Source organism: Streptomyces sp. NPDC054842, assembly GCF_053611025.1.
Window position 1 is genome coordinate 1 of the sequence record NZ_JBSGZN010000006.1, and the last position, 114539, is coordinate 114539.

Annotated in this window: 94 protein-coding genes and 4 tRNA genes (1 of these 98 running past the window's edge); 46 read left to right on the top strand and 52 right to left on the bottom strand. The window is 71.7% G+C overall.

Translation table 11 applies throughout. The features are described 5' to 3' along the window. Positions 1-46: 46 nt before the first annotated feature. From ACWGIS_RS06470 to ACWGIS_RS06485, 4 genes are all read right to left on the bottom strand, one after another. Entirely contained in the window at positions 47-526 is a 480-nt protein-coding gene (locus ACWGIS_RS06470; protein WP_453361275.1) for an LppU/SCO3897 family protein, read from the bottom strand. 120 nt (positions 527-646) lie between these two features. Continuing rightward, positions 647-1909, bottom strand: coding sequence for an MFS transporter (locus tag ACWGIS_RS06475; RefSeq protein ID WP_453361276.1), 1263 nt, complete (start codon positions 1907-1909; stop codon positions 647-649). A 78-nt stretch (positions 1910-1987) separates the two neighbouring features. After that, complete coding sequence (locus tag ACWGIS_RS06480) at positions 1988-3070, bottom strand: inositol-3-phosphate synthase (RefSeq protein ID WP_453361277.1); 1083 nt, start codon at positions 3068-3070, stop codon at positions 1988-1990. 44 nt (positions 3071-3114) lie between these two features. Then, positions 3115-3798 carry a PadR family transcriptional regulator gene (locus ACWGIS_RS06485; protein ID WP_355791081.1) on the bottom strand — a complete coding sequence of 228 codons (684 nt, stop codon included), beginning with the start codon at positions 3796-3798 and terminating at the stop codon, positions 3115-3117. A gap of 373 nt (positions 3799-4171) precedes the next feature. Between ACWGIS_RS06485 and ACWGIS_RS06490 the strand changes: the two genes are divergently transcribed. Next, positions 4172-6883 (top strand): transglycosylase domain-containing protein, encoded by a 2712-nt coding sequence (locus ACWGIS_RS06490; protein ID WP_453361278.1) that lies wholly within the window; start codon positions 4172-4174, stop codon positions 6881-6883. Positions 6884-6992: 109 nt separating this feature from the next. Beyond that, positions 6993-8501, top strand: coding sequence for a glycosyltransferase family 87 protein (locus ACWGIS_RS06495; RefSeq protein WP_453361279.1), 1509 nt, complete (start codon positions 6993-6995; stop codon positions 8499-8501). 99 nt (positions 8502-8600) lie between these two features. Here ACWGIS_RS06495 and ACWGIS_RS06500 read toward each other — a convergent pair whose 3' ends face one another. The 3 genes from ACWGIS_RS06500 to ACWGIS_RS06510 all read right to left on the bottom strand — a co-directional run bounded on the left by ACWGIS_RS06500 (position 8601) and on the right by ACWGIS_RS06510 (position 11406). Further along, positions 8601-9632, bottom strand: a complete 1032-nt coding sequence (locus tag ACWGIS_RS06500; protein ID WP_453361280.1) for an alanine racemase — start codon at positions 9630-9632, stop codon at positions 8601-8603. 128 nt (positions 9633-9760) lie between these two features. Beyond that, positions 9761-10882, bottom strand: coding sequence for a peptidoglycan bridge formation glycyltransferase FemX (femX, locus tag ACWGIS_RS06505; protein WP_356163677.1), 1122 nt, complete (start codon positions 10880-10882; stop codon positions 9761-9763). Between the two features lie 209 nt (positions 10883-11091). After that, complete coding sequence (locus ACWGIS_RS06510) at positions 11092-11406, bottom strand: hypothetical protein (RefSeq protein ID WP_453361281.1); 315 nt, start codon at positions 11404-11406, stop codon at positions 11092-11094. A 286-nt stretch (positions 11407-11692) separates the two neighbouring features. Between ACWGIS_RS06510 and rpsF the strand changes: the two genes are divergently transcribed. The 4 genes from rpsF (at position 11693) to rplI (ending at position 13411) form a co-directional block, all read left to right on the top strand. Further along, entirely contained in the window at positions 11693-11983 is a 291-nt protein-coding gene (rpsF, locus tag ACWGIS_RS06515; protein ID WP_004950685.1) for a 30S ribosomal protein S6, read from the top strand. A 78-nt stretch (positions 11984-12061) separates the two neighbouring features. Beyond that, the gene (locus ACWGIS_RS06520) at positions 12062-12664 is read left to right on the top strand and encodes a single-stranded DNA-binding protein (RefSeq protein ID WP_453361282.1); all 603 of its coding nucleotides are present in this window, start codon (positions 12062-12064) and stop codon (positions 12662-12664) included. A 45-nt stretch (positions 12665-12709) separates the two neighbouring features. After that, positions 12710-12946: a 30S ribosomal protein S18 gene (gene rpsR, locus ACWGIS_RS06525; RefSeq protein ID WP_003949403.1), complete on the top strand. Its 237-nt coding sequence runs from the start codon at positions 12710-12712 to the stop codon at positions 12944-12946. Positions 12947-12964: 18 nt separating this feature from the next. Then, positions 12965-13411 carry a 50S ribosomal protein L9 gene (rplI, locus tag ACWGIS_RS06530; RefSeq protein WP_121404978.1) on the top strand — a complete coding sequence of 149 codons (447 nt, stop codon included), beginning with the start codon at positions 12965-12967 and terminating at the stop codon, positions 13409-13411. A gap of 142 nt (positions 13412-13553) precedes the next feature. Here the strand turns inward: rplI and ACWGIS_RS06535 are convergent, their stop codons facing one another. Continuing rightward, positions 13554-14891, bottom strand: a complete 1338-nt coding sequence (locus ACWGIS_RS06535; protein WP_453361283.1) for an MATE family efflux transporter — start codon at positions 14889-14891, stop codon at positions 13554-13556. A gap of 459 nt (positions 14892-15350) precedes the next feature. Here ACWGIS_RS06535 and dnaB point away from each other — a divergent pair, with 459 nt between their 5' ends. Both dnaB and ACWGIS_RS06545 read left to right on the top strand, forming a co-directional pair. Beyond that, entirely contained in the window at positions 15351-16829 is a 1479-nt protein-coding gene (gene dnaB, locus ACWGIS_RS06540) for a replicative DNA helicase (protein ID WP_402381066.1), read from the top strand. A gap of 179 nt (positions 16830-17008) precedes the next feature. After that, on the top strand, positions 17009-18394 hold the full coding sequence (locus tag ACWGIS_RS06545) for a serine hydrolase domain-containing protein (protein ID WP_453361284.1): 1386 nt from the start codon (positions 17009-17011) through the stop codon (positions 18392-18394). A 65-nt stretch (positions 18395-18459) separates the two neighbouring features. Here the strand turns inward: ACWGIS_RS06545 and ACWGIS_RS06550 are convergent, their stop codons facing one another. Both ACWGIS_RS06550 and ACWGIS_RS06555 read right to left on the bottom strand, forming a co-directional pair. Then, entirely contained in the window at positions 18460-18912 is a 453-nt protein-coding gene (locus tag ACWGIS_RS06550; protein ID WP_453361285.1) for an N-acetyltransferase family protein, read from the bottom strand. 61 nt (positions 18913-18973) lie between these two features. Next, the gene (locus tag ACWGIS_RS06555) at positions 18974-19432 is read right to left on the bottom strand and encodes a MarR family winged helix-turn-helix transcriptional regulator (RefSeq protein WP_453361286.1); all 459 of its coding nucleotides are present in this window, start codon (positions 19430-19432) and stop codon (positions 18974-18976) included. 141 nt (positions 19433-19573) lie between these two features. Here ACWGIS_RS06555 and ACWGIS_RS06560 point away from each other — a divergent pair, with 141 nt between their 5' ends. Together ACWGIS_RS06560 and ACWGIS_RS06565 are read left to right on the top strand one after the other, a co-directional pair. Further along, complete coding sequence (locus tag ACWGIS_RS06560) at positions 19574-20782, top strand: MFS transporter (RefSeq protein WP_453361287.1); 1209 nt, start codon at positions 19574-19576, stop codon at positions 20780-20782. 129 nt (positions 20783-20911) lie between these two features. Next, positions 20912-21334: a GlcG/HbpS family heme-binding protein gene (locus ACWGIS_RS06565; protein ID WP_453361288.1), complete on the top strand. Its 423-nt coding sequence runs from the start codon at positions 20912-20914 to the stop codon at positions 21332-21334. 68 nt (positions 21335-21402) lie between these two features. On the opposite strand, the gene ACWGIS_RS06570 is transcribed toward ACWGIS_RS06565, so the two are convergent. Then, on the bottom strand, positions 21403-22269 hold the full coding sequence (locus tag ACWGIS_RS06570; RefSeq protein WP_453361289.1) for a GNAT family N-acetyltransferase: 867 nt from the start codon (positions 22267-22269) through the stop codon (positions 21403-21405). 902 nt (positions 22270-23171) lie between these two features. Here ACWGIS_RS06570 and ACWGIS_RS06575 point away from each other — a divergent pair. Next, the gene (locus tag ACWGIS_RS06575; RefSeq protein WP_453361290.1) at positions 23172-24758 is read left to right on the top strand and encodes a globin domain-containing protein; all 1587 of its coding nucleotides are present in this window, start codon (positions 23172-23174) and stop codon (positions 24756-24758) included. Positions 24759-24814: 56 nt separating this feature from the next. Here ACWGIS_RS06575 and ACWGIS_RS06580 read toward each other — a convergent pair whose 3' ends face one another. The 4 genes from ACWGIS_RS06580 to ACWGIS_RS06595 all read right to left on the bottom strand — a co-directional run bounded on the left by ACWGIS_RS06580 (position 24815) and on the right by ACWGIS_RS06595 (position 28300). Beyond that, the gene (locus ACWGIS_RS06580) at positions 24815-25297 is read right to left on the bottom strand and encodes an NUDIX domain-containing protein (RefSeq protein WP_453361291.1); all 483 of its coding nucleotides are present in this window, start codon (positions 25295-25297) and stop codon (positions 24815-24817) included. A gap of 114 nt (positions 25298-25411) precedes the next feature. Next, positions 25412-26317, bottom strand: coding sequence for a LysR family transcriptional regulator (locus ACWGIS_RS06585; protein ID WP_453361292.1), 906 nt, complete (start codon positions 26315-26317; stop codon positions 25412-25414). Positions 26318-26549: 232 nt separating this feature from the next. Further along, entirely contained in the window at positions 26550-27695 is a 1146-nt protein-coding gene (locus ACWGIS_RS06590) for a cystathionine gamma-lyase (RefSeq protein WP_453361293.1), read from the bottom strand. Positions 27696-27919: 224 nt separating this feature from the next. Then, positions 27920-28300 carry a phage holin family protein gene (locus ACWGIS_RS06595; RefSeq protein WP_453361294.1) on the bottom strand — a complete coding sequence of 127 codons (381 nt, stop codon included), beginning with the start codon at positions 28298-28300 and terminating at the stop codon, positions 27920-27922. An 80-nt stretch (positions 28301-28380) separates the two neighbouring features. Here ACWGIS_RS06595 and ACWGIS_RS06600 point away from each other — a divergent pair, with 80 nt between their 5' ends. The 4 genes from ACWGIS_RS06600 to ACWGIS_RS06615 all read left to right on the top strand — a co-directional run bounded on the left by ACWGIS_RS06600 (position 28381) and on the right by ACWGIS_RS06615 (position 30730). Further along, the gene (locus ACWGIS_RS06600) at positions 28381-28698 is read left to right on the top strand and encodes a cupin domain-containing protein (protein WP_121404964.1); all 318 of its coding nucleotides are present in this window, start codon (positions 28381-28383) and stop codon (positions 28696-28698) included. Between the two features lie 191 nt (positions 28699-28889). Continuing rightward, positions 28890-29102: a DUF5326 family protein gene (locus tag ACWGIS_RS06605; protein ID WP_355782330.1), complete on the top strand. Its 213-nt coding sequence runs from the start codon at positions 28890-28892 to the stop codon at positions 29100-29102. A gap of 212 nt (positions 29103-29314) precedes the next feature. Continuing rightward, positions 29315-30193, top strand: coding sequence for a helix-turn-helix domain-containing protein (locus ACWGIS_RS06610; protein WP_453361295.1), 879 nt, complete (start codon positions 29315-29317; stop codon positions 30191-30193). 99 nt (positions 30194-30292) lie between these two features. Continuing rightward, the gene (locus tag ACWGIS_RS06615; protein ID WP_355782333.1) at positions 30293-30730 is read left to right on the top strand and encodes an SsgA family sporulation/cell division regulator; all 438 of its coding nucleotides are present in this window, start codon (positions 30293-30295) and stop codon (positions 30728-30730) included. Positions 30731-30774: 44 nt separating this feature from the next. Here the strand turns inward: ACWGIS_RS06615 and ACWGIS_RS06620 are convergent, their stop codons facing one another. Next, a complete protein-coding gene (locus tag ACWGIS_RS06620) occupies positions 30775-32295 on the bottom strand; it encodes a YibE/F family protein (protein ID WP_453361296.1) in 1521 nt (506 codons plus the stop codon). 220 nt (positions 32296-32515) lie between these two features. Here ACWGIS_RS06620 and thiC point away from each other — a divergent pair, with 220 nt between their 5' ends. Further along, positions 32516-34318 (top strand): phosphomethylpyrimidine synthase ThiC, encoded by a 1803-nt coding sequence (gene thiC / locus ACWGIS_RS06625; protein WP_453361297.1) that lies wholly within the window; start codon positions 32516-32518, stop codon positions 34316-34318. A 120-nt stretch (positions 34319-34438) separates the two neighbouring features. On the opposite strand, the gene ACWGIS_RS06630 is transcribed toward thiC, so the two are convergent. The 3 genes from ACWGIS_RS06630 to ACWGIS_RS06640 form a co-directional block, all read right to left on the bottom strand. Then, on the bottom strand, positions 34439-35305 hold the full coding sequence (locus ACWGIS_RS06630) for a hypothetical protein (protein WP_453361298.1): 867 nt from the start codon (positions 35303-35305) through the stop codon (positions 34439-34441). A 181-nt stretch (positions 35306-35486) separates the two neighbouring features. Continuing rightward, a complete protein-coding gene (locus ACWGIS_RS06635; RefSeq protein ID WP_453361430.1) occupies positions 35487-36572 on the bottom strand; it encodes a metallophosphoesterase in 1086 nt (361 codons plus the stop codon). A gap of 194 nt (positions 36573-36766) precedes the next feature. Next, positions 36767-37879, bottom strand: a complete 1113-nt coding sequence (locus ACWGIS_RS06640) for a LacI family DNA-binding transcriptional regulator (protein WP_355782344.1) — start codon at positions 37877-37879, stop codon at positions 36767-36769. A 421-nt stretch (positions 37880-38300) separates the two neighbouring features. Here ACWGIS_RS06640 and hisC point away from each other — a divergent pair, with 421 nt between their 5' ends. After that, entirely contained in the window at positions 38301-39380 is a 1080-nt protein-coding gene (hisC, locus tag ACWGIS_RS06645; protein WP_453361299.1) for a histidinol-phosphate transaminase, read from the top strand. Positions 39381-39534: 154 nt separating this feature from the next. On the opposite strand, the gene ACWGIS_RS06650 is transcribed toward hisC, so the two are convergent. Further along, the gene (locus tag ACWGIS_RS06650; protein WP_453361300.1) at positions 39535-39972 is read right to left on the bottom strand and encodes a cyclophilin-like fold protein; all 438 of its coding nucleotides are present in this window, start codon (positions 39970-39972) and stop codon (positions 39535-39537) included. 238 nt (positions 39973-40210) lie between these two features. On the opposite strand from ACWGIS_RS06650, the gene ACWGIS_RS06655 reads away from it, so the two are divergent. The 5 genes from ACWGIS_RS06655 (at position 40211) to ACWGIS_RS06675 (ending at position 49602) form a co-directional block, all read left to right on the top strand. Further along, entirely contained in the window at positions 40211-41716 is a 1506-nt protein-coding gene (locus ACWGIS_RS06655) for a cytochrome ubiquinol oxidase subunit I (protein WP_453361301.1), read from the top strand. Positions 41717-41736: 20 nt separating this feature from the next. Beyond that, positions 41737-42741, top strand: a complete 1005-nt coding sequence (cydB, locus tag ACWGIS_RS06660) for a cytochrome d ubiquinol oxidase subunit II (protein ID WP_453361302.1) — start codon at positions 41737-41739, stop codon at positions 42739-42741. A gap of 101 nt (positions 42742-42842) precedes the next feature. Next, positions 42843-46592 (top strand): thiol reductant ABC exporter subunit CydD, encoded by a 3750-nt coding sequence (gene cydD / locus ACWGIS_RS06665; RefSeq protein WP_453361303.1) that lies wholly within the window; start codon positions 42843-42845, stop codon positions 46590-46592. Between the two features lie 92 nt (positions 46593-46684). Beyond that, the gene (locus ACWGIS_RS06670; protein ID WP_453361304.1) at positions 46685-48403 is read left to right on the top strand and encodes a GAF domain-containing sensor histidine kinase; all 1719 of its coding nucleotides are present in this window, start codon (positions 46685-46687) and stop codon (positions 48401-48403) included. A 152-nt stretch (positions 48404-48555) separates the two neighbouring features. Then, entirely contained in the window at positions 48556-49602 is a 1047-nt protein-coding gene (locus ACWGIS_RS06675; RefSeq protein WP_453361305.1) for a peptidoglycan DD-metalloendopeptidase family protein, read from the top strand. A 38-nt stretch (positions 49603-49640) separates the two neighbouring features. On the opposite strand, the gene ACWGIS_RS06680 is transcribed toward ACWGIS_RS06675, so the two are convergent. The 7 genes from ACWGIS_RS06680 to ACWGIS_RS06710 form a co-directional block, all read right to left on the bottom strand. Further along, entirely contained in the window at positions 49641-50528 is an 888-nt protein-coding gene (locus ACWGIS_RS06680) for a Cof-type HAD-IIB family hydrolase (protein ID WP_453361306.1), read from the bottom strand. 171 nt (positions 50529-50699) lie between these two features. Beyond that, positions 50700-51611, bottom strand: a complete 912-nt coding sequence (locus ACWGIS_RS06685) for an LLM class flavin-dependent oxidoreductase (protein WP_453361307.1) — start codon at positions 51609-51611, stop codon at positions 50700-50702. A gap of 63 nt (positions 51612-51674) precedes the next feature. Next, positions 51675-52223: an RNA 2'-phosphotransferase gene (locus tag ACWGIS_RS06690; protein WP_453361431.1), complete on the bottom strand. Its 549-nt coding sequence runs from the start codon at positions 52221-52223 to the stop codon at positions 51675-51677. 134 nt (positions 52224-52357) lie between these two features. Further along, complete coding sequence (locus ACWGIS_RS06695; RefSeq protein WP_453361308.1) at positions 52358-53302, bottom strand: MerR family transcriptional regulator; 945 nt, start codon at positions 53300-53302, stop codon at positions 52358-52360. A 186-nt stretch (positions 53303-53488) separates the two neighbouring features. Beyond that, on the bottom strand, positions 53489-54418 hold the full coding sequence (locus tag ACWGIS_RS06700; protein WP_453361309.1) for a metal-dependent hydrolase: 930 nt from the start codon (positions 54416-54418) through the stop codon (positions 53489-53491). Next, positions 54415-56178 (bottom strand): SDR family oxidoreductase, encoded by a 1764-nt coding sequence (locus ACWGIS_RS06705; protein ID WP_453361310.1) that lies wholly within the window; start codon positions 56176-56178, stop codon positions 54415-54417. The genes ACWGIS_RS06700 and ACWGIS_RS06705 overlap by 4 nt, the downstream gene beginning before the upstream one ends. Before the next feature lie 26 nt (positions 56179-56204). Then, positions 56205-57059 carry a M24 family metallopeptidase gene (locus ACWGIS_RS06710; RefSeq protein WP_453361311.1) on the bottom strand — a complete coding sequence of 285 codons (855 nt, stop codon included), beginning with the start codon at positions 57057-57059 and terminating at the stop codon, positions 56205-56207. Between the two features lie 266 nt (positions 57060-57325). Between ACWGIS_RS06710 and ACWGIS_RS06715 the strand changes: the two genes are divergently transcribed. From ACWGIS_RS06715 to ACWGIS_RS06740, 6 genes are all read left to right on the top strand, one after another. After that, entirely contained in the window at positions 57326-58312 is a 987-nt protein-coding gene (locus tag ACWGIS_RS06715) for an ABC transporter ATP-binding protein (protein WP_453361432.1), read from the top strand. Continuing rightward, positions 58302-59207 (top strand): ABC transporter permease, encoded by a 906-nt coding sequence (locus ACWGIS_RS06720; RefSeq protein ID WP_453361312.1) that lies wholly within the window; start codon positions 58302-58304, stop codon positions 59205-59207. The genes ACWGIS_RS06715 and ACWGIS_RS06720 overlap by 11 nt, the downstream gene beginning before the upstream one ends. Beyond that, complete coding sequence (locus ACWGIS_RS06725) at positions 59204-60115, top strand: ABC transporter ATP-binding protein (protein ID WP_453361313.1); 912 nt, start codon at positions 59204-59206, stop codon at positions 60113-60115. The genes ACWGIS_RS06720 and ACWGIS_RS06725 overlap by 4 nt, the downstream gene beginning before the upstream one ends. 9 nt (positions 60116-60124) lie before the next feature. Continuing rightward, positions 60125-60844, top strand: a complete 720-nt coding sequence (locus ACWGIS_RS06730) for an ABC transporter permease (protein ID WP_356163652.1) — start codon at positions 60125-60127, stop codon at positions 60842-60844. A 106-nt stretch (positions 60845-60950) separates the two neighbouring features. Then, entirely contained in the window at positions 60951-61187 is a 237-nt protein-coding gene (locus ACWGIS_RS06735) for an SGM_3592 family protein (RefSeq protein WP_453361314.1), read from the top strand. 307 nt (positions 61188-61494) lie between these two features. After that, positions 61495-61580: transfer RNA gene (locus tag ACWGIS_RS06740), tRNA-Ser, on the top strand. 47 nt (positions 61581-61627) lie between these two features. Here the strand turns inward: ACWGIS_RS06740 and ACWGIS_RS06745 are convergent. The 9 genes from ACWGIS_RS06745 to ACWGIS_RS06785 all read right to left on the bottom strand — a co-directional run bounded on the left by ACWGIS_RS06745 (position 61628) and on the right by ACWGIS_RS06785 (position 72128). Continuing rightward, positions 61628-62443: an HAD family hydrolase gene (locus ACWGIS_RS06745; protein WP_453361315.1), complete on the bottom strand. Its 816-nt coding sequence runs from the start codon at positions 62441-62443 to the stop codon at positions 61628-61630. Next, positions 62440-63717 (bottom strand): serine--tRNA ligase, encoded by a 1278-nt coding sequence (gene serS, locus ACWGIS_RS06750; protein ID WP_453361316.1) that lies wholly within the window; start codon positions 63715-63717, stop codon positions 62440-62442. The genes ACWGIS_RS06745 and serS overlap by 4 nt, the downstream gene beginning before the upstream one ends. A 676-nt stretch (positions 63718-64393) precedes the next feature. Next, positions 64394-65326: a prephenate dehydratase gene (pheA, locus tag ACWGIS_RS06755; RefSeq protein WP_453361317.1), complete on the bottom strand. Its 933-nt coding sequence runs from the start codon at positions 65324-65326 to the stop codon at positions 64394-64396. A gap of 238 nt (positions 65327-65564) precedes the next feature. Beyond that, complete coding sequence (gene efeB / locus ACWGIS_RS06760; protein ID WP_453361318.1) at positions 65565-66887, bottom strand: iron uptake transporter deferrochelatase/peroxidase subunit; 1323 nt, start codon at positions 66885-66887, stop codon at positions 65565-65567. A gap of 6 nt (positions 66888-66893) precedes the next feature. Continuing rightward, positions 66894-69068 (bottom strand): copper resistance CopC/CopD family protein, encoded by a 2175-nt coding sequence (locus ACWGIS_RS06765; RefSeq protein WP_453361319.1) that lies wholly within the window; start codon positions 69066-69068, stop codon positions 66894-66896. A 14-nt stretch (positions 69069-69082) separates the two neighbouring features. Next, a complete protein-coding gene (locus tag ACWGIS_RS06770) occupies positions 69083-69550 on the bottom strand; it encodes a copper chaperone PCu(A)C (protein ID WP_453361320.1) in 468 nt (155 codons plus the stop codon). Then, positions 69547-70197, bottom strand: coding sequence for an SCO family protein (locus ACWGIS_RS06775; protein WP_453361321.1), 651 nt, complete (start codon positions 70195-70197; stop codon positions 69547-69549). The genes ACWGIS_RS06770 and ACWGIS_RS06775 overlap by 4 nt, the downstream gene beginning before the upstream one ends. Positions 70198-70302: 105 nt before the next feature. After that, positions 70303-71037: a YcnI family copper-binding membrane protein gene (locus ACWGIS_RS06780; RefSeq protein WP_453361322.1), complete on the bottom strand. Its 735-nt coding sequence runs from the start codon at positions 71035-71037 to the stop codon at positions 70303-70305. Positions 71038-71261: 224 nt separating this feature from the next. Beyond that, on the bottom strand, positions 71262-72128 hold the full coding sequence (locus ACWGIS_RS06785) for a hypothetical protein (RefSeq protein ID WP_453361323.1): 867 nt from the start codon (positions 72126-72128) through the stop codon (positions 71262-71264). A 247-nt stretch (positions 72129-72375) separates the two neighbouring features. On the opposite strand from ACWGIS_RS06785, the gene ACWGIS_RS06790 reads away from it, so the two are divergent. Then, positions 72376-72870 (top strand): ATP-binding protein, encoded by a 495-nt coding sequence (locus ACWGIS_RS06790; RefSeq protein ID WP_453361324.1) that lies wholly within the window; start codon positions 72376-72378, stop codon positions 72868-72870. Between the two features lie 394 nt (positions 72871-73264). Continuing rightward, a complete protein-coding gene (locus ACWGIS_RS06795) occupies positions 73265-74125 on the top strand; it encodes an alpha/beta fold hydrolase (protein ID WP_453361433.1) in 861 nt (286 codons plus the stop codon). Between the two features lie 414 nt (positions 74126-74539). Here ACWGIS_RS06795 and fxsT read toward each other — a convergent pair whose 3' ends face one another. From fxsT to ACWGIS_RS06835, 8 genes are all read right to left on the bottom strand, one after another. Then, positions 74540-78508, bottom strand: coding sequence for an FxSxx-COOH system tetratricopeptide repeat protein (gene fxsT / locus ACWGIS_RS06800; protein WP_453361434.1), 3969 nt, complete (start codon positions 78506-78508; stop codon positions 74540-74542). Between the two features lie 77 nt (positions 78509-78585). Further along, entirely contained in the window at positions 78586-79839 is a 1254-nt protein-coding gene (locus ACWGIS_RS06805) for a TIR-like protein FxsC (protein WP_453361325.1), read from the bottom strand. 156 nt (positions 79840-79995) lie between these two features. Next, the gene (locus ACWGIS_RS06810; RefSeq protein WP_453361326.1) at positions 79996-82386 is read right to left on the bottom strand and encodes an FxsB family cyclophane-forming radical SAM/SPASM peptide maturase; all 2391 of its coding nucleotides are present in this window, start codon (positions 82384-82386) and stop codon (positions 79996-79998) included. A 23-nt stretch (positions 82387-82409) separates the two neighbouring features. Next, positions 82410-82607, bottom strand: a complete 198-nt coding sequence (gene fxsA / locus ACWGIS_RS06815) for an FxSxx-COOH cyclophane-containing RiPP peptide (protein ID WP_355790202.1) — start codon at positions 82605-82607, stop codon at positions 82410-82412. 514 nt (positions 82608-83121) lie between these two features. After that, positions 83122-84531, bottom strand: coding sequence for an MFS transporter (locus tag ACWGIS_RS06820; protein WP_453361327.1), 1410 nt, complete (start codon positions 84529-84531; stop codon positions 83122-83124). Positions 84532-84618: 87 nt separating this feature from the next. After that, positions 84619-86010, bottom strand: a complete 1392-nt coding sequence (gene pdxR, locus ACWGIS_RS06825) for a MocR-like pyridoxine biosynthesis transcription factor PdxR (RefSeq protein WP_453361435.1) — start codon at positions 86008-86010, stop codon at positions 84619-84621. Between the two features lie 96 nt (positions 86011-86106). Then, on the bottom strand, positions 86107-87594 hold the full coding sequence (locus ACWGIS_RS06830) for an aminopeptidase P family protein (protein WP_453361328.1): 1488 nt from the start codon (positions 87592-87594) through the stop codon (positions 86107-86109). 137 nt (positions 87595-87731) lie between these two features. Next, positions 87732-89243: a PP2C family protein-serine/threonine phosphatase gene (locus ACWGIS_RS06835; protein ID WP_453361329.1), complete on the bottom strand. Its 1512-nt coding sequence runs from the start codon at positions 89241-89243 to the stop codon at positions 87732-87734. A 472-nt stretch (positions 89244-89715) separates the two neighbouring features. Between ACWGIS_RS06835 and ACWGIS_RS06840 the strand changes: the two genes are divergently transcribed. Together ACWGIS_RS06840 and ACWGIS_RS06845 are read left to right on the top strand one after the other, a co-directional pair. Next, positions 89716-90381 carry a bifunctional DNA primase/polymerase gene (locus ACWGIS_RS06840; RefSeq protein WP_453361330.1) on the top strand — a complete coding sequence of 222 codons (666 nt, stop codon included), beginning with the start codon at positions 89716-89718 and terminating at the stop codon, positions 90379-90381. 56 nt (positions 90382-90437) lie between these two features. Continuing rightward, positions 90438-90998: a hypothetical protein gene (locus tag ACWGIS_RS06845; protein ID WP_453361331.1), complete on the top strand. Its 561-nt coding sequence runs from the start codon at positions 90438-90440 to the stop codon at positions 90996-90998. Positions 90999-91261: 263 nt separating this feature from the next. Here ACWGIS_RS06845 and ACWGIS_RS06850 read toward each other — a convergent pair whose 3' ends face one another. From ACWGIS_RS06850 to ACWGIS_RS06860, 3 genes are all read right to left on the bottom strand, one after another. Then, a complete protein-coding gene (locus tag ACWGIS_RS06850) occupies positions 91262-92251 on the bottom strand; it encodes a DUF5926 family protein (RefSeq protein WP_453361332.1) in 990 nt (329 codons plus the stop codon). 240 nt (positions 92252-92491) lie between these two features. After that, complete coding sequence (locus ACWGIS_RS06855; RefSeq protein WP_453361333.1) at positions 92492-93121, bottom strand: ATP-binding protein; 630 nt, start codon at positions 93119-93121, stop codon at positions 92492-92494. 96 nt (positions 93122-93217) lie between these two features. After that, positions 93218-94027: a glycerophosphodiester phosphodiesterase gene (locus ACWGIS_RS06860; protein ID WP_453361334.1), complete on the bottom strand. Its 810-nt coding sequence runs from the start codon at positions 94025-94027 to the stop codon at positions 93218-93220. 257 nt (positions 94028-94284) lie between these two features. Between ACWGIS_RS06860 and ACWGIS_RS06865 the strand changes: the two genes are divergently transcribed. The 3 genes from ACWGIS_RS06865 to ACWGIS_RS06875 all read left to right on the top strand — a co-directional run bounded on the left by ACWGIS_RS06865 (position 94285) and on the right by ACWGIS_RS06875 (position 96907). Continuing rightward, positions 94285-95847: a S1C family serine protease gene (locus ACWGIS_RS06865; protein ID WP_453361335.1), complete on the top strand. Its 1563-nt coding sequence runs from the start codon at positions 94285-94287 to the stop codon at positions 95845-95847. A gap of 112 nt (positions 95848-95959) precedes the next feature. Further along, positions 95960-96046, top strand: a tRNA-Ser gene (locus tag ACWGIS_RS06870). A 582-nt stretch (positions 96047-96628) separates the two neighbouring features. Further along, entirely contained in the window at positions 96629-96907 is a 279-nt protein-coding gene (locus tag ACWGIS_RS06875) for a hypothetical protein (RefSeq protein ID WP_453361336.1), read from the top strand. A gap of 3 nt (positions 96908-96910) precedes the next feature. Here the strand turns inward: ACWGIS_RS06875 and ACWGIS_RS06880 are convergent, their stop codons facing one another. Continuing rightward, positions 96911-97609 (bottom strand): SDR family oxidoreductase, encoded by a 699-nt coding sequence (locus ACWGIS_RS06880; protein WP_453361337.1) that lies wholly within the window; start codon positions 97607-97609, stop codon positions 96911-96913. Positions 97610-97750: 141 nt separating this feature from the next. Beyond that, positions 97751-98515, bottom strand: a complete 765-nt coding sequence (locus ACWGIS_RS06885; RefSeq protein WP_453361338.1) for an SDR family NAD(P)-dependent oxidoreductase — start codon at positions 98513-98515, stop codon at positions 97751-97753. Positions 98516-98865: 350 nt separating this feature from the next. Here ACWGIS_RS06885 and ACWGIS_RS06890 point away from each other — a divergent pair, with 350 nt between their 5' ends. Continuing rightward, on the top strand, positions 98866-99540 hold the full coding sequence (locus ACWGIS_RS06890) for a TetR/AcrR family transcriptional regulator (RefSeq protein ID WP_453361339.1): 675 nt from the start codon (positions 98866-98868) through the stop codon (positions 99538-99540). A gap of 470 nt (positions 99541-100010) precedes the next feature. On the opposite strand, the gene ACWGIS_RS06895 is transcribed toward ACWGIS_RS06890, so the two are convergent. Continuing rightward, the gene (locus ACWGIS_RS06895; RefSeq protein WP_453361340.1) at positions 100011-100886 is read right to left on the bottom strand and encodes a bifunctional DNA primase/polymerase; all 876 of its coding nucleotides are present in this window, start codon (positions 100884-100886) and stop codon (positions 100011-100013) included. Between the two features lie 383 nt (positions 100887-101269). On the opposite strand from ACWGIS_RS06895, the gene ACWGIS_RS06900 reads away from it, so the two are divergent. From ACWGIS_RS06900 to ACWGIS_RS06930, 7 genes are all read left to right on the top strand, one after another. Further along, entirely contained in the window at positions 101270-101581 is a 312-nt protein-coding gene (locus ACWGIS_RS06900; protein ID WP_453361341.1) for a hypothetical protein, read from the top strand. A gap of 243 nt (positions 101582-101824) precedes the next feature. Then, positions 101825-102730, top strand: coding sequence for a bifunctional MaoC family dehydratase N-terminal/OB-fold nucleic acid binding domain-containing protein (locus ACWGIS_RS06905; protein ID WP_453361342.1), 906 nt, complete (start codon positions 101825-101827; stop codon positions 102728-102730). Positions 102731-102810: 80 nt separating this feature from the next. Then, entirely contained in the window at positions 102811-103263 is a 453-nt protein-coding gene (locus ACWGIS_RS06910) for a MaoC family dehydratase (RefSeq protein WP_453361343.1), read from the top strand. Next, positions 103260-104426, top strand: a complete 1167-nt coding sequence (locus tag ACWGIS_RS06915; protein ID WP_453361344.1) for a lipid-transfer protein — start codon at positions 103260-103262, stop codon at positions 104424-104426. The genes ACWGIS_RS06910 and ACWGIS_RS06915 overlap by 4 nt, the downstream gene beginning before the upstream one ends. Before the next feature lie 53 nt (positions 104427-104479). Continuing rightward, on the top strand, positions 104480-105715 hold the full coding sequence (locus ACWGIS_RS06920; protein WP_453361345.1) for a glycoside hydrolase domain-containing protein: 1236 nt from the start codon (positions 104480-104482) through the stop codon (positions 105713-105715). A 325-nt stretch (positions 105716-106040) separates the two neighbouring features. Further along, entirely contained in the window at positions 106041-106595 is a 555-nt protein-coding gene (locus ACWGIS_RS06925) for a SigE family RNA polymerase sigma factor (RefSeq protein WP_453361346.1), read from the top strand. A 289-nt stretch (positions 106596-106884) separates the two neighbouring features. Further along, entirely contained in the window at positions 106885-108561 is a 1677-nt protein-coding gene (locus tag ACWGIS_RS06930; RefSeq protein ID WP_453361347.1) for a long-chain fatty acid--CoA ligase, read from the top strand. 101 nt (positions 108562-108662) lie between these two features. Here ACWGIS_RS06930 and ACWGIS_RS06935 read toward each other — a convergent pair whose 3' ends face one another. Further along, positions 108663-113156: a PAS domain-containing protein gene (locus ACWGIS_RS06935; RefSeq protein ID WP_453361348.1), complete on the bottom strand. Its 4494-nt coding sequence runs from the start codon at positions 113154-113156 to the stop codon at positions 108663-108665. A gap of 246 nt (positions 113157-113402) precedes the next feature. Continuing rightward, a complete protein-coding gene (locus tag ACWGIS_RS06940; protein WP_453361349.1) occupies positions 113403-113894 on the bottom strand; it encodes an SSI family serine proteinase inhibitor in 492 nt (163 codons plus the stop codon). Positions 113895-114052: 158 nt separating this feature from the next. Between ACWGIS_RS06940 and ACWGIS_RS06945 the strand changes: the two genes are divergently transcribed. From ACWGIS_RS06945 to ACWGIS_RS06955, 3 genes are all read left to right on the top strand, one after another. Further along, positions 114053-114143: transfer RNA gene (locus ACWGIS_RS06945), tRNA-Ser, on the top strand. Between the two features lie 227 nt (positions 114144-114370). Beyond that, a tRNA-Arg gene (locus ACWGIS_RS06950) sits at positions 114371-114443 on the top strand. Between the two features lie 83 nt (positions 114444-114526). After that, positions 114527-114539 carry the 5' portion of a signal protein gene (locus ACWGIS_RS06955; RefSeq protein WP_453361350.1) on the top strand. Its footprint extends 677 nt past the window's final position, so the window shows 13 of its 690 coding nt (coding positions 1-13); the start codon lies at positions 114527-114529; its stop codon lies beyond the right edge, outside the window.

The window sequence follows — 114539 nt, forward strand, 5'->3', positions numbered from 1 at the left end:
GTGTTTCACGTGAAACACCGCCCCTCGGCGTATGCCGACCGAGCTGTTACTTGGTCTCCTTGAGGCACAGCACCACGTTGTGACCGCCGCCGGTCTGGACGTAGTAGATCGTCGCCGCCGAGACGCTCTCGCACTTGCTGTCGTCACTGGTGTTGTCGAACTTCTCGACGACCTTGTACTGCGAGTCGCCCGAGGAGCAGTCGACCGTCTGGAGGTCGGGGCTGGCCTGCGTACCCTCGTTGTGCATGCAGGCGCCCACGGACGTGGTCTCCGCGTCGCTCTGTCCGAGGTACCACTTGACGCCGTACAGGGCTATGGCGACCAGGATGAAGCCGACGATGCGCATGGCCTTCTTGCCGAAGCGCTTGCCCGCGGGAGCCGGGGGCGGAACGGGGGCGCCGGCCTGCTGGGGGAACGGCGCGTAGGGCTGCTGCGGGGGGACCCCGGGCTGGCCGGGCTGCTGGTCCCCGGCCACGGTGGGCTGCTGGGCGAACGGATTCTGGCCCTGCGGCGGCGGAACGGTCACTTGGGGGTCCCCCTCGAACGTGGTGAGAGCACGTGTGGCGTGAAATAAGACGCACGTAAGCTACCGGGACTCACGGGCAACTCTGTAGCCGATACGGGCTCTGTGGCATTGATGTGACACTTACTGCTGCGCAAAGCGGGCCATAGCCGCCGCAACTGCCGCGTAGATAACGGCGACCGTGACCACCAGCGGAACCGATCGCCCGTCAGCGGGCAGCAGCAGCGCGGCCACCGCCGCGGCGCCGACGAACGCGACGTTGAAGAGCACGTCGTAAACGGAGAAGATCCGGCCACGGAAGCCGTCGTCGACCGAGAACTGCACGATCGTGTCCGTGGCGATCTTCGCGCCCTGTGTGGTCAGGCCCAGCACGAAGGCCGCGGCCAGCATCGGGGTCACGGTGAACGGCAGGGCGAGCGCGGGTTCCAGAACCGCGGCGCCGGCGGCGCAGACGGCGATCCAGCGGCCCGGGCCCAGCCTCGCGGCGACCGACGGGGTGACCAGTGCCGCGGCGAAGAAGCCGGCTCCCGAGACGCCGACGGCAAGTCCCAGGAGGGCAAGGCCGTCCTCGGAGTCGGACGACCAGGCGTACCGGCAGAGCATCAGCACCATGACCGTCAGCGCGCCATAGCAGAATCGCATCAGCGTCATGGAGGCGAGCGCCCAGGCGGCCTCCCTGCGCGGCGGTTCGGACAGATGGCGCATGCCCGCCGCGAGCCCGCGCGCCGTGTCCGCAAGCGTCTTCCACAGCTGTGGACGCGCCGGATACCGGTCCGGGCCCAGGAGGTCCGGAGGTATGCGCAAGGCGGCGAGCGCCGCGCACAGGTACACGCCGGCGGCAAGGAGCACCACGACGGCGTTGGAGTCCACGGTCAGCAGTCGTACGCCGAGAGCGAGGGCCCCGCCCGCGGTGGCGCCGAGTGTGCCCGCCGTCGGTGACAGCGAGTTCGCGATCACCAGCCGCTCGGGGTCGACGACGCGGGGCAGGGACGCCGAGAGGCCCGCGAGGACGAAGCGGTTGACCGCGGTGACGCACAACGCGGAGGCGTAGAAGAGCCAGTCGGGGACGTGGCTGAGCATCAGAACGGCCGTGACGCAGGCCAGGAACGCCCGCAGCAGATTGCCGTGGAGGAAGACCTGGCGGCGACGCCAGCGGTCCAGGAGTACGCCCGCGAAGGGGCCGACGAGGGAGTACGGCAGCAGCAGGACCGCCATGGCCGAGGCGATGCCGGCGGCCGAGGTCTGCTTCTCGGGCGAGAAGACGACGTAGGTGGCGAGCGCGACCTGGTACACGCCGTCCGCGCCCTGGGACAGCAGACGGATGCCGAGCAGGCGCCTGAAGCCCTGGAAGCGCAGAAGTACGCGCAGGTCACGCACGACGGACATGGGCTCCAGCCTCACATACGAGGAGGGCCCCCGGGCGGACGACCCGGGGACCCTCAACTGCCTCGCGTTGGCGGCGCTTTAGCGCTCGACCTCGCCCTTGATGAACTTCTCGACGTTGGCGTAGGCCTCGTCGTCGAAGTACTGGACCGGCGGGGACTTCATGAAGTAGCTCGACGCGGAGAGGATCGGGCCGCCGATACCGCGGTCCTTGGCGATCTTCGCGGCGCGCAGGGCGTCGATGATGACACCGGCCGAGTTCGGGGAGTCCCAGACCTCGAGCTTGTACTCCAGGTTCAGCGGGACGTCGCCGAAGGCACGGCCCTCGAGGCGCACGTACGCCCACTTGCGGTCGTCCAGCCAGGCCACGTAGTCCGACGGACCGATGTGGACGTTCTTCGCGCCCATGTCGCGGTCGGGGATCTGCGAGGTGACGGCCTGCGTCTTCGAGATCTTCTTGGACTCGAGGCGGTTGCGCTCCAGCATGTTCTTGAAGTCCATGTTGCCGCCGACGTTGAGCTGCATGGTGCGCTCGAGACGGACACCGCGGTCCTCGAACAGCTTCGCCATCACACGGTGCGTGATGGTGGCGCCGACCTGCGACTTGATGTCGTCACCGACGATCGGGACGCCCGCCTCGGTGAACTTGTCCGCCCACTCCTTGGTGCCGGCGATGAAGACCGGAAGGGCGTTGACGAAGGCGACCTTGGCGTCGATGGCGCACTGGGCGTAGAACTTCGCCGCGTCCTCGGAACCGACGGGCAGGTAGCAGATGAGAACGTCGACCTGCTTGTCCTTGAGGACCTGGACCACGTCGACCGGGGTCTCCGCGGACTCCTCGATGGTCTCCCGGTAGTACTTACCGAGACCGTCGAGGGTGTGGCCGCGCTGGACCGTGACGCCCTTGTTCGGGACGTCGCAGATCTTGATGGTGTTGTTCTCGCTGGCACCGATGGCGTCCGAGAGGTCGAGGCCGACCTTCTTCGCGTCGACGTCGAAGGCGGCGACGAACTCGACGTCACCCACGTGGTACTCGCCGAACTGAACGTGCATCAGGCCGGGCACCTTGGACGCCGGGTCGGCGTCCTTGTAGTACTCGACGCCCTGGACCAGCGACGCGGCGCAGTTGCCCACGCCGACGATGGCTACGCGAACCGAACCCATTCCGGTTGCTCCCTGTGTGTGCTCGGTGAGACCCCGAATGGGTCTCACGTGGTGGTGTCGTCGGACGGATCCGGCCGGGAGCTGTCCCGGTGCCGGGGCAGGCCGCCCGTCTCTCCAGATGTGCTGTCCTGCTGAGCGGTGCCTTCGGGACCGGAGAGCCTCTGGTCCCGTCCGGCCCGCTCACTTTCGATGAGCTCGTTCAGCCAGCGCACTTCGCGCTCCACGGACTCCATTCCGTGCCGCTGGAGCTCAAGGGTGTAGTCGTCGAGGCGCTCCCGGGTGCGTGCCAGAGAGGCGCGCATCTTCTCCAGGCGCTCTTCGAGCCGACTGCGGCGGCCCTCCAGTACGCGCATGCGTACGTCGCGGGACGTCTGTCCGAAGAACGCGAAACGAGCGGCGAAGTGCTCGTCCTCGTACGCGTCCGGACCCGTCTGCGAGAGCAGCTCCTCGAAGTGCTCCTTACCTTCCGCCGTCAACCGGTAGACGATCTTGGCGCGACGCCCTGCGAGCGAAGTGGCGAGGGCGTCTTCGGGCGTGGACCCCGGCTCCTCGATCAACCAGCCGTTGGCGACCAGCGTCTTGAGGCAGGGGTAGAGCGTCCCGTAGCTGAAGGCGCGGAACACACCCAGTGACGTATTGAGACGTTTGCGCAGCTCGTAGCCGTGCATCGGAGACTCGCGGAGCAGGCCGAGGACGGCGAACTCAAGGATGCCGGAACGCCGGCTCATGATCGCCTCCTCCCTGTCGCTGTCACGTCGGCACGGCCTTTATGCCGGGCTGATGTATCGACTCGATACATCGCACGATAGAACGCCCCTGCGGATGCGACAAGAGGGGGCACGGTGAGCGGGGTCACATCACTGATTCGTAGGAAGTGACTTGCGGTATTTGGGGTGAACTTCGGCCCTAGGTGGGTTTTGACGGTGCGTAGTCTGTGCGCCATGCAGACCACCGGGAACCGAGTGACGCCTGGGGACGTCCTTGTCCTCGGTGCAGTACGGGTGAATGCGGTGACTGCCGCATCCGTACTTCGGGGGGACCGGAAACCAGCCGCCGTTTCCAGGCGCGCAAAGGTGCGCCTGCCCGAGGAGTAGTCGTTCGATGAGCGAGCACCGTCGCAAACCGCCGCAGCCGCAGGGCGGCGGACGTGCCGCGGCCCGACGCGGCCAGCCCGGCCCGTCCTCCGGCCGCCGTGCCGCACCGCGAGGCGCCACCGGGTCACCTTCCGACGCCTACGGCTCGGGGGGTGAGGAGCGCCCGTACGGAAGCCGCGCCGAAGCACGCCGGGCGGCACAGAGAAGCAGTGGGGGCGGCCGACGCCGAGGGGCCGACGCCGCGGGCGCGGGTGGACACGGCGGCGCCGGCGGAGGCCGGCGGGGCGGGCCCGGGGGCCCCAATGGCCCGGGACGCGGCCGGGGCCGCCCGGGACCGGCCAAGAAACGCTTCATCGACTACCCGCGCGCGGGCAGGTACGGAGCCGCGCGCTGGGTGCCGTCCTGGAGGCTCGTGACGGGGCTCTTCATCGGCTTCTTCGGCAGCCTGGTGGCGATCGCGGGCGTGGCGTACGCCCTGGTGGGTGTGCCGGACGTGGCCAAGACCGCCGAGGCACAGAACAACGTCTACTACTGGTCCAACGGCGACCAGATGGTCGCGACCGGCGGTGAGACGAACCGCCAGATCATCCCGTACGAGAAGATCCCCAAGGAGATGCGCTTCGCCGTCATGTCCGCCGAGAACAAGACGTTCGAGAACGACAGCGGCGTGGACCCCATGGGCATCGCCCGGGCCTTCGTCAACATGGCCAAGGGCGGCCAGACGCAGGGCGGCTCCACCATCACCCAGCAGTACGTGAAGAACGCGATGCTGGACGACCAGTCGCAGACGATCTCCCGGAAGTTCAAAGAGCTGTTCGTCTCCATAAAGGTGGGCGCCCAGGAGCCCAAGGAGAAGATCATGGCCGGCTACTTGAACTCCGCGTACTACGGGCGCAACGCGTACGGGATCCAGGCGGCCGCGCACGCGTACTTCGACAAGGACGCCGAGGACCTCAATGCGAGCGAGTGCGCCTTCCTCGCCGCGGTGCTGAAGGGCGCCACGTACTACGACCCGGCCGGTGCCGAGTCGATCGATCCCGTCGGGGCCACTCCCGAGGCCAACCGGAAGCGTGCCAAGGCGCGGTGGAGGTGGATCCTCCAGGAGGAGGTCAACGACGGACGGCTGCCGGCCTCGGTCCTCCAGAAGTACAAGACCTTCCCCAAGATCCAGAATCCCCGGTCCAACGCGCAGCTCAGCGGCCAGATCGGTTACCTCGTCGACCTGGCGAAGGCGTACCTGATCAACAACTCCGAGAAGACCGGAATCACGGCCAACAAGCTGCAGCAGGGCGGCTACGAGATCCACACGACCTTCGACAAGGGCAAGGTCAAGGATCTCGAGAAGGCCGTGAAGGACGTCCGCAAGAAGAACATCAAGCCCAAGCTGAGGCCGGACAAGGACAAGTACGTCCAGTTCGGCGGGGCCTCCGTCGATCCGGACACGGGCGCGATCAAGGCCATCTACGGCGGTGAGGACGCGACCAAGCACTTCACCAACAACGCCGACCAGACCGGTGCCCAGGTGGGCTCGACGTTCAAGCCGTTCGTGCTCGCGGCCGCCATGTCGTGGGGTGTGAAAAATCCCGAGGGCGACATGGAGCAGGCACAGGACGAGCGCACCATCGTCTCCCCGAAGAGCCTCTACAGCGGTAAGAACAAGCTCAAGATCGAGGAGTACGACGGCAGCGTCTGGACGGACAAGGACGGCAAGGAGTGGCTCCAGAAGAACGACGGCAACGAGTCGTACAACCCGCCGAGCTACAACATCGATCTCCGTGAGGCGATGAGGGTCTCCGCGAACTCCGCCTTTGTGCAGCTCGGTATGGACGTCGGCCTGGACAAGGTCCGGGACGCCGCCATGGAGGCGGGAATCCTCAAGACCAGTCTGGCGAGCGCCAACTTCCCGTCGTTCTCGATCGGCACCTCCGACCCGAGCGCTATCCGCATGGCCGGGGCGTACGGCACCTTCGCCGACAGCGGCAAGCAGCACGACCCGTACTCGGTCAGCAAGGTCACCAACGAGGACGGCACGGTCTACCAGCACGAGACCAAGTCCAAGCAGGCCTTCACCACGGCCGTCGCGGACAACGTCACCGACGTGCTGAAGACCGTGGTGGACAAGGGCACCGGTACGGCCGCCCAGCTCCCCGGCCGTCCGGTGGCCGGCAAGACCGGTACCACCGACGGCAACAAGTCCGCCTGGTTCGTCGGCTACACCCCGCAGCTCTCCACCGCGATCACGATGTACCGGATGGACGACAACGAGAGCAGCAAGAAGCGCGAGTTCCTGGAGATGTACGGAACGGGTGGCCAGGAGAAGATCCACGGTGCCTCGTTCCCGGCCGAGATCTGGCACGACTACATGGCCGAGGCGCTCAAGGACGAGCCGGTGAAGAACTTCCCGACGCCGGAGGACATCGGCCAGATCGTCAACGACGTACCGACTCCGAGCGCGACTCCTTCGGCGACCGAGAGCCGGCCGGAGAGCCCGACGCCCAGCGCGACGCCCAGCAAGTCCTCGCCCTCGCCCACGCCCTCGGAAAGCGAGAGTTGCGGCAAGTGGGACTGGAACTGCAACAACAACGGTGGGACCGACACCGGCGGGACCGACACCGGTGGTACGGACGGCGGCGTGACGTCCTCACCCACGGAGAGCAGCGATAGCGGGAACACGAGGGGCAACGGCAACGGGGGCCTCTTCGGCGGTCCGGGCGGATAGCGGCCCGTTCGTCCGCTGAGTGGTGTTTCACGTGAAACATGGGCCGCCGCACCGATCAGGTGCGGCGGCCCTCGGCGTATTCCCGGACACGTACGGCAGGATGTGCGGCATGCCCAGCGCAGAGACGACGCCAGCGAGCGTCCACGAGCCGGAGACGGTCCACCCGACCCGGGAGGACGAGGTCGCCGCGAACGGTAGCGAGCTGATCGGCGGCCCGCTCGGACGGCGAGCGCTGACGGGGACGTCCTGGTGGACCCCCGTGCGGGTCATCGCGCTCATCGCCATCGGCATGTTCGCCCTCGGCATGGTGCAGAAGCTGCCCTGCTACGACGGTGCCTGGTTCTTCGGGGCCAGCTCCCAGTACACGCATGCGTGCTACTCGGACATCCCGCACCTCTATCAGGGCCGCGGGTTCGCCGACGGGCTCGTCCCGTACTTCGACAAGCTCAGCGGCGACATGGACTACCTCGAGTACCCGGTGCTCACCGGCGTCTTCATGGAGGTCGCCTCCTGGCTCACACCCGGCAGCGGCAGCATCCAGCACCAGGAGCAGTTCTACTGGATGGTCAACGCCGGGATGCTGATGATCTGCGCGGCGGTCATCGCCGTGTGCGTCTCCCGGACCCACGCACGGCGCCCCTGGGACGGCCTGCTGGTCGTCCTGGCTCCCGCCTTCGCCCTGACCGCCACCATCAACTGGGACCTGCTGGCCGTCGCCCTGACGGCCGCCGCCATGCTGATGTGGTCCCGGGGCCGCTCTCTCGCCTTCGGTGTCCTGCTGGGCCTCGCGACGGCCGCCAAGCTCTATCCCGTCCTGCTGCTGGGCCCGCTGCTGATGCTGTGCTGGCGGGCCGACAAGTGGCGCGAGTTCCGGATCGCCTTCGCCGGCGCCGCGGTGGCGTGGCTGGCCGTGAATCTGCCGGTGATGGTCTTCGCCTTCGAGGGCTGGTCGAAGTTCTACACGTTCAGCCAGGAGCGCGGGGTCGACTTCGGTTCCTTCTGGCTGATCCTGTCCCAGCGCTGGCAGAGCTCGCTGCTCACCACGGACAACATCAACACGTTCGCCACCGTCCTGATGCTGCTGGCGTGCGTGGGCGTGGCCGCGCTGACGGTGACCGCCCCGCGCCGCCCCCGCTTCGCCCAGCTCGCGTTCCTGATCGTCGCGGCGTTCATCCTGACCAACAAGGTGTACTCGCCCCAGTACGTGCTCTGGCTCGTCCCCCTCGCGGTGCTGGCCCGGCCGCGGTGGCGTGACTTCCTCATCTGGCAGGCCTGCGAGGTCGCGTACTTCCTCGGGATCTGGATGTACCTCGCGTACACGACCAGCGGAGACGCCCACAAGGGCCTGCCGACGGAGGGCTACCAGACCGCCATCGCCGTCCACCTCCTCGGGACGCTGTACATCTGTGCCGTGGTGGTGCGCGACATCCTCATGCCGGAGCGGGACCCCGTACGGCTGGCCGGCGACGACGATCCCTCGGGCGGTGTGCTGGACGGCGCCCAGGACGTGTTCGTCCTGGGCGCGGCCGCCCATCCGCCCCGGCACGCGGCGCACTTCGAGGGCCCCCAGGTCGCGTGGGGCGCTTCCACCGCGACGGCGAAGGACGGTTCGCCCTGAGCGAACACAGCAGGCGGCAGTGCATGCGAAAGGCCGTACACGGGATCCGTGTACGGCCTTCGGCCTTCGGCGGCGCGGACTCCGGTCCGCCTCAGCGGGTCAGCGCTCGACGATCCGGTCGAACTGCGTGGTGGTGTGCCGCAGATGGGCCACCAGTTCCTCGCCGACCTTCGGCTCCGGGGCGTCCGAGGGCACGAAGAGGATCGAGACCTGCATGTGCGGCGGCTCCGCGAACCAGCGCTGCTTGCCGCTCCAGACGAATGGCGAGAGGTTGCGGTTGACCGTGGCGAGACCCGCGCGGGCGACGCCCTTGGCGCGCGGCATGACGCCGTGCAGGGCCTTGGGCGCCTCCAGGCCCACCCCGTGCGACGTACCGCCCGCCACGACCACCAGGTAGCCGTCGGAGGCCGCCTTCTGCTGCCGGTAGCCGAAGCGGTCGCCCTTGGACACGCGGGTGACGTCCAGGACGGCTCCGCGGTACTCGGTCGCGTCGTGGTCCCCCAGCCACAGCCGCGTCCCGATCCGGGCGCGGAAGTGGGTCTGCGGGAACTGCTGCTGGAGCAGGGCGAGTTCCTCGGCCTTGAGGTGGCTGACGAACATGGTGTGCAGCGGGAGGCGTGCCGCCCGCAGGCGGTCCATCCAGCCGATGACCTCCTCGACGGCGTCCGAGCCGTCGGTGCGGTCCAGCGGCAGGTGGATGGCGAAGCCCTCCAGGCGCACGTTCTCTATGGCGGAGTGCAGATGCGGCAGGTCCTGCTCGCTGACACCGTGCCGCTTCATGGAGGACATGACCTCGATGACGACGCGGGCCCCCACCAGTCCGTACACGCCGTCTATCGACGACACGGAGCGGATGACACGGTCGGGCAGCGGTACGGGCTCCTCGCCCCTCCTGAACGGCGTCAGGACCAGCAGATCGCCACCGAACCAGTCCTTGATCCGGGCGGCCTCGTACGTGGTGCCGACGGCGAGGACGTCCGAGCCGAGGCGCGTGGCCTCGTCGGCGAGCCGCTCGTGGCCGAAGCCGTAGCCGTTGCCCTTGCAGACGGGGACGAGCCCCGGGAACTGCTCCTGCACGTGCTTGTGGTGTGCCCGCCAGCGCGCGGTGTCGACGTAGAGCGTGAGCGCCATGGCCGGTCCCGGAACCTTTCTCGTGGCTGCGGTGAAACAGAGTGATGAAACGAAAGTGTGGCGGATCCGCCGGGGCTTTGTGGTGACACCGCGCCGGACGGCGCGCGCGGCGGGCGGACCGGACCGGGTCAGCGACGCGACATGTAGATGTCGAGAGCCTTGTGGAGCAGCTTGTTGAGCGGGAAGTCCCACTCGCCGAGGTACTCGGCCGCCTGGCCGCCCGTGCCCACCTTGAACTGGATCAGACCGAAGAGGTGGTCCGTCTCGTCCAGCGAGTCGGAGATGCCGCGCAGGTCGTACACCGTCGCGCCCAGGGCGTACGAGTCGCGCAGCATCCGCCACTGCATCGCGTTCGAGGGCCGGTGCTCACGGCCGATGTTGTCCGAGGCGCCGTAGGAGTACCAGACGTGGCCGCCGACGACGAGCATCGTGGCCGCGGACAGGTTCACCCCGTTGTGCCGGGCGAAGTAGAGCCGCATGCGGTTGGGGTCCTCGGTGTTGAGGGCCGTCCACATGCGCTGGAAGTACGAGAGCGGCCGGGGCCGGAAGTGGTCGCGCAGAGCGGTGATCTCGTAGAGCCGCTGCCACTCCTCCAGGTCCTGGTAGCCGCCCTGGACGACCTCGACGCCCGCCTTCTCGGCCTTCTTGATGTTGCGGCGCCACAGCTGGTTGAAGTTCTTGTGGACCTCTTCGAGGGACCGGTTCGCCAGCGGCACCTGGAAGACGTAGCGGGGCTGCACGTCGCCGAAGCCGGCGCCGCCGTCCTCGCCCTGCTGCCAGCCCATGCGGCGCAGCTTGTCGGCGACCTCGAACGCACGGGGCTCGATGAAGTCCGCCTCGATGTCGCGCAGGCGCTTCACGTCGGGGTCCTGGATGCCGCCCTTGATGGACGTGGCCTCCCAGCGCCGGATGATCACCGGCGGGCCCATCTTCACGGAGAAGGCGCCCTGCTGCTTGAGGTGCGCGAGCATCGGCTGGAGCCAGTCGTCGAGGTTCGGGGCGAACCAGTTGATGACCGGGCCCTCGGGCAGGTACGCGAGATAGCGCTTGATCTTCGGGAGCTGGCGGTACAGGACGAGGCCGGCGCCGACCATCTCGCCCGTCCTGTCGTCGAACCATCCGAGGTTCTCGGAGCGCCACTCCGCCTTCACATCTGCCCAGGCGGGGACCTGCATGTGGCTGGCCGAGGGCAGGCTCTGGATGTATGCCAGATGCTGCTCTCGGCTGATGGTCCTCAGGGTCAGGCTCATTCGGGGCGCTCCTCGGCTGGTCTGTCCCCATGGGTACAGGGGCTCCGGCTCTCGCGCCGAAGCCTACTGCGCCCCGCGAGCGCCCCGATTGGCCGTATGGGACCTCGCCCCCGGCCGACGGGCCGCCGGGGAGGCGAGGGGGTGCTGTCGGGCTGTGCGGCCGGCTGTCCACCGGCCGGCCGCCGGTCCCGTGCCGGGTGGCCGGCCGGTCAGCTGATCACGCCTCCGAAGAGGCCGCCGTGGGCCATGCCGAGGAAGAAACCGAAGGCCGAGGCGCCGAGCCCCAGGATCAGCCCGAAGCGCTCCCGGGTGGTCACGGAGATGAACTGGCCGTAGGCCCCGGTGAAGATGCCCACCAGGCCGGTCCAGGAGCTGATCAGATGGAGGTTGTGGAACATCGCCGTCACGAAGGCGATGACGCCGAGGACGCCGGTCACCCACAACAGCGTGTCCTGGAGGGGGTGGGGCTTGCCGTCGGTCGCGAACAGGGAACCGCCGATGTTGGGTCGCATTGTCTGTGCCATGGGGCACCTCCTGCGGAAGGTGGCGCATCGTAGCGCCATTCACACCCGATGTGTACAGACTGACGGTCTCCCCGGCCGGATTTCAACCGGAAGCCACCGTGCGGGTACTCTGTACTCTCTGCACCGGTGTCTGCCCAGGCCGTGGCCACGTCACGACAGGGACTCCCGCTCGGATCCCCGATCGAGAAACCCATTGTCAGTGGCGGCGGATACCGTTGCTCACGCATAACAACCCTCCTGCCACGGAACGACCGTGGCCGCTGAGTCCAAAGGAGGTGGGTTCCACATGCGTCACTACGAGGTGATGGTCATCCTCGACCCCGATCTCGAGGAGCGTGCTGTCTCCCCGCTGATCGAGAACTTCCTCTCCGTCGTCCGTGAGGGCAACGGAAAGGTCGAGAAGGTCGACACCTGGGGCCGTCGTCGTCTCGCGTACGAGATCAAGAAGAAGCCCGAGGGCATCTACTCGGTCATCGACCTGCAGGCCGAGCCTGCGGTCGTGAAGGAGCTCGACCGCCAGATGAACCTGAACGAGTCGGTCCTCCGGACCAAGGTCCTCCGCCCCGAGACCCACTGAGCTCTCCAGCTCAGCTGATCTCGGGATCCGAGTAGCAGCACCAAGCAGCCAGCAGCAAACCCGCCGAGAGGTTCCCCCATGGCAGGCGAGACCGTCATCACGGTCGTCGGCAATCTTGTCGACGACCCCGAGCTGCGCTTCACCCCTTCCGGTGCGGCGGTCGCGAAGTTCCGTGTCGCGTCCACCCCCCGCACCTTCGACCGTCAGACCAACGAGTGGAAGGACGGCGAGAGCCTGTTCCTGACCTGCTCGGTCTGGCGTCAGGCGGCGGAGAACGTCGCAGAGTCGCTCCAGCGAGGCATGCGCGTGATCGTGCAGGGCCGGCTGAAGCAGCGGTCCTACGAGGACCGTGAGGGCGTCAAGCGCACGGTCTACGAGCTGGACGTCGAGGAAGTCGGCGCCAGCCTGAAGAACGCCACGGCCAAGGTCACCAAGACCACCGGTCGAGGCGGCCAGGGCGGTTACGGCGGCGGCGGTGGCGGCGGCCAGCAGGGCGGCAGCTGGGGCGGAAGCTCCGGCGGCGGTCAGCAGGGCGGCGGTGCTCCCGCCGACGACCCCTGGGCGACCAGCGCTCCTGCCGGTGGCGGCAACCAGGGCGGCGGCGGTGGCGGCGGCTGGGGCGGAAGCTCCGGCGGCTCCGGCGGCTCCGGCGGCGGCTACTCGGACGAGCCCCCCTTCTAAGGGCGGGTTCGTACCCCCACTTCTTGATCACACAGGAGATACACCATGGCGAAGCCGCCTGTGCGCAAGCCGAAGAAGAAGGTCTGCGCTTTCTGCAAGGACAAGGTCACGTACGTGGACTACAAGGACACGAACATGCTGCGGAAGTTCATTTCCGACCGCGGCAAGATCCGTGCCCGCCGCGTGACCGGCAACTGCACGCAGCACCAGCGTGACGTCGCCACGGCTGTGAAGAACAGCCGTGAGATGGCGCTGCTGCCCTACACCTCCACCGCGCGATAAGGGAAGGGTGACAGAAACATGAAGATCATCCTCACCCACGAGGTCTCCGGCCTCGGTGCCGCGGGCGACGTCGTCGACGTCAAGGACGGTTACGCTCGCAACTACCTGATCCCGCGGAACTTTGCGATCCGCTGGACCAAGGGCGGCGAGAAGGACGTCGAGCAGATTCGTCGCGCTCGCAAGATCCACGAGATCGCGACCATCGAGCAGGCCAACGAGATCAAGGGCCGCCTCGAAGGCGTCAAGGTCCGCCTTGCCGTCCGCTCCGGCGACGCCGGTCGTCTCTTCGGCTCCGTCACCCCGGCCGACATCGCCTCGGCGATCAAGGCTTCCGGTGGCCCCGAGGTCGACAAGCGCCGCATCGAGCTGGGCTCGCCCATCAAGACCCTGGGCGCCCACGAGACGTCCGTGCGTCTTCACCCCGAGGTTGCCGCCAAGGTCAACATCGAGGTTGTCGCTGCCTGAGTGCAGCGCTCGGCATAGCTGAGAGAAGGGCCGCACCCCTGGGGGTGTGGCCCTTCTTCATGCTCCGGCTGTCCCCGTGGCGTCAGCGCCGCGGCTGGTTTCACGTGAAACAAGCAGTTTCACGTGAAACACACCAGCGAGGTCAGCGGGTGGCGCCGGTGACGATCCAACGTCCCGACCGGGACCGCAGCCACAACGTCAGCAGCCGCATCGACATCATGAGCGTCATAGCCAGCCAGAGAGCGGTCAGCCCACCGCCCAGGACAGGCACGAGCAGCGCGACGGGCGCGAAGGCCGCCAGTGTCAGAACCATGGCCCCTGCCAGATACGGCCCGTCCCCGGCACCCATGAGGACTCCGTCGAGCACGAAGACGATGCCGGCGATCGGCTGGGTGATCGCCACCACGAGGAGTGCGGGCAACGCGGTGTTCTGGACGACCGAATCGCTGGTGAAGAGTGGCAGGAACAGCGGCCGGGCCAGTACGACCAGCAGGGCGAGGGCGATGCCGACGGCGAGGCCCCACTGCACCATCCGCCGGCAGGCGTCGCGAGCCCCCTCGGCGTCTTCGGCTCCGAGATAGCGGCCGATGATGGCCTGCCCGGCGATGGCGATGGCGTCGAGAGCGAAGGCGAGCAGATTCCACAGCGAGAGGATGATCTGGTGCGCGGCCATGTCCGCGTCTCCGAGCCCCGCCGCGACGGCGGTGGAGATCAGGAGGATCGCCCGCAACGACAGGGTGCGTACCAGGAGCGGGACGCCGGCCTGTGCGGAGGCTCGGATGCCGGCGAGGCGGGGCCGCAGCGAGGCACCGTGCTTGCGGGCACCTCGGACGACGACGTACAGGTAGCTCGCCGCCATGCCGAACTGGGCGATGACGGTGCCCCAGGCGGAGCCGGCGATGCCCAGACCGGCGCCGTAGACCAGGCTCACGTTGAGAACCGCGTTCACCACGAAGCCCGCGACGGCGACGTAGAGCGGTGTCCTGGTGTTCTGCAGTCCGCGCAGTACGCCGGTGGCTGCGAGCACCATGAGCATGGCCGGGATACCGAGCGCCGAGATCCGCAGGTAGGTGACCGCGTAAGGAGCGGCCGTCTCCGACGCGCCGAAGAACTCCACGAGGGCGGGTGCCGTCGGCAGCGTGATGGCGATGACGGTCACGCCGATGAGGAGTGCGAGCCAGATCCCGTCCATGCCCTGACGGACCGCCGCTCGCAGGTCGCCCGCTCCCACCCGCCGGGCGACGGCGGCCGTGGTGGCGTAGGCCAGGAAGACGAAGACGCCCACGGCTGTCATGAGGAGGGCCGAGGCGACTCCGAGGCCGGCCAGTTGGGCGGTGCCGAGGTGCCCCACGATCGCACTGTCGGCCATCACGAAGAGAGGCTCGGCGACGAGGGCGCCGAAGGCCGGAACGGCGAGCGCGACGATCTCTCTGTCGTGCCGGCGCAGGGCGGACCTGGGTGCCGCGGGAGCCTGTGTCATGAGCACCAATCTAATCTTCCACAGGTAAGAGATGCAAACCTTTCTCAACCCTTACTCGGGTGCGGGTGACGGGTGTCGTCGTGCAGTGTTCGAGGAGATCTTGGACTGACCGGGAAAGTTTTTCTTCTGCACAGCCGGTGGACGGGAAGTCCGCAGGTCAGCGCCACTTTCGTGGCAAGACTGAGGGCTTGTTCACAGGGCTGTCCACCGGCTCGTGCACAGGTTTTGCCGGGTTCTCCACAGCATCCGGGCCGTCGTCCACATGGCCTGTGGATAACCAGATTGGCTGACGGTGCCCGCGGGCCTACCGTGGGGCGGCGCCCGCTCCCTCCTCCGTCCTCGGAAACCTGGCAAAACCGACGCGTCAGAACCGGAGTTGGGTCGCTTATTTGTCAGTGCCGTGCCGTAGAAAAGAGGGGCACGGCTAGGTCCGCTCGGCGGACGGGAGGAGGTGGCTCGGTGAGTATTTCCGAGCCCTTGGACGACCCCTGGGCCGACAGCGGTCCCAGTGATCGTCTGCCCGCCTCCCGCCAGCGCCGTGACGGTGGACGGGGCCGTGAGGAGCAGCACGAGCGCGGCCGCGAGAGCGGTGAGTGGGACGGCGGCGGCTCCGCCTTCGAGAGGGTCCCGCCGCAGGACCTGGACGCGGAGCAGTCGGTCCTCGGCGGCATGCTCCTGTCCAAGGACGCCATCGCCGACGTCGTGGAAGTCATCAAGGGCCACGACTTCTACCGGCCCGCCCACGAGACCATCTACACGGCGATCCTCGATCTGTACGCGAAGGGCGAGCCGGCCGACCCCATCACGGTCGCGGCCGAGCTCACCAAGCGGGGCGAGATCACCAAGGTCGGCGGCGCCTCGTATCTGCACACCCTCGTCCAGACCGTCCCCACCGCGGCCAACGCCGAGTACTACGCGGAAATCGTCCACGAGCGCGCCGTCCTGCGCCGCCTGGTGGAGGCGGGCACGCGCATCACGCAGATGGGATACGCCGCCGACGGCGACGTGGACGAGATCGTCAACAGCGCGCAGGCCGAGATCTACGCGGTCACCGAGCAGCGCACCAGCGAGGACTACCTCCCGCTCGGCGACATCATGGAAGGCGCGCTCGACGAGATCGAGGCGATCGGTTCGCGCAGCGGCGAGATGACCGGTGTGCCCACCGGCTTTACGGACTTCGACTCGCTCACGAACGGTCTGCACCCGGGGCAGATGATCGTCATCGCCGCCCGCCCCGCCATGGGTAAGTCCACGCTCGCGCTGGACTTCGCCCGCGCCGCGTCGATCAAGAACAACCTGCCCAGCGTCATCTTCTCGCTCGAAATGGGACGCAACGAGATCGCGATGCGTCTGCTGTCCGCCGAGGCCCGCGTCGCCCTGCACCACATGCGTTCCGGCACGATGACCGACGAGGACTGGACCCGCCTGGCCCGCCGGATGCCGGACGTCTCGGCCGCCCCCCTCTTCATCGACGACTCTCCCAACCTGTCGATGATGGAGATCCGGGCCAAGTGCCGCCGCCTCAAGCAGCGCAACGACATCCGACTGGTCGTCATCGACTACCTCCAGCTGATGCAGGCCGGTGGTTCCAAGCGCGCGGAGAGCCGTCAGCAGGAGGTCTCGGACATGTCCCGAAACCTCAAGCTGCTGGCCAAGGAGCTGGAGATCCCCGTCATCGCGCTGTCGCAGCTGAACCGTGGTCCCGAGCAGCGCACCGACAAGAAGCCGATGGTCTCGGACCTGCGTGAGTCCGGCTCCATCGAGCAGGACGCCGACATGGTCATCCTGCTGCACCGCGAGGACGCGTACGAGAAGGAGTCGCCGCGGGCCGGTGAGGCCGACCTGATCGTGGCCAAGCACCGTAACGGCCCGACGGCGACCATCACGGTCGCCTTCCAGGGCCACTACTCCCGTTTCGTGGACATGGCACAGACCTGACGGGTACGGAGGTACGTCCTCCGGTCCCTGCCGCACTTCCAAGGGCCTTGCCGGACGGATGGCGGCCCGAGGCCGCCCGGGACTCTGCCCGTCGTCGGCTGCGGAGGCCGTTTCAGTTCGCGGCGGGGCTCCGGTGAAATGCGCTCGACGTGGGGTGCAGGGCGGGGTGGACTGGGCGCATGACATCGCCTCAGGAAGAGCTGCTTCCCGCCACCCGTCGAACGCTGCTCCACCGCATCGCCACCGCGCAGGCCGAAGGGCGCGCCCCGTCCCTGGTCGCGACGGTGGTACGGGACGGGCAACCGGTGTGGACGGGTTCGCGCACGTCGGTGGAGGGGCACGGCCCGGACGGGAACGTGCAGTACCGGATCGGTTCGATCACGAAGACCTTCACCGCCGTTCTCGTCCTGCGCCTGCGGGACGAGGGCGTGCTGGATCTCGGCGACCCGCTGGAGAAGCACCTGCCGGGCACCGGCGCGGGGGAGGCCACGATCGCCGAACTGCTCGCGCACACCGGCGGGCTGGCGGCCGAGTCGCCCGCTCCGTGGTGGGAGCGTACGCCCGGCTCGCTGCGTCCCGAACTGGCCGATGTGCTGGGTGAGCAGCCGCTGCGGCATCCGGTCGGTCGGCGGCACCACTACTCGAATCCCGGTTACACCTTGCTCGGCGCCCTGGTGGAGGAGCTACGGGGTGCGCCGTGGGAGGACGTGCTGCGGAGCGAGGTGCTCGAACCGCTCGGCCTGCACCGCACGAGTGGGAGTCCGCAGGCGCCGCATGCGGGCGGCTGGGCGGTGCATCCGTGGGCGGACGTGATGCTTCCCGAGCCCACCGAGGACCTCGGACGGATGGCGCCGGCGGGGCAGCTCTGGTCCACCACCGAGGATCTGGCCAGGTTCGCCGTCTTCCTCGCCCGAGGTGACGACCGGGTGCTCAGTGCGGAATCCGTACGGGAGATGCGTACGCCCGCCGCTCCCGCGGAGGCCGCGGACGTGGCGGCCGGTTCCGCGTACGGACTGGGCCTGCAGATCCAGCATCGTGACGGGCGGATCCTCGTCGGTCATTCCGGGTCCCTGCCGGGCTTCCTCGCCAACCTGACGGTCAGCGTGGAGGACGACCTCGCGGCGGTCGTGCTGGCCAACTGCACCTCCGGGCCGCTGGTGTCGAACCTGGCGGCCGAACTCGTACGCGTGGTGGCGGAGGCCGAGCCGCGCATTCCGGCACCGTGGAGGCCGCTGGCGGAAGTCGACCGTGACGTACTGGAGTTGGCCGGTCAGTGGTACTGGGGCACTCAGGCCTTCGCGCTGCGTCTGTCGGCCGACGAGGGCCTCTCACTGGGGCCGCTGTCCAGCCACGGCCGCCGGTCGCGCTTCCGGTCGAACGGTGACGGTACATGGACGGGGCTGGACGGCTACTACGCCGGAGAGCCGCTACGGGCCGTACGGCGGCCCGACGGGTCGGTGAGCCACCTGGACCTCGGGTCGTTCGTGTTCACCCGTCAGCCGTACGACGAATCGGCTCAGGTGCCGGGTGGCGTCGACCCCGAGGGGTGGCGCGGGATCCGGTAGGCGATGCCGCGGTGAGGGCGTCCTGTTTCACGTGAAACAGGACGCCCTCACCGCTGGAGGGCCGGTCAGAGCGAGAGCTTGAAGCCGACGTGCGAAGCGGTGAAACCGATCCGCTCGTAGAAGCGGCGCGCGTCGGTGCGCGTGACGTCGGAGGTGAGCTGCACCAGCTGACAGTCCTGGCGCCTGGATTCCTCGATCGCCCACTCGATCAGCTGCGTTCCGAGGCCGTTGCCGCGCTCGTCCGCGTGGACCCGTACACCCTCGATGATCGACCGGGTCGCACCTCTGCGGGAGAGGCCGGGCACGATCGTGAGCTGGAGCGTGCCGACGACGCGGCCCTCGCGCACGGCGACCACCAGGTGTTGGTTCGGATCGGCGCTGAGGCGTTCCAGCGCCGCCAGGTACGGCGTCAGATCGTCCGGGGACTCCCGCTGGGCTCCCAGCGGATCGTCCGCGAGCATGGCGACCATGGCGGGCACGTCGTCCGCGGCGGCCGGTCGTATCTCAAGATCTCCCATGACCGCAGCCTAAGCGGGCCTGGCCGCCGCCCGCAGGAACGGGAGGGCTCAGACCCTAGGGCTACGCGGGGACGCTCACGGACTCCACGACCCGGACCAGCGGCGCCAGTTCGGGAACCTTCGCCGCCGCGTCGAGCGCCTCGCGCAGAGCGGCGTCGTTGGTCGGACGCGCCTCTTCGAGCAGCTTGAGGCCCGCCTCGCTGACGTTCGTGTAGATGCCGCGGCGGTCGGTGGGACAGAGGTAGCGGGAGAGGAGCCCGCGGTCCTCGAGCCGGGTGACCAGCCGGGTGGTGGCGCTCTGGCTGAGGACGACCGCGTCGGCGACCTGCTTCATCTGCAGGTGGCCTCCCTCGCCGTCGTGCTGCCGGCTGAGCACGTCGAGCAGTGAGTACTCCCGCGCGCTCAGGTCGTGCTCGGCCTGCAGGGCGCGCTCGATGTGCGCCTCGATCCTCCCGTGCAGCAGAGAGAGGGCGCACCAGCCCTGGGCAAGGGCAGTGAGCGCGGGGTCCGTCGCTGTCATGGCGTTCTCCTCCGTCCCGGGGCGGCTGAAACCAGGATAGAGCACGAGCGCAATAGACCGCGTTTGCATATAGCCCGCGTCTGCAACTATTGTGAACGCACGTTAAGAGCTCCTGCAATCTCTGGGAAGGTGCATCCACGCATGCCTCTCGCGCTCCTGGCCCTCGCGATCGGGGCCTTCGGTATCGGCACGACCGAATTCGTGATCATGGGCGTGCTGCCCCAGGTCGCCGGTGACTTCGGTGTCTCCATCCCCACCGCCGGACTGCTGGTGACCGGCTACGCCCTCGGCGTGGTGATCGGCGCCCCGATCATGACCGCGCTCGGTACGAAGGTGTCCCGCAAGCGGATGCTGATGCTGCTGATGGGGCTGTTCGTCCTCGGCAACCTGCTCTCCGCCGTCGCCCCCGCCTTCGGGCTGATGCTGGCCGGCCGCGTGGTCGCCTCCCTGGCCCACGGAGCCTTCTTCGGCATCGGCTCGGTGGTCGCCGCTGAGCTGGTCGCCCCGGAGAAGAAGGCCGGTGCCATCGCCATGATGTTCAGCGGGCTCACCATCGCCAACGTGGTCGGTGTCCCGCTGGGCACCCTGATCGGTCAGTCCGCCGGCTGGCGTGTCACCTTCGCCGGTGTGGCCGTGCTCGGCGTGATCGGATTCCTGGGCATCGCCAAGCTGGTGCCCGATCTGCCGAAGCCGGAGGGTGTACAGCTCCGCCACGAGCTGGCCGCCTTCAAGAACGTGCAGGTGCTGCTCGCCATGGCGATGACCGTCCTCGGATTCGGCGGCGTCTTCGCGGCCATCACCTACATCGCGCCGATGATGACCCACGTCGCGGGCTTCGCCGAGGGCTCCGTCACCTGGCTCCTGGTCCTCTTCGGCCTCGGCATGGTCGGCGGCAACCTCATCGGCGGCAAGTTCGCCGACCGCGCCCTCATGCCGATGCTGTACGTGTCCCTGGGCGGCCTCGCCGTGGTGCTCGCGCTCTTCACCTTCACCGCGCACAACAAGGTCCTGGCGGCCGTCACGATCGCCCTCATCGGCGCTCTGGGCTTCGCGACCGTGCCGCCCCTTCAGAAGCGGGTCCTCGACCAGGCGCACGGCGCCCCCACGCTGGCCTCCGCGGTGAACATCGGCGCCTTCAACCTCGGCAACGCCCTGTCCGCCTGGCTCGGCGGGCTCGTCATCGCGGCGGGCCTCGGCTACACCGCCCCGAACTGGGTCGGTGCCGTCCTCGCCGGCGCCGCCCTCGTCCTGGCGGTGCTGTCCGCCGGTCTGGAGCGTCGCGCCGGAGGCAGGAGCACGGTCGTCGCGGGTGCCACCCCGTCCGAACAGCCCGCTGCTCTCCACCACTGACCCGGACTCCGCCGGCGCGGGGACAGGGCCGTCCCCGCTCTCCCGGCCCGAAAGTCGCCACCCCTCATGTTCCGCACGAGCGCCGCGTCACGACAGGCGCCCGGAACCACCCCGCAAGGAGAACTCCTCATGACCACGACCGCCGCAGTCGCCCCGCTGACCATCCACGACGCCGAACTCCTCGTCACGGAGGCCCGCCGTGCCGCCGAGGCCGCCGGGGTCACGGTCAGCGTCACCGTCCTCGACGCGGGCGGACACCTGCTCGCCTTCCGGCGCGACGACCGCGCCGTGCTGATCTCCGGCGAGACCAGCACGCGCAAGGCCTACACGGCACTCCAACTGGACTCCGCCACCGCCGACCTGGTCGACGCGGTCCAGCCCGGCGGCCTCTTCCACACGCTGCCCACCGCGCTGGACCGTCCACTGCTGTTCATCGCGGGCGGCGTACCTGTGCACCGTGACGGCCGTCTGATCGGCGCCGTCGGGGTGGGCGGCGGAGCGCCCGAGCAGGACCACGCGTTCGCGACCGCAGCCGTGCAGGCGCTCGCCTGAGACGTCACTGCTCGCTGACGGAAGCCGCCTCCCGCTCATCGGGGGCGGCTTCTGTTTGGCAGAAATGCTCAGCCCGCTGCGACGGTCAGTGGAGCGAAACGCCGTGTCCAGTCGCCGGGCAGCTCCGGAATGCCGTAGGTCATGACGTCATTGAAGGCCACCGGTACCAGGCCGTGGTCCTTCAGCCAGGTCAGGAGTTCGTCGTGCCGGACGTCGATGTCGGTACGCAGCGGGCGGTCCGTGCGCGCCGCGAGCGAGGCGACGAGCGCCTGGGCCGTCTCCGTGTCCCGGGCGATCAGTGGACCGATGACGTGCGTCTCCATGTTCGGCCAGGCGGCCGCGTAGCCGATGATCCGGCCGTTGTCCTCCGCGACGCGCAACTGGTCCGCGAAGGCGGGCAGCCGCGTGAGCACGTGAGTGCGGTTGCAGCCGAACACCTCCTCGTCGAGCCGCACGATGGTTGTCAGGTCCTCGGCGGTGGCGGACCGGGTGGCGATCCGGGGCACCGTGCCGTCCGGCACGAAGCGGCCGCGGATCATCTCGGCGCGACCGGTGGTCTTGAACCCCAGTTCCTCGTAGAGCGGGCGGCCGGACGGGGTGGCGTGCAGCGTCAGCGGGGTGGTTCCCAGCTCCGCGACGACATGGCGCATCAAGCGGCGGCCGACGCCCCGGCGCGCGTGCCGGTCGGCGACCAGCACCATGCCGATGGCACCGAGATCAGGACGGTCCCGGTGCCCGTACTCGGTGACGACACAGGCGGCGACGAGTCCCCCCTCGGGATCGTGGATGCCGTAGCCGGTGCCCGCGGCCAGCAGGAGACCCCACTTGTGTTCTTCGCGGGGCCATCCCCGGTTCTCGGACAGGTCGGCGCAGGCGGTGAGATCGCGGACCGTCAGTCGGTGGATGGGCAGAGCGGTGAGGGAAGGTGTCGACACGCAGGTCAGGCTGTACTAGAGGCACCAGCGGCGTCCACCGGTTTGCGTCCGGACGGCCGCTCTTTCGGCCATCTCGCTCAGAACCGCACACGGTGCTGACAGATGTTTCACGTGAAACACCGAGAAACGTTCTCCACGCCTGAACGGTGAACCCCGGCCAGGCGTACTCCGTGAAGGAACTGGCCTCGGAGTCCATGCCCGACTTCACGTCTTCGGTCTCGGCAGCGCCTTGCCCGCACGGCGGTTCCGCATGGTGCAAGGCCAGTCGGTGGGGCCAACGAGAATTGCAGTGACGAGGCCCAAGGTGTAGATCGCGAACCGACTCTGTGAAGAGTTCGGGGTGAGCCGCACGAACTGCGTCGCGCACAGCGACCTCTTGCCAGACGGGACCTGATCGACGCTGTCCGGCTGTCCGTGGCCGTGATTGCCGATGAGTGCGTGGGGGCCTGGCCAGCCACTCTCCATGGGCGCGGAATCTGCTGGTTGCCATGAATGGGCGCGGCACGCCAGGTAATTGGGGGAATCGGCGGTTCGGCTTGGGCCATTCACGGTGGTTCAAGGGAGGACTTGTCTGTGGGTCCTCGGCCGGTAGGGTCGACTCCGGTTCGTGCCGGTTGCCGGACGGCTTCACGGCTCACGAACGCAGGCCAATGCAGCGTATCGGGACGGAGAGATCGAACACCGTAATTCTCGCTGTGCGGCCGGCAGCAGCCCGGTGGTGGGACGCTGCGAAAAGCGTGCGGCCAATGTCACACTCTCGACTTACTTGTCCGTACGGGGTGGGAACGCGGCTTGAATGTGGCCGTATTGACCGGCAGGACTGAACGGGGACGCAAAGGAAAGCCGTCTGCGGGGGAAAGCAGGCATCTTCCGACCGAGGAAGTGCGCAGACCGACCGAAAGATGTTCGAGGCGAGGCACACCATGGACGCTCCGACCACTACGCCGGCCGACAACGGCACATCCGGCGCCGAAGGCGGAGGCGGCTGGTTCACGCCGCGCACCCAGCCTGAGCCCACCGCCGGGGAAACGGCGGACGCGCCGGAGGGCAACCGTCTGGCGGGGCTGCGGCCACGCGGCAGAGCCTCGAAGGGCGAGAGCGCGCCGGGGCAGGAACGAATAGGGCAGGAGGCCCGGGCGGCGTCCGCAGCCGTGCCGACGGGGATGCCGGGCGCTGCCCCGTCCGCCGACGCGCAGGAGCCCGGCCGGGCCGCCTCCGCCTCCACCCCGCATCCCGCCATCGGACCCGCTCACGAGGGCCTACGGGCAGGGGCAGGCACGGGTCCCGCCGGGATCCGCCGGGACAGTCCTCCCGTGCACGCCGCGACGCCACGGCCGCAAGCACTCGCGCAGCGACCCCGGCCGACACCGACGGCCTCTCCCGACGCCCTGCTGATCCAGCGCACCATGGCCGAGGTCGGTCCGGTCGCCGACAAGGTCACCTCGTACTTCTACGCGCTGCTCTTCGTACGCCACCCCGACTTGCGGCAGCTGTTCCCCGCCGCGATGGACACCCAGCGGGACCGTCTGCTCAGGGCGCTGCTGACCGCGGCCGAGCACATCGACAACACCGACGTCCTGGTGGCGTATCTGCAGAACCTCGGCCGGGGCCACCGCAAGTACGGCACGCGCCCCGAGCACTACCCGGCCGTCGGCGAATGCCTCATCGGCGCCCTGAGCCGGTACGCCTCGTCGGTCTGGGACGAGGAGACCGAGGCGGCCTGGGTACGGGCGTACACGACGATCTCCCAGGTCATGATCGACGCGGCGGCCGCCGACGAACTGCGGGCCCCCGCCTGGTGGCACGCGGAGGTCGTGTCGCACGAGCTGCGGACTTCCGACATAGCGGTGCTCACCGTCCGCCCGGACCAGCCCTACCCCTTTCTCGCGGGGCAGTACGCCAGTGTCGAGACGCCCTGGTGGCCGCGGATCTGGCGGCACTACTCGTTCGCCTCGGCGCCGCGTTCCGACGGGCTGCTGTCGTTCCACGTGAAGGCCGTGCCGGCCGGCTGGGTGTCCAACGCGCTGGTGCACCGGGCCCGGCCCGGCGACGTCATCCGGCTCGGACCGCCCACCGGCACGATGACCGTGGACCACACCACCGGGAGCGGCCTGCTGTGCCTGGGCGGTGGGACCGGGATCGCGCCCATCAAGGCGCTGGTGGAGGACGTCGCCGAGCACGGGGAGCGGCGCCCGGTGGAGGTCTTCTACGGCGCCCGTACCGGCCACGACCTGTACGACATCGACACCATGTTGCGCCTCCAGCGGAGCCATCCCTGGCTGCAGGTGCGCCCGGTCGTCGACCAGCAGGCGCACCTGCAGCTCCCCGACGCCGTACGCGAGTACGGGCCGTGGACCGAGTACGACGCCTACCTGTCGGGACCACCCGGCATGATCCGCAGCGGAGTGGACGCACTGCGGGACATCGGCATCCCCTCGGACCGCATCCGGCACGACTCCGTGGAGGAGCTGGTCGCGGCGGGCAGCTGATCCGGCGAGGCGGGCAGCTGATCCGGCGAGGCGGGAAGCGGTGGGCTGTACCGGCGTCAGCCGAGGTCGGGGGCGTGCATCGCGCGTACGCCCTCGATGTTGCCGTCGAGATAGTGCCGCAGGGAGAGCGGGACCAGGTGGACGGAGGCGATACCGACCCGGGTGAAGGGGATCCACACGATCTCGTACTCACCGCACGGCTCGTCCATCTCGGGTCCATGACGCTGGGCGAGGTCCATGGATTCGAGGTGGCAGACGAAGAAGTGCTGCACCTTCACGCCGGTCGCGCCGCCGTCCTCCCCGATGTGCTCGACCGTGTCGACGAAGCAGGGGACCACGTCGGAGATCTTGGCGCCGAGTTCCTCGTGGAGTTCGCGGTGGAGGGCGTCGACGACGGTCGTGTCCTCGGGCTCGACGCCACCGCCCGGGGTGACCCAGTAGGGATCGACGCCGGGCTTGGTCCGCTTGATGAGGATCAGGTCGTCGCCATCGAGCAGGATGGCGCGGGCGGTGCGCTTGACCACGGGTCGAACGGTCATGGGAGAAATGTGGCCCGGCTGGTTCCACGTGAAACATCGCGAGGCCGCCAAGACGTCAGAAGGGTCCTCAGCGCCGACCGCGCCACCGGGCAGGACCGAGGCGGGAAGGGAAGCTCAGGTCCATTCCCCCGCCGCGTGCAGCAGCCACTCGTAGGCCCGTGCGATGTGAGGCATGGCCAGCGTTCCGGTGCGCACCACGAGGAAGTAGGTACGCAGCGGTGGCACCGCCGGGTCGTGCAGGGCCACGACGTCTCCGGCGTCCAGCGCCTCGGCGCACAGATAGCGCGGAAGCACCGCGAGACCGGCTCCGGCGGCGACGCAGGCGAGGACGGCGCGCAGATCGGGCACGACGACGGTGCCCGAGGCGGCGGGCCGCGAGTCGAAGACGGAGGTCCAGTACCGGGAGACGAGTGGCAGCGACTCGTGCACCTCGACCACGGGAAGGGCTTCGAGGGCGTGGGAGCCCTTGCAGCGAAGCTCTCCGGGGCCGATCCGGGCGGCCCAGCGCGGGGCGGCCACCAGGACGTGCTCCTCGTCGCAGAGCGCAGTCGCGGTGAGCAGGGCGCCCCGGGGACGGGCCGTCGTGATGGCCAGATCATGATGTCCGGCGGCGAGCCCCTCCAGCGTCTCCTCCGCGTTCCCGAAGGAGGCGCGCAGCGCCAGGCCCCGGCCGTCGTCACCGGTGAGCTCCGTGAGGGCGGGCAGCGCCCGTTCCGCGGTGAACTCCGGAGGTCCCGCCAGATGCAGAGTCCGTGAGGGGGCGTCCTCGTCCAGGCCGGTCGCGGTGATCTCCACCAGGGCGTCCAGATGCGGGGCGGCCTTGTGGGCGAGCTCGTCGCCGATGGTCGTGGGTGTCACCCCGCGGGCCTGGCGCAGGAAGAGAGGCCGGCCGAGCTGGCGTTCCAGCGTGCGGATCTGAGAGGTCACGGCGGGCTGCGAGAGGCCCAGCAGGGCGGCGGCACGCGTGAAGGAGCCGGCCCGGTGCACGGTCACGAAGGTGCGCAGAAGGGCCAGATCCACGCTGCCCCTCCCCTCCCAGTGCCCCCGAGCGAACCCCAACTATAAATAAGTCGATAGGTCTCTGTCGCTACCGTGATTGGACACTGACACAGAGTCAACTAGCCTTGTGCGCGCGGGTCTTCGCGCGGAGAACCGCGACGGTCCGAGCCATGAGGGGGGAGGCTCGGACCGTCTTCGTGCGGGCGGACACCGACCGGCGGAGCCGGTGGACGGGCCGGAGATCAGGCGGCCGTCACTCCGCCGACTCGTCGAGCGCCCGCAGCACGTCCGCCACGAGGTCCTGCGGGTCCTCGGCGCCGGCCGAGAAGCGGATGAAGCCTTCCGGCACCGCGTCCCCGCCCCACCGGCCGCGCCGCTCGGCCGTGGACCTGACCCCGCCGAAGCTGGTCGCGTCGTCCACCAGCCGCAGCGCGTCGAGGAAACGCTCGGCACGCGCGCGCGTGGGCAGCGTGAAGGAGACCACGCATCCGAAGCGCCGCATCTGCTGGGACGCGACCTTGTGCGAGGGGTCGTGGGGCAGCCCGGGGTAGCGCAGACCGCTCACCTCGGGACGGTCGCGCAGCGCCTCGGCGATCAGGAGGGCGTTGGCGTTCTGCCGGTCGGCCCGCAGCTGGAGAGTGGCGAGCGAGCGGTGCGCGAGCCAGGCCTCCATGGGGCCCGGAATCGCCCCCACGATCTTGCGCCAGCGGCGCACGGGGACCATCAGTTCCGCGGTACGCCCGCTCACGTAGCCGAGCAGGACGTCGCCGTGTCCGGTGAGCATCTTGGTGCCGCTGGCCACGGAGAAGTCGGCGCCCAGTTCGAGCGGGCGCTGGCCGAGCGGGGTCGCCAGCGTGTTGTCGACGGCGACCAGGGTGCCCTGCGCGTGGGCGGCCGCGACGAGCCGCCGGACGTCGCACACGTCGAGGCCCGGGTTGGACGGGGTCTCGATCCACAGCAGCTTCGCCCCGTCGAGCACGTCGAGCTGGGCGTCGCCCGCGGTCGGGGCGGTGCGCACCTCGATGCCGTAGGCGGTCAGCTGCTCGCGTACCAGCGGCAGCACCTGGTAGCCGTCGTCCGGCAGGACCACGACGTCGCCGGCGCGCAGCTGGGAGAACAGGACGGCCGAGATGGCGGCCATCCCGGAGGGGAAGGCGAGCGTGGTGACCCCGCCCTCCGTGGGCGATTCGAGTTCGCCGATGGCCCGCTCCAGGAGCGTCCAGGTCGGGTTCTCGTCCCGGCCGTAGGTGTACGGGCCCGTGGGGTCGCCCGGCAGATGGAAGTGCGCCGCGAAGACGGGACCCGGGAGGGTCGGCTCGTACTTGACGGGTTCGGGCAGTCCGGCCCGTACCGCGCGCGTGCCGTCACCGGTCTCCGTACCGAATTCCCCGGATGTCATGCTGCCCGTCCCTTCACATGCTGGTGGATCGCGGCGAGCGGACCAGCGCCCGCCGCGATCCACCTTCTCAGGACACCCGCCGAAGCCGTCCACACGTCCGCAATACGGATTGAAGGCGTCCGGATCGGCGCCGCCCCGGGACCGTGGCGCCCGCCCTCGAAGACCGCGGCGCCCGCCCCGGGGGCCGCCACGGCGGTGCGATGCGGCGCGCCCCGCGCGGACGCTCAGTCGTCGCTGTCGGGCAGGACGACGTTCAGCGCCCAGGACACCACCGAGATGATCAGTCCGCCCAGCACGGCCGTCCAGAAGCCCTCGACGTGGAAACTCAGGTCGAGCTTGTCGGCCAGCCACGAGGTCAGCAGCAGCATCAGGGCGTTGACCACCAGGGTGATCAGGCCCAGGGTGAGGATGAACAGAGGGAAGGTCAGCACCTTCACGACCGGCTTGACCAGGAAGTTCACCAGGCCGAAGACCAGCGCGACGACTACCAGCGTGCCGACCTTCCTGCCCGTGCTGTCGCCGGTCAGAGTGATCTTGTCGAGCAGCCACACGGCGACGGCCAGGGCTCCCGCGTTGGCGATCGTCTTGACTACGAAATTCTTCATGTGTCTGATCGTGGCAGAGAGATCGATTCAGGACTACGGCCGTGATCACGGCCGGCTGCGCACGGGAGCGGACGAGGTCGATGAAGGCATTCCGGCTGGACGAACTGGAGGCGGAACGCGCCGCCAACGACGGTGCCTACCTGCAGTTCCTGCGTGAACGGAACATGTCGGCAGGGCTGTACGCACTCGACGCGGGCGAGCTGGACCCGCAGAAGCCCCACCAGCAGGACGAGGTGTACTTCGTCGTCAGCGGCCGGGCCTCGATCACCGTCGGCCTGGAGACGACCCAGGTGGGGCGGGGCAGCGTCGTCTACGTGCCCGCGGGCGTCGCCCACAAGTTCCACCACATCACCGAGGACCTGCGGGTCCTGGTGGTCTTCTCTCCGCCCGAGAGCTGAGCCGCGCCTCAGGGTTCCCTAGGGGACCGGTCAGGGGGAGACAAGGGGTGCCGGGCCCCCGGCGGCCCCCTCCCCGGCCCTAGCATCGAAGCAGGACGTCAAAGATCCGGACGGCAGGTGCCGGAGGTCCGATATCCCGGAAAGCACAGTCCCGGACCCGGGGCGACGGGCGAAGAGGTGAGGACGGGGCGATGCGAGAGATCTTCAACGGTATGCCGTGGTGGGTGAAGTGGGTCGCGGTGCCGGTCATCGCCCTGGTCGTCTTCGGCAGCGTGATAGTCAGCGTCGTCAGCGTGGTGATCTGGCTGCTCTTCAAGGTGCTGGTCTTCGTCGCGCTGGTCGGCGGACTGATCTACGTCGTACGGAAGTTCATGTCGAGCTCCTCGTCGCGCAGCGACTGGTGACACCGAAGCGGGTCCTTCCGGCGGGTAACGGGCAACGGGGAACAGGAAGCTGAGGTTCCCTCGCCCGGGGGAAGTTTCCCGCGGGGGCGGCCGGCGGGCGGCGGCGGGCGGTTAAAGTCCGGAATCGACGCGGGGCAGACCCCCGCGGGCGGCGCACCCTCCTCCCGTGTTCCCCCGCACGGGCGGCCCTCCTCGCGCTCCGGGAGTGACCTTTGGCCACGGTTGACACCGCACCCGCAGAATCAGCCGCTCCACCCGTCCAGCGATCGAACGTACCGGCGGGGACGCGCGTCCCGCCCGTGCAGCCGCGCACGTCGCCCACCGAGGCGGCGCCCCCGGAGCCGCACACGACCCTCATCGGCTCCGTCCAGCGGGCGATGCGGCTGCTGGAGGCCGTGGCGGCACGTGAGAGCGGCGCTCCCGCGAAACAACTCGCGCGTGAAGCCGGACTCGCCCTGCCGACGGCCTACCACCTGCTCCGCACGCTGGTGCACGAGGGCTATCTGCACCGGGAGAAGGGATTGTTCTTCCTCGGTGAGGCGGCCGAGCGGCTGAGCAGCAGCGGAGCGCAGCAGAAACGTCGCAGCACGGTCAACGACGCGCTCGCCCAGTGGAGCGAGACGCTCGGCGTGCCCATCTACTACGCGATCTACCGCGACGGTGAGATCGAGGTGGTGTCCGTCGCCGACACCCCGGGCAGCCCGGCGGTGGAGGAGTGGGCGGACTTCCGGGAGACCGGCCACGCCCACGCGATCGGCCAGTGCCTGCTCTCCCAGCTGGACGAGGAGGCACGCCGGGACCACCTCGACCGCTACCCGGTGCAGTCCATCACTCCGAACACGGTGCGTGACGAACACACGCTGCTGCGCCGCCTGGAAAAGGCGGGGCGGATGGAACCGATCGCGGAACGGCAGGAGTACGCCCTCGGGACGGTGTGCGCCGCGCTGCCCATCACGGCGGGGGCAACTGCCGCCACTGTGGCCATTTCTCTGCCCTTCCATCAGGTGGAGCGACTGCTTCCAGTGGCCCGTCAGCTGCAGGCCGAGATCGGCCGGATGCTGGGAACGTTGACGATCTCTATCAGCATCTGAAAACTCACTCCTTGTGATCTGCCGTGTACGTTGAGCAAGATGCCAGCAGTGTCAGGAGGATGATTCCTGGCCAGTCGACGGCAAATGACGGGGTTGACGATGCGCGAGTCGGTGCAGGCAGAAGTGATGATGAGCTTCCTCGTTTCGGAGGAGCTCTCCTTCCGCATTCCGGTGGAACTCCGTTATGAGACCAGTGATCCTTTCGCCGTGCGTTTGACCTTCCACCTGCCCGGTGACGCGCCGGTGACGTGGGCGTTCGGCCGGGAGCTGCTGATCGACGGGGTGGGCCGACCGTGCGGTGACGGGGACGTGCACATCACCCCGGCGGACCCGGAGGCGTTCGGCGAGGTGCTGATCCGGCTTCAGGTGGGGTGCGATCACGCGCTGTTCCGTTCCGGGACGGCACCGCTCGTGGCGTTCCTCGACCGGACGGACAAGCTGGTGCCGCTGGGTCAGGAGCGTTCCCTCGCGGACTTCGACACCCACCTCGACGAGGCGCTGGACCGAATCCTGGCCGAGGAGCAGAGCGCGGGCTGATCCGCTCGACCGTCTGTCCGAGTGGCGTAACGCTTCCTCTCCGTTCAGTGCTTGCGCCGACGGCCCTTCCCGCCGCGGGCCGGGACCCTGAGGCGCGGAGCGGCGGCGCCCGCGGGTGCCGGAGCGCCCGAGGAGTCCTTGCGGTCCGCCGAGACCACCAGGGCCGCCAGCGCGGTGGTCACGGGCACGGAAGCGACCAGGCCGATCGAGCCGACCAGGGTGCGCACGATCTCCTCGGCGACCAGTTCGCTGTTGGCGACCGTCCCGACGCTGCTCTGGGCGATGGAGAACAGCAGCAGGAGAGGCAGGGCCGCGCCCGCGTACGCCAGCACCAGGGTGTTGACGACGGAGGCGATGTGGTCCCGGCCGATCCTGATCCCCGCCCGGTACAAGCCCCGCCAGCCCATCGTCGGGTCGGCCTGGTGCAGTTCCCAGACGGCGGAGGTCTGGGTGACCGTCACGTCGTCGAGCACGCCGAGCGAGCCGATGATGACGCCCGCGAGCAGCAGGCCGCTCATGTCGATGGACGGATAGAGGCCGTGGATCAGGCCGGTGTTGTCGTCCACGTTGCCGGTCAGCGCGGCCCAGTCGATGAACCCGGAGCCGAGCACACCGATCAGCAGCAGGGACAGCAGCGTGCCCACGACCGCGACCGAGGTCCGGGCGGAGAGACCGTGGCACATGTAGAGGGCGATCAGCATGATCGCGCTCGCCCCGACGACCGCCACGAGCAGCGGATTCGAGCCCTGCAGGATCGCGGGCAGGATGAAGAACGTCAGGATGAGGAAGCTCACGGCCAGCGCGACCAGCGCCATGACGCCGCGCAGCCGGCCCACCACCACGACGGCCAGCGCGAAGATCCCGGCGAGGAGTGCCATGGGGAGCTTCCGGTTCACGTCGGTGACGGAGTACTGGAGGTTCTCGGGTGCGGAGGGTTCGTACGCGACCACGACCTCCTCGCCCTCGTGCAACTGCCGTGACTGGTCGGGCTGGACGATCTCGGTGAAGGTGCGGCCCTTGTCCTTGCCGGTGTCGATCCGGATCGTGGCCTTCTTGCAGTCGCCCGTCGCCTGCTGCTGCGCGGAGGACCCCTCGGCGGTGGACGTGTCACCGGTCGGTGTGTCCCCCGAGGCGTTGACGGACTTGCAGTCCACCTCGTCGACCCGGGTGACCGTGGCGTCCTGGGTCTGCCGGTCGAAGCCGACGCCGGTCCGCTCGTGCGAGGGCGCCCCGCCCGGCCAGAGGACCACCAGACCCACCACGACCGCGGCGGCGAACGGGATCAGGACCGCGGCGATGACCTTGCGGAGATGCTTGGAGACGGGAGCGGCAGGGCCATGGCTGTGCGAGTGACCGTGGTTGTCGCCCGGTCCGTGACCGTGTCCGCCGCCTGATCCGGGGCGGATTCCACCGCCCGGCCCGGGACCGCCGCCTTCGCCCGGTCCACGGCGGGGGCCGTCACCGGGGCCGTGCCCGGGTACGGACCCATGGCCGGAACCGGGGCCCGAACCATGTCCGTGCGGCGGCTCGGAGGGCGGATACGGGGGCTGCTGCATCGTGGTCACCGACCGATCATCGCAAGAACGCAGGGGGCCCTCTGTTCACCGCGCCAGATATGACGCTAGCGTGGAGGCACCTTTGCACACGCGGGAGCTCGGAGCACCGGGCTGAGAGGGCGCTGACCTTCGTCTCAGCGATGTTTCACATGAAACATCGGCAGACGGACATCGCTGCGTCGACCGCTGAACCTGTTACCGGGTAATGCCGGCGTAGGGAGTAGGTCTCATGACCAACAAGGACGTAAGCACGCCTGCCTCCAGCCAGACGGACGGGGCATCCGCCCCGCTCGCGAACGGCGAGGCCGGGAAGTCCATCGGCTGGCACAAGGCGTACGTCGAGGGCTCGCGCCCCGACCTGCGGGTGCCGGTCCGTCAGGTGCACCTCACCAACGGGCAGTCGGTCACGCTGTACGACACCTCGGGCCCGTACACCGATCCGACCGTCGACACCGACGTACGCAGGGGACTGGCGCCGCTGCGCGAGAACTGGATCATCGCGCGCGGCGACACCGAGGAGTACGCGGGCCGGGCCGTGCGTCCCGAGGACGACGGCATCAAGCACACGTCTCCGCGCGGAGGACTGCGCAACCTGGACGCGGTGTTCCCGGGCCGGCCGCGCCAGCCGCGCCGGGGTCGTCCCGGAGAGGCCGTCACGCAACTGGCGTACGCCCGCAGGGGCGAGATCACGCCCGAGATGGAGTTCGTGGCGGTCCGCGAGAACGTCGACCCGGAGGTCGTCCGTGAGGAGATCGCCGCCGGCCGTGCGGTGCTGCCCGCGAACGTCAACCACCCGGAGATCGAGCCGATGATCATCGGCAAGCGGTTCCTGGTGAAGGTGAACGCCAACATCGGCAATTCCGCCGTCACTTCCTCCATCGAGGAGGAGGTGGACAAGATGACCTGGGCCACCCAGTGGGGCGCGGACACGGTCATGGACCTGTCCACCGGACGCAACATCCACACCACGCGCGAGTGGGTCCTGCGCAACTCCCCCGTGCCCATCGGCACCGTGCCGCTCTACCAGGCGCTGGAGAAGGTCGACGGCCGCGCCGAGGAGCTGACCTGGGAGATCTACAAGGACACCGTCATCGAACAGGCGGAGCAGGGCGTGGACTACATGACGGTCCACGCGGGCGTCCGCCTGCCCTACGTGCCGCTCACCGCCAACCGTAAGACGGGCATCGTCTCGCGCGGCGGCTCGATCATGGCCGCCTGGTGCCTGGCACACCACAAGGAGAGCTTCCTCTACGAGAACTTCGAGGAACTGTGCGAGATCCTCGCCTCCTACGACGTCACGTACTCGCTCGGCGACGGGCTGCGGCCCGGGTCGATCGCCGATGCCAACGACGCCGCTCAGTTCGCCGAGTTGAGGACACTCGGGGAACTCAACCGGGTCGCGAAGCGTTTTCACGTACAGACGATGATCGAGGGCCCCGGGCACGTCCCGATGCACAAGATCAAGGAGAACATCGACCTTCAGCAGGAGATCTGCGATGAAGCTCCGTTCTATACGCTCGGCCCGCTGACGACGGACGTCGCCCCGGCGTACGACCACATCACCTCCGGCATCGGCGCCGCGATGATCGCCTGGTGGGGTACGGCGATGCTCTGTTACGTCACGCCCAAGGAGCACCTGGGCCTGCCCAACCGCGACGACGTCAAGACCGGGGTCATCACCTACAAGATCGCCGCTCACGCGGCCGACCTCGCCAAGGGGCACCCGGGCGCGCAGGAATGGGACGACGCGTTGTCCGACGCCCGGTTCGAGTTCCGCTGGGAGGACCAGTTCAACCTGGCTCTCGACCCGGACACGGCACGGGAGTTCCACGACGAGACGCTGCCGGCGGAGCCCGCCAAGACGGCGCACTTCTGCTCGATGTGCGGGCCCAAGTTCTGCTCCATGAAGATCTCGCACGACATCCGCCGTGAGCACGGGGGCTCGGCGTCGGAGATCGAGGAGGGCATGGCACAGAAGTCCAAGGAGTTCGCCGCGGCGGGCAACCGGGTCTACCTGCCTTTGGCGGACTGACGCGGCTGGGCGACCGGGCGGCTGTCCGCAGTTCGGCACTGCGGGCCGGTCGGCCGCCCATCGCGGAAGCGCCGGTGAGTCACCGGCGAGCTTCCGCCGTGGTGGACGTCGGGCCCGGTGTCACTCCGGCTGGTGCTCCGGGCCTCCGAAGTCCGGGCTGGAGAAGTCCGGACTGCTGTAGCTCGGTCGCGGGCCCGCTGCCGGGCCCCCGTCCGGGCTGCTGAACCCCGGTCGCCCGTAGCCCAGATGCGGCATACGGCTGGTCGGCTCCGGGGACTTGTGGGCGACGGCCGTCGTGCCCGAGTCGGCGAGGGCCTCCCGGAGGAACGGCAGGATGCCGCGTTCCAGCAGGGCCTCGCGCCAGGCGTCCCCCGCGAGGGTCACCTCCTCGTTCAGCTCGCCGCCGTCCTCGGCCTGGAGGGAGGAGCCGCCGTCGCGCAGTGCGGTGAGCAGGAGCCCGACCGCGGCGACCAGGATCGCGACGGCCGTGACCGCTCCGAAGACCCATCCGGTGGTCAGGATCGTCCTGGCGAACGCCGGTTCGGGGTCGAGCATCTTCAGGATGTAGCCGACCAGCAGGAATATTGCCGCTGCCGTCCCGGCGAGGACGGGGGCCAGCACCGCGACGACGGCCATGGCGCCGGCTCCGGCCGTCTCGGCGACCTCCCCCATGGTGGTGGCCAGTCCGACCGCGCCCGAACCGGCTTCGGTGGAACCCGATTCCTCACGGACGGGTGGGGCGGACGACACGGGCCGGCGCAGTTCCTCGCGGACCGTCACGTAGTGCTGGTATTCGGCCGCCGCGGCCGCCGTGATGAGGGCCGTGGCGTTCAGTGCCATCGTGCGCAGTTGTTCGGGGTTGAGCCGCTTGCCGACCGCGGCCAGTTCCGGGCGGTGTGGGGCGGAGCGCAGCGCCTCATCGAGGATCCGCTCGTAGTCCTGGCGGTCCTCGTTCAGCAGGTGCTGCGGAACGCTGTTCATGTGCATCCCCCGATGCTCCGTAGGGCTGGTGGCTCGCACGCTGACGAGCCGTCGGGCAGAAACGGAGGGGAGCCTGCTACGGATAAGCCGATGGTAGAGCTGCGAGGGCACACGATGACAGAGGGTTTCCGGAAATTGCCCTCTGACCGGCGGGGTCCTTCGCGGTGGACGCCTGCCCGCCCGGCACTCAGCCGCCCAGGGGGAGTTGCTGGACCAGGAGCTTTCCGGCCATGGTCACTCCGCCGTCCATCGCGATGGCCAGTCCGTCGGCGTAGACGTGCGGTCCCTCTACCGTGGGGCCCGCGCTGTCCTCGCCGTCCTCCGAGCCGACTTCGCCCAGCAGGTACGGGATGGGGCTGTGACCGTGGACGATGCGCGCACCGCCGTAGGTGTCGAGGAGGGAGCGCACCGCCTCGGCGCCGCCGTCGTCACGGAAGGCGAAGCGCTTGGTGAACTTGCGGAACAGGTCCCAGCACTCGTCGGCGTCGTTGCGGGTGAGGGTCTCGCGGACGGTGTCGTTGACTGCCTCGATGGAGTCGCCGTAGTCGAGATAGGCGGTGGTGTCGGAGTGCACGAGGAGGTGCCCGTCGGAGATCTCCATGGCGTCCAGGCGGGCCATCCACTGCAGATGGTGGTCCTGGAGGCGGTCCATGTCGCTCTTCTGGCCGCCGTTGAGGAGCCAGGCGGCCTGGAAGGTGGCCGTCCCCGCACCGGAGTTGACGGGAGTGTCGCCGAACCGCTTGGCGCCGAGCAGCAGCAGCTCGTGGTTGCCCATGAGCGCCTTGCAGTAACCGCCGACGGCGGCCGCCTCGGCGGACAGCCGCATCACGAGGTCGATGACGCCGATGCCGTCCGGGCCGCGGTCGGTGAAGTCGCCGAGGAACCACAGCCGGGAGGTGCCGGCGCACCAGTTGCCCCCGGCGTCGACGAGCCCCTGCGCCTGGAGTGCCGCGACGAGCTGGTCCAGGTAGCCGTGCACGTCGCCGACGACGTACAGCGGGCCGGGTCCTTCGGCGGGCTGAGGGGCGGGCGCGGCGGCCGGGTCGACAGGGACCTGGAGCGTGTCCCCCCGGTTGATGACGGGCAGATCGCGCTGGGTCGGCGTGTACTCCGCCGCGTCCGGGGCGGGCGGCGCGCCCTCCTCGGGGGGCGAGCTCTGCGCGTACGGACCGGTCTCGTGGACGTACGCGGGAACCCGGAAGTCGCGCAGTGTCGCCGTGCGCACCACCTCGGGTCCCTGACCGGCCCCCTGAGTCATCGACCCCTCCACCACCATCGCGCCGCATCTGCACCGCTTCGGACTGCCTGGTCGCAGCGGCCCGCGGTGTCGTCCGCCCATCATAGGAATGCGGATCGCGCCATGTGATGACCCAGGGGTGGTGAATCGGAGCAAGACCTCGTTTCACCGCGGCTTTCGCCCCAATTGGGTGGTGCTTCCCACTCGGCGCCGGTCCCGCCACCTGTGACTCAGCCCTCCTCCGGGGACCGCGGCGGGCTGACCGTCGTGCGCGGCGGACGTCGCTCGGAGGACGTGCGCACGATCAGTTCCGTCGGTATCACCTGTTCGACCGGCTGGTCCGATTCCAGGCCCTCGATGGCGTCGATGAGGAGCTGGACGACGGCCGTGCCGATCCGTCGGGGCTTCAGGGAGAGCGTCGTGATGGGCGGCTCCGTGCTGGCGTAGACGGTGGACTCGCTGCAGCACACGAGCAGGAGGTCGTCCGGTACGCGCAGGCCGTAGCGGCGGGCCGCGGCCAGCAGGTCGGTGCCGTTCGGGTCGAAGAGGCCGTAGACGGCGTCGGGACGGTCGGGCCGGGCGAGCAGCCGGTCGGCGGCGACGGCTCCCGCGCACGGGTCGTGCGCGGGGTAGGCCTCGTACACCGGGTCCTGGCCGACCCGTTCGCACCAGCGCAGGTACGCGCTGGTGGAGAGGTGGGTGTAGGTGTCCGTGGTGGTGCCCGTGAGGAGGCCGATCCGGCGGGCGCCGGCGTCGGCCAGGTGGTCGAGGATGCCGAGGACGGCCGCCTCGTGGTCGTTGTCGACCCACGCGGTCACCGGGAGGGAGCCGGCCGGGCGGCCGTCGGAGACGACCGGTAAGCCCTGGCGGACCAGCTCGCTGACCACCGGGTCGTGGTCGGAGGGGTCGATGACCACGGTGCCGTCGAGAGCGACGTTCGACCACACGTCGTGGCGGGAGGTGGCGGGCAGGATGACCAGGGCGTAGCCCCGGGCGAGGGCCGCGGAGGTGGCGGCTCTGGCCATCTCGGCGAAGTAGGCGAACTCGGTGAAGGTGAAAGGTTCATCCCCGTACGTCGTCACGGTCAGGCCGATGAGGCCCGACTTTCCGGTACGGAGGGTTCGGGCCGCCGCGGACGGGCGATAACCCAGTCGGTCGGCGACCTCACGGACATGGCGTCGGGTGGCGTCCGGCAGCCGGCCCTTCCCGTTGAGGGCGTCGGAGACGGTCGTGATGGAGACTCCGGCGGCGGCGGCCACGTCTCTGATGCCCGCCCGGCCCGGCCGACCGCCTCGGCGGGGAGTGTCCGCCCGGCTCACCTGGTGCTTCCCTGCTGCTGTCATGGCGAGCCGATAGTAGGGCTCATGCGGTGGGGTAGTGCGGACGCATATGCACTCGTTGACAGGCACGTTTCTGCATGATCCACAAGCGTCAACTGCCTTGGATTTACAGGCGTTTGAACGATGCAATGGCAGGACGTGACGTGTCGGCACGCACAAGCCTGCCAAGTGGGCCATGTTTCGAAGAGGTCTCAACTCACCTTCACGGGGGATGCGCGCCACGGAGTGAGCCACCGGCGCGTGTCGAAGCGGACGATGCGCCCCCTGTTTTGCGCGGCTCGTACACCTTCGGGCGGGGATGACCTCGCGGATGCGGGCGGCTGTCCACAGCCCCATTCGCAGCGGGGCCGAATCCTCATAAGGTGAGAAGCATTGGATGCCGGTGGCGGGTCATGAGCCGGTGGTGGTCGCGAGGAGGACTGCGGTGAGCGAGACGAGCCCCAAGCTGCGTGCCGAGCTGGAGGGTATCCCCACCTACAAGCCCGGCAAGGCCGCCGCGGCCGACGGCCCGGTGGCGTACAAGCTGTCGTCGAACGAGAACCCGTATCCGCCGCTGCCCGGCGTGATGGAGAGCGTGACGGCGGCGGCCGGTTCCTTCAACCGCTACCCGGACATGGCCTGCACGGGTCTGATGGAAGAGCTGTCGAACCGCTTCGGGGTGCCGCTCTCCCACCTGGCCACGGGCACCGGCTCGGTCGGGGTCGCCCAGCAGCTGCTCCAGGCGACGAGTGGACCGGGCGACGAGGTCGTCTACGCCTGGCGGTCCTTCGAGGCGTACCCGATCATCACGCAGATCAGCGGCGCCACCTCGGTGCGGGTGCCGCTGACCTCGGGTGACGTGCACGACCTGGACGCCATGGCGGACGCGATCACCGACCGGACGCGGCTGATCTTCGTCTGCAACCCCAACAACCCGACGGGCACCGTGGTGCGCCGGGCGGAGCTGGAGCGGTTCCTGGACCGGGTGCCGAGCGACGTGCTGGTGGTCCTCGACGAGGCGTACCGGGAGTTCATCCGCGATCCCGAGGTCCCGGACGGCGTCGAGATCTACCGGCAGCGGCCCAACGTGTGCGTGCTGCGCACCTTCTCCAAGGCGTACGGCCTGGCGGGTCTGCGGGTCGGCTTCGCGATCGCCCACGAGCCCGTGGCCGCCGCGCTGCGCAAGACGGCGGTGCCGTTCGGCGTGAGCCAGCTGGCCCAGGAGGCCGCCATCGCCTCGCTGCGTGCCGAGGACGAGCTGATCGGCCGGGTCGGCGCCCTGGTGTGCGAGCGCCAGCGGGTGGTGGAGACGCTGCGCGGTCAGGGCTGGACGGTGCCCGAGACGCAGGCCAACTTCGTGTGGCTGCGGCTGGGGGAGCGCACGCTCGACTTCGCCGCCGCCTGCGAGCAGGCCGGTGTCGTCGTACGGCCGTTCGTCGGCGAGGGCATGCGGGCGACGATCGGCGAGGCCGAGGCGAACGACATCTTCCTGAAGGTGGCGGAAGGGTTCCGCAGGGAGCTGTAGGGCCGGCGGGGCCGATGCTCTCCCGGCCGTCGGTGCGGGGCAACCGCCCGCCCGACGGGGGCCGGGTCGGCCGGTCAGTGGGCGGGCCCCCCTGGTGAGGCCGGGCGTCCTGGGTCATCCCCAGGTGCAGGCGGCCTCGAAGGGCTCACACGCTTCACCCGGTGGTCCTCGTCGAGTCCGGCGGGGACCACCGGCCGTCCACGAGCTCGACGCGCACGGGGTCGCCGTCCCGGACGGTCGCGAGGACCCGCGGGTCGCCCTCGACGCGGCCGAGAAGGTTGCACGGGCTCGCGAGCCGGCATGCGCCCTCGAACTCGTCCGGGGGCAGCCCGTAGCCCTGGGAGATCGGCGTGGGCCCGTAGGGGAGGGCGAGGGCGTCGCCGTCGGTCCAGAAGGCGACCGTGCCCGGGGGGACGACCTGGCGGGCGTCGCCCTCGACGGCGACCGCGACCCCGGTGTCGAAGTAGACCTCCTCGCCCCAGGTGCGGGCACTGGAGACGAGCGGCAGCGCCCGGACGAGGGTCCGGGCGGTCGGGGTGTCGTCGAGGGCCGCGGTGAGATGTCCCGCCGGCCAGGAGATCCGTATCTGCATGCGCGAATTCAACAATATGTTGAAGGGCCTGCCAAGGGTCCCGACCAGCGTCTTCGCGCCAGAGGCCGACCGGCCCGCACTTAGGGACCCCCGCCGCTCACGCTTCGAACGGGCATGCGTCATAATTGCTTGTGAATGTGAACGCGTTCACAAGCGTGTCCCGTTTGCTCCGCGATGTGCGTGACAAAGCGGGCAAGCGGCCGCCGTGCCACGGCGGTGACGTAAGGAGACTGACGACGTGGAATTGGCTCTGGCGCCGGAGACACTGGCGCGATGGCAGTTCGGCATCACCACCGTCTACCACTTCCTCTTCGTCCCTCTGACGATCTCGCTCGCCGCGCTGACCGCCGGCCTGCAGACCGCCTGGGTGCGCACGGAGAACGAGAAGTACCTCAGGGCCACCAAGTTCTGGGGGAAGCTCTTCCTGATCAACATCGCGATGGGTGTCGTCACCGGGATCGTGCAGGAGTTCCAGTTCGGCATGAACTGGTCCGACTACTCGCGCTTCGTCGGTGACGTCTTCGGTGCGCCGCTGGCCTTCGAGGCCCTGATCGCCTTCTTCTTCGAGTCCACGTTCATCGGCCTGTGGATCTTCGGCTGGGACAAGCTGCCGAAGAAGATCCACCTCGCCTGCATATGGATGGTCTCCATCGGCACGCTGCTGTCGGCGTACTTCATCCTCGCGGCCAACTCGTGGATGCAGCACCCCGTCGGCTACCGGATGAACGAGGAGAAGGGCCGCGCCGAGCTCACCGACTTCTGGCGGGTCCTGACCCAGAACACCGCGCTCAACCAGGTCTTCCACAGCTTCTCGGCGGCCTTCCTGACGGGTGGCGCCTTCATGGTGGGCATCGCCGCCTTCCACCTCATGCGCAAGAAGCACATCCCGGTGATGCGCACCTCGCTGCGGCTCGGCCTGGTCACGCTCGCGGTCGGCGGGCTGCTCACCGCGATCAGCGGCGACACCCTCGGCAAGGTCATGTACGAGCAGCAGCCGATGAAGATGGCCGCAGCCGAGGCCTTGTGGGACGGCGAGAAGCCGGCGCCGTTCTCCGTGTTCGCCTACGGGGACGTCGACAAGGGGCACAACAAGGTCGCCCTGGAGATACCCGGACTGCTCTCGTTCCTCGCCCACAGCGACTTCGAGTCCTACGTGCCCGGTATCAACGACACCAACAAGGAACTGCGGGAGCAGTTCGGCCCGGGTGACTACAAGCCCATCGTGCCCGTCGCCTACTGGGGCTTCCGGTGGATGATCGGCTTCGGCATGGCGTCCTTCTCGCTCGGCCTGCTGGGACTGTGGCTCACACGCAAGAGGTTCATGCTGCCCGCCGCCCACCGGACCGGCGAGGACGAGGTGCCGCACCTGGTGCTGCTGAGGAAGCCGCTCGGATCGAGGTTCACCCGGCTGTACTGGCTGGCGGCGCTCTGGACCATGGCCTTCCCGCTGATCGCCAACTCGTGGGGCTGGATCTTCACCGAGATGGGACGCCAGCCCTGGGTCGTCTACGGCGTGATGCAGACCCGCGACGCCGTCTCCCCCGGTGTCTCGCAGGGTGAGGTCATCACCTCGATGATCGCCTTCACCGCGCTGTACGCGGTCCTCGCCGTCATCGAGGTCAGGCTGCTCGTGAAGTACGTCAAGGCCGGGCCGCCCGAGCTCACCGAGAACGACCTCAACCCGCCCACCAGGATCGGCGGCGACTCCCGTGACGCCGACAAGCCGATGGCCTTCTCCTACTAGGCCCAGGGAGCTGCTGAGTCATGGAACTTCACGACGTCTGGTTCGTCCTCATCGCCGTCCTGTGGACCGGCTACTTCTTCCTGGAGGGCTTCGACTTCGGGGTCGGTGTGCTCACCCGGCTGCTGGCCCGTGACCGTGCCGAGAAGCGGGTCCTGATCAACACGATCGGACCGGTCTGGGACGGCAACGAGGTGTGGCTGCTCACCGCCGGCGGTGCCACCTTCGCCGCCTTCCCGGAGTGGTACGCGACCCTTTTCTCCGGCTTCTACCTGCCGCTGCTGGTGATCCTGCTCTGCCTGATCGTGCGCGGCGTGGCCTTCGAGTACCGCGTCAAGCGGGCCGAGGAGAGCTGGCAGCGCAACTGGGAGACCGCGATCTTCTGGACCTCGCTGATCCCGGCGATCCTCTGGGGCGTGGCCTTCGGCAACATCGTGCGCGGGGTGAAGATCGACTCCGACATGGAGTACGTCGGCACCCTCTGGGACCTGCTCAACCCCTACTCCCTGCTGGGCGGCCTGGTCACGCTGACGCTGTTCACCTTCCACGGGACGGTGTTCGTCGGGCTCAAGACCGTCGGCGACATCCGCGAGCGGGCACGGAAGCTGGCGCTCCAGGTCGGCGCGGTGACCGCCGTGCTGGCGCTGCTCTTCCTCCTCTGGACGCAGGTGGAGAACGGGGACGGCAAGTCCCTGGTCGCCATGGTGGTGGCGGTGGGCGCACTGGTCGCGGCCCTGGGCGCGGTCAAGGTGGGGCGTGAGGGCTGGGGGTTCGCGCTCTCGGGGCTCACCATCGTGGCCTCCGTCGCCATGCTCTTCCTCACGCTCTTCCCGAACGTCATGCCGTCCTCGCTCGACGCCGACTGGAGCCTGACGGTCACCAACGCCTCGTCGAGTCCGTACACGCTGAAGATCATGACCTGGTGCGCGGGGATCGCGACGCCACTGGTCCTGCTCTACCAGTCCTGGACCTACTGGGTGTTTCGCAAGCGGATCGGTACGCAGCACATCGCGGACGTCGCTCACTGAGTCCGCGTACCGAGGGGCATGTTTCACGTGAAACATGCCGTCTGGACCGAAGGGTGCGTCTCCGCCCGGAACGCACCCGCTGAACCGAGGGTGTGTTTCACGTGAAACCGATCGACCCGCGCCTGATCCGGTACGCCCGCGCCACCCGCCTCTTCCTCGTGGCGGTCGTCGGCCTGGGAGCGGCCGGGGCGGCACTGGTCATCGCACAGGCCATGCTCATCGCCGAGATCGTGGTGGGCGCCTTCCAGCACGGCCGCTCGGCCGGTGAACTGGCCACGCCGCTGACCCTGCTGGCGGTCGTCGCGATCGGCCGCGCCCTCGTCTCGTGGCTCACGGAACTGGCAGCACACCGGGCGAGTGCGTCGGTGAAGTCGGAGTTGAGGGGCCGGCTGCTGGAGCGGGCCGCGCAGCTCGGACCCGGATGGCTCGGCGGGCAGCGCACGGGTTCTCTCGTCGCGCTCGCCACACGAGGAGTGGACGCCCTCGACGACTACTTCTCCCGCTACCTCCCTCAGTTGGGGCTCGCGGTGGTGGTGCCGGTGGCCGTGCTCGCGCGGATCGTCACGGAGGACTGGGTGTCGGCGGCGATCATCGTCGGCACGCTGCCGCTGATCCCGCTGTTCATGGTCCTGATCGGCTGGGTCACCCGGTCCCAGATGGACCGTCAGTGGCAGTTGCTGTCCCGGCTGTCGGGTCACTTCCTCGACGTGGTGGCGGGACTGCCGACCCTGAAGGTGTTCGGCCGGGCGAAGGCGCAGGCCGAGTCGATCCGGCGCATCACCGGTGAGTACCGGCAGGCGACCATGCGGACGCTGCGGATCGCCTTCCTGTCGTCCTTCGTGCTGGAACTCCTCGCCACGATCTCGGTCGCCCTCGTCGCGGTGACCATCGGCATGCGGCTCGTCCACGGCGAGATGGACCTGTACGTGGGACTGGTCATCCTGGTGCTCGCACCCGAGGCGTATCTGCCGCTGCGCCAGGTGGGCGCGCAGTACCACGCCGCCGCCGAAGGGCTGGCGGCGGCCGAGGAGATCTTCGCGGTGCTGGAGACCCCGGTGCCGGCGTCCGGTTCGCTCGTCGCCCCGGCGGGACGGATCAGCTTCGAGGACGTGTCCGTGCGATACCCCGGGCGGTCGGCCGACGCGGTGTCCCACGCGTCGTTCACGGTCGGCCAGGGCGAGACCGTGGCCCTCGTCGGGCCGAGCGGTGTGGGCAAGTCAACGCTCCTGAACGTGCTCCTCGGCTTCGTACGGCCGACGTCGGGCCGGGTGCAGGCCGGAGGCGTCGATCTCACGTCCGCCGACCTGGCGGAATGGCGCTCGCGGATCGCGTGGGTGCCGCAGCGGCCCCACCTGTTCGCCGGGTCCGTCGCCGAGAACGTCCGCCTGGCACGTCCCGACGCCGACGACGCGGCGGTCACGCGAGCCCTCGCCGACGCGGGCGCGCTGGCTTTCGTCCAGGCCCTGCCCGACGGGGTCGGCACGGTCCTCGGTGAGGACGGCGCCGGGCTCTCCGCGGGCCAGCGCCAGCGCCTCGCCCTCGCCCGGGCGTTCCTGGCGGACCGGCCGGTACTGCTCCTGGACGAGCCGACGGCCGCCCTGGACGGGGCGACGGAGGCCGAGGTGGTGGAGGCGGTGCGGCGGCTCGCCGTGGGACGGACGGTGCTGCTCGTCGTCCACCGGCCCGCGCTGCTGGGCGTGGCCGACCGGGTGGTGCGGCTGGAACCGGCGCCCCAGGCGTCCCCCGTCCCGGAGGCCGCCGGTTACGCCGTGTCCGGGCCCCTGACCTCCGTTCCGACCCCCGCTTCCGCCACTTCAGGGCCTCGGACTTCCGTTCCGGCGCCCGCTTCCCCCCCTTCCCGGCCCCGGACGACGGTCCCAGCCCTCGGCGTCGCTGTCGCCGGTCCCCGGACCACGGACTCGGGCTCCGAGGCCGTCGCCTCCGAACACCGGGCGTCGGCCATCGGCGCCCAACCCTCCGTCGCGGACGTCGACCGGACGGCCGTCGTGCCGGCGGCTGCCGAGACCGCTCCGGTGTCCGTCGACGCGGGCGGGGCAGCGGGCCCGGAGCGCCCCGATGCGCCAGGCCGTCACGAACGCGGCGGGGTGCTCGCCCGGGTGCGGGCCATGGCCGACGCCCGGCGCGGCCGGCTCGTCCTCGCCTTCCTGCTCGGCAGCCTCGCGCTCGGCAGCGCCGTCGGGCTCATGGCGACCTCGGGATGGCTCATCTCCAGGGCGTCGCAGCAGCCGCCCGTGCTGTACCTGATGATGGCCGTGACGGCCACGCGGACGTTCGGCATCGGGCGCGCGGTGTTCCGGTACTCGGAGCGACTCGTGTCCCATGAAGCGGTACTGCGCATGCTGGCCGACACCCGGGTCGCCGTGTTCCGGCGCCTGGAGAGGCTGGCTCCCGCCGGTCTGCGCGCCACCCGGCGCGGTGACCTGCTGTCCCGGCTCGTCGCCGACGTGGACGCCCTCCAGGACTACTGGCTGCGGTGGCTGCTTCCCGCCGGGGCCGCCCTGGTGGTGTCCGCCGCCTCCGTCGGTTTCACCGCCTGGCTGCTGCCCGAGGCCGGCGCGGTACTCGCCGTCGGCCTGCTCACGGCGGGTGTCGGGGTCCCCCTGCTGACCGGCACCGTGGCGCGGCGCGCGGAGCGCAGGCTGGCCCCCGCCCGCGGTGTGCTCGCGACCCGGGTGGCCGACCTGCTCACCGGGACCGCCGAGCTGACGGTCGCCGGTGCCCTTCCCTCGCGTACGGCCCAGGCGCGCGGCGCCGACACCGTTCTCACGCGCATCGCCTCCCGCGCGGCCACGGCGACCGCGCTCGGGGACGGTCTCACCGCCCTCGTGTCCGGCCTGACGGTGACGGCCGCCGCACTCGTCGGCGCCCAGGCCGTCGCCGACGGGCGCCTCGGCGGTGTGACGATGGCCGTCGTGGTCCTCACCCCGCTGGCCGCCTTCGAAGCCGTGCTGGGACTGCCGCTCGCCGTCCAGTACCGCCAGCGGGTCCGCAGGAGCGCGGAGCGCGTGTACGAGGTCCTGGACGCACCCGAGCCCGTACGGGAACCGGAGCTGCCGCGCTCCGCGCCCGCGTCGCCGTTCCCGCTGCGCGTGCGGGACCTCACGGCCCGTCACGCCGGCCGGGACCGGGACGCGCTCGCCGGGCTCGACCTCACTCTCGACCGGGGACGCAGGGTCGCCGTGGTCGGCACCTCCGGTGCCGGGAAGACGACGCTGGCGCAGGTGCTGCTGCGCTTCCTGGACCCGGCGTCGGGCACGTACACGCTCGGTGGTGTGGACGCCCGCGCGCTGGACGGGGACGACGTACGGCGGCTCGTCGGTCTGTGCGCCCAGGACGCGCACCTCTTCGACAGCTCCGTTCGCGAGAACCTGCTGCTGGCCCGGAAGGACGCCACCGAGGGCGAACTCCGGGACGCACTCGCCCGGGCTCGGCTCCTCGACTGGGCGGACGCCCTGCCCGACGGGCTCGACACGCTGATCGGGGAGCACGGGGCCCGGCTGTCCGGCGGGCAGCGGCAGCGGCTCGCGCTGGCACGGGCCCTGCTGGCCGACTTCCCCGTCCTCGTCCTCGACGAGCCCGCGGAGCACCTCGATCTCCCGACGGCGGACGCCCTCACCGCGGATCTGCTCGCCGCCACCGAGGGCCGTACGACCGTGCTGATCACGCACCGGCTGGCCGGGCTCGACGCGGTGGACGAGGTGATCGTGCTGGCGGAGGGGCGTGTGGTGCAGCGCGGACCGTACGCCGAGCTGGCCGCGGTGGACGGTCCCCTGCGGGAGATGCGGCGGCGGGAGTCCGAGAGCGAGGCGCTCGTGGGTGCCGCAGGCTGAGGGACGGTATCGGGCTGCGTTCGGCGGCCGGGGCCGGACCGCCCGGCACATCTCGACTTTCCCTTGCAAATCGGACTAACTACCCTCAAGGCATGTCAGCAGCCCGCACCTCGCCCGAACCGCGTTCCGGTCCGGGCGCGGTGCCCCGGACGTCCCGGAGCCTACGAGGTCTCTCCGCGGAGCTGACGGCGCGCGTACCGCAGCTCCTGAAGGCGATGCGGTCCGTCGGTTCCGGCCTCGAACTGCACTCCACGCTGGACCGGATCTGCGAGACCGCGGCCGAACTGACCGACGCGCGCTACGCGGCCATCGGGGTCGTCTCCGAGGACGGCGAGGGCCTCGCGGACTTCGTCCACCACGGGGTCGACGCGGAGGCCGCCCGCCGTATCGGCCGGCTGCCCGACGGGCACCGGGGGCTGCTCGGCGCGCTCATCCACGAACCGGAGGCCGTGCGCCTCGCCGAGCTGACCGGCGATCCGCGGTGCTGCGGGTTCCCGGAGCACCACCCCCCGATGCGCAGCTTTCTCGGCGTTCCCGTCCGGGTGCAGGGGGAGATCTTCGGCAATCTGTACGTGACCGAGAAGCACGGCGGGGGCCCGTTCGGCGAGGACGACCTCCACATGCTGCGGGTGCTGGCCACGGAGGCGGGCATCGCCGTCGGCAACGCCCGGCTGTACGAGGCCGCCCAGCAGCGCGAACGCTGGATCGACGGCTCGGTGGCGGTCACCACCGCGCTGCTCTCCGGCGACGGCACCGAGGCCTCGCTCCAGGTCGTCGCCGAACAGGCCCGGCGGCTCTCCGGCTCCGCTGCGGGGCTCGTGCTGCTGCCGGCGGACGAGGGCGGCCTGGAGATCGTCGCCGTCGCCTCGGACCGGCCCTCCGAGGCGCTCGGAGTCGTCGTCCCGCCGCAGAGCGAGATCGGCGCCGAAGTCCTGGCGGGCCGTCCCGTGTTCGTCGAGGACGCGGCCGCCGACCCGCGGATGCTCACCGACCTGGCCCGCGGGTACGGGCCGGTCATGATGCTGCCCCTGCAGAGCGGCGGCCGTGTCCTCGGCGCCCTGGTCACCCCGCGCGGACGGGGCGCCCGCCCGTTCACGGAGTCCGAGCGCACCCTGGCGGCGCAGTTCGCCTCGCAGGCGGCGCTCGCCCTGACGATGGCCGAGGCGCAGCGGGACAGGGAGCGGCTCGCGGTGTACGAGGACCGCGACCGGATCGCCCGCGACCTGCACGACCTCGTCATCCAGCGGCTGTTCGCCACCGGGATGATGCTGGAGAGCGCGCAGAGGCGTTCCGTCGTGCCCGAGGTGCGGCAGGGTGTCGGCAAGGCGGTCGACGAACTCGACGTCACCATCCAGGAGATCCGCACCGCCATCTTCGCGCTGCAAGGGGGGCCTGCCGAGGAGCCGTCCGGGCTGCGGACCCGGGTCCTGCGCGAGATCAACATGGCCGCCGTCCCCCTCGGCTTCAGGCCCGCGCACCACTTCGTGGGCCCGGTCGACACGGTGGTCGGCGAACTCACCGGCAAGAACCTCATCGCCGCCCTGCGCGAGACCCTCTCCAACGCCTTCCGGCACGCCGGTGCCTCCCGGATCGACGTCACCGTCGACGCGGCGGCCGTCCTGCCGGACGGCCGGCCGGGCGTACGGCTCACGGTCGCCGACGACGGCGTCGGCATCCCCGAGCGCGGCCGGCGCAGCGGACTGCTGAACCTCAAGCGCCGCGCCGAGTCGCTGGGCGGCGACAGCCGGTACGGACCCGGGATCGGCGCGAACGGCGGGGGCACGACGGTGGTGTGGGAGGCGCCCCACTGAGGTCCCGTAGCAGCTCCCGCCGCCGGCGGACGCGACACGCCCGAGCCAGGTCCCTGTTCGGCCGAACCGGATGGCCCGTCCGTGGCGTCCGGTCCCCCATGCGTACGACCTGAACAGGACCGCGGGCCCCGGTGCGGGACACGATCACTGGCATGCGCCCACCTCGCCGCCCCCTGCTGCTCGTGCCGGCCCTGCTGTGCGCGCTCGCCGTCCTCACCGCCGGGCCTGCGGCGTCCGACGGCGGCTCCGGTGAGGAGCTGGAGGTGAGCGCCCAGGTGGCGCGCCTGTACGAGGACGCCTCCGTCGCGACGCGGCGCTACGAGCTGGGCCGGCGCGAGGCCGACGAGCTGCGGGCCAGGGCGCGGCGGGCCGACGGGCTCCTCGAACGCGAGCGGCGGGGGATCGCGGCGCTGCACGGGGACCTCGGCAGGATCGCGCGGGCCCAGTACCGTCAGGGCGGCGGACTCCCGTACACGGCGCAACTGCTGCTCGCGGACAGCCCCGAGGAGCTGATGCGGGGCCAGCGGGCGGTGTGGCAGGCGGACCTCGCCGTCAACAACGCGGTGTCCAAGAGCCGGCGGGCGGAGACGAGGCTCGCCGCGGACGAGGCGAAGGCCGCGTCGGAGTGGCAGGCCCTGGAGAAGTTCACCGGGCAGCTGGCCGAGGTGAAGCGGACCGTCCAGGCGAAGCTGGAGGCGGCGCGCTCGACGCTGCAGGGGCAGGCGGACGCCTCGGTCGCGGCGGGCTCCTGCCGCGGTGCCGTCCGGCTCGACCAGCCGGACACCGGCGCACAACCCCCGTGGCTCACCCCGGTGGAGACGTACGACCTGTCCGCGGCCTTCGGCAGCGGGGGCGAGCGCTGGGCGGCCCGGCACACCGGGCAGGACTTCGCGGTGCCCATCGGCACGCCGGTGCGGGCGGTGGGCGCGGGGCGGGTCGAGCGGGTGGCGTGCGGCGGCCCCTTCGGCATCGAGGTCGTGGTCGAGCACCCGGGCGGCTACTACACCCAGTACGCGCACCTCGCGGCCGTCACCGTCGACCAGGGGGAGCGGGTCGCGGCGGGGCAGTGGGTCGGGCAGTCCGGCACGTCCGGCAACTCGACCGGGCCGCATGTGCACTTCGAGGTGCGGATCACGCCGGACATGGGGTCGGCCGTCGACCCCGTGCCGTGGCTGGCCGGGCACGGGGTGGAACTGTAGGCCCGCGGGACCGTGACGGCCGCCGCGGGCCGAAAACCCTAGAGCCGGCCCGCGAGAATGCGCTCGATCACGACCGCGACGCCGTCCTCGTTGTTGGCGACCGTCTGTCCGGAGGCGGCGGCGATCGCGGCGGGGTGCGCGTTGCCCATCGCGTACGAGCGGCCCGCCCAGGTCAGCATCTCCACGTCGTTCGGCATGTCACCGAAGGCGACGACCTCCTCGTGGGAGATACCGCGCTCGGCACAGCACAGCGCGAGCGTGCTCGCCTTGGAGACACCCGGTCCGCTGATCTCCAGCAGGGCGCTCGGGCTGGAGCGGGTGACGTTGGCGCGGTCACCGATGGCCAGGCGGGCGAGGGTGAGGAAGTCGTCCGGAGCGATCTCCGGGTGGTAGGCGAGCACCTTGAGCACCGGCTGGTCGGCGTCGAGGGCGTCCGGTGCGAGGAGCTTCTCGGCGGGGGCGACGGTCTCCGGGGGCTCCATGTGCAGCGAGGGGTACGCCGGTTCCAGGTGGAGGCCGTAGGTGCGCTCGACGGCGCACGCGGTACCCGGGGCCGCGGAGCGCAGCAGCTCGACGACGTCGAGCGCGGTGCGGGGTTCGAGCTCGCGGACCTTGACGAAGCGGTGGGTGCCGGGGCCGCCGTGCAGGTCGACCACGGCGGCGCCGTTGCCGCAGATCGCCAGGCCGTGGCCGTGGACGTGGTCGCTGACGACGTCCATCCAGCGCGCGGGGCGCCCGGTGACGAAGAAGACCTCGATGCCGGCCTGCTCGGCGGCGGCGAGGGCGGCGATCGTGCGCTCGGACACCGACTTGTCGTCGCGCAGCAGGGTGCCGTCGAGGTCCGTGGCGATCAGCCGGGTGGGAACGGTGGAGGCCGGGGTCTCGGGCCGTCGAGTCGCTGAGGTCACCCCGTCATTCTCCCGCATATGCCTGCACGCTCGTGCGGGGGTCCGCACAGGTGAGTGGTTACCGTCCCCATCAGGGCCGTCACCTTCCGCTGTCGGCGGGCGGGTACCGCGGGTCCCCGCGCGCTCCGCCCCCGCCGGAGAGGACGGCACCAGCACCACCGGCGGGCCACCGTCCCGGCGCCCGGCGGGTCAGCCGAGCTGCGCGGCCGCCTCGACGGCGATCTGCTCGAAGACCTTCTCGTCGGCCGCGAAATCCGAGTCGGGGATGGGCCAGTGGATCGCGATGTCGGTGAATCCCAGCTCCATGTGCCGGCCCGCGAAGTCGACGAACGCGTCGAGGGACTCCAGCGGCCGGCCCCGGTCCGGCGTGAAACCGGTCAGCAGCAGCTTGTCGAGTCCGGTCACGTCACGGCCGGCCTCCGCGCAGGCGCTGCCCAGCTTCTCGATCTGCCCGCGAATGGCTTGAATCGACTGTTCGGAGGTGCCTGTCTCGTACAGCTTCGGGTCGCCCGTCGTCACCCACGCCTGTCCGTACCGGGCGGCGAGCTTCAGCCCGCGCGGTCCGGTCGCGGCCACCGCGAAGGGCAGCCGGGGGCGCTGGACGCAGCCCGGGATGTTCCGGGCCTCGTGGGCCGAGTAGAAGGTGCCGTCGTACGTGACGCCGTCGGTGCCGTCCTCGGTGAGCAGCCGGTCGAGCAGCGGCACGAACTCGCCGAAGCGGTCGGCGCGTTCGCGCGGGTTCCAGGGCTCCTGACCCAGCGCGGTGGCGTCGAAGCCGGTGCCGCCCGCGCCGACGCCGAGCGTGATGCGCCCGTTCGAGATGTCGTCGAGGGAGATCAGTTCCTTGGCCAGGGTGACCGGGTGCCGGAAGTTCGGCGAGGTCACCAGCGTGCCGAGGCGCAGGCGGTCGGTGACGGCGGCCGCGGCGGTCAGGGTCGGTACGGCGCCGAACCACGGACCGTCCCGGAAGGTCCGCCAGGACAGGTGGTCGTACGTGAAGGCGGTGTGGAAGCCGAGCTGCTCCGCGCGCTGCCAGGCCGCGCGGCCGCCCTCGTGCCAGCGGAGGTACGGCAGGATCACGGTGCTCAGACGCAGACTCATGCGTCGAGCCTAAGCGGAGCCGGGCGGTGCCGGCGTCCGCCGGCCGGCCTCGCGCCGGTCCGGTCAGTGCGGTGCGGGAAAGCGCAGGTAGCGCGGGGGCACGGCGGTGGTGAGCCAGACCCCGTTCTCGCTGACGTGGAAGACGTGACCGTCGCGGTGCATGGCGGCGGCGTCGACGGAGAGGACGACCGGCCGGCCCCGGCGGGCGCCGACGCGGGTGGCGGTCTCGCGGTCCGCGGAGAGGTGCACGTCGTGGCGGTTCATGGGCCGCAGGCCCTCGGCGCGGATCGCGTCCAGGCTGCGGGTCACGGTCCCGTGGTAGAGGTACGCGGGCGGAGTCGCCGTGGGCAGCCCGAGGTCGACCTCGACCGAGTGGCCCTGGCTGGCGCGGATCCGGGTGCCCTCGACGGCGAAGCGCCGCTTGTCGTTCGTGGCGACCACGTGGTCGAGTTCGGCGCGGCTGAAGGGGAAGCCGTGTGCGGCGGCGGCGGCGATCAGTGCCTCGATCTCGACCCAGCCGCCCTCCCCGAGCGTGAGCCCGATCCGCTCCGGCTGGTGCCGCAGGTGTTTCGAGAGGTACTTCGACACCTTCACGGTGCGTCTGTCGTCGATCGGTTCGTTCATCCCGCCAGAGTGCCGGGAGAGACGCGCGTCACGCGATTGATTTTGGCGGGTAGGTTTGATCCACAAGCAAGTACGTTTATCCACAGGGGAATTGGCGATTCTGTGGACAACAGCGGTGTTATTTACGGCTGTTCAGCAACGCCCTTCTCCGGCAACGGGCTTGCGGCGAGGGCGTCCAAGGTCCTGCTCTGCACCTCGCGTTCGGCCGCCGCGGTGATGAAGGCGGCCGCGTTGCCCGCGCCAACCAGGCTTTCCACCGCGCGCATTGTGTCGGCGGGTATCGCCACGTCACGTGTCTCGGTGCGATGGTCGGGAGGCGATCCGGTCCCGAGGTGCCGGTGCAGATGGCGGGTGGCGAACAGGCGCATGGCCCGGGCCAGTTCGGCGTCCACGGACTGCTGGGCGAGCGGTCGCAGCCGACGTACGAGGGAGGCCGCCTCGGTCGCTTCGGCGTCGGTCGGCGGGTGCTCGCCCAGATAGCGCGCGAAGACGTGCTCGGTGGTGAACTCCAGGAAACGGGAGGCGATGTGCTCGACCTGGCCCCGCAACTCCCGTAGGTGGGAGGCAATTGCGGAGAGGGGTACGCCCGCCGCGTACAACTCGACTGCTACAGAAAGTTCTTGGGGGCTGGGTACGAGGTACGTCTCGTTCTCGCCCGGGACGCGCTCCAGCACTCCCAGCTCGACCGCGTCGGCGACGGCCGCGTCGTCCGGGTGCCCGCCGAACCGCTCGTCCAGCTCGGCCCGGGAGATCCGCACCGCCTCCTCGTCCGTCCACGGTCCGTCGACCTCCGCGACGAGTCCGAGCACCCCGCCGAGCCCCCGGCCCGCGTCCCAGGCCTCCAGGAGTTCCTTGATGGAGGCCAGCGTGTAGCCGCGGTCCAGCAGGTCGGCTATCTGCCGGAGCCGGGCCAGGTGCGCGTCCGAGTAGACGTTCGCCCGGCCCCGCCGCTCGGGGCGGGGAAGCAGTCCCCGGTCCTGGTAGGCGCGGATCGTGCGGACCGTGGCCCCGCTGAGGTGCGCCAGGTCCTCGATCCGGTAGGCGCCGCCGGCCGGCTCGCCGTTCACGCTCACGCTTCCTGCCTTTCCGTGCGACCGCCGCTCCGTGCCACGGCCGTCGGTGTCCGCCGGGTGCCGCCGCTCGTGAAAGGGCCCTGGGTACTGCCCCGTTGTGCCCCGCGACCACGCCTGTCCGTACCGCTCCCGGTGCCGCCCCCGCGACCGCGCCACCGGGTGCGGCACGGGCCGCCGCCGCTACGCGAGGGCCGCCCGCCCGATCGCCCCCGCCGCCGAGCGGGCCGCGGGGGAGCGCGCCAGGTACTCCACCGCGGCACGCAGCGAGCCCTCCCCCGAGGGATGGTACGACCGGCGCAGATACCGGGGCACGGCGGCGCCGAGCTCCCGCCAGGTGGGGAGCAGCCCCTTGCGCACGGCCCTGTTGTGGGCGGCGAGCGAATAGCGGAGCCGGCCGGCCGGCCGGGGGTCGTCACGGATGAGGCAGGCGGTGCCCCACGCCCACAGGCACAGCATCGTCGGAGCCGTGACGGCCATGCCGGCGACCCGGCGCGCGTACCGGGGCAGGCCCCGGCCGCCGCAGTGCTGGTACACGTCGAAGGCGACCGCGCGGTGCTCGACCTCCTCCGCTCCGTGCCAGCGCAGCAGGTCGAGCATGACCTCGTCGGCACCGGCGCGGTCGAGTCCGTCGGCGGCCAGCACCCAGTCGCCGAGGACCGCGGTGAACTGCTCGATGGCGGCGATCACCGAGAGCCGGAAGCGCAGCCACTCCGCAGCGGGCACCGGCGCCCCTAGGGGCGGGCGCTCGCCGAGCAGCCGCTCGAAGAGGAAGTCGACGTGCCGCGTGAAGGCGCTGGTGTCGAGGTCCTGGGCGGCCAGATGGTCCAGCACGTACGCGTGCTGCACGCTGTGGGTCGCCTCCTGGCCCATGAACCCCTTGACGTCCTTCAGGAGCCCGGGATCACCGACCAGGGGGAGGGCCTCCTTGAAGACCCGCACGAACCACCGCTCCCCCGCCGGCAGCAGGAGGTGCAGCACGTTGATGACATGGGTCGCCGTGGGCTCGCCCGGGATCCAGTGCAGCGGGGTCCGCTCCCAGTCGAAGGAGACCCGGCGCGGGGCGATCGCGCACGGCCCGTCGCCCGTGCCGTCGGTCCCGGAGGCGCTCACAGCGGTGGCTCCAGCCGGGCGATCGCGCGCAGCGCCCGCGGAGCGAAACGCGACATCAGGTGGGCGCCGCGCGCCTCGGGCGTGACCGGCACGACCGCCTCGTCGCGCACGACCGCCCGCAGGATCGCGTCGGCGACCTTCTCCGGCGGGTAGTTGCGCAGCCCGTACAGCCGTGCCGTCCTCTTCTGGCGGCGCTTCTCCTCGGTGGCGTCGACCCCGGCGAAGCGGGCCGTGGAGGTGATGTTCGTGTTGACGAAGCCCGGGCAGACGGCGGAGACGCCGATGCCCTGGCCCGCGAGCTCCGCGCGCAGGCACTCGCTGAGCATCAGCACCGCCGCCTTTGAGGTGCTGTAGGCGGGCAGCGCCTTCGAGGGCTGGTACGCCGCCGCCGACGCGATGTTGACGATGTGGCCGCCCTGCCCGCGCTCGGCCATCTGCTTCCCGAAGAGCCGGCAGCCGTGGATCACGCCCCACAGATTGACGTCGAGGACCTTCCTCCAGTCCTCGGCGGTCGTGTCGAAGAAGGAGCCGGAGAGCCCGATGCCCGCGTTGTTCACCAGGACGTCGACCACGCCGTACTCGGTGGCGACCTTCTCGGCGAGCTTCTCCATGGCCTGCTCGTCCGAGACGTCGACCGTCTCGGCCCAGGAGGCGGGGGAGCCGATCAGCCGGGCCATCTCCGCCGTGCGGGCCGCCGCCTCGGCGTCCCGGTCGACGGCCACCAGACGGGCGCCGGCCTCGGCGAACGCGTACGCGGTGGCCCGGCCGATGCCGCTGCCCGCGCCCGTGACGAGCACGAGCTGTCCGCCGAACCGGTGCGCGTACCGGCCGGTGGCCGCCTTGTCGTGCGCGGGGACGCCGTCCTCGTTGGCCTGGACGAAGTCCGTGATCCAGGAGGCCAGCTGGTCCGGACGGGTGCGCGGAACCCAGTGCTTGGCCGGGAGGGTGCGGCGCACCAGCTGGGGTGCCCACCGCTCCAGCCCGTCGTAGAGCCGCTCGGAGAGGAACGCGTCCCCCAGGGGCGTGATGAGCTGCACGGGCACGTGCGCGTAGGCGTCCTCGCGCGGCCGGCTGAGCCGTGCCCGGACGTTGTCCCGGTACAGCCAGGCTCCGTGGGCGGCGTCCGTGGGCAGCGACGCGGTCGGGTAGCCGTCGGCGGGCACCTTCTCCACGCGCTGAAGGATCTTCGGCCACCGCTTGCCCAGGGGGCCGCGCCAGGCCAGCTCGGGCAGGACCGGCGTGTGCAGCAGGTACACGTACCAGGACTTGGCGCCCTGGCCGAGGAGCTGGCCGACCCTGCGGGGGGTCGGCCGTTTCGTGCGCTGCTTGATCCAGTGCCCGAAGTGGTCGAGCGAGGGCCCCGACATCGAGGTGAAGGACGCGATCCTGCCTTCGGTGCGCGCGACCGTGACGAACTCCCAGGACTGCACCGAACCCCAGTCGTGGCCCACCAGGTGCACCGGCCCGTCCGGGCTCACCGCGTCCACGACGGCCAGGAAGTCGTCCGTCAGCTTCTCCAGCGTGAAGCCGCCGCGCAGGGGTCGCGGCGCCGTCGACGCGCCGTGCCCGCGCACGTCGTAGAGCACCACGTGGAAACGGTCCGCGAGGCGGGCCGCGACCTCGGACCACACCTCCTTGGAGTCGGGATAGCCGTGCACCAGCACGACCGTCGGCCGGGTCTCGTCACCCAGCTCGGCGACGCACAGCTCGACCCCGCCCGTCCGCACCCGGCGCACACGCGCGCCGTCCAGCCCCGTCATCGAAAGCCCCCTGTCCGGCGCGCTCATCACACGCCCTCCGCCCAGCGCCGCACGTGCGGCAGGTCGTCGTCCAGCCAGAACGCGCCCTGCTCGGGGTCCCGGGAGTCGGTGACCACCAGGATCTCCTCGAACTTGGCGCCCGTGCCCCGGAAGCCGAGGTGCGGCTCGACCGCCCACAGCCCGGGCCGCGGCGGGTGGTCGGAGAAGCGGTACGGCGACCACAGCGGTGACCAGCCGTCGCGGTGGCCGCGCAGCGCGTCGCCCGCCAGCCCCTTCAGGGACTGCGTCCCGAACCCGAACAGATGCGGTGACCAGCGGCGTTCCCGCACCCGGTCCACCTTGTGGGCGATCACGCCGAAGGGGTAGGCGCGGTGCCGGTTGGCATAGCCCTGGCGGACCATGAGCCGGTCCACGTCCTCGTAGATCTCGCGCAGCGGGCGGCGCTCGCGCACCTCGCGCAGGATCAGCTCGCGGTGCGCCCGGAGGTCGGCGAGCAGCTTGTCCTGCACCGGGTTCAGCCCGAGGGAGCCCGAGTAGCCGATGTCCGCCGTGCAGCCCTTGAACACCGGGGCCATGTCCAGGATGAACGGCATGCCCGCTTCGAGCCGGCGGCCGGTCGGGAAGAACTGGAGCGGGACCCGGAAGCCGACGAACGCCGTGCGGTCGCCGAACCAGGCGAAGGGGAGGTGGAACCAGTCCCGCACCCCCCGCTCGCGCAGCCACTCGCGCTGCATGCGCGCCGCCTCGCGCTCGGTCACGCCGGGCTTCAGCTGCGCCGCGACCGCCTCGGCGCACGCGTACGCCAGACGCTGCACCTCTCTGAACCCCCGCAGTTCCGCGGAGAGTTCGGCCGCCCCCGATGAGGCCACTGCAGAGCTCATGCCACCGTCCGTCCCGTGTCCGGCTGTGCGCTACGTGCCCGTAACTTGACACTGATGAATGTGACAATTGTTGGAGGCTGCGTCAATAGGCGGGCGCCCGGCCTGTGGACGAGCGGCCGGTTGTGGACAACTCCCTCCCCCCGACGGTGGACGCGTTCGACTTCAGGGGGACCCCTACGGGCCCGTACGACTGGAGACTGACGCCGATCCAGCTCCGTGGTCTGACGACCGGTGTGGTGTGCGCCACTACCGTCGAGAACGTGACTGTGATCGTGACCGAAAGCCTGAGCAAGCGGTTCCCCCGGGTGACCGCGCTTGACCGGCTCTCCGTGGACGTCGGGCCCGGTGTGACCGGACTCGTCGGAGCCAATGGAGCCGGCAAGTCCACACTGATCAAGATCCTGCTGGGTCTGTCCCCCGCCACCGAGGGCCGAGCCGAGGTGCTCGGACTCGATGTCGTCAGCAAGGGCGCCGAGATCCGCGAGCGGGTCGGGTACATGCCCGAGCACGACTGCCTGCCGCCCGACGTCTCGGCCACCGAGTTCGTCGTGCACATGGCGCGCATGTCCGGCCTGCCGCCCACCGCCGCCCGTGAGCGCACCGCGGACACGCTGCGCCACGTCGGCCTCTACGAAGAGCGCTACCGCCCCATCGGCGGCTACTCGACCGGCATGAAGCAGCGCGTGAAGCTCGCGCAGGCCCTCGTCCACGACCCGCAGCTGGTCTTCCTAGACGAGCCGACCAACGGGCTCGACCCGGTCGGCCGCGACGAGATGCTCGGCCTGATCCGCCGCATCCACACCGACTTCGGCATCTCCGTGCTGGTCACCTCGCACCTGCTGGGCGAGCTGGAGCGCACCTGCGACCACGTGGTCGTGGTCGACGGCGGCAAGCTCCTGCGGTCCAGCTCGACCACCGACTTCACCCAGATCACCACCACCCTCGCCGTCGAGGTCACCGACACCGACGCGCACCCGGACGGCACGCGCGCCCTGCGCGACGCGCTCCACGCGCGCGGGGTGGACACCCACGAGGGCAGCGGGCTGCCCGGCGCCGGCCACGTGCTGCTGCTCACCGCCGAGGGCGAGGAGACGTACGACCTGGTGCGTGACGTCGTCGCCGACCTCGGCCTCGGACTGGTCCGCATGGAACAGCGCAGGCACCACATCGCCGAGGTCTTCCACGACGAACGGACGCAGGCGCGCGACGGCGCACAGGACGCGCGGAAGGAAGCGGTCGGCCATGGCGGTTGAGCAGCCCCTCGCCCAGCAGGGTGAGCAGACCCGGATCCACAACATCGGCTACCGCAACTACGACGGCCCGCGCCTCGGCCGCGCCTACGCGCGCCGCTCGCTGTACTCGCAGTCCCTGCGCGGCGCCTACGGCCTCGGCCGCTCGGTCAAGTCCAAGGTCCTGCCGATGCTGCTCTTCGTGGTGATGTGCGTGCCCGCGCTCATCATGGTCGCGGTCGCCGTCGCCACCAAGGCGAAGGACCTCCCCCTCGACTACACGCGCTACGCCATCGTGATGCAGGCCGTCATCGGCCTCTACGTGGCCTCCCAGGCACCGCAGTCCGTCTCGCGGGACCTGCGCTTCAAGACCGTCCCGCTGTACTTCTCGCGGCCCATCGAGACCGCCGACTACGTCCGCGCCAAGTACGCGGCCCTCGCCTCGGCGATGTTCGTGCTCACCGCCGCGCCGCTGCTGGTGCTCTACGTCGGAGCCCTGCTCGCCAAGCTCGACTTCTCCGACCAGACGAAGGGATTCGGCCAGGGGCTGGTATCCGTGGCACTGCTCTCCCTGCTGTTCGCCGGCATCGGTCTGGTCGTCTCGGCCGTCACCCCCCGCCGCGGCTTCGGCATCGCGGCCGTGATCGCCGTCCTGACCATCTCCTACGGCGCCGTCTCCACCCTCCAGGCCATCGCGGACTCGCAGTCCAGCGCCTCGGCCGTGCCCTGGATCGGCCTCTTCTCGCCCGTCACCCTCATCGACGGCGTCCAGACCGCGTTCCTCGGCGCGAGCTCCTCCTTCCCCGGCGGCGAGGGACCCACGTCCGGGCAGGGCGTCGTCTTCCTCGTCGTCGTCCTCGGCCTCATCGCCGGCTGCTACGGCCTGCTGATGCGCCGCTACCGAAAGGTCGGACTGTGACCACGCTGAACATCGACCACGTCTCGCGCTGGTTCGGCAACGTGGTGGCGGTCAACGACATCACGATGACCGTCGGCCCCGGCGTCACCGGCCTCCTCGGCCCCAACGGCGCCGGGAAGTCCACCCTCATCAACATGATGGGCGGCTTCCTCGCCCCCTCCACCGGAAGCGTCACCCTCGACGGGAAGCCGGTCTGGCGCAACGAGGACATCTACCGGCACATCGGCATCGTCCCCGAGCGGGAGGCGATGTACGACTTCCTCACCGGCCGCGAATTCGTCGTCGCCAACGCCGAGTTGCACGGCCTGGGCAAGAAGGCCGCCGAACGGGCCCTCGCCACGGTCGAGATGGAGTACGCGCAGGACCGCAAGATCTCCACGTACTCCAAGGGCATGCGGCAGCGGGTGAAGATGGCGTCCGCGCTCGTCCACGACCCGTCCCTGCTGCTGCTCGACGAGCCGTTCAACGGCATGGACCCGCGCCAGCGCATGCAGCTCATGGACCTGCTGCGGCGCATGGGCGACGAGGGCCGCACGGTGCTGTTCTCGTCCCACATCCTCGAAGAGGTCGAGCAACTCGCCGCGCACATCGAGGTGATCGTCGCCGGACGGCACGCCGCGAGCGGCGACTTCCGGCGCATCCGCCGGCTGATGACCGACCGCCCGCACCGCTACCTGGTGCGCTCCAGCGACGACCGGGCCCTCGCCGCCGCGCTGATCGCCGACCCGTCGACGTCCGGCATCGAGGTGGACCTCGCGGAGGGCGCGCTGCGCATCCAGGCGGTCGACTTCGCCCGGTTCACCGTGCTGCTGCCCAAGGTCGCCCGGACGCACGGCATCCGGCTGCTCACGGTCTCGCCGTCCGACGAGTCCCTCGAATCCGTCTTCTCGTATCTCGTCGCGGCGTAGGAGGCCAAGATGTACGACCCCACAGTCGCCCGGCTCACCTACAGGGCCCTGCTCGGCCGCCGCCGGGCGCTCATCCTGGCCGCCCTGCCCGTCCTGCTGATCGTGATCGCCACCGTCGTGCGGGCGCTGACCGGCGCCGACGACCAGGTGGCGGCCGACGTCCTCGGCGGCTTCGCCCTCGCCACGATGGTGCCGATCATCGGCGTGATCGCCGGCACGGGCGCGATCGGTCCCGAGATCGACGACGGTTCCGTGGTCTATCTGCTGGCGAAGCCGGTCAAGCGGCCGACGATCATCTTCACGAAGCTGATCGTCGCCGTCGCCGTCACCATGGCGTTCTCCGCCGTCCCGACCTTCGTCGCCGGCCTGATCCTGAACGGCAACGGCCAGCAGATCGCGGTCGCCTACACGGTCGCGGCGCTGGTCGCCTCGATCGCGTACGCGGCGCTCTTCCTGCTGCTCGGCACGGTGACCCGGCACGCGGTGGTCTTCGGACTGGTCTACGCGCTGGTCTGGGAGGCCCTGTTCGGGACGCTCGTCGCCGGGGCCCGCACCCTCAGCGTCCAGCAGTGGTCGCTCGCAGTGGCCCACAAGGTCACCGGCGGGGACCTCGTCACCTCCGACGTGGGACTGCCGACCGCGACGGTGCTGCTGGTCGCGGTCACGGTGCTCGCCACCTGGTACGCGGGCCAGAAGCTGCGGACGCTGAAGCTGGCCGGGGAGGAGTGAAAAAGAGGGCTCCACGCACGCGCGTGGAGCCCCCTTCTCGCTTGGGCGCCGGCTCCACCGGGCCTGAGAACACGGGGCGGGAGCACGCTCGGACAGGAGGACGGGGATGGCGGAGGAATCGCACGGCGACGGTCGCGAGGAGGCCGGGGACGTCTTCGACGGCCTCGTGCTCGACGAGGACTTCATACGCTCCGCGGAGGCGGCGGAGCCGTCCGCGCGGGCGCGGATGCTGGCCGCCCGTTGGCGTGACGGGGGCCCCGACCCCCAGCCCTGGCGGTCCGACGAGCCGCCCGCGGGGTGGTTCTTCGGCAAGGGCCGCCGGCGCAGGTGGCGACGACGCTGAGAGGCGTTGCCGGTTCGCCGCCGTCCGTCCCGTGACGCCGGTCCCGCGCGGGTCTCCGCCCGCCCGTTAATCGGTGGCGTCCACGTCGGCGCCCGGGCACAGTGGTGGTGTCCACGCAGCCGGTTCGGGCCGGCGCCGGGTCCTGGGAGAGGAGCGCGACCATGCCATTCAGGGGCAGTACGTCGAGTTCCCCGCAGGGCAGCCCGCGGCGGTCTCCGGAGTAGTCACCTCCGTCGAGTCCGCTCCGCACGTGAGCTGCCCGGGGCGGCCGCTTCGAGCGCGTGATCTCCGCGCGGGCCGCCCACCCGGAGGATTGGCCGAGAGGCAAGGCACCGGCTTGCTAAGCCGTGGTCGGGGTCGTCCCCCGCGCGCGTTCGATCCGCGCATCCTCCGCACGACGCACCATCCGCTCGACGCCGGCGTGCTGCGAACGCCAGGTGCTAACCGAGCAACCGCTCCAGCACGACGGCGATCCCGTCCTCCTCGTTCGAGGACGTCACCTCGTCGGCCACGGCCTTGAGTTCGGCGTGCGCGTTGGCCATGGCCACCCCGTACGCCGACCACGCGAACATGGGGACGTCGTTCGGCATGTCGCCGAAGGCGATCGTGTCCGCGGCCTTCATACGCAGCCGGCGGGCCGCCAGCGACAGCCCCGTGGCCTTGGACAGGCCGAGCGGGAGAAGCTCCACGATGCCCGCGCCCGCCATGGTGACCCCGACCAGACCGCCGGCGATCCGGGAGGCCACCTCGGCCAGCTCGTCGTCGGAGAGGGTCGGGTGCTGGACGTACACCTTGTTCAGCGGCGCCGACCAGAGGTCGTCGGCGTCCTTGATGGGCACGTACGGCAGCGGGCCCTCGTGCACCCGGTAACCGGGGCCGACCAGCACCTCGCCGTCCAGACCGTCACGGCTCGCCGCGAGGAGCAGCGGGCCGACCTCGGCCTCGATCTTGGCGAGGGCCAGCCCGGCCAGCTGCCGGTCCAGCGTCACCGAGGTCAGCAGCCGGTGCTCCCCGGCGTGGTAGACCTGCGCCCCCTGCCCGCACACCGCCAGCCCCTCGTAGCCGAGCTCGTCGAGGATGTGCCGCGTCCAGGGCACCGCGCGGCCGGTGACGACGATGTGCGCCGCGCCCGCCGCGGTGACCGCGGCGAGCGCCTCGCGCGTGCGCGCCGAGACCGTGTCGTCGGGCCGCAGCAGCGTCCCGTCGAGGTCGGTGGCGACGAGCTTGTAGGGGAACGGCCCGGTGGCGTAGCTCACTTGGCGATCGGCTCCAGGACCTCACGGCCGCCCAGGTACGGGCGCAGCACCTCGGGCACCCGCACCGAGCCGTCGGCCAGCTGGTGGTTCTCCAGGATCGCCACGATCGTGCGCGGTACGGCGCACAGGGTGCCGTTCAGCGTGGCCAGCGGCTGGACCTTCTTGCCGTCGCGCATGCGCACCGACAGGCGGCGGGCCTGGAAACCGTCGCAGTTCGAGGCCGAGGTCAGCTCGCGGTACTTGCCCTGGGTCGGGATCCACGCCTCGCAGTCGAACTTGCGCGAGGCCGAGGAGCCCAGGTCACCGGAGGCGACGTCGATCACCTGGAAGGGCAGTTCGAGGCCGGTGAGCCACTGCTTCTCCCACTCCAGCAGCCGGCGGTGCTCGCTCTCCGCGTCCTCGGGGTGGACGTACGAGAACATCTCGACCTTGTCGAACTGGTGCACCCGGAAGATGCCGCGGGTGTCCTTGCCGTAGGTGCCGGCCTCGCGGCGGAAGCACGGCGAGAAGCCGGCGTACCGCAGGGGCAGCTTGTCGGCGTCGAGGATCTCGTCCATGTGGTACGCCGCGAGCGGGACCTCGGAGGTGCCGACCAGGTAGTAGTCGTCCTTCTCCAGGTGGTACACGTTCTCCGCGGCCTGGCCGAGGAAGCCGGTGCCCTCCATGGCGCGCGGGCGGACCAGCGCCGGGGTCAGCATCGGGACGAAGCCGGCCTCGGTGGCCTGGGCGATCGCCGCGTTGACGAGGGCGAGCTCCAGCAGCGCGCCGACACCCGTCAGGTAGTAGAAGCGCGAGCCGGACACCTTGGCGCCCCGCTCGACGTCGATGGCGCCGAGCGCCTCGCCGAGTTCGAGGTGGTCCTTGGGCTCGAAGCCCTCGGCGCCGAAGTCGCGGATGGTGCCGTGCGTCTCCAGGACGACGAAGTCCTCCTCGCCGCCGACGGGCACGTCCGGGTGGACGAGGTTGCCCAGCCGGAGCAGCAGGGCCTTCGTCTCCTCGTCCGCCTCGTGCTGCTCGGCGTCCGCGCTCTTGACGTCGGCGGCCAGCTGGCCGGCCTTCTTCAGCAGCTCGGCCTTCTCGTCACCCGAGGCCTTGGGGATCAGTTTGCCGAGCGCCTTCTGCTCGGAACGCAGCTCGTCGAAGCGGAGGCCGGACGACCTGCGCCGCTCGTCGGCGGAGAGGAGGGCGTCGACGAGCGCGACGTCCTCTCCACGGGCGCGCTGCGACGCACGCACACGGTCGGGGTCCTCACGGAGCAGGCGAAGGTCAATCACCCCTCAAGGCTACCGGTGTGCGCTCAGCGCTCACGACTCGATATTCCCGCGTGCCAGTTTTGGGTGGTTTGGGCGATTCGTTCGGTGAATGCGCGGGACCGGGAAATGATCACGGGAGTGGCCCGTAATGGCCTGCGGGGCGACCGGAATTGATCTTCGACGACCGTCAATAAAAGCGGTCGTACTCCCTGAAAGGGGGCAAGGGCTCGCCGGGTGGTTGACCGGATTCCGTTGCGGTGACGGGGATTTGGCGGCCGGGTTGTCCACAGGATTCCCGGTCGCGAAAAGTTATCCACAGGCTGTGCGGAAGATCTGTGGACTTCGCGAGTGATCGTTCCGAAAGCCGCATGGCGGGCGGGGAATTGCTCAGTCAAACCGTCTCACCACCCACTTTCGAGTGGAAATGGTTCGCCCTAAGGGATTGATCGACGGAAACGGGTGAGCGAAGGGTGACCTGAGGGGCTGTGGACACTCTTGGGGGCTGTAGGGCGATTTGTCGACTGCGTCACGCTTCGTTGTCGACTTGTCCCCAGGTCGAGAAGGGAACCTGTGGATAACTTCTGTGGACAACGCAAATCTGCTGGTAGGACCAGCGTGAACCGGCCTTCGGGCGGCCCGGGCACGGCTTTCCGACCGGCCGGCGACCGGACCGTCGGGCCCCGTGTGCGACACGCCGCTAGAAGCGGCCGTCCTGGCAGCGCGCCAGCCAGTCCGACGCCGCGGTGAACTCGCTGTCGGACGTGCCGGGGCGAGGCGCGCGCACGTCCTCGGGGCCGACTCCCGCACGCGGGTACGAACCGAGGAAGCGGATCTGCGGGCAGACCCGCTTGAGCCCCATCAGCGCCTCGCCGACCCGGCTGTCCGAGACATGGCCCTCGGCGTCGATGGCGAAGCAGTAGTTGCCGATGCCCTCACCGGTGGGCCGGGACTGCAGGAGCATCAGGTTGACGCCGCGCACCGCGAACTCCTGGAGCAGCTCCAACAGGGCGCCGGGGTGGTCGTCGCGCTGCCAGATGACCACCGACGTCTTGTCCGCGCCGGTGGGCGCCGCGGGACGCGCGGGCCTGCCCACCAGGACGAACCTGGTCTGGGCGTTCTCCGCGTCGTGGATCCCGGTCTCCAGCGCCTCCAGGCCGTACGTGGCCGCCGCGAACTCGCCCGCGAACGCCGCGTCGTAACGCCCCTCCTGGACGAGGCGCGCGCCGTCGGCGTTCGAGGCGGCGGATTCCCAGAGGACGTCCGGCAGGTTGGCCTTCATCCAGTTGCGGACCTGCGGCTGCGCGGCGGGGTGCGCCGTCACCGTCTTGATCCCGGACAGCGTCGTGCCCGGCCTGACCAGCAGCGCGAAGGTGATCGAGAGGAGCACCTCGCGGTAGATCATCAGCGGGGTGCCCGCGACCAGTTCGTCCAGGGTGGTCGTGATGCCGCCCTCCACCGAGTTCTCGATCGGCACGAACGCGGCCTCCGCCTCGCCGTTGCGCACGGCGTCGAGCGCCGCCGGGACCGAGACCATCGGGACGAGCTCCCGGGTGGCCGCCTCCGGAAGCGTGCGCAGTGCCACTTCGGTGAAGGTGCCCTCGGGGCCGAGATACGCGTAGCTGGCTGGCATGACCTCACCCTAATGGGCCCGGCCCGGCCCGGCCCCCGGCGCTCAAGGGAGCCCCGCCGACCGTGCAGGAAGCCCCGACCCCGGCCCCGGAGACAGCCCCGGCCACCGGCCGTGGAGAGAGTCCCCGAGCCGTGGAGAGAGCCCCCGAGCCGTGGAGAGAGACCTCGGGCGACTCCCGCGCCCGCCAGGCGCCGGACGCGGCGGCCCGCACCCCGTACACCCCCGACCACCCCGGTCCTCAGGACTCCAGCAGCCGCTGCCCCACGTACTCCCCCTCGGCGGCCCCGCCGGGCACGGCGAACAGCCCGCTCGACTCGTGCCGGACGAACGCCGACAGCGCGTCACCCCGGTCGAGCTTGCGCTGCACCGGGACGAAGCCGCGCAGCGGGTCGGCCTGCCAGCAGATGAAGAGCAGTCCCGCGTCGGGCATCCCGTCCGCGTCGAAACCGTCGTGGAAGGAGAAGGGCCTGCGCAGCATCGCCGCGCCCCCGTTCTGGTCGGGCCGGGTGATACGGGCGTGCGCGTCGAGGGGGATGACGAGCTTGCCGTCCGCGCCGGTGCGCTCCAGGTCCGGCTCGGTCGTCTCGGTGCCGCCGGTCAGCGGCGCCCCGTCCGACTTGCGGCGTCCGATGACGTCCTCCTGGGCCTTGCCCGACAGCTTCTCCCAGTCGTCGAGCAGCATCCGGATCCGGCGCACGACGGCGTAGGAGCCGTTCGCCATCCACGCCGGGTCGCCCGAGGCGGGCACGAAGATCCGCCGGTCGAAGTCGGGCTCGGACGGCTTCGGGTTGCGGGTGCCGTCGACCTGGCCCATCAGGTTGCGCGCGGTCAGACCCTGCTGGGCGGTGGCCCCCGGGGTGCGGTTGAAGCCGTTCATCTGCCAGCGGACCCGGGCCGCGCCGCCCGCGTCCTTCTGGAGCGCGCGCAGGGCGTGGAAGGCGACCAGGGAGTCGTTCGCGCCGATCTGCACCCACAGGTCGCCGTTGCTGCGTGCCTTGTCGAGCCGGTCGGAGGAGAAGTCGGGCAGCGGGTCGAGAGCGGCCGGGCGCTGCTTCTCCAGTCCCGTCCGGGTGAAGAAGCTGTGCCCGAAGCCGAAGGTGACCGTCAGGGACGCGGGACCCGAGTCGCGGGCGACGTCGGTGTCGTCGTGGGGTGCGGCCTCCCCGGCCATCAGCCGCCGGGCCGTCCGCGACCAGCGGCGCAGCAGGGCGGCCGCCTCCTTGCGGCCCGCGCCCGCGGCCAGGTCGAAGGCGACCAGGTGACCGCGTGCCTGGAGGGGCGTGGTGATGCCGGGCTGATGTTTCCCGTGAAACATCACCGTGTCCGCGCCGAGCGAGGTCAGCGGCGTGGACCGCTCGCCGCCGGACGCCGCCGCGTACCCGGCGGCACCGCCCGCCGCACCGAGCGCGAGGCCGGTGGCGCCGGCCGTGCCGAGCAGCCGCCGCCGCGAGAGGGCACCCGGACGGGAGCCGGGCGTCCCCCCGAGGGGGCCGTTCGCCGCGGGCGTCTCCCCGGGGGCGGCCTCCCTGGCGGGGGCTTCCGGAGTGGACTGGTCAGGCATGGTGCTTCAGCCGATCTTCGCGTTCTTCTTGACGGTCGTCTGGTCGATGTCGGAGGTCCGTACGGTCACCGCGATCTCCCAGTCTCCCGCCATGGGGATCTGCACCCCGGTCGCCGTCCAGTGTCCGGTGGCGATGCGGTCGGGGACCACCGGCAGCGGGCCGATGTCCTTCGCGCCGAGGGTGAAGGCGATCTTCACCTCGGGCACGTCGAACGCCTTGCCGTTCGGGCGCTCCGCGAACAGGTGCAGGTCGTTGCCGCCGACGCGGGCCGGGTCGAGGGTCAGCCGCACGCTGCCCCGGCCGTCCTGGCCGCCGGTGTCGAACGGGATCGTGAGGGTCAGCGGCCCGGTCCGCTGCACGGCGGCCGCGGTGGCCACCCTGGCCTGCTCCTCCGTACGGCCCGGTTCCGTGGACGTCAGCACGGTGGTGACGGCGAGCAGCGCGACGGCGACGGCGGCCTCGGCCAGCACCGAGCGGCGCAGACCCGAGCGGTGCGGGTCGGCGTCCCGGACGCGCTTCTCCCGCGCGGTGGCCATCGCGGCGCGCTGCCGGGCGAGCTGGGCCGCCCGCACGGAGTCCGCGGACCCGGACCCGGACTCGACTCCGGCTTCGGCCCCGGACCCCGAGTCGGCCCCGGCCCCGCTCTCGGACCCGGCCCCCGCCTCGGGACCGGAGCCCGACCCGGCCTCCGTCTCCGCGCCGGAACCGGCGGGCACCCTCGCGGGCTCCGCCGGGCGGAGTCCGGAGTGGTTCGCCGCCGGGACGCGCACCGGGGCGGCGGTGAGCGCGGAGGTCTCCTCCGGGAGCCGCGCGGTCCAGCGCCGGGAGATCCACGCGATGCCCACCAGGACGGCGACCAGGCCGATCTTGACGAGCAGCAGCTGCCCGTACCCGGTGTCGGTGAGCGCCCGCCAGGAACCGACCTGGCGCCACGACTGGTAGATCCCGGTCGCCGCGAGTACGACCACGCTGCCGAAGGCGACGCGGGAGAAGCGGCGGACGGCGCCCGCCTCGATCGGGGCGTCGGAGGGCGCCCGGTGCAGCGCGACGAGCAGCGTCGCCAGGCCGCCCAGCCAGACGGCGACGGCCAGCAGGTGCAGGACGTCGACGGGCATCGCGATGCCCGGCTGGACGCCGGTCGACGCGTGCTCGGACATCGCCCAGGACGCGGCAAGCCCCGCCGCGACGACACCGCCGCCGATCCCCAGCCCGAAGGTGAGGTCCCGCCGCTGCGCGGCAGCGTCGGCCTCGGCGTCCGCGTCCGCGTCCGTTTCCGCGTCGGCGTGGGCCGGAGCCCCGGCCCCGTCGCCACCCGCGGTACCGGCGCCCGCCTCGCCCGCGGAATCCGGGGAGTCCTGGGAGCCCGCCTCGCTTTCCTTCACGTACGCCCCGAAGAGCACCGCGATGAACAGCGCGCCCGCCGCGAGGAGCAGCAGACGGGAGACCAGCGCCGCGCCCGTCTTGGTCTGGAGCACCTGGCCGAGCAGGCCCAGGTCGAAGACGTCGGCGAACTTGCCCGAGCCGGTGTACGCGCCGCGCAGCAGCAGCAGCGCGAGGGTGGCGCCGGTGAGCGCGAGCCAGCCGCCGACCACGAGCCGCTGCACCGGCCGCACGCCCGCGCCACGCTGCCAGCAGGCCAGCACGAAGGCCGCGCCGCCGACCAGCAGGACGAAGCCCGCGTACGAGAGGTAGCGGGCGAACCCGTAGAGGCCGCCGACGACTCCGCCGCCCGCCGCCTGGTCGGAGACGGAGACGGAGGTCTGCGAGGGCGCGCCGATGGAGAACGTGTAGGCGCCCGCGACGGGGTGACTGTCCGCCGACACCACCTGGTAGGTGACGGTGAACGTGCCGTCGGGCAGGCCCGCGTGCAGCTTCACGGCGTACATGGCGCCGCCCAGGTCGGCGGGGTCGCCCGTGTCGACCCGCTTGCCCTCGGGATCGAGGACGCGCACCGAGTCGCCGGACAGCGCGACCTTCTCGGAGAAGCTGAGCGTGATCTGCGTGGGCGCCCTGTCGACCACCGCTCCCTGCCTCGGGTCGCTGCCGGTCAGCGCCGCGTGCGCGGACACCGGCCCGGCGCCCGCCAGCAGGGCGCCGGCGACGGCCAGGAGCAGCACCAGCAGCGTCCACGGCCGCACGGCCGAGCCGCGGACGGGACGGGGAGCGATGGCCTGTGTCACGGTGGATCCCTCCCTCAGTGCCCGGTCTTGGGGTTGTACGTCGCGGACTTCACCGGCATGGACACCTTCACCGTGCCGGACTTGGCGAAGTGCAGTTCGACCGCCACCTTCTCGCCCTCGACGGGCTTGCGGGCGAGCTTCTCGAACATCACGTGGTTGCCGCCGCTGGCGAAGTCCAGCTCGCCCCGCGCGGGCACCGTGAAGGACGTCCGCTCCTCCATCGCGCCGCCCTCGGTGGCGTGCAGCGTGACCTCGTCCGAGAGGTCGCTGGTGACCGAGGTCAGGGTGTCGGCGCCACCGGAGTTGGTGACGGTGAAGAAGCCGGCCGCCATGTCCGCCATGGACGGCGCGGGCATGTAGGCGCCGGTCACCTTCAGCTCGGGTCCGGCCGGGCTGTCACCGGACCCGCCGCAGCCGGCGAGCGCCAGCACCGCCGTCGCCGCCGCAAGGGCCGCGGCGGCGGCACGGGCGGGGCGCCTCACGGGTTCTCCCCCTTGATGAGCCGCGGGAGGTCCTTCGTGTAGTCGTCCACGGTGGCGTCCTCGCCGTAGAGGACGTAGCCGCCGTCGGTCTTCGGCGAGAACGCGATGACCTGCGTGCCGTGCACCGAGACGACCTTGCCGTCCTTGTCCTTCTTCGACGGCTCGATGGAGATGCCGAGGGTGCGGGCGCCCGCCTGGATCGTGTCGAAGTCGCCGGTGAGACCGACCACGGACGGGTCGATCCCCTTGAGCCAGGTGCCGAGCGCGGCCGGGGTGTCGCGCTCCGGGTCCGTGGTGACGAACACGACGCGCAGCTTGTCCTGCTCGGCCTTCGGCAGCTGCTTCTTGGCGACCGCGAGGTTGTTCATGGTGAGCGGGCAGACGTCGGGGCAGTGGGTGTAGCCGAAGTAGACCAGCGTCGGCCTGCCCTTGGTCTCCTTCCGCAGGTCGTACTTCTCGCCGTGGGTGTCGGTGAGCACGAGGTCCGGCTTCTCGAACGGCTTGTCGAGGACCGTCGCGGCCTTGCCCGAGCCGGCCTCGGCGGACACCTCGGCCACCGGCTTGTCGCCGTCGTCGGCACCGCAGGCGGTCAGGGTCAGAGCGGCCGCGGCGAACAGGGCGGCCACGGCGTACGTCTTCTTGCGCATAGAAAAATGTCCCAGATGTGAGTGCGCCGGTGCGCACCGGGGTCGTACGCCGTGCCGGACGGCGACGTCGTACGGCTCCCCGGTGCGCACCGGGAGGGGTGGGCCTCAGGCCTCGGTACGCCGGCGGCCGGCCAGGACGCCGAACGCCACGCCCGCCGCGCCGACGAGGATGCCCAGGCCGCCGAGCACGCGCGCGAGGGTGTCGCTGCTGTCGGACGAGGAGGCGGCCTCGGTCTCGCCGTGCTCCGCCTTCTCCTCGTCGGAGGCCTTCTCGGCGCTCGCCGAGCCGTGGTGGCCGTCCTCGGAGGCCGCGGACAGCGCGAGCACCGGCGCCGGGTTCTCCGGCTCCTCGGCGCCGTCCTCCTGCGGCTCGATCCAGCGCACGACCTCCTTGTTGTCGTACGTCTGGATCGCCTTGAAGACGAGCTCGTCGGTGTCCTCGGGCAGCTGGCCCACGGAGAGCGGGAACTTCTGGAAGAAGCCGGCCTGGATGCCCTTGCCGGTGGCGGTCCAGGTGACCTTCGAGACGGCCTCGTCGATCTTCTTGCCGTGCAGCTCGATCGGCTTGTCCAGCTTGGACCGGGTGACCTTCACGTCCCAGCCGTCGAGGGGCTGGGCCATCACCGAGGCGAGGGGGTGGTCGGTCGGGAAGTTGACCTCGAGCTTGGTGGTCGAGGCGTCGTCCCGCTCGTTCGGGACCTTGAAGTCGATCGTCGCGTAACCGCCCTTGGCGGCGACGCCCTCCGGCTGCACGCTGACGTGCGCGAAGGCGGGGGCGGACAGGACGACGACGGCCGAGGCGGCGAGGACGCCGGAGGCGGCGATACGGGAAGCCTTCATGGCAGAGAACACTCCACTGTGCGTGATGGTCCGATGAGGTCGTAAGCGCGTACGAAGAGGCGCCCGGGGCCGGACCCGTTGCGGAAGCGGCTGGAAACCGTTCCGGGGTCGGCCCGGAGGCGGCCCTCCCGGGTCGGTCCCGCCCGTGGGCGGGCACGCGCGCGGTGCCGCACGGCGGCACGCCTCGGGACGGAGTGGTTCTCCGAGCGGAGTGGTGCGCCGTGTCAGGCGGCGAGGAGGAACACCGGGGCCGGTGGCGGGCCGCGCCTGATCACCGAGTGCTGGAGCGCGGTGGTGCGGGGGGAGGGCGGCGGGGGCGGCGCGGTCCGCACCGCCCGCGGCGTCCCGCGGACGGCGCCCGGCAGCCCGGCCCGCAGGGCACGGACCAGCGCGAGCGCCGCACGCAGCGACCGGACCAGGGCCGTCTCCGCCACGCCGTGCGCGGACAGCCGCATGAGGCGCAGGACCGCGAGGTCCCCGCGCCGCAGCACCCAGCCGGCGGCGACGGCCGCGAGCAGGTGCACGAGCAGCATGGGCAGGGACGGCAGGACGGACATCGACGAGCCGGCCGCGGCCGACACGGCGTCCGTCGAGTGGTGCATGGACTCCGCCGCGGCGGAGTGCCCCGCGTGCGGGTCGATCCGGGCGTCGCCGAGGATGCGCTGCGCCTGGGCGGGGCTGATGGCCGCCGCGGACGCGCCGCACACCACCCGCGCCGCACGTGCCACGAGGGAGGCGTCCGACATGCCCGACGCCATGGACGTCATGGAGGCGCCCGTGGCCGGCGAACCGCCGGACGCCGTGGTCATGGCCGTGCCCTGGCCGAGGCCGAAGAGCACGTGCAGCGCGCTCTGGCCGGCCGTGAGCACCGCGGCGATGCCCGGCAGCGCCCGCTCGCGCCCGGCGAGCGGGGCGGCGACGGCGAAGACGGTGAGGAAACCGGCGCCCACGCTCCACCACGGCACCGCGGCACAGGAGGCGATGCCGTGACCCGCCGCGGCCAGCGCGACGCAGACCGCGGCGAACACCGCGGCCCGCAGAAGCCGGACGTCGCGTCCGGTGCGCGCCGTGCGCTGGTGGGGGGCAGTCATGGCGGGCTCATCATCGCACTGGCCCCCCGTCCGGTTGACGGCAGGTCCGCAAGATGACGTACGACCGGATTGGGCCGCTTCGGGGGGAGTCGCCGGCGCATATGCGGATTCCCGGTGTCCCCACATACACCGATCTGGGCGTGTACGCATCCGCCGTATGGGCGGCATCACGGGGTGTGGGCGATTGCACACCGGTCCTGGCGGCAATACGTAACGGTATGTCGAGCCGCGGCCTGGAGGCTGGAGCATGAGCATCTGGTGGTCACTCCGCTTGCGGCGCGAAGCCGCGAGCGTTCCGCTCGCCCGGCGCCTGCTGCTCGGCACCATGGAGACGGCGGGCGTCGACCCGGACGTCTCGTACGACCTCTCCCTCGCGCTCAGCGAGGCCTGCGCCAACGCCGTCGAGCACGGCGGGGGCACCGCGTCCGGCGGCCCTTCCGAGGCGTACCAGGTCACCGCCTACCTGGACGGCGAGACCTGCCGCATCGAGGTGGCCGACTCCGGGCCCGGGTTCCCGTCCGCCCCGGTGGAGGGCGTCGATCCGGGCCGCACCGGCGCGTACGCCCCGCGTCCCCCGGCCCGCGTCGCCCGCAGCGACGACGAGAACGGCCGGGGGCTGTGTCTCATCCAGGAACTCGCCGACCACGTGCACATCGGCAACAAGCCGGGCCGGGGCGGCGCCGTGGTGAGCTTCGACAAGATCCTCAAGTGGCGCGAGGGCACCCCGCTGGTGACGGTCTAGCGGCCACTCCCGCGCAGGCCCGGCGTGCCGCGGGGTCCGCCGCGGCGGCCGGGACGGTCCGGCGCACCGCTCAACTGCCCTGAAAACAGCGGCTGAACGCGGTCTGGGCGCGGTGGGGGTCCGTCTGCATACTGGCCTGATGCGGGAGTCGGCGCGCCATGCGGCCGGCCACGGGCGGGGGACCGGGAACGGCCGTCGCCGAACCGGCCGCACGCTGCCGGGGCCCCGCACGCCGCCCGTGAGGGACGCCCCGGGCGCGCCGCCCGGGCCCAGGTGCCGGGGGGCACGTCGCACGGCCCGCGGGTCCGGCCGACCGGACACGGGACGCGGGGGTGGTCCTGGCCGGAGCGGGACCCGTCGGCCGAGAGCGTCAGGGGGAGTGCCAGTGCCGCGAATGGTGCGTGCCGGGGACGGCCGGCGACTGTCGGTGGAACAGCGCGGCGATCCCGGTGGCAGGCCGGTGTTCCTGCTGCACGGCACGCCCGGCAGCAGGCTGGGCCCCGCGCCGCGCCCGTCGGTGCTCTACCGGATGGGAATCCGCCTGATCACCTTCGACCGCCCGGGGTACGGGGACTCCGACCGCAAGCCGGGCCGCACGGTCGGCGCCGTCGCCGACGACGTGGCGGACATCGCCGACGCCCTCGGGCTCGACCGCTTCGCGGTGGTCGGCCGCTCCGGTGGCGCGCCGCACGCCTTGGCCTGCGCCTCACTGCTGCCGGACCGCACGACCCGGACGGGGGCCCTCGTCAGCCTCGCCCCGCGGGACGCCCGGGGGCTCGACTGGTTCGAGGGCATGACCGAGTCGAACGTGCGCGAGTACGTCAACGCCGGAATCGGCCGGCGCCGGGTCACCACGACCCTGGGCCGCCGGTCCCTGTCGATCGTCGCCGACCCGGCGGGCTCCATCACGGAGATGCGCAGCAAACTGCCCGAGTCCGACCGCTGGATCGTCGCGGACGCCGGCATCCAGGACATGCTGGAGCGCAACTTCGCGGAGGGGCTGCGGGACTCGGCGGACGGCTGGGTGGACGACGTGATGGCGTTCAGCACCGGCTGGGGGTTCGACCTGGCGCGGATCGCCTCGCCGGTGCTGCTGTGGCACGGCGAGGACGACATCTTCGCGCCGGTGCAGCACACCCTGTGGCTGGCGAGGAACATCCCCGGGGCCAGCGCCGAGGTCGAGCGGGGCGCCGCCCACTTCGGCGCGCTGCGGGTGATGACCCGCATCCTGAGCTGGGCGGTCAGTACCCCGTAGCGACACGCCGGGCCAGACACGCCCGGCCCCAGGCGTCCGGCCGGACGCGTCCGGCCCGAGATGCCCGGTCCTACGCGTCCGGCCCGAGGTACCCGGTTCTACGTGCCCGGCCTGAGGTGCCCGGTCCTGCGCCCCGGCCGGAGCACCCGGCACGAGGCGCCCGGCCGACGCTGCCGGTGTACGGGCCCCGACGCGAGGCGCCCGGTCCTACGCGCCCGGCGCGAGGTGCCCGGCCCGAACTCACGGTAAGAGGCGGCAGGCCCGACGCGTCCGGCCCGAGTGCCCCGGTCCTGCGCGCCCGTTCCTGCGCGCCCGGCACGAGGCGTCCGGTGAGAGGCGCCGGCCCGACCCACCCGCCCCCGCGAGGACGGTCGCGGCGCCGGTCCGCGGGACCGGCGCCGCCGCGCGCCCGCGTCAGATCTGCTGCGGCTCCAGGTCGCGTCCCACCCGCTGCCACTCGCGCACCGACTCGGTCACCGGGTGCACGTCGCCGAGGAGCTGGGCGAGCGCGTTCTCCGCCTCCTGCTGGAGCCGCATGGCCTCGTCGTCCCGGCCCAGCCCGCGCAGCGACACCGCCAGATTGCCCTTGGTGACCAGCACGTCGGGGTGCTCCGGGCCGAACCGCCGGCGCAGGCCCTCCAGCGCGAGCCGCTCCCAGTGCTCGGCCCGGTCGTGGAGCCCGAGGTCGGCCTGCGCGTTCGCCAGGTTGAGCCCGGCGCACAGGACGGCGGGGTGGTCGTCGCCGAGGCGGGAGGCCAGCGTGGAGCGCGCCCGCTCCGCGAGTTCGGCCGCCGTCCGGGGCTCGTCGAGCGCCCGGTGGTAGATGGACAGGTTGTTGAAGCACTGCATCGTGAACGGGTGCTCGGCGCCGAACGAGTTCTGGTATCCCTCCAGCACCTCGTTGACCAGCTGTACGGCCCGCCCCGCGCCGCCCGCCGGATCGGTGGCGAAGTAGTCCGCGGCGAGGTTGAGCCCGCACGCCAGCGCCTCCGGGATGGTGCTGCCGTAGCGGTCGCGGTAGCGGGCGTACGTCTGCCAGGCCTCCTCGGTGATCCGCAGCGCCTCGCCGATGTGCCCGGCCTTGCGCAGCGAGACCGCGAGGCTCTTGTCGGCGCGCAGCACCTCGGGCACGTCCGGGTTGAGCACCTGCTCGAAGCTCTTGCGGACCTCGCGCAGAATTTCCGCCGAGCCTTTGAAGTCGCCCAGCTCGCGCAGGTCGCGGGCGTGGTGGCCCTTGGTGATCAGGGTGTAGGGGTGCAGTGGGCCCAGCAGCGCGGTGCGGCGGCGGAGTGTGTCGTCGTCGAGCCGGCGGGCGGCCTCGACGTCCCCGGCCAGCCGGTAGTCGATGCCGAGGTTGTTGGCGGCGGAGAGGGTGCGCGGGTGGTCCTCGCCGAAGATCTCGCGAAAGCCCCGGTAGATCCGCTCGTCCAGCTCCAGGGCCTCCGTGAAGTGGCCGAGCGCCCGCAGGTCCGCGGCGAGGCTGCCGGAGGTGATGAGGATGCTGGGGTGGTCGTCGCCGAGCAGCCGGCGCTGGCTGGCGAGCGTCTTCTCGTCCAGGTCGCGGGCGGCCTGGTGCTGGCCCTGGGAGCGCAGCACGTTGGCCCGCTCGAAGCGCAGGTTGAGGATCTGCTCGTCGTTGGCGTCGGGGAACTCGGTGGTCCAGAACTCGTCGAGCTGCGCGGCCAGCGTCCGGGCCGCGTGCAGTTCGCCGCGCTTCCACAGGTAGCGGACGCGGTCGACCATCAGCTGGCGCGGCTCCTCCTCCGCGCACTCACGGATGTTGGACGGCGTCAGGTGCGGCCAGATCACCTCGAAACCGGGCCACTGCGCGGGGTCGTCCACGGCTCCCTCGGGCGGCCTCGCCACGGCGAGGATGCGGTGCACCTCGTGGACGGTGTCGTCGAACTGCTCGTCGCTGAGGCTCTCGCGCACCGCGGCCTGCACCAGCCGGTGCACCTGGATGGAGTTGTCGGTCGAGTCGACCTTGGCCAGCGCGAACCGGTTCAGCGCCTGGGTGACCCGGCCGAGCATGTAACGGGCGCGCAGGTGCTTGTCGTACGGCAGCAGCGCCTTGATCATCGCGTCGCTGCCGATCAGGCTCATGGCGATCGGCTCGGCCGCGAAGAAGCTGCACAGCTCCAGCAGCCGGGCCGCGGCGGGCGACTCCTCGCGCAGCCGGTTGATGGAGATGTTCCAGGTGGCGCCGACCGACGAGGGGTACTCGACCGCCTCGACGGCCTCCTTCACGGACAGCACGCGGGTGGACTGCTCGCGGAGCTGCTCGATGTAGTCCTCGACGGGAGTGGCGGTCGCCTCCAGCCAGGCCGCCGCGACCTCGATGGCCAGCGGCAGGTCGCCCACCGCGTCGGCGACCCGGCCCGCGTCGCCCTCGTTGAGCCCGGGCACCCGGCGGCACAGGTGCTCCACGCTCTCCTCCCGGGTGAAGACCTCCACCTCCAGCGGCTGCACCCGGGTGGAGGTGGGGCGGGCGCGGGTGGTGACGAGCAGGTGGCCGTAGACGGGGTCGTGGACGGGCGCGGTCTGGTCCGGGAAGAGGTCCAGCGCCTTGTCGAGGTCCTCGACGTTGTCGAATATCAGCAGCCAGCGGTCGTAGGGCCGGCCTTCCCTGAGCGCCTGGACGGCCGCCTCGGCCGCCTCCCCCACGTCGCCGCCGCCCACCCCCAACTGCTGGGCCAGCGCCGCCAGTTTGGCGGGCACCAGCTCCGGCTGCTCGGCGTCCACCCACCACACCACGTCGTAGTCCGCCATGAAGCGGTGGGCGTACTCGCGGGCGAGCTGCGTCTTGCCGACGCCGCCGAGGCCGTGCAGCACCTGCGGCAGGCGCTGTCCGGGCCGCCCGGTGGCCAGTTGCTCGCGCAGCCGGTCCAGGATCGTGGAGCGGCCGGTGAACCACCGGTAGCGGGTGGGGATGTTGGAGATCCGCCGGCTCACGCTCGGGTAGCGCAGGCCGCGCGCCCCCGGGGTCACGGCGGAGACCGCGTCCGCGCGGTCGAGCCCGGTCAGCAGCGCGGCGTACGCCTGCGACTCGTCGAGGCCCTTCAGGTCGATGACGCCCCGGCTGGCGAACGGCATGCTCAGCTGGACGTCGTCGACGCGGACGGCCACCGCCTGCTGCCGCTTCTCCGAGCCGCCGGAGTGCACGGCCGCCTCCCAGGCCGCGCGGGCCCTGCGGGAGTCCACGAAGCTCGGCGAGAGCACGGCGAGCACCCGGTGGGTCGCGCCCGGCATGGCGTCGGCGCCGATCTCGGCCGTGGACATCGTCTGGACGTTCTTCGGCACCACCTCGAATCCGGCGCCGCGCAGCACCGACTCCAGCCAGTCCGCCCACATCCGGTCCTCGGACACGTAGTAGAGCATCAGCTGCGAGGGCGGCACGGGACGGCGCCGGGTGTAGGCCCCCTTGTACTGGGCGCGCCGCGTCTCGCTGATCGCCGGCAGCTTGCCGACCCGGTCCTTCGTGATGACGGAGGTGAGCCGCTCGCAGGCGCTCAGCATGGAGTTGGCCGACTTGGGCGGGTCACCGAACGCGGCGAGGATCTCCTCGTAGGCGTAGTACGGCTGGTACAGGATCTCCATCGACGCCCAGTAGTCGGCGAGTTGGTCCGCCTGGAGGTCGGAGGGCAGGCCGGCGAAGCGCTCCCGGGCCAGGGCGCGCCCGGCGTCCAGCTTGTCCTTCTCGCCGAGGTCGATGCGCATGGCGACCGGCAGGATGCGGATGCCCTTGTCGCCGTACCTTTCCTTGATGTCCTGCGCCACGGCGGCGGCGCCCTCGATGCTCTGGTCGCTGAGCGTGTAGCAGACGACGAGGGTGTGCGGCATCTGCACGGTGCAGATGTCGGCGAGGTCGCTCAGTCCCGTGCGGCTGTCGATCAGGGTGTAGTCGTAGTAGCGCTGCATGTCGGCGCGCATCGCGTCGAAGAACTGGCCGCCGCCGTAGCTGGCGTAGAAGTGGTCCCAGTCCATGTTGCCGACGATGGGGTAGTCGCGGTGCCGCTTGCCGGCGGACAGGAAGTCCAGGCTGCCGCCGTCGGGAAAGGGCCAGTCGAGGGAGAGCGCGTGCGGCCTGACGCGCGCGTAGCTGCGGTGCCAGTCGGGTGAGCGGTCGGGCAGGTCGCGCAGGGCCTCGCGGCGGTAGTCGTCGATCAGGTTGACCAGGCCGGGGGTGGCGCGCAGTAACGAGGGGTTCAGGAAGGGGTGGAAGAACTTGTGCAGACCGGGCGCCTCCAGGTCCCAGTCGACGGCCAGGACCCGGTGGCCGTTCGCGGCAAGGATCCACGCCACGTTCGCGAGCGCCATGGTCCGGCCCGTACCGCCCTTGTACGAGTAGAACGTGATCACGGTGCCCTTGCGGTTCTCCGTCATGCGCATGCCCTCCGCCTTCTCGGCTCGCTTCTCCGTCGCCCTTCGGTCGTGCGGTGGTGCCGGTGGTGCGAGAGGTCCTAGCCCAGGTCGCTGGGTCCCCTCAGCCGTGGGGGCCGGGTCGGCGGTCCCGCAGGTGGGTAGGTCGTCGCATGTTCCTCGTAGTAGTGCACGGCCCGTCGGACGGCCGTCTGGAGCTCGCTGCCGAAGGCGTCCAGGGTGCGGATGCCCGCGCTCAGCGAGCGGTGCCCGGCGTCCTCCCCCGGCCGCGCGGTCAGCACCCGGTCCGTCAGCGACTTGAGCTTCTTCTCCTTCTCGGCGGACACCGAGTCGTCCTTGTTCTGCGGCAGCATCACGCTGATCCAGGGACGGCTGTCCTCGGTGAGCCGGTCGGCCAGCTCCCTGCCCCGGGTGGAGTGCAGCGCCCACCGGTCGAGCAGGAGCAGCCCCGGAACCTTGGGCGGTCCCGGGCTGAGCATGCGCTCGGCGTCGTACTCGAAGTTGCCGATGGTGACCTTGTAGTCCATGGCGCGGACCAGGTCGGCCGCGTGGTCGCCGAGGGGCTGGGCGGATTCGGGGTGGTAGGGGTTCCAGTCGTGCGGCAGGTCCCCGTAGTAGTCGGGCTTGCAGCCCTGCGGGAGGTCGGAGCGGGTGCAGGCCAGGACCGAGATGTCGAACTGCGGCGGGTGGCCGAGGGACCCGAAAGCGCTGGGCAGCGACTCGTAGTCCTTGTAGACCTGCCCCTCCTCCAGTTCGGTCTCCTTGGCCATCTTCACGATGCGCTGCGCCATCCGGTACACGGCCCGCTCGTACGCGTCCTGGAGGTACCGGAGTTTGGTCAGCCCGTAGAACCCCTCCTCCGCGTAATCCTGTCCGAAGGCGCCGTGGTTGAACTGCAGTTCACTGGCGACCTGGGGCATCTGGGCGGGTTCCACGGGCACCCATAACGCGGGGATGATCGCGCTCTCCCGGGCGGGGGCGCCGCGTACCCGCCGGCTGATCTGCCGCTGGCAGAAGGCCCACCACTCCCGGCCGCACTGCTCGCTCATGAAGTAGCGCGGCGAGTACAGCGGCACGAACACCTTGCAGCGGGCGAGGTTCTCCGACAGTTCGTCGGTCCACCGGGTGCCGACCGCCATGCCCTGGTCGAGGAAGCCGACCTTGGCCCCCGTCGGCAGGTCGGTCAGCTGGAGTATGTGCTCGCACAGTCCGTCGTACAGCTTCTTGACCCAGGCGTCGGGGTCGGCGTCGCCCGTACCGTGCTTCGGGGTATGGGCGTAACTGAGGAAGAAGAACGGATTCCCGCCCCGGCCCCTCCCCGTGTCTGCTTGCACGTATGACCCCCCGACATCCCGTGACAGGACCCCAGTGTAGGAAGACACAAGTCCTGTGTGGAACAGGACAAACACGTCCGGCTTTCCGCTCCGCGCCCTCCGGCCGGGCGTCCCTGGCGGCCCGGCGGGCGCCCGGGGGCGGCCCGGGCGGCACCTCTAGCGCGGCGCCCACCCGGCCTGGTGCTCCTCGGCCGCCCTGCGCGCCGCCCGCAGGGCGTCCTCGCCGATCTCGTCCGCGAGCAGCCGCCGTACGGTCTCCCGCATGCCCGCGACGAACCGCTCGCCCAGCGGGGTGAGCGCGCCCGAGCCGGCCAGCGTCTCGACCGCCTCCGCCGTCTGGTCCCGCCACCGGGCGAAGTGCGTCTCCGCGGCCCGGGACCGCTCGCCCGTGGTGCTCCGCCACTGCGCACGCCAGAATTCGATCACCGCGAGATGGGCGTACGTGCCCTGGAGCAGCCCTTCCAGCGGGCGCGGGTCGGGGCGCCACGGCGCGTAGAACAGCCGCTCGCACGACGGGTCGTAGAGGTCCGTCAGGTCGAGCAGCGCCCCGAGCTTCACGTGCTGGAACTCGTGGACGAGCAGCAGGGCCAGCACCTCCGGTCCGGCGGGGCGGGCGATGGCCACCGCGCCGAAGGCGTCGCGCGCCGCGGAGCTGATGTCGGAGCCGTCGGGGGAGGGCCGCAGCGGCGTGATCACCCGCAGGCCGGACGCGATCCCCGGTGCGTAGGCGGGCAGTTCACGGCGGATCCAGTCCCACGCGGCGACGAGGTCGGTGCGCCAGGCCTCCGCCTCGTCCTCGGTGAGCCGGGTCCGCGCGGGGTGGCCGTGGCAGTCCCGCAGCGGGTCCGTGTCCTCCACGGTGACCGCCCAGCCGTCCAGCTCGTGGCGCCGGCTGCCGTGCCAGCCCTCGGGTCCGGTGCCCTTCGACGGGACGGCCAGGTCCCGGCCGGCGGCGGTGACGGTGAAGCCGTCGCCGGACACCCGCACCTCCGCCTCGGCGGCGCCGTCGACCGCGAGGGTGCCCAGGGTCGGCAGCCGCAGCACGCCGTCGCGCACGGGGACGGTGACGCGGGCCGGGCGCCCGGCCCGCACCGCGGCGGCGGCGGCGATCTCCGCGACGCCGCGCATGGCCGCGGTCCGGCCCTCGTCGCTCCGCAGCACCTCGACGGCCCACGGGCGTACGTAGGGGTGGGCGAGGACCGTGTCCACCGACTCCTGCGCCGCGGAGTCCAGCGTGGCCAGCGTCGCCCAGGCGGTCTCGCCGAGCGCGTCGTGCGGGCTCTCCCGCCAGACGGCCGCCAACAGCTCGCGATTGACGGCGAGTTCGTGGCGGGCCAGCAGGTCGACGGTCTCCCCGGCGCCGAGGCCCGCGGCGAGGTCGTCGAACTGGCTCGAGCTGAAAGGAAGTTGTTCGTCCATGTCCCGGTCCCGGATGTCGGTGACGAGGCGCAGCAGGTCGGCGCAGTAGACGGAGGGGTTCATGAACCCGCTGCCGGTCCGGTACCGGTGGGCGTAGAGCCCGCCGCCGCAGGACCGCACGACCGGGCAGGCGCGGCACTGGTCGCACAGCCCCTCCAGCCCCTGCTGGCGGGCCACCACCCCGGGATGGGCGGCCACCTCGTCGAGCGTGTGCGTGTGCACGTCGAGACCGGTCGCGGGTGCCCCGTCGTACGCGGTCTTGAGGGAGTCGGCCTGCTCGAACGTGCCGTCGGTCTCGATCACGGCGAGGTCGGAGGGCGCGAGGCCGAGCGACTCGGTGAGGCTGAGCCCGCCGTGCAGGGTGCTCAGGACGGAGTCGAAGAGCCGTACGTCCATGGGGCGGCCGTCGGCGGTCCAGCGGTCGTAGACGGCCAGCAGCCAGTCCGCGTAGGGGGTTTCGCCGATGCCGGGTCCGCCGGTGCCGGGCGGCGGTTCGTCCCAGGTGGCGTGCGGGAGGAGGAAGTCGACGCGGGGCGGGGCGAGTTCGGCGAGCGCCTCGTACACGGCGACCGGCGGGTTGCGCACGTCGACGGTGCAGAGCAGGCCGGCGAAGAGGTGCCGGTGGCGGGGGCGGTTGAGCAGGGAGACGGCGCGCACGACCTTGTCGTGGCTGCTGCGTCCGTCGCGGTAGCGGCGGTGGAGGTCGTTCGCCGCCTTGTCGCCGTCCAGCGAGATGCCGACCTTGATGCCGAACTCCGCGAAGAGCTCGCAGAACCGCTCGTCCAGGGTGACGCCGTTGGTGTGGATCCGCAGATCGAGGGCGCACACACCGTCCAGGGCCCGGGTCAGCTCCTCGGCCGCGGTGCGCAGTCTGGCCCGGCCGGCCAGCAGGGGTTCGCCTCCGTGGAGCACCACGTGGACGGTGTCCAGGCGGTGGGCGGCGGCGTGCTCGGCGATACGTTCCGCCGTGGCCCTCAGGACCGCGTCGGAGGCCACGATGGGCCGACCTTGCCAGCTCTGGTCCGCGTGCTCGAAGACGTAGCAGTGATCGCAGGCGAGGTCGCAGCGACTGTGCATCTTGAGCACGAACTGGCGTAAGGGGAGTGGTGGTCGGCCCATGGCTGTCATGCGTGTGGTGGCTGCCCTCGGGCTCAGACGGAGGAGTTGAAGGCCGCGACCGCCACCCGGCCCGGACCGCGCCGCTCGACGCCGTTCGACACGACACGGGTGAGAGCGGGAGAGGCGGCGCCGTTACTCTGCGCAGCCAGCCGCACGAGCGAGATCCGTTCCGGGCCGACGGCGGCCGTCTTCCCTGGCTCTTCGACCGCGGAGTCGTGGGATGCGTTCATGCGGACCTCATGTTCTTGTGCGTAAGCACGGACGGGAGTGAAGCCTTAGGTCTAACTAAACGTGCCCACGGGAAAACCGCCTGTTGAGATCGGGCCAGACGCATCACGGCCGACGGGCGGTCTCAGTCGTCCCGTCGGCCACTGATCACGAGCGAACGACTACCAGCAAAGCGGTGGGTCAGCCAAACGTGACACGCTTCACGCTTCAGGTGGGTGGCCGCGATCCACGTCTTTGGCGGCACCGAGGTCACAGCCCTGGTGCGCCGTCAATCCGCAGGTCATGAGGATGGCCAACCGACCGTCCGCACCCGGTGACAATCCGGAAAACTTTACCGAGATTTGGTCATCGACGCTGCGGACGTGTACGGCAAAAGGCGGTTTGTTTCTACGTCCGGGGCCCGGGAGCGCAGGGCGGCGCCCCGCCCCCGCGTGGACGCCGACGCACGCGCCCCCGGTCGCGGCCGGCGTTCCCGAAACGCTTCCGGCGACCCCCGGCGAGCTGTTGCGGACTGGCTCATTCCCGCCCTGAGCCGGTGACTCCGGGTGACGGAACCGGTTCGCGCACCCGCCCTTCCGGACGTACCCGGCGCGCCTCCGGTTCCCGCTCGGGACCCCGGCGCCCGTACGCCGGGTTCACGCCGGTGACGGACGGCGCGGCCCCGCCGCCCGCCGGTGCCCGTCCCGTGCGGCGCCCCTCCGCCCGGCGGGCCGCGGGCCCCATCGCGTACGACGCCCCGAGCGTCACCCCGCCGAGCAGCAGCCAGCCCGGTGTCCCCCACCCCACGAGCAGCGCCGTCAGGACCAGCGGGCCCAGGGTGCGGGCCACCGTGACGCCCGTGCCGAAGAACCCCTGGTACTCGCCCGTGCGGCCGGCCGGCGCGAGGTCGAAGGCCAGTTGCCAGGAGCCCGCGGACTGCTGCATCTCGGCGGCCACCTGGAGGACCGCGCCCAGCACCAGGACCGCCGCCGCGACCCGGGGCGCCGCCCCGGCGGAGAGGGCGAACACCGCGCACGACGCCAGCATCACGAACCCCGAGCGCCGGATCGCGCGGGTGGCGGACGCGACGCCCGTCACCGCGCGGGACATCCGCACCTGGAAGACCATCACCGCCGCGGTGTTCAGCACGAACAGCGCGGAGACCAGCCAGGCGGGCGCGTCGGTCCGCTCGGTGATCCACAGCGGGACACCGAGGCTGAGCAGCGGCATCCGCAGCAGGAGCACGGTGTTGAGCAGGGTGACCAGCGCGTACGGCCGGTCCCGCAGGACGCCGGGGCCGCGGACGTGCCCGGTGCCGACGGGCGGCACCGGCGGCAGCCGCAGCAGCACCGCGGCGCACAGCAGGAAGCCCACCGCGTCCAGGGCGAACACCGCGAGGTACGCGCCCCGGGTCCCGGCGTGCAGGGCGAGCCCGCCGAGGGCGGCGCCCACCGCGAGGCCGGCGTTCAGCGTCGACTGCAGGTGGGCGAGCAGCCCGGTCCGCTCCCCGGCGGGCACCAGGCCGGCCAGCAGCGCCTGGCGGGCCGCGGCGAGCCCGGACTGCGCGGAGGTGTAGACGCACGCCGCGAGCAGGAAGGGCAGGAAGCCCCGGACGACGAGGAAGGACGCCACCGCCACCGCGGTCGCGAGCGCCAGCAGCACCGCCGTGCCGCGCGCGCCGCGCCGGTCGGCGAGCCGCCCCAGGGGGACGCCGACGAGCGAGCCCACCCCCCAGGCGACGGTCAGCCCCAGCCCCACGCGTCCGGCCGGCAGTCCGACGACGTGCGTGAAGTACAGCGCCGAGGTGACGTAATAGGCGCCGTCCCCCACCGAGTTGGCGAGCTGCGCGGCGGCGAGGATCCGCCGGGGGCCGGGCGGCGGAACGAGGCGGAGGCCCTTCCCCGGGCCGTGCGCCGGACGCGGGGACCGGGCGGCGGAGTTCGTCATGCACTCGACGCTAGGGGCCCGCTGGACCGTTCGACAGGCCCATTCCGAGGCCCTGTCACTGGTCCAATCGCGGGGCGCCGCTCTGCCTCACCTCGCGGACGCGCGCCCCCGCCGCACCCCGCCCAGCACCCGTCCGAGCGCCTCCAGCGCCTCCGGATAGACCCGTTCCCGGGGCGTCCCGTACCCGACGACCAGCCCCTGCGGCCGCCCCTCGCCCGCCGTGTGCCAGTGGTCCCCGAGACGCCCGACCGCGAGACCCTCCCGGGCCGCGCGCTCCAGGACCTCCGCCTCGTCAGGCACCTCCACCAGGGCGTGCAGCCCCGCCGCGATCCCGCGCACCCTCCGGTGCGCGCCCAGCAGCGAGACGAGCTGGTCCCGGCGCCGCCGGTAGCGCAGCCGGCAGGCCCGCACATGCCGGTCGTACGCGTGACCGGTCACCATCTCGGCGAGCGCCAACTGCCCGATGGACTCGGTGTGGTGGTCACTGTGCAGCTTGACGTCGGCCACCGCGTCGACCAGGTGCGGCGGCAGCACCATCCAGCCCAGCCGCAGCGCGGGACCGAGCGTCTTGGACGCGGTGCCCAGGTACACCACGTGACCGGGCGCCATGCCCTGGAGCGCCCCCACCGGCTGCCGGTCGTAGCGGAACTCCCCGTCGTAGTCGTCCTCGACGACGAGCCTGCCGTTCGCGCGGGCCCAGTCGGTGAGCGCCCGCCGCCGCTCGGGATGCAGGGTCACCCCGGTCGGGTACTGGTGCGCGGGCGTGACGACCACGGCGTCCTCGTCGCCCAACTCGGCGGCGCACAGCCCGCGTTCGTCGACCGGCACCGGCACCACCCGCCCGCCGGCCCGCCGGACCACGTCCCGGTGGAAGGGCAGCCCCGGGTCCTCCATGGCGACCACGCCGCCGTCCAGGACCCGGGTCAGGAGCGCCAGCCCCTGCACGTACCCGGAGGTGATCACGATCCGCTCGGGCGGCGCGATCACGCCCCGGGCCCGGCCCAGGTACGCGGACAGCGCCGTGCGCAGCTCGACCCGGCCGCGCGGATCCCCGTAGTCGTACGCCATCGAGGGCGCCGTCGCGATCGCCCGCCGCAGCGCCCGCAGCCAGGCCGCCGCCGGGAACGTGCCGACGTCGGGGCTGCCCGGCCGCAGGTCGAAACGGGGTGCGCGGGTGTGCGGGTCGCCCGCGGCCGACGGCACGCCGTCCGTGGGCAGCGCCGCCACCTCGGTGCCCGAGCCCTGCCGGGCCCGCAGGTACCCCTCGGCGACGAGCTGGTCGTAGGCGGCCTTGGCGGTCCCCCGCGACATGCCCAGCTCGGCGGCGAGCCGCCGGGTCGCGGGCAGCCGGGTGCCCGGCGCCAGCCGTCCCTCGCGCACGGCGTCCCGCAGCGCCCGTTCCAGTCCGGCCCGGCGTCCCTCCGCCGGGTCCGGCTCCAGATGCAGGTCCACACCGACGCCGGACCAGAAGTCCTCCACGAAAGCCGCCCCCTGGGCACACGTAGACACACGAACGGCCGGGCACCTTCCCGGTACCCGGCCGTCTTCCCTTACTGGGCGTGCGAACCCCCCGGCTCAGGCGGTGAGCGCCGCCATCCAGGCCTCGACCTCGTCGGAGCGGCGCGGCAGCGCGGCCGACAGGTTCCGGTTGCCGTCCTCGGTGACCAGGATGTCGTCCTCGATCCGCACGCCGATGCCGCGGTACTCCTCGGGGACGGTCAGGTCGTCCGCCTGGAAGTACAGGCCCGGCTCGACGGTCAGGCACATGCCCGGCTCCAGCGTGCCGTCCACGTACGACTCGGTGCGGGCGGCGGCGCAGTCGTGCACGTCCATGCCGAGCATGTGGCCGGTGCCGTGCAGGGTCCAGCGGCGCTGGAGGCCCAGCTCCAGGACCCGCTCGACCGGTCCCTCGACGAGACCCCACTCGACGAGCTTCTCGGTCAGCACGCGCTGCGAGGCGTCGTGGAAGTCGCGGTACTTGGCACCCGGGCGGACGGCCGCGATACCGGCCTCCTGCGCCTCGTACACGGCGTCGTAGATCTTCTTCTGGATCTCGGTGTAGCGGCCGTTGACCGGCAGCGTGCGCGTGACGTCGGCGGTGTAGAGCGTGTGCGTCTCCACGCCCGCGTCCAGCAGCAGCAGGTCGCCGGAGCGCACCGGGCCGTCGTTGCGCACCCAGTGCAGCGTGCAGGCGTGCGGGCCCGCGGCGCAGATGGAGCCGTAGCCGATGTCGTTGCCCTCGACCCGCGCGCGCAGGAAGAAGGTGCCCTCGATGTAGCGCTCGCTGGTGGCCTCGGCCCTGTCCAGGACCCGGACGACGTCCTCGAAGCCGCGCACGGTCGAGTCGACGGCCTTCTGCAGCTCGCCGGCCTCGAACTCGTCCTTGACGAGGCGGGCCTCGGAGAGGAAGACCCGCAGCTCCTCGTCGCGCTCGGCGGTCACCTTGTCGGTCAGCGCCGCCTCGATCCCGGCGTCGTGGCCGCGGACGACCCGGACCGGTCCGGTGGCCTCGCGGAGCCGCTCGGGCAGCTCGCGGACGTCGGAGGCCGGGATGCCGTACAGCTGCTCGGCCTCGGTCAGCGAGTGCCGCCGGCCGACCCACAGCTCGCCCTGGCCGGAGAGCCAGAACTCGCCGTTCTCGCGGTCGGAGCGGGGCAGCAGGTAGAGCGTCGCCCGGTGCCCGTCCGTGGCCGGCTCCATCACCAGGACGCCGTCCTCGGTGAGGTTGCCGGTGAGGTACGCGTACTCGGTGGAGGCGCGGAAGGCGTACTCCGTGTCGTTCGAGCGGGTCTTCAGGTTGCCCGCGGGCACCACCAGCCGCTCGCCCGGGAAGCGCGCCGACAGCGCGGCACGGCGGGCCGCCGTGTGCGCGGCCTGCGCGATCGGCTCCAGCCCACGCAGCTCCGTGTCGGCCCAGCCGGACTTCATGTTCTCGGCGAGCTCGTCGGACACGCCCGGGTACAGGCCGTTCTTCCGCTGCTTGATCGGCTCTTCTTCGCCCGCTTCGTCAGCGGCATCGTCAAGCACGGCTTCCGGGGTCTCCGGTGTGAGCGCCTCCGACACGGTCTGCCTCCTCGTTACGACTCTGGACCACCCCCATCGTACGGTCGTACGGAAGGGGGCCCAGGGCCATAGGACCTGTTACCTGCGGCGTCACGCGCGGTCGTGTTCCGCGTGCCGTCCGCGGCGGTCCCGGGGGCTCATTCGAAGCGGGCGGCCAGCAGGACGACGTCCTCGTCACTGTCGGCCTCGTCGAGGCCGTCCGGCAGCACGGTCCGCAGGACGTGGTCGGCGACCGCGCCCGGGTCGCCGCGCAGCGCCCTCGGGACGCCCGCCGCGGCGGCGTGCAGCCGGGCGAAGGCGCGGTCCATGGGGTCGCCGGTGCGATGCAGCAGCCCGTCCGTGTAGAGGAGCACCGTCTCGCCCGGCCGGGCGCACATCTCGACGCTCGGCGCCTCCCAGCAGGCGAGCATCCCGAGCGGCGCCGACAGGGACGTCTCGACGAACTCGGTGCGCCGGTCGCCGATGACCAGCGGCGGGCTGTGCCCCGCCCCGGCCAGCGTGATCTTGCGCAGCGCGGGCTCGCAGTAGGCGAAGAGGGCGGTGGCGGAGCGGGCGGGCTCGGTGAGCCGCAGCAGCAGTTCCAGGTCGGACAGGACGGCGACGGGATCCTCGCCCTCCATCACGGCGTAGGCCCGCAGCGAGGCTCTCAGGCGGCCCATGGCGGCGACCGCGCTGGGGCCCGAGCCGGTGACCGAGCCGACGGCGAGGCCGAGCGCCGCGTCCGGCAGCGGCAGCGCGTCGTACCAGTCGCCGCCGCCGCGCGGTCCGGTGCGGTGGCGGGCGGCGAGCTGGACCCCGGCGACCCGGGGCAGCCGCGACGGGAGCAGCTCCTCGGAGATCGTCGTCATGCACGCGCGCGTGCGCTCCAGTTCCACCAGCCGGGCCAGGTGCTCGGTGGCGTGGCGGGCGTAGAGGCCGACGAGGTGGCGCCGGCGCTCGGCGGGCTCGGCGGGCTCGTCGTAGAGCCACACGGCGGCGCCGAGACGCTCCCCGGCCTCGGTGGAGAGCGGCAGGGCGTAGCTGGCGGCGTAGCCGAGCCGGGCGGCGACCTCGCGGTGGCGCGGGTCGAGCCCGTCCTCGCCGAACAGGTCCGGCTGCGTGATCTCGCCCTCGCCGCCGGGCAGCCCGTCCAGGATCTTCCCGTACGACGTGCTGCTGCGCGGGAGGGTCTCGATGTGGCCGAGGTCGGCGCGGGCCAGGCCGAGCCCGATGGTGGTGTCCGGGCCGAGCCCGTCGCGCGGTTCGAGGACGACCAGGCCGCGGCGGGCGCCGACGAGGGTGGCCCCGGCGCGCAGCAGCTCCTGGAGCGCCTCGTCGAGCGAGGCCGTGCGCGCGAGCCGCTCGGTGAGTTCGTGCAGCGTGGTGAGGTCGGAGACCCAGCCCGCGAGGCGGTCCTGGAGGACGGCTCCGGGGTCGGCGGGGGGCGGGGCCGAAGGGGCCTCCGTGGGGGCGGGCGCGGGCGCGACAGTGTGTGCGGGCGCGGGGACCGTGGAATCGATTCCGGCCACTTTCGGAAGGTGAGGGGCGTTCATGGCATCCGGCTTTCCGACCGGTGCGTTTTGCTCAATAGCATCGCAAACCCCCATGTCATTCTGCGCCGCTAGCAGTGTCTCCACATGTACACGCATGCGTGAGGGGATGTCCAGCATTGTCCTGCTGGGATTCCTGGTGTCCGTGAGACACTTGCGGAAAAGCGAAGTTGGCTTAAAACTGCTTCGGGTAACGGGTTATTGAGGTCGACTGGCCTTGCTCGACGGAGCGTCACAGCGGTCGTGATGGGTACGTACTCGGTGAAGGTCAGGGGTGGATGGCATCCACTCGGAACCTGGCGGCGGACCCGGGCGTCTTAACCACCGACGACCGTGCCCCATCCTCCCGTGGCGGAGGCGGCTGGACATATGCGGGACGGCAAAACGCCAGGCGCCGCCACCCCACGCCATGCCCATGCTTCTGCCAGACGCAGTATGGACGCGGATGCAGCCAACGTTCGGCCCATAGGGGTTCCCCTTGCCTCGCGCAGGGGTGTGATGCGCCAGCAGGTACGCACAGTGAAGAGATCGACACATGGTGTGATGTGATCCTCGGTGTTGCCAGGCGTGCAACGGAAAGGAACGAGCGCTCATGCGCGAGATCCTCGGAAGGCGACGCAGGCTCCTGTCCAGGCGGAACAGCCGGAGCCCTGAGATGCTCAGCGCGGCCCTGACCTTCGCGACCGAATGGCGGTGGCCCGTACTCCCGGGAGTGGCGCCGGACCCGCGGGGGCGGGCCGGCTGCGGATGTCCCGACCCGGAGTGCACGGTGCCGGGCGCCCATCCCTTCGACCCCGGCCTCCTCGCGGCCAGCACCGACGCGCGCATGGTGCGCTGGTGGTGGGGCAACCGTCCGTCGGCACCCATCGTGCTGGCCACCGGCGGAGCGGCCCCCTGCGCGGTGAGCCTGCCCTCCCTGGCGGCCGCCCGCGCGCTCGGCGCACTCGACCTCATGGGCATGCGCCTCGGCCCGGTCGTCGCCTCGCCCTCCCGCTGGGCGATCCTCGTCGCGCCGTACTCCCTGGAGCAGCTCGGCGAGCTGCTGTACGCCAAGGACCACGTCCCGGGCTCCCTGCGCTTCCACGGGGACGGCGGCTACCTCGCGCTGCCCCCCTCCGAGACCGGCCAGGGCGAGGTCCGCTGGGAGCGGGCCCCGCTGCCGGGTTCGGCCGCGCCCTGGGTACCCGACGTGGAAGCCGTCGTGGACGCGGTCGTGGAGGCCCTCACTCGTACGGGTGTGAGCGCGCCCGAGTTGTAGGGGTGTCGGGCGCGCGGCGAACCGGGCGTCCCCTCCGGGCCGTTATGTTCCCTCGTATGCTGCGTCACTCCGGCGGACGGCCCCCGGACACCCGAAGAGTCCGCCTGCTCGCACTCGTCGGCTTCGTGGCGGCCGTGATCGCCCTTCCGCTCGCCGTGGCATCCGCGGGACCCGTCGGTGACGGCGGTCCCGCGGCCGTCCGCGCCCCCGTCCGCGACGACGCGAAGCGGGCGGCCCCCGAGCCCTCGCGCTCGCCGCTGCTCCTCGGCCTCGGTCTCGCCACCGCCGCCGCCTGCGGTCCGGAGCTCTCCTCCCCCGACGGCATCGAGGCGCAGACCTGCGTCCTGCGGCAAGGGCGGGAGACCTGGGCGCGCACCTACTACCGCAACGCGACCGGCGAGGCGCTGAGCGCCGTGCTGAGCCTCCTCGCGCCCGGTGGCCGCACGGTGCAGATCCACTGCGCCGTGGACGCCGGGGACGAGCCGGAGACGTGTGAGACACCCAGGGAGCGCTCGGCGGGCGAGGCGGCGGCGTACTCGGCGGTGGCGGAGTTCGCGAGGAGTGCGGGGCGGGGACCGCTGCTGCTGCGCTCGGGGAGCAACTCGGCCCGGCCGTAAGGCCGTTGGCACCGGCAGCGGAGCGGGGCGCCGGCGGGGCGGCGCGGGATGCCGGAACCCGGGCGTGAAAAGACCCGGTTGCTGGCGACGGGGGATGCACCAGCAACCGGGCTACGGGAACGGTAACAAGAGATCGGCGGTTCGCAAATTCGAACTCGGCTATTCAGACACCGATTTCCTTGCCGGGACCGGGAGTTGTGACAGGAGTCACCCCTCCCTGAGGTCCTGACGAGCTGACCGGTCGGTCAGCGTCCCGGGGTGTGTCAGCTGAGCGTGACCTGTCGGTTGGTGAGGCCGCCGCGCGCGCGGCGCTCGTCCGCGGTGAGCGGCGCGTCCGTCGCCAGGGCGGCCGCCAGACGCTCCGCGAACTCGGCCGCGGGCTTCTCGATGTCGTCGGCCGTGACCTCGCTCGGCAGGTCCCACACCGGCACCGTCAGACCGTGCGCCCGGAAGGAGCCGACGAGTCGCGTGCCCTCGCCGAGACCGGATCCGCCCGCCGCGTGCAGCCGCGCCAGCGCGTCCAGAAGTTGCTCCTCGGGGTGCGGCATGACCCAGCGCAGGTGGTTCTTGTCCGGGGTCTCGCACCAGTACGCCGCGTCGACGCCGGAGAGCTTGACGGTCGGGATGGCGGCCGCGTTGGCCCGCTCCAGGGAGGCGGTCACCTCCGGGGTCGCGTTCTCCGCGTCCGGGACCCAGAACTCGAAGCCGGAGTGCACGACCGGCTCGAAGGCGCCCTCGGGGTCGAGCACGTCCTGCAGACGCGGCCCGTCGGCGGGGGCGCGGCGGCCCTCGACCGGCGTGCCGGGCGGCGCCGTCAGGGCGCGCCGCAGGGTGTCGGCGAGGTCGCGGCTGATGTCACCGGAGGCGGTGTCGTTCTGCAGGCCGAGCAGGACCGAGCCGTCGTCGCGGCGCAGCGCGGGCCATGCCATCGGCAGCACCGTGGCGAGCGTGACCGAGGGGACGCCCTCGGGGAGGCCCTCCTTGAGGGTCAGCTCGACGGTCGCCGCCGGCACCAGCTCGCGCAGCGCGACCCAGTCGCCCTCGCCGGGCAGGCCCTCGAAGGGGCGCTGCACCAGCTCGGTGACCGCGTGCGCGGCCGCCCGGCCGTGGCAGGCCTTGTACCGCCGGCCGCTGCCGCAGGGGCAGGGCTCGCGCGCGCCGACCACCGGGACGGATCCCTCGGCGCCTGCGGCGCGGGCCCCGTCCTTCAGCTGCGGCTTCCCGGCCTTGGTCTGGGGTCGCTTCTTGGCCATCGTGGGTGTCTCCCGGTTACGGCTCGTCTCGTACGGGCGCGAGCCTAGCCGTTCGTACGACGAGGGACGGGACCCTGTGGACAACGCACCGGCTCGGCGCGGAGCCGGCGGGTCGTCCACGGGGTGCCGGTCCAGGGGCGCCCCGTCCCCGGGGCGCGACGTCCGGCCGCGGCGCGACACCGGGCCGGACACGGCTTTCCGCGGGGCCCGGCGTCCTGCTCCGGGCCCCGGCGCGGCTTCTCAGTCCAGGTCGTCGAACGCGTCCGCGAAGTCGAGTTCGGGGATGCGCGACACGTGCGGTGACGCGACGCGCGTAGCGAAATTGTCACGCCGGTGCGCGCTCACGACGTCGTCCTGGACGACGACCCACACCGTGACCTCTCCCCGTGTGTCGTCGCGGACGCCCCAGTCCTTGGCGAGCGCCGTGATGATGTTCAGCCCGCGGCCGCCGCGTGCGGTGACCGAGGGCGTGGCCGGAACCGGGCGGGTCGGACCACCGCCGTCCGTGACCTCGACCGTGAGCCGTCCCGCCGGGTCGACGCGCCAGGCCGCGCGGACGTCTCCGTCACCCGACAGGGCGTCGCCCAGCGGCCGTCCGTGACGGCACGCGTTGCTCAGTAGTTCGGAAAGGATCAGTACGGCGTCGTCGATGACCGATTCCGCCACCCCACCGGACCGCAGCTGGTCCCGCATCCGGTGTCTCGCTTCTCCCACGCCCGCAGGGCCATGGGGAACGGCCATGCTCGACGACGTGGGCACCTCCTGTGCCACCACCAACGCCACCCCCGAGACCTCCTTTGCCCCACGCCACGGTGTGAATGCCCTCTTGGACTGGACCGGAAACCGGCCAACACACGTCTGCTGACGCACTCGTAACGATCGAATACGGAACGAACGCGCCGGTGCACTCCCTGTGACGAATGGCTGGTTACCGGTGGCGGGTAACCGGGGTGCCGGGCGGCTTCGTCAGCGGCCCAGCCGGTCCAGGACGGCGCGCGGGCGGTTGGTGATGATGGCGTCGACGCCCAGCTCGGCGCAGAGATCGACGTCCTCGGCCTCGTTCACGGTCCACACGTGCACCTGGTGCCCGTTCTTCTTCAACCGCTCGACGTAGCCCGGGTTGCCGCGCACGATCCGCACGGAGGGGCCCGCGATCCGGACACCCGCGGGCAGGCGTCCGTCGCGCAGCCGGGGCGAGACGAACTGGAGCAGATAGACCGTCGGCACGTTCGGGGAGGCCGCCCGGACGCGGTGCAGGGAGCGCGCCGAGAAGCTCATGACGCGCACCGGGGACTCGGCGGCGGTCTCCGGCGCGTCCAGGCCGAAGCGCTTCAGCAGCAGGAGCAGGCGGTCCTCGACCTGTCCCGCCCAGCGGGTGGGGTGCTTGGTCTCGATGGCGAGTTCCACCCGGCGGCCCGCGTCGGCGACGAGTTCGAGCAGCCGCTCCAGGGTGAGGACGGAGGTGGCCTCCGGGTCGCCGGGACCGTGCTCCCAGTCCGGGGCCTCGTCGCCGTTCTTCCAGGAACCAAAGTCCAGGGCCGCCAGGTCGGCGAGCTCCAGCGCGGAGACCGCGCCGCGTCCGTTGGAGGTGCGGTTGACGCGGCGGTCGTGGACGCAGACGAGGTGGCCGTCCGCGGTCAGCCGCACGTCGCACTCGAGGGCGTCGGCGCCGTCCTCGATCGCCTTCTTGTACGCGGCCAGCGTGTGCTCGGGGGCCTCTTCGGAGGCGCCCCGGTGAGCGACGACCTGGATCGGGTGCTGTCGTGCGAGGGTCACCGCGTCATGGTGCCACCGCCGAGGGGCGGACGTGCAGGCGAAGACGTCAGGAATCCAGTCGTTTTGTCGTAATCGTCCGATATAAAGGATGGCCCCGGACTCACAGGCACCGCTTATGGTGCTCTGACGGCCGGTGGGAAAAGCTGACGGCATACAAAAGCACATGCACAGCTGAATCGCGCCGGGTCGTCGACAAGCGTGAGCGAGCGTGACCGAGTGCGACCGAGAACAACAGCCGTGGACCGAGGAGAAGAGCTGTGAGCACCGAGAACGAGGGCACTGCGGTACCCCCGGCCCCGTCTGCACCTCCTGTGCCGGTGGACACTCCCGCTGCTTCCGCGCAGAACCCTGCGCCCGAGGGAGGCGCGCCGACGACTCCGCTCCCGCCGGTGCCGCACGGGCAGCCCGGTGCGTCGGAGCACGACCCGGCGGCCGCCGGGTCGGGCGCGCCGTACGCGTCCGCGGGTGCCGGCACTCCGGGGGCGTCGGGAGCGGGGCACGCCGGGCCGGCGCAGGGCTTCGGCGAGCACGGGCAGAACCACGGATTCGGCGGACAGGGCCAGGGCGCGGCCGGCTCCCCGTCCGCGGCCGAGGCGAACTGGCCCCCGCCCCCGCCCGCCACTCCCTCGTACGCGGACGGCGGTTCGGGGTCCGGCGGCTGGGGCTCCTCCTACCAGCAGCAGCCCGCGCCGGGCCGCAAGCCCGGACGCGGCGGCCTCGTCGCCGGGGTCCTGGTGGCCGCGCTGGTCGCGGGCGGCGTCGGCGGCGGCCTCGGCTACTCGCTCGCCAAGAACGACGACGGCGCCACGGACTCGACGACCGTGTCCGCCTCCGGTGGCGGCGGCGACTTCAAGCGCGACGCCGGGACGATCGCGGGCGTCGCCACCGCCGCGCTGCCGAGCACGGTCACCATCGAGGCCGAGAGCAGCAGCGGGGAGGGCGGCACCGGTACCGGCTTCGTCTTCGACAAGCAGGGCCACATCCTGACCAACAACCACGTCGTGGCCGAGGCGGTCGACGGCGGCAAGCTGAGCGCCACCTTCCCGAACGGCAAGAAGTACAACGCCGAGGTGGTCGGGCACGCGCAGGGGTACGACGTCGCCGTCATCAAGCTCAAGAACAAGCCGTCGGACCTCAAGCCGCTGCCCCTCGGCGACTCCGACAAGGTCGCCGTCGGCGACTCGACCATCGCGATCGGCGCGCCCTTCGGTCTGTCGAACACGGTGACGACGGGCATCATCAGCGCCAAGAACCGCCCGGTGGCCTCCAGCGACGGCAGCGCCAGCAGCAAGGCCTCCTACATGAGCGCCCTGCAGACCGACGCCTCCATCAACCCGGGCAACTCCGGCGGCCCGCTGCTGGACGCCAAGGGCGCGGTCATCGGCATCAACTCCGCGATCCAGTCCACCAGCGGCGGCCTCGGCGGCCAGAGCCAGTCCGGCTCGATCGGCCTGGGCTTCGCGATCCCGGTCAACCAGGCCAAGTACGTCGCCCAGCAGCTGATCAAGACCGGCAAGCCGGTGTACGCGAAGATCGGCGCGTCCGTCTCCCTGGAGGAGGGCACGGACGGCGCGAAGATCTCCGACAAGGGCGTCAGCAGCTCCGACGCCGTCGAGGCCGGCGGCCCCGCGGACAAGGCGGGACTGAAGCCCGGCGACGTCATCACCAAGCTGGACGACCTGGTGATCGACAGCGGCCCGACCCTGATCGGCGAGATCTGGACCCACAAGCCCGGCGACACCGTCGAGCTCACGTACACGCGCGACGGCAAGACCCGCACGGCGGAGGTCACGCTGGGCTCGCGCCAGGGCGACAGCTGACCCGTACGGTGACCGGTCGCACGGGCGGACCCACGGGCGCCTCCGGGCCACGGAGGCGCCGCGCGACCCGTTAGTCTTGTCCCCGCGCGTCCGGTGATCGCCGCCCGCGCGGGGTGGGTTGCCCGAGCGGCCTAAGGGAACGGTCTTGAAAACCGTCGTGGCAGCGATGTCACCGTGGGTTCAAATCCCACACCCACCGCAGCAGGTCAGAAGGTTGCAGGTCAGAAGGGGTGCCACTCTCCGGAGCGGCACCCCTTCTGCTTGACCTTGTCTCACCCTGGATCGGTGTATCCCACTTCTGACCGGAGAGGGCCGCGCTTCGCACAACGGCGGCAGGGCTTGCAGCCAGCACCAAACCGCCACGCCGGGTATCCGAGCGCCATGGCGGACGAGAGGTCGAGCGGCTGCACCGAGTCGCGGTCGAGGCGGTAGCCCTGGAGGCTGCGATTACTCAACTTCGCCGTGGCCCTGGTCATGTACGGGTGTTGCGCGGTGGTGGCGCACGTGCTGACCGGTAAGTCATGGGACAGCGGGCTGTCGCTGGCTGTCGGCCTTGCTGTGGGCTGGGTCGTAACTCGGGAGTTCTGGCCGCCGCCTGAGCCCAGGCGGCGAAAGCGCGGACGCCCGTAAACGTCAGCCGTTCAAGCGGTCGTGCGTGAAATGCCTTGCGGACGCCTGGTGTTCCCCCTGGCTCCCGGTGCGAGCGGGCACTCCAAGGCTGTGCGGCGGGAAGGGCCACGAGGCTCTTGGGCACCAGGGGCAGCCTGTGCAGACTTGGGCCATGGGGCACTCGCGGCAGCACATGTACGAGGTCGTCGACGCGCTCGTCCGGGCCGGCAACAGCTTCCGTCCACGTCCGCCCGGCCACGGCGAGGATCCGTTCTGGCCGACCCAGGGCGACCCGCACTGCTACATGCGGACGCCGATCGACTTCGCGGTGGCCAAGGCCGCACCGGCCCAGCCCGCGGACCTCGTCTTCGACGAGGACAACGACATGATCTTCTGCGGGGCCTGCTGGACAGCGATCACCGGGCCGGCTTATCGCCCGGCGACGGTGTGAGGCTCAGCGGTCGGCGTACAGCGCTTTCAGTTCGCCGGAGAGGGCGGAGCGAACGTTTCGGGTGACCTCGTCGACCAGTACCTCGGGTTCGTCGTCGCGCAGGGCTTCCATCACCTTCTCGGCCACGTCCTCCGCGAGGATCTTCGGTGAGTCGACCTCCGCCGCCAGGTCGGTGTCGACGTATCCGGCGTGCACCCCGACCACCAGCGTGCCCTGGTCCCGCAGCGCCATCCGGAAGGCGTTCGTCAGGGACCACTGGGCGGACTTGGAGGCCGCGTAGCTCGGGAAGCGGCGGTTGGCCACCCAGGACGCCACGGACAGCATGTTGACGACCGCTCCGCCGCCGTTCGCGGCCAGGACGGGAGCGAACGCCCGTGTGACGGCCCACGTGCCGAAGTAGTTGACCTCCATCTCGCGCCGCGCGCCCTCGAACGAGCCCTCCAGGAGGGACGGGCCCCCGGTGACCCCGGCGTTGTTGACGACGATGGTGACGTCGCCGGCGGTGCGCGCGGCCTCCGCGACCTGCTCCTCGTCGGTGACGTCCAGCCGCAGCGGCACCAGCCCCGAGTCCCGGAGGCTCTCCGGGTCCCGGACCCCGCCGTAGACCTTGACGGCGCCGTGTGCGAGCAGCGCCCGGCCAAACGCCAGGCCGATGCCGCGGTTGGCTCCCGTGACCAGGGCCACCGAACCCTTGATCTCCATGATCACCCTCCTCGGGGCGGAAAGGGACGCCCGGCGTGCGCCGTCAGGCACCCTCGGACCACCAGGCTATGGCGGCCGGTGCGCTCCGGCATGTGGGCGCCGGATGGCGGAACGAGGCCGGTGCGCACCGGTCCGGGGGAGTCACCAGGCGCTCGCGCCGCCGTCGACCGCGTAGTTCGCGCCCGTGATGTAGGCCGCCCGGTCGGAGGCGAGGAACGCTGCCAGCTCGACGATCTCCTCGGGCTCGGCGAAGCGCTTGAGCAGGGTCTTCGCGGTGATCGCGTCACGAGCCGCCTGGTTGTCGCCCAGGTCGCGGGCGCTGGCCGCGGTCAGGACGGGCCCGGGGCTGATCGCCACCGAGCGGATGCCGTGGGGCGCCCCTTCGAGCGCGAGCTGGCGCGTCATGCCGATGACACCGGCGTTCGCCGCGGTGTGCCCGACCATCGGCGGATTCTCCCCGGCGATCATCCCGGCCATCGACGCGACGTTGATGACGACCCCGCCCCCGCGCCGGACCAGGTGCGGCCAGGCGAACTTCGACACGAAGAACGGGATGTCGAGCTCCCCCGTCACGGTCGCCCGCCAGTCCTCGACGGAGAAGTCCGGCATGCTGCCGAACCGCAAGGAGGCCGCGTTGTTGTAGACCACGTCGAGACCGCCGTAGGCGGCGGCGGCTGTCTCGACCATCCGCTCGACCTGCTCGGGGTCGGTGAGGTCGACCGGCGCGACACCGGTCATCTCCCCGCCCGCCCGCCGTACGAGGTCGACCGTCTCCTCGTTCGCGGCGGCGTTGATGTCGCCTCCGACGACGCGTGCGCCCTCCCGCGCGAAGATCTGCGCCGCGACCCGGCCCATCCCTCCGCCGGTACCGGTGATCAGGACGACCTTCTCGTCGAGTGTTGCCATGGGAATGCTCCCGTCTGCGTGTGTTCCGGTGGCCGCCCGGGTGGTGAACGCCCGGCAGAGGGCCGGCGCCACCGGGGTCGACCCCGATTTTACTTGACTCGTCAAATATGCGTCGCAGCCTGACAAGCGTCAAGCGATGTCGGCGTGAGGGTGCTCACCCGCCCGAACCGGCATGGAAGACTCGGATCGCGCATCGCCGGACGACTCACCCGGGCGCCGGCTCGGGGGTGGACGTACGGGGTGCGGGGATCAGCGGGGCGGGTGCTGTTCGGCGGGGACCGCCGGCCGCCGCGCCATGTGCGCACGGGCGGCGGTGGACCGCGTGGCGCCGGAGGGAAGACGGGACCGGAGTGACCGAGGGAACAGGGCGAGAGGCGGCACCGAAGGCGCGGGGGAAGTACGCCCCGGTCCGGATGGACGAGGGCGAGATCCTGCGGCGGGGGCTCGACACCTTCGCCGAGCTCGGTTACGCGGCGACCACGATGCGCGAACTGGCCCGGCGCCTCGATGTCAGCCATAACTTCATCAACGACCGGTACGGCTCCAAGGGCAACTTCTGGCGGGCCGTGGTCGACTTCGCCCTGCGCGACGTCCAGGCCGGGTTCGACCGAGTGGCGGCGGAGGCCCGGGACGACGAGGAACTCCTGCGGAGCACGGTCGTCCGGCTCTACCGGCTGGCCGCGAACGCCTCGGCGATGAACCGGCTGATGTCGGACGAGTCGACGCGTGACTCCGGGCGCCTGGACCATCTCCACGCGCGGTTCGTGAAGCCGTTCTGGGACGGCGTCGAGCCTGCCCTCGACCGCCTCATGGCGGCCGGGCGCATCCCGCGCGTGCCGGCGCACGTCCTGTACTTCGCCGTCACCGGTCCCGCGCTGGCGCTGGCGCAGGACCCGATCGCCGACCGGCTGGACCCGGACGCCGCGCCGGTGGCCGGGCGGGACAGGAACCGCACGGCCGACGCCCTCTCCGACCTCGTCCTGCACGGCCTGCTCCCGCCGTCACCAGCGGGGTCCTCGGCCTGAGCGCACCGAGAGTCCGGCCTGGACGCTCGGGGCCCTGGCCTGGGCATACCGGGCCCGCGCGGTCGGCCGTTGCGGACGCGTGTGAGCCACGCCGGCCGGCCGAGCCGTACCCGCGCGGCGTTCCAGCGCACGTGCGGCGCCGGGCGCCGATCCGCGGCCGGCTCAGCGCCCGCGCCGGACGGGCGGCCGCCGCCGGTTCCCGGCCGACCCGCCACCCGCGCAGGGGTCCGGCACCCGTCGGGGCCCGGCCGCCGGGCGCCGATCCGGGGCCGGCTCAGCGCACGCGCCGGACGGGCGGCCGCCGCCGGTTCCCGGCCGACCCGCCACCCGCCACCCGCGCGCCGTCGCGCCACGGCGGCGCGCGGGCGAGCGGCGGAGTGGCGTCCGCGCGGACCCCGGACCACCCCGGACACACCCCCGCGCGGACCACGAGCGCCCCGCGCCCGACCGCCGCGCGGTCGCGTCCCGCCCTACGCGTCCCCGCGGCTCGTCATCCGGGCCGCCGAGGCGATCGTGGAGCGGGCCTCCCGGTAGGTGAGGCCGGTGCCGACCGCCGCGTCGACCAGGGCGTCCGCCAGGTCCGTGCCGAAGCCGTGCTCGTAGGCGCGGCAGGCGGCCCAGAAGAGGCGGGTGTTGCGCTGTCCCTCGTGCGCGGTGAGGACGAACTGGACGAGGCCCTGGCCGTGCCGGCTCGACGCGCCCGAGCCCGGCCGGTGGGTCCGGGGCGGCGGCGTGAGCAGGCGCAGCAGTGCGGGCGGGCAGGGCGCGGGCGCCAGGCGGGCGGTGCCCGGGGCCGTGCCGTACACGCCGTGTGCGGTACGGGAGCCGGGGCCGACGAGATAGCCGCCGGCGCCCCTGATGTCGATGCCGGGGGCCAGCCGGCCGGCCGAGTTGGGCACGACCACGTCGGGCGGGCCGCTCAGCCAGAGGTGGCGGCCGCCGCTGGGGGTCAGGACGACCACGGTCTCGGGGATCGTGAAGAGGTGACGCAGCGCCAGTTCGCGCAGGGCGGCCGAGGAGTCGGTGCCCGACTTGGTGTCGAGGTCGACGCCGATGAGGTGGTGCGGATGCAGTCCGCAGGCGATGCCGTAGCCGCTGGCCCAGGGGGCGGCGGCGAAGAGTTCGCGGATGCGGCGGGCGTCGGTCGAGGCGTCGTACACGCCGTGTCCGAAACGGCCGCACTCGCCGTGGCAGGCGGGCGCCGAGGGGTCCGGGTCGTCGCGGTGGGGGGATCGGAGGGCCGGGAGCTTGGTGCGGGACAGCGGGATGACCGCCAGCCCGCGTTCGGCGGCGGACAGGGCGTGTGCCAGGGCCACGGTGGTGGCCTGCCGGTCGATGGTGGCCATGACTCTATTTTCGTACAAGCGTTCGAGAAAGGGAAGGGGGCCTCGCCGTGAGGCGACCGGGACCTGCGCTCAGGAGTGGAGTCGAGGCAGGCGGGCGGGGTCGTGGCGGAACGCTTCAGCGCCTGCGGTGCCTGCGCTCCGGAGGGCGCCAGTCGCCGCCGCGCGGGAGCGAGTGCACCGGAAGAGGTCATCAAGGGGGTTTATCGACATGTCATCACGCTTGGGGGCGAATCACCTCATCCGGGGTGGTTCGCCGGGATCCGCTGGGCAACTCTGGATTCGCGACGTCGAGAACACCACCGAGGCGGTCGGCCAACTGCCTCGGGTCAGCGCGTACTTTCCGGTCTCGGCCGGTGCGTACATCCGGTTCTGGAGGAACTCACATGGCAAGCATCCGTACCGCCCGCGTCTTCGCCGCCGTCGCGGCCCTGCCACTGGCCGCCGCCCTCTTGTCGGGCGTCGCTGCGGCCGACAACGGCGGATTCGCGGACGACGGATCGAACGCGGCGGTCGCCACCATCAGCGGCAGCGGGGTCGGACACGACAACTTCGGCAACGCGTCCACCTCGCAGCAGCAGGCCGTCGGTTCCGGTGCCTCGAACCAGAGCAACTCGGCGCAGGTGAACGGCTCCGCGTTCACGGCCATCGACCAGTCGAACGAGACCATCGCCGTCAACTTCACCAACCTCTGGTGAGCCGGGGGCCGGTGCACTCGCGCCGGCCCTGAAGCCTCCGGGGGGAGCTTGGGGTGCTCAGGGGGCGTGCTAGGGGGTTGTGGGAGGTCACACGCCTGCGCGGCGGCACTTCGGTGCCGTCGCGCAGACGTGTGAGGGGGCGGGGCGGAGGGGGCCGCCTTTCCGAAGCCCAAGGGATGCCGGTGACCTTGACAGGCGACGTGACCTGACGGACAGTCAGAAACCGTCGGACGTACGAGGGGAGTGGCGGTGAGCGAGGAGTTCACGGTGCGCCTGAAGGCGTACGAGGGGCGGCCCGCCGCCGCCACCGGGCTGGGCCGGGACCCGGTGAACGCGCCGATGATCCGGCACTGGTGCGAGGCCATGGGCGACGAGAACCCCGCCTACCGGGGGCCGGACGCCGTGGCACCGCCGACGATGCTCCAGGTGTGGACGATGGCCGGCCTGTCCGGCCGCGCGGGGCGCGCGGGCGCGTACGACGAACTGCTCGGACTGCTCGACGACGCGGGCTGCACGGCGGTGGTCGCCACCGACTGCGAGCAGGAGTACCTGCGGCCGCTGCGGCCCGGGGACGAGATCACCTTCGACGCCGTCATCGAGTCCGTCTCGGAGCGCAAGACCACCCGGCTGGGCACGGGCCACTTCGTCACGACCCGCATGGACGTCCGCACCGCCGACGGCGGACTCGCGGGGACACACCGGTTCCGCATCCTCAAATACGCGCCCGTCCGCCGGGGGCCGGAGGCACGCAGGCCGCGGCCGGTGATCAACCGGGACAACGCCGGGTTCTGGGAGGGCGTCGGACGCGGGCGGCTGCTGATCCAGCGGTGTGCCGGCTGCCGCACCCTGCGCTTCCCCTGGCTGCCGGGGTGCAACGCGTGCGGCTCCCCGGAGTGGGACACGGTCGAGGCGAGCGGAGAGGGGACCGTCTACTCGTACGTCGTCATGCACCATCCGCCGTTCCCGGCCTTCGACCCCCCGTACGCGGTCGGTCTGATCGAACTGGCCGAGGGCGTACGGATGGTGAGCAACGTCGTGGGCGTGCCGTACGACGAGGTGCGGATCGGGATGCCCGTACGGCTGAGGTTCGAACGCTGCGACGAGGAGCTGGTGCTGCCGCTGTTCGCCGCCGTCGAGGGGGGCGGCTGACATGGACGGGCGCACAGGGGCCGCGGCGGCGAAGTACCGCGCAGGCCGGGGGAGTCGAGCGTCCACCGGGAGGGGCCGTCATGAAGGCCGGTGAGCGGTTGCCGCCGCTGGAGATCCCGATCACCCGCACCCTGGTCGTCGCCGGGGCGATCGCCTCCCGCGACTACCAGGACGTGCACCACGACGCCGAACTGGCCCGGGCCAAGGGCTCGCCGGACGTCTTCATGAACATCCTGACCACCAACGGGCTGGTCGGCAGGTACATCACCGACCACTTCGGTCCGGGCGCCGTGCTGCGCAGGGTCGCCATCCGCCTCGGCGCCCCCAACTACCCGGGGGACACCATGGTGTTGACGGGCACGGTCGAGCACGTGGACGGAGACACGGCCACGGTGGCCGTCATCGGCTCGAACGGCGCCGGCCGGCACGTGACCGGCACGGTGACGGTGACCGTCGCGGCCCCGAGCCCGGTCGCGGCCCCGGTTCCGGCTCCCGCGCCGGGCGGCGGCCGGGCGTCGGGCGGTGCGCCGTGAGCGTACGGACGCGGGACGGCCTCGGCGGCAGGGCGGCGGTCGTCGGGATCGGCGCCACCGAGTTCTCGAAGGACTCGGGGCGCAGCGAGCTGCGGCTGGCGGTGGAGGCCGTGCGGGCCGCGCTGGACGACGCGGGGCTGGCACCGGCGGACGTGGACGGCCTGGTCACCTTCACCATGGACACCAGCCCGGAGATCACCGTCGCCCAGGCGGCCGGCATGGGGGAGCTGTCCTTCTTCTCCCGCGTGCACTACGGCGGCGGTGCGGCCTGCGCGACCGTCCAGCAGGCCGCGTTCGCGGTCGCGTCCGGAGCGGCCGAGGTGGTCGTCTGCTACCGGGCCTTCAACGAACGGTCGGGGCGGCGGTTCGGCTCGGGGGTGCGGCACCGGGAGCCCTCGGCGGAGGGCGCGGCTCTCGGCTGGTCGCTGCCGTTCGGACTGCTCACGCCCGCGTCCTGGGTGGCGATGGCGGCCCGGCGGTACCTGCACGCCTACGGGCTGTCCCCGGAGGCGTTCGGCCGGGTGGCGGTGCTCGGCCGGCGGTACGCGGCCACCAACCCGGCGGCGTACTTCCACGGCCGCCCGATCACCCTCGCCGAGCACGCCGCCTCCCGCTGGATCGTGGAGCCGCTGCGGCTGCTCGACTGCTGCCAGGAGACGGACGGCGGGCAGGCACTGGTCGTCACGTCCGTGGAGCGGGCCCGCGATCTGCCGCGCCCCCCGGCGGTGATCACGGCGGCGGCCCAGGGCGCGGGGCGCGCGCAGGAGCAGATGACCAGCTTCTACCGGGACGACCTGACCGGGCTCCCGGAGACGGGAGTCGTGGCGCGCCGGCTGTGGCGGACGTCGGGGCTGACCCCGGCGGACATCGACGTCGGGATCCTCTACGACCACTTCACGCCGTTCGTGCTGATGCAGCTGGAGGAGTTCGGGTTCTGCGGACCGGGTGAGGCGGCGGACCTCTTGGCGGAGGAGCGGCTGCCGCTGAACACGCACGGCGGTCAGCTCGGCGAGGCGTATCTGCACGGCATGAACGGACTGGCGGAGGCGGTACGCCAGGTGCGGGGCACGGCGGTGAACCAGGTGCCCGGCGCCGCCCGCGTCCTCGTCACGGCGGGCGCCGGGGTTCCCACATCGGGGTTGATTCTGGGGTCGGACGGATGAACGAGGCGTGTGGTTGACGCCCGGGGACACGGGTCGGTCGGTTCACTCGCCGTATGTATCGTCACAGACGTCATCGGAGTCACAGCGTCCACCAGCGCGGCCCCCGGGTCGCCGTCGCCCTGAGCCTGACGCTGCTCCTGCTGGCGGGAGCCCCGGCGTCCGGCGCGGAGGCGGGGCCCGGCCCGGAGCCGGTCGGCCGCGGTCCTGAGTTCGCCGCCCTGGGAGCGGGTCCTGACGGCCTCCACCCGGAGCCGGCCGGCGGACCCGGACCGTGGGGCACGTCCGACGCGGGAGCCGCCGCCTTGGAGGGAGACCCGGACGTCGAGCCGGTGGAACCCGGGGAGGAGTGGGACGAGGGCCCGGGCGACGAGGACCAGGACTCCTGGGGGGACCACGACTCCTGGGAGGACCAGGGGCCGGGGGAGAACCGGGGGGAATGGGAGGACTGGGAAGCGGGCGGTCCGGACCAGGAGGCGGGACGCGAGCCCGGACGGGAGCCGCGACCGGAGGCGGAGCCGCGGCGGGAGCGGGAGGAGCAGCGGCGCGAGCCGGAGCAGCGGCGGCGGCCGAGCGCGGCCCCCCGGTTCAAGGGGTGGGGCTTCGACACCTGTCACACGCAGTCGACGGACACCATGCGCCGCTGGCGCGCCTCCCGCTACCGCGCGGTGGGCGTCTACTTCGGCGGCCGCGGCCGGGCCTGCCCCCACCAGCCGCTGCTGACGCACAAGTGGATGAAGACGGTGAAGAAGCAGGGCTGGAAGGTCCTTCCGCTGTACGTCGGATCGCAGTCGAACTGCGTGTCCAGCGGCTCCAAGCGGCACGTGACCGTCGGGCGCCATCCCTGGAAGCGCGGGAAGACCGAGGCCGCCGACGCGGTGCGCCGGGCGAAGGCGATCGGCATCCAGCAGGGCAGCCCCCTCTACCTGGACGTGGAGGCGTACAACCACCGCGACAAGAAGTGCGCCGCCTCGACCCTGACGTTCGTCCGCGGCTGGAACCGCGAGGTGCGCGCCCGGGGGTATCTGCCCGGGTTCTACAGCAGCGCCGCGACGGGCGTGAAGCACATGGAGACCGCGCGGCGGGCCGGGGTGAAGGACCTTCCCTCGGTGCTCTGGTTCGCCCGCTGGCGGGTGAAGCCGCAGCTGGCCAAGGAGCCGGTGCTGGCCCGGGGCGCCTGGCCGAAGGGGCGGATCCACCAGTACGCGGGGAACGTGAGGGAACGGCACGGGGGCCGCACCGTCCTCATCGACCGGAACGCCGTGGACGCGCCGGTCGCCCGCGTCGGCTGAGGGCGCTCGGGGAGCGGCGCCCGCGTCGGCCGGGACGGGCGCCGGGCACCGCGGCCACGGGTGACGCCCGCGCGTCCTGTCCGGCGGCCGGGGGTGGTGTCGCCGTGCCCGACGCCGACGACGAACAGCGCGTGTCCGTCGACGCGGGTGCGGGCCGGTCGCGGTACCCGCGCGTCGGGCACCTCAGGGATGGACCCTGAGGGTGCGGGCCCCGCTCGTCCACCTTCAGGAGGTGGGGCCTGCCCCCCTCCTACAACCTGAGGCGGACATGCCTTCGGGACCTGCGGCCGATCCGCCGAACGGGGGCCGCTCCTAGCGTGGAGCCATGACCACACCCGTCTGCACCAGCGCTTCGAACGCCGTCACGTCAGCGAGGCAGACCCTTCCGTACCCGTCGTTCTCGTCGTACGTGAAGGCCCGTCAGCCGGTGCTGCTGCGCACCGCCCGGTCGCTGACGGCCAACCCGTGCGACGCCGAGGACCTGCTGCAGACCGCGCTGGCCAAGACCTACGTGGCCTGGGAGCGGATCGAGGACCACCGGGCGCTCGACGGTTACGTCCGGCGGGCGCTGCTGAACACGCGGACGTCGCAGTGGCGCAAGCGCAAGGTGGACGAGTTCGCGTGCGACGAGCTGCCGGAGCCCGAGGGCCTGCCCGCCGCCGACCCGGCCGAGCAGCAGGCGCTCCACGACGCGATGTGGCGGGCGATCACGAAACTCCCCGCCCGGCAGCGGGCGATGGTCGTCCTGCGGTACTACGAGGATCTGAGCGAGGCGCAGACGGCGGAGGTGCTCGGCGTCTCCGTCGGCACGGTCAAGTCGGCCGTGTCGCGCGCCCTGGGCAAACTGCGCGAGGACCCGGAGCTGAGCCCCGCGCTCTAGGCACCGCGCCCTGAGGGCGCCGGTTTCCGTTCCCTTCGTGTCCGGGCGCCGGGAGGCCGGGAGCCGATGGTGAGGTCTCGCGGGGCGCTTCGGGTGCCGTCCCCCGCCCCGTCCGCCCGCCCCGTCCGGCGCTCCGGTGAGGGGTCGGCCCACCGCGCCGCACGCGTCTCCGACGCGACGGCCACGGCATTGGCGGGAAATCGCCGTTTGATCGATCACCCGGAACTAGTGACATACCGCGCGGTATGTGCGCAGAATCAGCGCAACCTTTATTACCACCGCGTAGGCAATGTCGCCCCGGGAGGACGCCGTGCTGAGCACGATGCAGGACGTACCGCTGCTGATCTCGAGGATCGTGACCCACGGGGCACGCGTCCACGGAACCTCGCAGGTGACCACCTGGACCGGGGAGGGCGCGCCGCAGCGCCGCTCCTACGCGGAGATCGGCGACCGGACGGCGCAGCTCGCGCACGCGCTCCGCGACGACCTCGGCGTCACGGGCGACGACCGCGTGGCGACGCTGATGTGGAACAACGCCGAGCACGTCGAGGCGTACTTCGCGATCCCGTCCATGGGCGCGGTCCTGCACACGCTGAACCTCCGCCTGCCCGCGGAGCAGCTGGTCTTCATCGTCAACCACGCCGCGGACCGCGTGATCATCGCCAACGGCTCGCTGCTCCCGCTGCTCGCGCCGCTCCTCCCCCAGCTGCCGACGGTCGAGCACATCGTGGTCTCCGGCCCCGGCGACCGCTCCCTGCTGTCGGGCACGAGCGCGCAGGTGCACGAGTACGAGGAGCTGCTCGCCGGCAAGCCGACCGGCTACGACTGGCCCGAGCTGGACGAGCGCGCGGCCGCCGCCATGTGCTACACCTCCGGGACCACCGGCGACCCCAAGGGCGTCGTCTACTCGCACCGGTCGATCTACCTGCACTCCATGCAGGTCTGCATGGCCCAGTCGATGGGTCTCACCGACGAGGACACCTCCCTCGTCGTGGTCCCGCAGTTCCACGTCAACGCCTGGGGCCTGCCGCACGCCACGTTCATGACCGGCGTCAACATGCTGATGCCGGACCGCTTCCTCCAGCCGGCCCCGCTCGCCGAGATGATCGAGAGCGAGCGGCCGACGCACGCCGCGGCCGTCCCCACCATCTGGCAGGGGCTCCTCGCCGAACTGCACGCCAAGCCGCGCGACGTCGGCTCCCTCACGCAGGTCACCATCGGCGGATCGGCCTGTCCGCCCTCGCTCATGGAGGCCTTCGACGAGCTGGGCATGCGGGTCTGCCACGCCTGGGGCATGACGGAGACCTCCCCGCTGGGCACGGTGGCGCGTCCGCCGGCCCATGTCGTCGGGACGGACGAGGAGTTCGCCTACCGCCTCACCCAGGGCCGCTTCCCGGCCGGCGTCGAGGCACGCCTCACCGGGCCCGGCGGCGAACGGCTCCCCTGGGACGGCGAGTCCGCGGGCGAGCTGGAGGTGCGCGGACCGTGGATCGCGGGCGCGTACTACGGCGGGCAGGACGCCGAGGCGCTGCGCCCCGCCGACAAGTTCAGCGAGGACGGCTGGCTCAAGACCGGTGACGTCGGCACGATCAGCTCCGACGGCTTCCTCACCCTCACCGACCGGGCCAAGGACGTCATCAAGTCGGGCGGCGAGTGGATCTCCTCGGTCGACCTGGAGAACGCCCTCATGGCCCACCCCGATGTCGCCGAGGCGGCCGTGGTCGCCGTACCGGACGAGAAGTGGGGCGAACGCCCGCTCGCCACGGTCGTGCTGAAGGAGGGCGCCGGCGCTGACTTCGCCACCCTGCGCGCGTTCCTCGCCGACGAGGGCAAGATCGCCAAGTGGCAGCTGCCCGAGCGCTGGTCGATCATCGAGGCGGTGCCGAAGACGAGCGTCGGCAAGTTCGACAAGAAGGTGCTGCGCAGGAAGTACGCGGCGGGGGACCTGGACGTCACACAGCTCTGACGGTCACCGGGGGCGTTCACCCCGGACCGGCACGACGACTCCGAGCGGGACCGGGGCGCTGTTTCACGTGAAACAGCGCCCCAACCCGTGTGTCCGTACGCTCAGTTCGTGCCGATGCGCGCCAGCAGGTCCACGATCCGGTCCTGCACCTCGGCGCTGGTCGAGCGCTCGGCGAGAAACAGGACCGTCTCCCCCGCGGCCAGCCGCGGCAGCTCGGCCCGGTCGACGGCGGCGGTGTAGACGACGAGCGGCGTGCGGTTCAACTGCCCGTTCGCCCGCAGCCAGTCGACGATCCCGGCACGCCGGCGCCGCACCTGCATCAGGTCCATCACCACGAGGTTGGGCCGCATCTGGGCCGCCAGCGTCACCGCGTCCTCGTCGGACGCGGCCCGCGCCACCTGCATCCCGCGCCGCTCCAGGGTCGCGGTGAGCGCCAGCGCGATCTCCCCGTGCTCCTCGATGAGCAGCACGCGCGGCGGGTGCTGCTCCGAGTCGCGCGGGGCGAGCGCCTTCAGCAGGACGGCCGGGTCGGCGCCGTACGCCGCCTCGCGGGTCGCCTGCCCGAGTCCCGCCGTCACCAGGACGGGCACCTCGGCGGCGACGGCCGCCTGGCGCAGCGACTGGAGCGCGGTGCGGGTGATCGGACCGGTGAGCGGGTCCACGAAGAGCGCGGCCGGGAAGGCGGCGATCTGCGCGTCGACCTCCTCGCGCGAGTGCACGATGACGGGACGGTAGCCGCGGTCGCTGAGCGCCTGCTGGGTCGTCACGTCGGGCGCCGGCCACACGAGCAGCCGCCGCGGGTTGTCCAGCGGCTCCGGGGGCAGCTCGTCGTCCATGGGCCGCAGCTGCGGCTGGTCGGCGACCTCGACGGCGCCACCGGGTCCGTCGAGCGGCTCGGGACCCTCGTCGGCGTCCCGGTCCGGGGCTCCTATGGCGTACGAGCGGCCGGCTCCCTCCGTGCCTCCGGCGGGCCGGGCCGGGCCGGTCTGCGGATGCGGGCGGGCCCCGGTCTCCGGGCGCTCGGCGGCGGCCTCGGGACGCGTGCCGAGCTTGCGGCGCCGTCCCGAACCGTTCGTCTGGTGCGGGGGAGGCGTCGGCGTCTGCGACCCCGGCTGCGCGGGGAGCTGCCGGGGGACCTGCTGGACCGGCGCGGCCTGCCGGCTGAACGGCACGCCCTGCCCGAGCGTCCGCACGCTGAACGCGCGTCCCTGCGTCGAGTTCGGGTCGACCGGCGCGGCTGCCTCGGCGGGCAGCGGCTGCGCGGCCCGCGGGCCGACGGGTCGCTCGGGCGGCAGCGGAGTGCCCGAGGCGGGCGTCGGGGAAGCCGGTGCCTGGGCGTCCGCGCGAACGGGGTGACCGGCGCCGGACGTGTCGTCGGCCGCGGGCCACGGCCGGGGCGGCTCGGGGACGGCGCCCTGCGCGGGAACACCGGCGGCCGGGGTCACCTCCCCGCCCGGCCAGGCCGGCGGTGCCTCGTGCGGCGCGCCGCTTTCGGAGGCCGCCTCCGCCGCCTCGGACCAGCCCTGGGGAGCGACGGGCGCCCCGGGAACGTTCTGCGCCGCGCCGGGCACGGCCTGGGCCGGGACCCCGGGGGCGGGCGTGGCACCGGCTGCCGGAGCGCTCCGGTCGGGGGCCGCCTCGCCGGAAGGCGTCGGTGCGGGACCGCCGTACGGCGGGACGGGCTGCCCGGGTACGGCCGCACCGGGGACGCCCTGCGCGGGAACCGGCTGCCCGGGAACCACCCCGCCCGGCGCGCCCTGCCCGGAAACGGTCGGGCCGGCCGCGACCGGTCCGAGGGCCCGGCGGCCCGCGGGTGCCTGTCCGGTGGCCTGGCGCGCGGGAACCGGCTCGGCGGCCGACTGCTCGGGCGCCCCGGGAGCCGGTACGGGACCGGGCACGGCCTGCGCGGGCACCGCCTGCGCCGGTGCACCCGGCGTGGCGGGCCGGTCCTGGGCCGGCACGCCCTGCCCGGGGATCTGCGCGGGCACGCCCTGGGCCGGGACACCCTGTGCGGCCGGGGCGGCCCCGGCCTGCGCCTCCGCCGGGGCGCGGCGGGCGCGACGACGTCCCGTCGGGGCCGACGCCGGGTGCGGCTGCGGCGGGGTGTGGTCCTCGGCCGGGTCGTGCGCCATCACGTCGTGACGGCTCTCGTCCGCCGGGACACCGGGGGAGCCGGGAGCGCCGGACTCGTAGGCGCCGCTCTGCGGGGAAGGGCCCTCGGGCGCCGTGTCCCCGGGCGAGCGGTCGGCGTCGGCGGGCGGCAGCGCGAACACCGTGCGGGCCCCCGCCTCCTGCGCCGCGGCACGCTCCGCCGCGGCGGCCAGGGCGCGCCTGCGGCGACCCGTCGGCTGCGCGTCGGGGGCCTCGGCCGGGACACCGGCGTCCGCGGGTGTGCTCTGGGCGGCGGGCAGCGCCGGGGGCAGCGCGTGCTGCTCGGTGTCCCGGCGCGCGCGTCGCCCGGACGGAGCGGGCACGCCCTGCGGCGGGACGGTGCCGCCGAGTCCCGTACCCACGGCGGCCTGGCCCGCGGAGTGCTCGCCGGCCATGAGGACCGCGCCCTCGGCGACGCCCCCGGCGTCACCCTCGACCGGGCTCGGCCGCCCGCGCCTCCGCCCCGTGCCGCCGGGCGCCCCGGCCTTCGCGTCCTCGTCCTCGGCTCCCTGGGCCGGGACGACGGCCTCGGCCGGTGCCGCGGCTTCTCCCGAGCGGCGCCTGCGCCGGCCGGTGGGCGCGGCACCCTGCTCCTGGGCGGCCGGCTCGGAGGCGGCGTCGGGGCCGGTCTCCGCACCGTCCAGGAAGGAGTCGACGGAGGACCGCCGGGCCCTGCGCCGTCCGCTCCCCTGCTGGGTCTGCTCCGTCTGCTCCGCCGGCCGCGCGGCCTGCTCGGGCAGCACGATCTCGGTCCCCGGCACCGATCCCGCCGCGACCGCTCCCGCGCCCCCGCCGATCGGCACTTCGAGGACGTACGCGCTGCCGCTCATCCCCGGCACCTCGTGCGTCTGCAGCACCCCGCCGTGCGCCCGCACGATGCCCCGGACGATCGGCTCGTGCACGGGGTCTCCGCCGGAGTACGGGCCGCGCACCTCGATGCGGACGACCTCGCCGCGCTGGGCCGCCGCCACGACGACCGTGTTGTCCAGATAACCGCCCGCCGACACCGGCGCGTTGCCCGTGGCGTCGACTCCCGCCACGTCGGCGACGAGATGCGCGAGCGCGGTGGCGAGCCGCGCGGGGTCGACCTCGGCCTCGATGGGCGGCGCGTGCACGGCGAACTGCACCCGGCCCGGGCCGATCAGCTCGACCGCGCCGTCGACACCGGCCGCGACCACCGCGTCGAGCATGACGTTCGTCCGGGTGATCGTCTCGGCGCCGGCGTCCAGCCGCTGGTGGCTCAGCACGCTGTCCACGAGCGTGGTGATCCGCGAATAGCCCGCCGCGAGATGGTGGAGCACCTGGTTGGCCTCGGGCCACAGCTGCCCCGCGTCGTCGGCGGCGAGCTTCGAGAGCTCACCGCGCAGCTGGTCGAGCGGGCCGCGCAGCGAGGTGCCGAGCACGGCGAGCAGCTGCTCGTGCCGGGCGGCCAGTGCCTCGAAGCGGTCCTTCTCGCGCTCGGCGAGCGCCGCGTACCGGTCGTCGCCCGCGGCCAGGTCCTCGGCGTGCTGCTCGCGCAGCTCGTCGAGCTCCTTCGTGTGCCGTTCGCGCAGCCGCGCCAGCTCCTCGGCGTGCTCGCCGGTGATCCGTTCGAGCTCCTCGCCGTGGCGGGCGGCCTCGGCCTCCTTCTCCTCGGCGAGCGCGTCGTACGGCCGCCGGTCGGTGAACGTCATCACGGCGCCGACGAGCTGGTCCCCGTCGCGCACCGGCGCGGTCGTGAGGTCGACCGAGACCTGGTCGCCGGACTTGGACCACACGACCTGCCCGCGCACCCGGTGCTTGCGCCCGGAGCGCAGGGTGTCGGCGAGCGGCGACTCGGCGTACGGGAAGGGCTCGCCGTCGGCGCGCGAGTGGAGGATCAGCGCGTGCAGGTCCTGGCCGCCGAGGTCGCTGGCCCGGTAGCCGAGTATCTGGGCGGCGGCCGGGTTGACGAGGACGACCCGTCCGTCGGTGTCCGTGCCCACCACGCCCTCGGACGCGGCCCGCAGGATCATCTCGGTCTGGCGCTGCGAACGCGCCAGTTCGGCCTCGGTGTCGACGGTGCCCGACAGGTCGCGTACGACCAGCATGAGCAGTTCGTCGCCGGTGTAGCCGTAGCCGTCGTAGGCCTGCTGGCCGTTCTCCAGATTCGCACTGGTGACCTCGACCGGGAACTCGCTCCCGTCCGTCCGGCGCGCGACCATCCGGGTCGGCTTGGTCCGCCCGCTCTGGTCCATGGACTCGGGCCGCCGCATGGAACCGGGGATCAGCCGGGAGTCGAACTGCGGGAGCAGATCGAGGAGCCCCCGGCCCACCAGAGCCGTGCCCGGGGCCTCGAAGGCCTCCAGGGCGATGGTGTTGGCGTTGACGACGGTCCCGTTGGCGTTGACCAGGACCAACGCATCGGGAAGCGCGTCCAGTATGGCTGCGAGGCGAGCAGCGCCTCGGGATGGCCTGCTGCTCACGAGACGCTTCCTCCCTGTTACCGCACCTTGCCGACCGCGAGGGCCATCTTGCCAACCGTCCCGCAGCGTGTCACGCGAGGGAGTCTACGGGCAGAGGTTGCGCTCGCGATGCCGGATGAGAGGGAGGTCGCACGCGGAGGACACGGGAAAGCCGTGACCGCGCATTTCGCCCCTCCGGGCCGTGACTTGGACATCCCCCCGCCCGGAGCGGACCGGTCTCCCCCGGGAGGACGGGCGGGGCCGCCGCTACCCCCGCACGTCGGGCAGCAGCGGCACGAGCGCGTTCCACCGCCCGATCTGGCAGCCGTCCCCCCGGTCGTACCGCGCGTCGACGGGGCGTCCGGCCCAGGTGCCGGTGACGTGGGCGGTCGCCGGGCCGCCGTACTGCATGGTGCAGAGCGTGCCCTCAGGGACGGAGGCGAACGGGTCCTTGCCCCAGCGGGTGCCGTGTTCGAGCTTCTCGCAGGCGCCGCGTACGTCGGGATGGGTGCCGCCGTCCGGGTGACAGTCCAGCTCGTACCTGCCGTCGGCGGCGCCCGCGTGGTGGACGGTGACGACGAGGTGGTCGCCCTGGTCCGCCGCGGCCGGCGGCGGCGGTGCGAAGGGAAGGGACAGCGGGTCGGACAGCGGTACGGGTGCGGCGTGCGCGGCGACGGGGGCGGCGGACAGCGCGGCGGCGGAGGCGGCCGCGGCGAGGGCGAGCCGGCGCAGGGTGACCCGGGACATGACAGGACTCATGACCTGACTAACGCCCCACGGCCCGCGGGGTTGCGCCGCGCGCCGGGGCTTTGCCCTGCGCCCTGAGTCCCTAGTACCGTGGGGGGCGATTGGTGGCACCCCGCTCGGCTGTGTCATCATCTGCACGCACCATTTCGCGCTCGCGCGGTGGTTGTGCTGGAGGCGTCGCCTAGTCCGGTCTATGGCGCCGCACTGCTAATGCGGTTTGGGCCTTAAAGCCCATCGAGGGTTCAAATCCCTCCGCCTCCGCGCTTGATCCCGAAGCCCCGGTCGTCACGACCGGGGCTTCGGTCGTTCCCGGGTCCCGGACGTCCTCCGGTTGGCGCCCCGGATCACGCAGATCCGGGTCTTTCCGCAGGTCAGGCAGGGTGCGACAAACGGATTTCGCCTCACGGCGCCAGTCATGTAATGTTGTTCCCGCAACGCCGACCGGGCAGAAAAGCCCGGGAGGAAGAGCACCACAACAGAACACACAGGCACTCGTAGCTTAACGGATAGAGCATCTGACTACGGATCAGAAGGTTGCAGGTTCGAATCCTGCCGAGTGCACACAGGTTGAAGGCCCCCGGAGAGATCCGGGGGCCTTTTGCGTGGAGTCACGGAAGTGAAGTGCGCGAGGCCGGGAGGGGCACGTGAGGTTCAAAG

Bases quoted from the DNA above. Each gene is read 5' to 3' on its own strand.
- ACWGIS_RS06555 (WP_453361286.1), bottom strand. From the start codon at position 19,432: ATGACAGCGACGGACCCCGCGCTCACTGCCCTTGCCCAGGGCTGGTGC.
- ACWGIS_RS06895 (WP_453361340.1), bottom strand. From the start codon at position 100,886: ATGGCCACCATCGACCGGCAGGCCACCACCGTGGCCCTGGCACACGCC.
- efeB (WP_453361318.1), bottom strand. From the start codon at position 66,887: ATGCCTGACCAGTCCACTCCGGAAGCCCCCGCCAGGGAGGCCGCCCCC.
- rpsR (WP_003949403.1), top strand. From the start codon at position 12,710: ATGGCGAAGCCGCCTGTGCGCAAGCCGAAGAAGAAGGTCTGCGCTTTC.
- ACWGIS_RS06500 (WP_453361280.1), bottom strand. From the start codon at position 9,632: ATGGCGCTCACGCTCTACGTCGACACCGCGCGCTGGCGGGCACACCAC.
- fxsA (WP_355790202.1), bottom strand. From the start codon at position 82,607: ATGAACGCATCCCACGACTCCGCGGTCGAAGAGCCAGGGAAGACGGCC.
- ACWGIS_RS06845 (WP_453361331.1), top strand. From the start codon at position 90,438: ATGCTGCGTCACTCCGGCGGACGGCCCCCGGACACCCGAAGAGTCCGC.
- ACWGIS_RS06720 (WP_453361312.1), top strand. From the start codon at position 58,302: ATGGCGGTTGAGCAGCCCCTCGCCCAGCAGGGTGAGCAGACCCGGATC.
- ACWGIS_RS06605 (WP_355782330.1), top strand. From the start codon at position 28,890: ATGCGAGAGATCTTCAACGGTATGCCGTGGTGGGTGAAGTGGGTCGCG.
- ACWGIS_RS06595 (WP_453361294.1), bottom strand. From the start codon at position 28,300: ATGAAGAATTTCGTAGTCAAGACGATCGCCAACGCGGGAGCCCTGGCC.
- ACWGIS_RS06590 (WP_453361293.1), bottom strand. From the start codon at position 27,695: ATGACATCCGGGGAATTCGGTACGGAGACCGGTGACGGCACGCGCGCG.
- ACWGIS_RS06785 (WP_453361323.1), bottom strand. From the start codon at position 72,128: ATGACTGCCCCCCACCAGCGCACGGCGCGCACCGGACGCGACGTCCGG.
- ACWGIS_RS06685 (WP_453361307.1), bottom strand. From the start codon at position 51,611: ATGAGTCTGCGTCTGAGCACCGTGATCCTGCCGTACCTCCGCTGGCAC.
- ACWGIS_RS06615 (WP_355782333.1), top strand. From the start codon at position 30,293: ATGCGCGAGTCGGTGCAGGCAGAAGTGATGATGAGCTTCCTCGTTTCG.
- ACWGIS_RS06550 (WP_453361285.1), bottom strand. From the start codon at position 18,912: ATGGGAGATCTTGAGATACGACCGGCCGCCGCGGACGACGTGCCCGCC.
- ACWGIS_RS06880 (WP_453361337.1), bottom strand. From the start codon at position 97,609: ATGGAGATCAAGGGTTCGGTGGCCCTGGTCACGGGAGCCAACCGCGGC.
- ACWGIS_RS06820 (WP_453361327.1), bottom strand. From the start codon at position 84,531: ATGACGAACTCCGCCGCCCGGTCCCCGCGTCCGGCGCACGGCCCGGGG.
- ACWGIS_RS06900 (WP_453361341.1), top strand. From the start codon at position 101,270: ATGGCAAGCATCCGTACCGCCCGCGTCTTCGCCGCCGTCGCGGCCCTG.
- ACWGIS_RS06510 (WP_453361281.1), bottom strand. From the start codon at position 11,406: ATGGCACAGACAATGCGACCCAACATCGGCGGTTCCCTGTTCGCGACC.
- ACWGIS_RS06790 (WP_453361324.1), top strand. From the start codon at position 72,376: ATGAGCATCTGGTGGTCACTCCGCTTGCGGCGCGAAGCCGCGAGCGTT.
- ACWGIS_RS06710 (WP_453361311.1), bottom strand. From the start codon at position 57,059: ATGAGCTCTGCAGTGGCCTCATCGGGGGCGGCCGAACTCTCCGCGGAA.
- ACWGIS_RS06885 (WP_453361338.1), bottom strand. From the start codon at position 98,515: ATGGCAACACTCGACGAGAAGGTCGTCCTGATCACCGGTACCGGCGGA.
- ACWGIS_RS06795 (WP_453361433.1), top strand. From the start codon at position 73,265: ATGGTGCGTGCCGGGGACGGCCGGCGACTGTCGGTGGAACAGCGCGGC.
- ACWGIS_RS06940 (WP_453361349.1), bottom strand. From the start codon at position 113,894: ATGAGTCCTGTCATGTCCCGGGTCACCCTGCGCCGGCTCGCCCTCGCC.
- ACWGIS_RS06680 (WP_453361306.1), bottom strand. From the start codon at position 50,528: ATGCGGGAGAATGACGGGGTGACCTCAGCGACTCGACGGCCCGAGACC.
- ACWGIS_RS06580 (WP_453361291.1), bottom strand. From the start codon at position 25,297: ATGACCGTTCGACCCGTGGTCAAGCGCACCGCCCGCGCCATCCTGCTC.
- ACWGIS_RS06600 (WP_121404964.1), top strand. From the start codon at position 28,381: ATGAAGGCATTCCGGCTGGACGAACTGGAGGCGGAACGCGCCGCCAAC.
- ACWGIS_RS06565 (WP_453361288.1), top strand. From the start codon at position 20,912: ATGACCACGACCGCCGCAGTCGCCCCGCTGACCATCCACGACGCCGAA.
- rplI (WP_121404978.1), top strand. From the start codon at position 12,965: ATGAAGATCATCCTCACCCACGAGGTCTCCGGCCTCGGTGCCGCGGGC.
- ACWGIS_RS06835 (WP_453361329.1), bottom strand. From the start codon at position 89,243: ATGCTGGACATCCCCTCACGCATGCGTGTACATGTGGAGACACTGCTA.
- ACWGIS_RS06640 (WP_355782344.1), bottom strand. From the start codon at position 37,879: ATGACAGCAGCAGGGAAGCACCAGGTGAGCCGGGCGGACACTCCCCGC.
- ACWGIS_RS06675 (WP_453361305.1), top strand. From the start codon at position 48,556: ATGCGCCCACCTCGCCGCCCCCTGCTGCTCGTGCCGGCCCTGCTGTGC.
- ACWGIS_RS06575 (WP_453361290.1), top strand. From the start codon at position 23,172: ATGTTCGAGGCGAGGCACACCATGGACGCTCCGACCACTACGCCGGCC.
- ACWGIS_RS06705 (WP_453361310.1), bottom strand. From the start codon at position 56,178: ATGACGGGGCTGGACGGCGCGCGTGTGCGCCGGGTGCGGACGGGCGGG.
- ACWGIS_RS06775 (WP_453361321.1), bottom strand. From the start codon at position 70,197: ATGCGCAAGAAGACGTACGCCGTGGCCGCCCTGTTCGCCGCGGCCGCT.
- ACWGIS_RS06480 (WP_453361277.1), bottom strand. From the start codon at position 3,070: ATGGGTTCGGTTCGCGTAGCCATCGTCGGCGTGGGCAACTGCGCCGCG.
- cydB (WP_453361302.1), top strand. From the start codon at position 41,737: ATGGAACTTCACGACGTCTGGTTCGTCCTCATCGCCGTCCTGTGGACC.
- ACWGIS_RS06735 (WP_453361314.1), top strand. From the start codon at position 60,951: ATGGCGGAGGAATCGCACGGCGACGGTCGCGAGGAGGCCGGGGACGTC.
- ACWGIS_RS06520 (WP_453361282.1), top strand. From the start codon at position 12,062: ATGGCAGGCGAGACCGTCATCACGGTCGTCGGCAATCTTGTCGACGAC.
- ACWGIS_RS06810 (WP_453361326.1), bottom strand. From the start codon at position 82,386: ATGACAGCCATGGGCCGACCACCACTCCCCTTACGCCAGTTCGTGCTC.
- ACWGIS_RS06670 (WP_453361304.1), top strand. From the start codon at position 46,685: ATGTCAGCAGCCCGCACCTCGCCCGAACCGCGTTCCGGTCCGGGCGCG.
- ACWGIS_RS06730 (WP_356163652.1), top strand. From the start codon at position 60,125: ATGTACGACCCCACAGTCGCCCGGCTCACCTACAGGGCCCTGCTCGGC.
- ACWGIS_RS06560 (WP_453361287.1), top strand. From the start codon at position 19,574: ATGCCTCTCGCGCTCCTGGCCCTCGCGATCGGGGCCTTCGGTATCGGC.
- ACWGIS_RS06780 (WP_453361322.1), bottom strand. From the start codon at position 71,037: ATGAAGGCTTCCCGTATCGCCGCCTCCGGCGTCCTCGCCGCCTCGGCC.
- rpsF (WP_004950685.1), top strand. From the start codon at position 11,693: ATGCGTCACTACGAGGTGATGGTCATCCTCGACCCCGATCTCGAGGAG.
- ACWGIS_RS06650 (WP_453361300.1), bottom strand. From the start codon at position 39,972: ATGCAGATACGGATCTCCTGGCCGGCGGGACATCTCACCGCGGCCCTC.
- ACWGIS_RS06920 (WP_453361345.1), top strand. From the start codon at position 104,480: ATGTATCGTCACAGACGTCATCGGAGTCACAGCGTCCACCAGCGCGGC.
- ACWGIS_RS06495 (WP_453361279.1), top strand. From the start codon at position 6,993: ATGCCCAGCGCAGAGACGACGCCAGCGAGCGTCCACGAGCCGGAGACG.
- pheA (WP_453361317.1), bottom strand. From the start codon at position 65,326: ATGCCAGCCAGCTACGCGTATCTCGGCCCCGAGGGCACCTTCACCGAA.
- femX (WP_356163677.1), bottom strand. From the start codon at position 10,882: ATGAGCCTGACCCTGAGGACCATCAGCCGAGAGCAGCATCTGGCATAC.
- ACWGIS_RS06490 (WP_453361278.1), top strand. From the start codon at position 4,172: ATGAGCGAGCACCGTCGCAAACCGCCGCAGCCGCAGGGCGGCGGACGT.
- ACWGIS_RS06850 (WP_453361332.1), bottom strand. From the start codon at position 92,251: ATGGCCAAGAAGCGACCCCAGACCAAGGCCGGGAAGCCGCAGCTGAAG.
- ACWGIS_RS06630 (WP_453361298.1), bottom strand. From the start codon at position 35,305: ATGCACATGAACAGCGTTCCGCAGCACCTGCTGAACGAGGACCGCCAG.
- ACWGIS_RS06475 (WP_453361276.1), bottom strand. From the start codon at position 1,909: ATGTCCGTCGTGCGTGACCTGCGCGTACTTCTGCGCTTCCAGGGCTTC.
- ACWGIS_RS06485 (WP_355791081.1), bottom strand. From the start codon at position 3,798: ATGAGCCGGCGTTCCGGCATCCTTGAGTTCGCCGTCCTCGGCCTGCTC.
- ACWGIS_RS06535 (WP_453361283.1), bottom strand. From the start codon at position 14,891: ATGACACAGGCTCCCGCGGCACCCAGGTCCGCCCTGCGCCGGCACGAC.
- ACWGIS_RS06925 (WP_453361346.1), top strand. From the start codon at position 106,041: ATGACCACACCCGTCTGCACCAGCGCTTCGAACGCCGTCACGTCAGCG.
- ACWGIS_RS06545 (WP_453361284.1), top strand. From the start codon at position 17,009: ATGACATCGCCTCAGGAAGAGCTGCTTCCCGCCACCCGTCGAACGCTG.
- ACWGIS_RS06930 (WP_453361347.1), top strand. From the start codon at position 106,885: ATGTCGCCCCGGGAGGACGCCGTGCTGAGCACGATGCAGGACGTACCG.
- fxsT (WP_453361434.1), bottom strand. From the start codon at position 78,508: ATGACGGAGAACCGCAAGGGCACCGTGATCACGTTCTACTCGTACAAG.
- ACWGIS_RS06910 (WP_453361343.1), top strand. From the start codon at position 102,811: ATGAAGGCCGGTGAGCGGTTGCCGCCGCTGGAGATCCCGATCACCCGC.
- ACWGIS_RS06875 (WP_453361336.1), top strand. From the start codon at position 96,629: ATGGGGCACTCGCGGCAGCACATGTACGAGGTCGTCGACGCGCTCGTC.
- ACWGIS_RS06840 (WP_453361330.1), top strand. From the start codon at position 89,716: ATGCGCGAGATCCTCGGAAGGCGACGCAGGCTCCTGTCCAGGCGGAAC.
- thiC (WP_453361297.1), top strand. From the start codon at position 32,516: ATGACCAACAAGGACGTAAGCACGCCTGCCTCCAGCCAGACGGACGGG.